The organism is Rhodoferax sp. LS1P39 (genome assembly GCF_056521425.1).
On record NZ_JBWMAV010000007.1, the window covers coordinates 110,789 to 223,496 of the forward strand.

109 protein-coding genes and 2 riboswitches (2 of these 111 cut by a window edge) are annotated in these 112,708 nt (G+C 64.7%); of the genes, 40 read left to right on the forward strand and 69 right to left on the reverse strand.

Annotated features, from left to right (window positions below; all coding sequences use genetic code 11):
- Positions 1-371: the final stretch of a carbonic anhydrase gene (locus tag AC097O_RS13295; protein ID WP_479593282.1), read on the forward strand. Its footprint begins 793 nt before the window's first position; 371 of the gene's 1,164 nt are visible here — the last part of the coding sequence; its start codon lies beyond the left edge, outside the window; the stop codon is at positions 369-371.
- A gap of 66 nt (positions 372-437) precedes the next feature.
- Here AC097O_RS13295 and ruvA read toward each other — a convergent pair whose 3' ends face one another.
- Positions 438-1,010: a Holliday junction branch migration protein RuvA gene (ruvA, locus tag AC097O_RS13300; protein WP_479593283.1), complete on the reverse strand. Its 573-nt coding sequence runs from the start codon at positions 1,008-1,010 to the stop codon at positions 438-440.
- 176 nt (positions 1,011-1,186) lie between these two features.
- On the opposite strand from ruvA, the gene AC097O_RS13305 reads away from it, so the two are divergent.
- On the forward strand, positions 1,187-1,726 hold the full coding sequence (locus tag AC097O_RS13305; RefSeq protein WP_479593284.1) for a bactofilin family protein: 540 nt from the start codon (positions 1,187-1,189) through the stop codon (positions 1,724-1,726).
- Positions 1,727-1,732: 6 nt separating this feature from the next.
- Here the strand turns inward: AC097O_RS13305 and AC097O_RS13310 are convergent, their stop codons facing one another.
- The 4 genes from AC097O_RS13310 to AC097O_RS13325 are packed head-to-tail and all read right to left on the reverse strand — an operon-like array spanning position 1,733 to position 5,294.
- Positions 1,733-2,386: an ABC-type transport auxiliary lipoprotein family protein gene (locus AC097O_RS13310; RefSeq protein WP_479593285.1), complete on the reverse strand. Its 654-nt coding sequence runs from the start codon at positions 2,384-2,386 to the stop codon at positions 1,733-1,735.
- A gap of 20 nt (positions 2,387-2,406) precedes the next feature.
- A complete protein-coding gene (locus AC097O_RS13315; protein ID WP_479593286.1) occupies positions 2,407-3,384 on the reverse strand; it encodes an MlaD family protein in 978 nt (325 codons plus the stop codon).
- On the reverse strand, positions 3,374-4,186 hold the full coding sequence (locus AC097O_RS13320) for an ABC transporter ATP-binding protein (RefSeq protein WP_479593287.1): 813 nt from the start codon (positions 4,184-4,186) through the stop codon (positions 3,374-3,376). Before AC097O_RS13320 ends, AC097O_RS13315 begins: the two co-directional genes overlap by 11 nt.
- A 1-nt stretch (position 4,187) precedes the next feature.
- Positions 4,188-5,294, reverse strand: a complete 1,107-nt coding sequence (locus AC097O_RS13325) for an MlaE family ABC transporter permease (protein ID WP_479593288.1) — start codon at positions 5,292-5,294, stop codon at positions 4,188-4,190.
- Between the two features lie 95 nt (positions 5,295-5,389).
- Here AC097O_RS13325 and AC097O_RS13330 point away from each other — a divergent pair, with 95 nt between their 5' ends.
- From AC097O_RS13330 to AC097O_RS13345, 4 genes are read left to right on the forward strand one after another with little or no spacing between them, the layout of a single operon-like run.
- Positions 5,390-6,346, forward strand: coding sequence for a PhoH family protein (locus tag AC097O_RS13330; RefSeq protein ID WP_479593289.1), 957 nt, complete (start codon positions 5,390-5,392; stop codon positions 6,344-6,346).
- Between the two features lie 47 nt (positions 6,347-6,393).
- The gene (gene ybeY, locus AC097O_RS13335; RefSeq protein ID WP_479593290.1) at positions 6,394-6,858 is read left to right on the forward strand and encodes an rRNA maturation RNase YbeY; all 465 of its coding nucleotides are present in this window, start codon (positions 6,394-6,396) and stop codon (positions 6,856-6,858) included.
- Positions 6,859-6,880: 22 nt separating this feature from the next.
- On the forward strand, positions 6,881-7,339 hold the full coding sequence (locus tag AC097O_RS13340; protein ID WP_479593291.1) for a FecR family protein: 459 nt from the start codon (positions 6,881-6,883) through the stop codon (positions 7,337-7,339).
- Positions 7,339-7,944, forward strand: a complete 606-nt coding sequence (locus AC097O_RS13345) for an OmpA family protein (RefSeq protein WP_479593292.1) — start codon at positions 7,339-7,341, stop codon at positions 7,942-7,944. The genes AC097O_RS13340 and AC097O_RS13345 overlap by 1 nt, the downstream gene beginning before the upstream one ends.
- Before the next feature lie 6 nt (positions 7,945-7,950).
- Here AC097O_RS13345 and dtd read toward each other — a convergent pair whose 3' ends face one another.
- Positions 7,951-8,388 (reverse strand): D-aminoacyl-tRNA deacylase, encoded by a 438-nt coding sequence (gene dtd / locus AC097O_RS13350; protein WP_479593293.1) that lies wholly within the window; start codon positions 8,386-8,388, stop codon positions 7,951-7,953.
- Positions 8,389-8,457: 69 nt separating this feature from the next.
- Between dtd and AC097O_RS13355 the strand changes: the two genes are divergently transcribed.
- From AC097O_RS13355 to AC097O_RS13370, 4 genes are all read left to right on the forward strand, one after another.
- Positions 8,458-9,939, forward strand: a complete 1,482-nt coding sequence (locus tag AC097O_RS13355; protein ID WP_479593294.1) for a sensor histidine kinase — start codon at positions 8,458-8,460, stop codon at positions 9,937-9,939.
- Positions 9,936-10,559, forward strand: coding sequence for a response regulator transcription factor (locus AC097O_RS13360; RefSeq protein ID WP_479593295.1), 624 nt, complete (start codon positions 9,936-9,938; stop codon positions 10,557-10,559). Before AC097O_RS13355 ends, AC097O_RS13360 begins: the two co-directional genes overlap by 4 nt.
- Before the next feature lie 101 nt (positions 10,560-10,660).
- Positions 10,661-11,152, forward strand: a complete 492-nt coding sequence (locus AC097O_RS13365) for a GlcG/HbpS family heme-binding protein (RefSeq protein WP_479593296.1) — start codon at positions 10,661-10,663, stop codon at positions 11,150-11,152.
- A 20-nt stretch (positions 11,153-11,172) separates the two neighbouring features.
- Positions 11,173-11,865: an ankyrin repeat domain-containing protein gene (locus tag AC097O_RS13370; protein WP_479593297.1), complete on the forward strand. Its 693-nt coding sequence runs from the start codon at positions 11,173-11,175 to the stop codon at positions 11,863-11,865.
- 4 nt (positions 11,866-11,869) lie between these two features.
- Here the strand turns inward: AC097O_RS13370 and tyrS are convergent, their stop codons facing one another.
- Positions 11,870-13,114, reverse strand: a complete 1,245-nt coding sequence (gene tyrS / locus AC097O_RS13375; RefSeq protein ID WP_479593298.1) for a tyrosine--tRNA ligase — start codon at positions 13,112-13,114, stop codon at positions 11,870-11,872.
- Positions 13,115-13,285: 171 nt separating this feature from the next.
- On the opposite strand from tyrS, the gene AC097O_RS13380 reads away from it, so the two are divergent.
- Both AC097O_RS13380 and AC097O_RS13385 read left to right on the forward strand, forming a co-directional pair.
- Complete coding sequence (locus AC097O_RS13380; RefSeq protein ID WP_479593299.1) at positions 13,286-14,626, forward strand: peptidoglycan DD-metalloendopeptidase family protein; 1,341 nt, start codon at positions 13,286-13,288, stop codon at positions 14,624-14,626.
- 4 nt (positions 14,627-14,630) lie between these two features.
- On the forward strand, positions 14,631-15,734 hold the full coding sequence (locus AC097O_RS13385; RefSeq protein ID WP_479593300.1) for an anhydro-N-acetylmuramic acid kinase: 1,104 nt from the start codon (positions 14,631-14,633) through the stop codon (positions 15,732-15,734).
- A 3-nt stretch (positions 15,735-15,737) separates the two neighbouring features.
- Here AC097O_RS13385 and mdtD read toward each other — a convergent pair whose 3' ends face one another.
- The 5 genes from mdtD to AC097O_RS13410 all read right to left on the reverse strand — a co-directional run bounded on the left by mdtD (position 15,738) and on the right by AC097O_RS13410 (position 20,405).
- On the reverse strand, positions 15,738-17,144 hold the full coding sequence (gene mdtD / locus AC097O_RS13390; protein WP_479593301.1) for a multidrug transporter subunit MdtD: 1,407 nt from the start codon (positions 17,142-17,144) through the stop codon (positions 15,738-15,740).
- A 60-nt stretch (positions 17,145-17,204) separates the two neighbouring features.
- Positions 17,205-17,570, reverse strand: coding sequence for an iron-sulfur cluster insertion protein ErpA (gene erpA, locus AC097O_RS13395; RefSeq protein WP_092758362.1), 366 nt, complete (start codon positions 17,568-17,570; stop codon positions 17,205-17,207).
- Between the two features lie 212 nt (positions 17,571-17,782).
- Positions 17,783-18,175, reverse strand: a complete 393-nt coding sequence (rpsI, locus tag AC097O_RS13400; RefSeq protein ID WP_315246353.1) for a 30S ribosomal protein S9 — start codon at positions 18,173-18,175, stop codon at positions 17,783-17,785.
- A 12-nt stretch (positions 18,176-18,187) separates the two neighbouring features.
- Positions 18,188-18,619: a 50S ribosomal protein L13 gene (gene rplM / locus AC097O_RS13405; RefSeq protein WP_092758364.1), complete on the reverse strand. Its 432-nt coding sequence runs from the start codon at positions 18,617-18,619 to the stop codon at positions 18,188-18,190.
- A 187-nt stretch (positions 18,620-18,806) separates the two neighbouring features.
- The gene (locus tag AC097O_RS13410; RefSeq protein WP_479593302.1) at positions 18,807-20,405 is read right to left on the reverse strand and encodes a serine/threonine protein kinase; all 1,599 of its coding nucleotides are present in this window, start codon (positions 20,403-20,405) and stop codon (positions 18,807-18,809) included.
- 128 nt (positions 20,406-20,533) lie between these two features.
- On the opposite strand from AC097O_RS13410, the gene AC097O_RS13415 reads away from it, so the two are divergent.
- The 11 genes from AC097O_RS13415 to AC097O_RS13465 all read left to right on the forward strand — a co-directional run bounded on the left by AC097O_RS13415 (position 20,534) and on the right by AC097O_RS13465 (position 31,654).
- Positions 20,534-21,436, forward strand: coding sequence for a 23S rRNA (adenine(2030)-N(6))-methyltransferase RlmJ (locus tag AC097O_RS13415; protein ID WP_315246348.1), 903 nt, complete (start codon positions 20,534-20,536; stop codon positions 21,434-21,436).
- A gap of 181 nt (positions 21,437-21,617) precedes the next feature.
- Positions 21,618-22,613 carry a BMP family ABC transporter substrate-binding protein gene (locus AC097O_RS13420; RefSeq protein ID WP_315182909.1) on the forward strand — a complete coding sequence of 332 codons (996 nt, stop codon included), beginning with the start codon at positions 21,618-21,620 and terminating at the stop codon, positions 22,611-22,613.
- A gap of 8 nt (positions 22,614-22,621) precedes the next feature.
- Complete coding sequence (locus AC097O_RS13425; RefSeq protein ID WP_479593303.1) at positions 22,622-24,184, forward strand: ABC transporter ATP-binding protein; 1,563 nt, start codon at positions 22,622-22,624, stop codon at positions 24,182-24,184.
- Between the two features lie 4 nt (positions 24,185-24,188).
- A complete protein-coding gene (locus AC097O_RS13430; protein WP_479593304.1) occupies positions 24,189-25,283 on the forward strand; it encodes an ABC transporter permease in 1,095 nt (364 codons plus the stop codon).
- The gene (locus AC097O_RS13435) at positions 25,283-26,248 is read left to right on the forward strand and encodes an ABC transporter permease (protein WP_479593305.1); all 966 of its coding nucleotides are present in this window, start codon (positions 25,283-25,285) and stop codon (positions 26,246-26,248) included. The genes AC097O_RS13430 and AC097O_RS13435 overlap by 1 nt, the downstream gene beginning before the upstream one ends.
- A gap of 12 nt (positions 26,249-26,260) precedes the next feature.
- Complete coding sequence (locus tag AC097O_RS13440) at positions 26,261-27,190, forward strand: ribokinase (RefSeq protein WP_479593306.1); 930 nt, start codon at positions 26,261-26,263, stop codon at positions 27,188-27,190.
- A 32-nt stretch (positions 27,191-27,222) separates the two neighbouring features.
- Positions 27,223-28,206 (forward strand): nucleoside hydrolase, encoded by a 984-nt coding sequence (locus AC097O_RS13445; protein WP_479593307.1) that lies wholly within the window; start codon positions 27,223-27,225, stop codon positions 28,204-28,206.
- Positions 28,207-28,379: 173 nt separating this feature from the next.
- A complete protein-coding gene (locus AC097O_RS13450; RefSeq protein WP_479593308.1) occupies positions 28,380-29,225 on the forward strand; it encodes a 2OG-Fe(II) oxygenase family protein in 846 nt (281 codons plus the stop codon).
- A 14-nt stretch (positions 29,226-29,239) separates the two neighbouring features.
- On the forward strand, positions 29,240-30,877 hold the full coding sequence (gene ushA / locus AC097O_RS13455) for a bifunctional UDP-sugar hydrolase/5'-nucleotidase UshA (protein ID WP_479593309.1): 1,638 nt from the start codon (positions 29,240-29,242) through the stop codon (positions 30,875-30,877).
- A 164-nt stretch (positions 30,878-31,041) separates the two neighbouring features.
- Entirely contained in the window at positions 31,042-31,341 is a 300-nt protein-coding gene (locus AC097O_RS13460; RefSeq protein WP_479593310.1) for a DUF6172 family protein, read from the forward strand.
- Between the two features lie 10 nt (positions 31,342-31,351).
- Positions 31,352-31,654 carry a hypothetical protein gene (locus AC097O_RS13465; RefSeq protein WP_479593311.1) on the forward strand — a complete coding sequence of 101 codons (303 nt, stop codon included), beginning with the start codon at positions 31,352-31,354 and terminating at the stop codon, positions 31,652-31,654.
- A 299-nt stretch (positions 31,655-31,953) separates the two neighbouring features.
- Here the strand turns inward: AC097O_RS13465 and AC097O_RS13470 are convergent, their stop codons facing one another.
- The 16 genes from AC097O_RS13470 to AC097O_RS13545 form a co-directional block, all read right to left on the reverse strand.
- Positions 31,954-33,141 carry a hypothetical protein gene (locus AC097O_RS13470; RefSeq protein ID WP_479593312.1) on the reverse strand — a complete coding sequence of 396 codons (1,188 nt, stop codon included), beginning with the start codon at positions 33,139-33,141 and terminating at the stop codon, positions 31,954-31,956.
- 229 nt (positions 33,142-33,370) lie between these two features.
- Complete coding sequence (locus tag AC097O_RS13475; protein ID WP_479593313.1) at positions 33,371-34,078, reverse strand: hypothetical protein; 708 nt, start codon at positions 34,076-34,078, stop codon at positions 33,371-33,373.
- A gap of 491 nt (positions 34,079-34,569) precedes the next feature.
- Positions 34,570-35,412 (reverse strand): methylenetetrahydrofolate reductase [NAD(P)H], encoded by an 843-nt coding sequence (metF, locus tag AC097O_RS13480; protein ID WP_479593314.1) that lies wholly within the window; start codon positions 35,410-35,412, stop codon positions 34,570-34,572.
- Positions 35,413-35,553: 141 nt separating this feature from the next.
- Positions 35,554-36,561, reverse strand: coding sequence for a TlyA family RNA methyltransferase (locus AC097O_RS13485; protein ID WP_479593315.1), 1,008 nt, complete (start codon positions 36,559-36,561; stop codon positions 35,554-35,556).
- A gap of 140 nt (positions 36,562-36,701) precedes the next feature.
- Entirely contained in the window at positions 36,702-38,144 is a 1,443-nt protein-coding gene (gene ahcY / locus AC097O_RS13490) for an adenosylhomocysteinase (RefSeq protein ID WP_479593316.1), read from the reverse strand.
- 71 nt (positions 38,145-38,215) lie between these two features.
- A riboswitch (S-adenosyl-L-homocysteine riboswitch) is annotated at positions 38,216-38,300 on the reverse strand.
- A gap of 124 nt (positions 38,301-38,424) precedes the next feature.
- Complete coding sequence (locus tag AC097O_RS13495; protein ID WP_479593317.1) at positions 38,425-39,441, reverse strand: TRAP transporter substrate-binding protein; 1,017 nt, start codon at positions 39,439-39,441, stop codon at positions 38,425-38,427.
- 202 nt (positions 39,442-39,643) lie between these two features.
- Entirely contained in the window at positions 39,644-41,608 is a 1,965-nt protein-coding gene (locus tag AC097O_RS13500) for a MacB family efflux pump subunit (protein WP_479593318.1), read from the reverse strand.
- Complete coding sequence (locus AC097O_RS13505) at positions 41,605-43,032, reverse strand: efflux RND transporter periplasmic adaptor subunit (RefSeq protein ID WP_479593319.1); 1,428 nt, start codon at positions 43,030-43,032, stop codon at positions 41,605-41,607. The genes AC097O_RS13500 and AC097O_RS13505 overlap by 4 nt, the downstream gene beginning before the upstream one ends.
- Positions 43,029-44,681 (reverse strand): PepSY-associated TM helix domain-containing protein, encoded by a 1,653-nt coding sequence (locus AC097O_RS13510; protein WP_479593320.1) that lies wholly within the window; start codon positions 44,679-44,681, stop codon positions 43,029-43,031. The genes AC097O_RS13505 and AC097O_RS13510 overlap by 4 nt, the downstream gene beginning before the upstream one ends.
- Entirely contained in the window at positions 44,681-44,938 is a 258-nt protein-coding gene (locus AC097O_RS13515) for a hypothetical protein (RefSeq protein ID WP_479593321.1), read from the reverse strand. The genes AC097O_RS13510 and AC097O_RS13515 overlap by 1 nt, the downstream gene beginning before the upstream one ends.
- A 4-nt stretch (positions 44,939-44,942) precedes the next feature.
- The gene (locus AC097O_RS13520; protein ID WP_479593322.1) at positions 44,943-47,417 is read right to left on the reverse strand and encodes a TonB-dependent siderophore receptor; all 2,475 of its coding nucleotides are present in this window, start codon (positions 47,415-47,417) and stop codon (positions 44,943-44,945) included.
- A gap of 122 nt (positions 47,418-47,539) precedes the next feature.
- Complete coding sequence (locus tag AC097O_RS13525) at positions 47,540-48,517, reverse strand: FecR domain-containing protein (RefSeq protein ID WP_479593323.1); 978 nt, start codon at positions 48,515-48,517, stop codon at positions 47,540-47,542.
- Positions 48,514-49,020: a sigma-70 family RNA polymerase sigma factor gene (locus AC097O_RS13530; protein ID WP_479593324.1), complete on the reverse strand. Its 507-nt coding sequence runs from the start codon at positions 49,018-49,020 to the stop codon at positions 48,514-48,516. The genes AC097O_RS13525 and AC097O_RS13530 overlap by 4 nt, the downstream gene beginning before the upstream one ends.
- Before the next feature lie 148 nt (positions 49,021-49,168).
- Positions 49,169-50,359, reverse strand: a complete 1,191-nt coding sequence (locus AC097O_RS13535; RefSeq protein WP_479593325.1) for an acetyl-CoA C-acyltransferase — start codon at positions 50,357-50,359, stop codon at positions 49,169-49,171.
- 165 nt (positions 50,360-50,524) lie between these two features.
- On the reverse strand, positions 50,525-51,361 hold the full coding sequence (gene pepA / locus AC097O_RS13540) for a flocculation-associated PEP-CTERM protein PepA (RefSeq protein ID WP_479593326.1): 837 nt from the start codon (positions 51,359-51,361) through the stop codon (positions 50,525-50,527).
- A gap of 483 nt (positions 51,362-51,844) precedes the next feature.
- Positions 51,845-52,696 (reverse strand): helix-turn-helix domain-containing protein, encoded by an 852-nt coding sequence (locus AC097O_RS13545; RefSeq protein WP_479593327.1) that lies wholly within the window; start codon positions 52,694-52,696, stop codon positions 51,845-51,847.
- A gap of 199 nt (positions 52,697-52,895) precedes the next feature.
- Here AC097O_RS13545 and AC097O_RS13550 point away from each other — a divergent pair, with 199 nt between their 5' ends.
- The 3 genes from AC097O_RS13550 to AC097O_RS13560 are packed head-to-tail and all read left to right on the forward strand — an operon-like array spanning position 52,896 to position 55,916.
- Positions 52,896-53,765 carry a fumarylacetoacetate hydrolase family protein gene (locus AC097O_RS13550; protein WP_479593328.1) on the forward strand — a complete coding sequence of 290 codons (870 nt, stop codon included), beginning with the start codon at positions 52,896-52,898 and terminating at the stop codon, positions 53,763-53,765.
- A gap of 7 nt (positions 53,766-53,772) precedes the next feature.
- Complete coding sequence (locus AC097O_RS13555) at positions 53,773-54,552, forward strand: alpha/beta fold hydrolase (protein ID WP_479593329.1); 780 nt, start codon at positions 53,773-53,775, stop codon at positions 54,550-54,552.
- A 23-nt stretch (positions 54,553-54,575) separates the two neighbouring features.
- Positions 54,576-55,916 carry a metal-dependent hydrolase family protein gene (locus AC097O_RS13560; RefSeq protein WP_479593330.1) on the forward strand — a complete coding sequence of 447 codons (1,341 nt, stop codon included), beginning with the start codon at positions 54,576-54,578 and terminating at the stop codon, positions 55,914-55,916.
- 40 nt (positions 55,917-55,956) lie between these two features.
- On the opposite strand, the gene AC097O_RS13565 is transcribed toward AC097O_RS13560, so the two are convergent.
- From AC097O_RS13565 to AC097O_RS13575, 3 genes are read right to left on the reverse strand one after another with little or no spacing between them, the layout of a single operon-like run.
- Positions 55,957-56,256, reverse strand: coding sequence for a type II toxin-antitoxin system RelE/ParE family toxin (locus AC097O_RS13565; RefSeq protein WP_479593331.1), 300 nt, complete (start codon positions 56,254-56,256; stop codon positions 55,957-55,959).
- A complete protein-coding gene (locus AC097O_RS13570; RefSeq protein ID WP_479593332.1) occupies positions 56,253-56,501 on the reverse strand; it encodes a hypothetical protein in 249 nt (82 codons plus the stop codon). Before AC097O_RS13570 ends, AC097O_RS13565 begins: the two co-directional genes overlap by 4 nt.
- A gap of 26 nt (positions 56,502-56,527) precedes the next feature.
- A complete protein-coding gene (locus AC097O_RS13575) occupies positions 56,528-57,415 on the reverse strand; it encodes a LysR family transcriptional regulator (protein WP_479593333.1) in 888 nt (295 codons plus the stop codon).
- Between the two features lie 94 nt (positions 57,416-57,509).
- On the opposite strand from AC097O_RS13575, the gene AC097O_RS13580 reads away from it, so the two are divergent.
- Entirely contained in the window at positions 57,510-58,709 is a 1,200-nt protein-coding gene (locus AC097O_RS13580; RefSeq protein ID WP_479593334.1) for an MFS transporter, read from the forward strand.
- A 2-nt stretch (positions 58,710-58,711) separates the two neighbouring features.
- Positions 58,712-59,428 carry an SDR family oxidoreductase gene (locus AC097O_RS13585; RefSeq protein ID WP_479593335.1) on the forward strand — a complete coding sequence of 239 codons (717 nt, stop codon included), beginning with the start codon at positions 58,712-58,714 and terminating at the stop codon, positions 59,426-59,428.
- An 80-nt stretch (positions 59,429-59,508) separates the two neighbouring features.
- Here AC097O_RS13585 and thiC read toward each other — a convergent pair whose 3' ends face one another.
- The 5 genes from thiC to can all read right to left on the reverse strand — a co-directional run bounded on the left by thiC (position 59,509) and on the right by can (position 65,788).
- Positions 59,509-61,401: a phosphomethylpyrimidine synthase ThiC gene (gene thiC / locus AC097O_RS13590; protein ID WP_479593336.1), complete on the reverse strand. Its 1,893-nt coding sequence runs from the start codon at positions 61,399-61,401 to the stop codon at positions 59,509-59,511.
- 104 nt (positions 61,402-61,505) lie between these two features.
- A riboswitch (TPP riboswitch) is annotated at positions 61,506-61,606 on the reverse strand.
- Between the two features lie 15 nt (positions 61,607-61,621).
- Positions 61,622-62,482, reverse strand: a complete 861-nt coding sequence (locus tag AC097O_RS13595; RefSeq protein ID WP_479593337.1) for a patatin-like phospholipase family protein — start codon at positions 62,480-62,482, stop codon at positions 61,622-61,624.
- Positions 62,482-63,093 (reverse strand): OmpA family protein, encoded by a 612-nt coding sequence (locus AC097O_RS13600; protein WP_479593338.1) that lies wholly within the window; start codon positions 63,091-63,093, stop codon positions 62,482-62,484. The genes AC097O_RS13595 and AC097O_RS13600 overlap by 1 nt, the downstream gene beginning before the upstream one ends.
- Before the next feature lie 204 nt (positions 63,094-63,297).
- Positions 63,298-65,085, reverse strand: a complete 1,788-nt coding sequence (gene aceK, locus AC097O_RS13605; RefSeq protein ID WP_479593339.1) for a bifunctional isocitrate dehydrogenase kinase/phosphatase — start codon at positions 65,083-65,085, stop codon at positions 63,298-63,300.
- A gap of 37 nt (positions 65,086-65,122) precedes the next feature.
- Positions 65,123-65,788: a carbonate dehydratase gene (gene can / locus AC097O_RS13610; RefSeq protein ID WP_479593340.1), complete on the reverse strand. Its 666-nt coding sequence runs from the start codon at positions 65,786-65,788 to the stop codon at positions 65,123-65,125.
- 278 nt (positions 65,789-66,066) lie between these two features.
- Between can and AC097O_RS13615 the strand changes: the two genes are divergently transcribed.
- A complete protein-coding gene (locus AC097O_RS13615; RefSeq protein ID WP_479593341.1) occupies positions 66,067-66,468 on the forward strand; it encodes a cupin domain-containing protein in 402 nt (133 codons plus the stop codon).
- 5 nt (positions 66,469-66,473) lie between these two features.
- Here AC097O_RS13615 and AC097O_RS13620 read toward each other — a convergent pair whose 3' ends face one another.
- The gene (locus AC097O_RS13620) at positions 66,474-66,881 is read right to left on the reverse strand and encodes a MerR family transcriptional regulator (protein ID WP_479589556.1); all 408 of its coding nucleotides are present in this window, start codon (positions 66,879-66,881) and stop codon (positions 66,474-66,476) included.
- A gap of 86 nt (positions 66,882-66,967) precedes the next feature.
- Here AC097O_RS13620 and AC097O_RS13625 point away from each other — a divergent pair, with 86 nt between their 5' ends.
- Positions 66,968-68,083 (forward strand): MBL fold metallo-hydrolase, encoded by a 1,116-nt coding sequence (locus AC097O_RS13625; protein ID WP_479593342.1) that lies wholly within the window; start codon positions 66,968-66,970, stop codon positions 68,081-68,083.
- Between the two features lie 9 nt (positions 68,084-68,092).
- Here AC097O_RS13625 and AC097O_RS13630 read toward each other — a convergent pair whose 3' ends face one another.
- The 5 genes from AC097O_RS13630 to glyQ all read right to left on the reverse strand — a co-directional run bounded on the left by AC097O_RS13630 (position 68,093) and on the right by glyQ (position 73,462).
- Positions 68,093-68,965 (reverse strand): M48 family metallopeptidase, encoded by an 873-nt coding sequence (locus AC097O_RS13630; protein ID WP_479593343.1) that lies wholly within the window; start codon positions 68,963-68,965, stop codon positions 68,093-68,095.
- Between the two features lie 9 nt (positions 68,966-68,974).
- Complete coding sequence (locus AC097O_RS13635; protein ID WP_479593344.1) at positions 68,975-69,709, reverse strand: lysophospholipid acyltransferase family protein; 735 nt, start codon at positions 69,707-69,709, stop codon at positions 68,975-68,977.
- Between the two features lie 64 nt (positions 69,710-69,773).
- Positions 69,774-70,349: a D-glycero-beta-D-manno-heptose 1,7-bisphosphate 7-phosphatase gene (gene gmhB, locus AC097O_RS13640; protein ID WP_479593345.1), complete on the reverse strand. Its 576-nt coding sequence runs from the start codon at positions 70,347-70,349 to the stop codon at positions 69,774-69,776.
- A 10-nt stretch (positions 70,350-70,359) separates the two neighbouring features.
- On the reverse strand, positions 70,360-72,543 hold the full coding sequence (gene glyS / locus AC097O_RS13645; protein WP_479593346.1) for a glycine--tRNA ligase subunit beta: 2,184 nt from the start codon (positions 72,541-72,543) through the stop codon (positions 70,360-70,362).
- Between the two features lies 1 nt (position 72,544).
- A complete protein-coding gene (gene glyQ, locus AC097O_RS13650) occupies positions 72,545-73,462 on the reverse strand; it encodes a glycine--tRNA ligase subunit alpha (RefSeq protein WP_479593347.1) in 918 nt (305 codons plus the stop codon).
- A 156-nt stretch (positions 73,463-73,618) separates the two neighbouring features.
- On the opposite strand from glyQ, the gene AC097O_RS13655 reads away from it, so the two are divergent.
- Positions 73,619-73,837 (forward strand): hypothetical protein, encoded by a 219-nt coding sequence (locus AC097O_RS13655; RefSeq protein WP_479593348.1) that lies wholly within the window; start codon positions 73,619-73,621, stop codon positions 73,835-73,837.
- Between the two features lie 60 nt (positions 73,838-73,897).
- Here AC097O_RS13655 and AC097O_RS13660 read toward each other — a convergent pair whose 3' ends face one another.
- From AC097O_RS13660 to AC097O_RS13710, 11 genes are all read right to left on the reverse strand, one after another.
- A complete protein-coding gene (locus tag AC097O_RS13660; RefSeq protein WP_479593349.1) occupies positions 73,898-74,128 on the reverse strand; it encodes a ferredoxin in 231 nt (76 codons plus the stop codon).
- Complete coding sequence (locus AC097O_RS13665) at positions 74,125-75,372, reverse strand: cytochrome P450 (RefSeq protein WP_479593350.1); 1,248 nt, start codon at positions 75,370-75,372, stop codon at positions 74,125-74,127. The genes AC097O_RS13660 and AC097O_RS13665 overlap by 4 nt, the downstream gene beginning before the upstream one ends.
- Before the next feature lie 47 nt (positions 75,373-75,419).
- Positions 75,420-76,913 (reverse strand): aldehyde dehydrogenase family protein, encoded by a 1,494-nt coding sequence (locus AC097O_RS13670; RefSeq protein WP_479593351.1) that lies wholly within the window; start codon positions 76,911-76,913, stop codon positions 75,420-75,422.
- An 11-nt stretch (positions 76,914-76,924) separates the two neighbouring features.
- A complete protein-coding gene (locus tag AC097O_RS13675) occupies positions 76,925-78,523 on the reverse strand; it encodes a GMC family oxidoreductase (RefSeq protein WP_479593352.1) in 1,599 nt (532 codons plus the stop codon).
- 14 nt (positions 78,524-78,537) lie between these two features.
- Positions 78,538-79,896, reverse strand: coding sequence for a DUF1329 domain-containing protein (locus AC097O_RS13680; RefSeq protein ID WP_479593353.1), 1,359 nt, complete (start codon positions 79,894-79,896; stop codon positions 78,538-78,540).
- Positions 79,897-79,934: 38 nt separating this feature from the next.
- Positions 79,935-81,614 (reverse strand): DUF1302 domain-containing protein, encoded by a 1,680-nt coding sequence (locus AC097O_RS13685; RefSeq protein WP_479593354.1) that lies wholly within the window; start codon positions 81,612-81,614, stop codon positions 79,935-79,937.
- A gap of 109 nt (positions 81,615-81,723) precedes the next feature.
- Positions 81,724-82,425 carry a TetR/AcrR family transcriptional regulator gene (locus AC097O_RS13690; protein ID WP_479593355.1) on the reverse strand — a complete coding sequence of 234 codons (702 nt, stop codon included), beginning with the start codon at positions 82,423-82,425 and terminating at the stop codon, positions 81,724-81,726.
- 189 nt (positions 82,426-82,614) lie between these two features.
- Positions 82,615-83,649: a type II asparaginase gene (locus AC097O_RS13695; protein WP_479593385.1), complete on the reverse strand. Its 1,035-nt coding sequence runs from the start codon at positions 83,647-83,649 to the stop codon at positions 82,615-82,617.
- A 189-nt stretch (positions 83,650-83,838) separates the two neighbouring features.
- Positions 83,839-85,380: an apolipoprotein N-acyltransferase gene (lnt, locus tag AC097O_RS13700; protein ID WP_479593356.1), complete on the reverse strand. Its 1,542-nt coding sequence runs from the start codon at positions 85,378-85,380 to the stop codon at positions 83,839-83,841.
- Entirely contained in the window at positions 85,380-86,267 is an 888-nt protein-coding gene (locus tag AC097O_RS13705; RefSeq protein WP_479593357.1) for an HlyC/CorC family transporter, read from the reverse strand. The genes lnt and AC097O_RS13705 overlap by 1 nt, the downstream gene beginning before the upstream one ends.
- A gap of 75 nt (positions 86,268-86,342) precedes the next feature.
- Positions 86,343-87,032, reverse strand: a complete 690-nt coding sequence (locus AC097O_RS13710; RefSeq protein ID WP_479593358.1) for an N-acetyltransferase family protein — start codon at positions 87,030-87,032, stop codon at positions 86,343-86,345.
- Positions 87,033-87,251: 219 nt separating this feature from the next.
- On the opposite strand from AC097O_RS13710, the gene AC097O_RS13715 reads away from it, so the two are divergent.
- Positions 87,252-87,812, forward strand: coding sequence for an HdeD family acid-resistance protein (locus AC097O_RS13715; RefSeq protein ID WP_479593359.1), 561 nt, complete (start codon positions 87,252-87,254; stop codon positions 87,810-87,812).
- 31 nt (positions 87,813-87,843) lie between these two features.
- On the opposite strand, the gene AC097O_RS13720 is transcribed toward AC097O_RS13715, so the two are convergent.
- Entirely contained in the window at positions 87,844-88,317 is a 474-nt protein-coding gene (locus AC097O_RS13720; RefSeq protein WP_315244715.1) for an Lrp/AsnC ligand binding domain-containing protein, read from the reverse strand.
- Between the two features lie 100 nt (positions 88,318-88,417).
- On the opposite strand from AC097O_RS13720, the gene phhA reads away from it, so the two are divergent.
- Both phhA and otnI read left to right on the forward strand, forming a co-directional pair.
- Complete coding sequence (phhA, locus tag AC097O_RS13725) at positions 88,418-89,284, forward strand: phenylalanine 4-monooxygenase (RefSeq protein WP_479593360.1); 867 nt, start codon at positions 88,418-88,420, stop codon at positions 89,282-89,284.
- 65 nt (positions 89,285-89,349) lie between these two features.
- Positions 89,350-90,141, forward strand: coding sequence for a 2-oxo-tetronate isomerase (gene otnI, locus AC097O_RS13730; RefSeq protein WP_479593386.1), 792 nt, complete (start codon positions 89,350-89,352; stop codon positions 90,139-90,141).
- Positions 90,142-90,190: 49 nt separating this feature from the next.
- Here the strand turns inward: otnI and AC097O_RS13735 are convergent, their stop codons facing one another.
- The gene (locus tag AC097O_RS13735) at positions 90,191-91,114 is read right to left on the reverse strand and encodes a LysR family transcriptional regulator (protein ID WP_479593361.1); all 924 of its coding nucleotides are present in this window, start codon (positions 91,112-91,114) and stop codon (positions 90,191-90,193) included.
- A gap of 95 nt (positions 91,115-91,209) precedes the next feature.
- On the opposite strand from AC097O_RS13735, the gene AC097O_RS13740 reads away from it, so the two are divergent.
- The 5 genes from AC097O_RS13740 to AC097O_RS13760 all read left to right on the forward strand — a co-directional run bounded on the left by AC097O_RS13740 (position 91,210) and on the right by AC097O_RS13760 (position 97,162).
- Positions 91,210-92,172, forward strand: a complete 963-nt coding sequence (locus AC097O_RS13740; protein ID WP_479593362.1) for a Bug family tripartite tricarboxylate transporter substrate binding protein — start codon at positions 91,210-91,212, stop codon at positions 92,170-92,172.
- Positions 92,173-92,181: 9 nt separating this feature from the next.
- Complete coding sequence (locus AC097O_RS13745) at positions 92,182-93,198, forward strand: 4-hydroxythreonine-4-phosphate dehydrogenase PdxA (protein WP_479593363.1); 1,017 nt, start codon at positions 92,182-92,184, stop codon at positions 93,196-93,198.
- A 13-nt stretch (positions 93,199-93,211) separates the two neighbouring features.
- Positions 93,212-94,384: an L-rhamnonate dehydratase gene (locus AC097O_RS13750; protein WP_479593364.1), complete on the forward strand. Its 1,173-nt coding sequence runs from the start codon at positions 93,212-93,214 to the stop codon at positions 94,382-94,384.
- Between the two features lie 5 nt (positions 94,385-94,389).
- Entirely contained in the window at positions 94,390-95,307 is a 918-nt protein-coding gene (locus AC097O_RS13755; protein ID WP_479593365.1) for a dihydrodipicolinate synthase family protein, read from the forward strand.
- A gap of 166 nt (positions 95,308-95,473) precedes the next feature.
- The gene (locus AC097O_RS13760; RefSeq protein ID WP_479593366.1) at positions 95,474-97,162 is read left to right on the forward strand and encodes an AMP-binding protein; all 1,689 of its coding nucleotides are present in this window, start codon (positions 95,474-95,476) and stop codon (positions 97,160-97,162) included.
- Here the strand turns inward: AC097O_RS13760 and AC097O_RS13765 are convergent.
- The 11 genes from AC097O_RS13765 to atzF all read right to left on the reverse strand — a co-directional run bounded on the left by AC097O_RS13765 (position 97,159) and on the right by atzF (position 108,137).
- Positions 97,159-97,902 carry a GntR family transcriptional regulator gene (locus tag AC097O_RS13765; protein ID WP_479593367.1) on the reverse strand — a complete coding sequence of 248 codons (744 nt, stop codon included), beginning with the start codon at positions 97,900-97,902 and terminating at the stop codon, positions 97,159-97,161. The two genes, AC097O_RS13760 and AC097O_RS13765, sit on opposite strands and share 4 nt — an antisense overlap.
- Before the next feature lie 34 nt (positions 97,903-97,936).
- A complete protein-coding gene (locus AC097O_RS13770) occupies positions 97,937-98,602 on the reverse strand; it encodes a cysteine hydrolase family protein (RefSeq protein WP_479593368.1) in 666 nt (221 codons plus the stop codon).
- Positions 98,599-100,212: an ABC transporter ATP-binding protein gene (locus AC097O_RS13775; protein WP_479593369.1), complete on the reverse strand. Its 1,614-nt coding sequence runs from the start codon at positions 100,210-100,212 to the stop codon at positions 98,599-98,601. Before AC097O_RS13775 ends, AC097O_RS13770 begins: the two co-directional genes overlap by 4 nt.
- 14 nt (positions 100,213-100,226) lie before the next feature.
- Entirely contained in the window at positions 100,227-100,916 is a 690-nt protein-coding gene (gene biuH / locus AC097O_RS13780; protein WP_479593370.1) for a biuret amidohydrolase, read from the reverse strand.
- A 333-nt stretch (positions 100,917-101,249) separates the two neighbouring features.
- Complete coding sequence (locus AC097O_RS13785) at positions 101,250-102,170, reverse strand: ABC transporter permease (protein WP_479593371.1); 921 nt, start codon at positions 102,168-102,170, stop codon at positions 101,250-101,252.
- A complete protein-coding gene (locus tag AC097O_RS13790) occupies positions 102,167-103,213 on the reverse strand; it encodes an ABC transporter permease (protein WP_479593372.1) in 1,047 nt (348 codons plus the stop codon). Before AC097O_RS13790 ends, AC097O_RS13785 begins: the two co-directional genes overlap by 4 nt.
- Positions 103,214-103,222: 9 nt before the next feature.
- Positions 103,223-104,335: a BMP family ABC transporter substrate-binding protein gene (locus AC097O_RS13795; RefSeq protein ID WP_479593373.1), complete on the reverse strand. Its 1,113-nt coding sequence runs from the start codon at positions 104,333-104,335 to the stop codon at positions 103,223-103,225.
- Positions 104,336-104,437: 102 nt separating this feature from the next.
- Positions 104,438-104,818: an oxalurate catabolism protein HpxZ gene (hpxZ, locus tag AC097O_RS13800; RefSeq protein ID WP_367847664.1), complete on the reverse strand. Its 381-nt coding sequence runs from the start codon at positions 104,816-104,818 to the stop codon at positions 104,438-104,440.
- Positions 104,819-104,827: 9 nt separating this feature from the next.
- A complete protein-coding gene (locus AC097O_RS13805; RefSeq protein WP_479593374.1) occupies positions 104,828-106,252 on the reverse strand; it encodes an AtzE family amidohydrolase in 1,425 nt (474 codons plus the stop codon).
- A complete protein-coding gene (locus AC097O_RS13810; RefSeq protein ID WP_479593375.1) occupies positions 106,249-106,449 on the reverse strand; it encodes an AtzG-like protein in 201 nt (66 codons plus the stop codon). Before AC097O_RS13810 ends, AC097O_RS13805 begins: the two co-directional genes overlap by 4 nt.
- Positions 106,446-108,137 carry an allophanate hydrolase gene (atzF, locus tag AC097O_RS13815; RefSeq protein WP_479593376.1) on the reverse strand — a complete coding sequence of 564 codons (1,692 nt, stop codon included), beginning with the start codon at positions 108,135-108,137 and terminating at the stop codon, positions 106,446-106,448. The genes AC097O_RS13810 and atzF overlap by 4 nt, the downstream gene beginning before the upstream one ends.
- A 154-nt stretch (positions 108,138-108,291) precedes the next feature.
- Between atzF and AC097O_RS13820 the strand changes: the two genes are divergently transcribed.
- Complete coding sequence (locus AC097O_RS13820; protein ID WP_315226597.1) at positions 108,292-109,920, forward strand: peptide chain release factor 3; 1,629 nt, start codon at positions 108,292-108,294, stop codon at positions 109,918-109,920.
- On the opposite strand, the gene AC097O_RS13825 is transcribed toward AC097O_RS13820, so the two are convergent.
- The 3 genes from AC097O_RS13825 to AC097O_RS13835 form a co-directional block, all read right to left on the reverse strand.
- Positions 109,917-110,267, reverse strand: a complete 351-nt coding sequence (locus tag AC097O_RS13825; protein WP_479593377.1) for a hypothetical protein — start codon at positions 110,265-110,267, stop codon at positions 109,917-109,919. The genes AC097O_RS13820 and AC097O_RS13825 overlap by 4 nt on opposite strands.
- 90 nt (positions 110,268-110,357) lie before the next feature.
- Positions 110,358-111,812 carry a xylulokinase gene (gene xylB, locus AC097O_RS13830; protein WP_479593378.1) on the reverse strand — a complete coding sequence of 485 codons (1,455 nt, stop codon included), beginning with the start codon at positions 111,810-111,812 and terminating at the stop codon, positions 110,358-110,360.
- Positions 111,813-111,822: 10 nt separating this feature from the next.
- On the reverse strand, positions 111,823-112,708 hold the 3' portion of the coding sequence (locus AC097O_RS13835; protein ID WP_479593379.1) for an AraC family transcriptional regulator. It continues 41 nt past the right edge of the window; the window shows 886 of its 927 coding nt (coding positions 42-927); the start codon falls outside the window, past its right edge — the gene reads right to left on this strand; it ends in the stop codon at positions 111,823-111,825.

The window sequence follows — 112,708 nt, forward strand, 5'->3', positions numbered from 1 at the left end:
CCATGGTGGCGCACCTGGTGCACCGCGATGCAGACGGCCAACTGGCGGTGATTGCCGTGCTGCTCGACCCCGGCCAGGCCAACATTCTCATTAACAAGATCTGGACCTACATGCCGCTGGACGTGGGCGACCGGGTGCGCATGCCCGCCGGTCTGCTGGACTTGAACGAGCTGCTGCCGCAAGACCAGCGCTACTACCAGTTCATGGGTTCGCTGACCACGCCGCCTTGCTCCGAGGGGGTGCTGTGGATGGTGCTGAAGCAGCCGGTGCAGATCAGCCCCGAGCAGTTGCGCCTGTTTGGCCAGCTGTACCCGGCCAATGCCCGGCCCGTGCAGCCGCTGAATGGCCGCGTGGTGCGGGATGCGCAGTAGGTATTTTTAGCACCAAATCAGCCTCTAGCGCTTATTCCACAAGCGCAAGCAGCTATCAAAAAGATACTATTTTCCTAGCGCCTTCAGCGCCAGCTTGATGCCTTCGCTCACGCCCACACCGGCGGGCAGGGCTTTCAGCGCCAGGGCGGCTTCCTTGTCGCTGTAGCCTAGGGCGACCAGGGCCTGCAGGATGTCTACCTGGGCATCGCTGGTAACACCCGCGCGGATGCCGATGTCGGGGCCCAGCTTGCCTTTGAGCTCCAGCAGCAGGCGTTCGGCAGTTTTGGGGCCAATGCCGGGCACCTTCTTGAGCCGCCCCACCTCTTGCAGCGTGATGGCCTGGGCCAGGTCGTCCACGCCCATGCCCGACAGCACGCTCAAGGCGGTGCGCGGCCCCACGCCGCTGATCTTGATGAGCTGGCGAAAGGCATCGCGCTCGCCCGGCGTGGCAAATCCGTACAGGATTTGCGCGTCTTCGCGCACTACAAAGTGGGTCAGCAGCGTGACCTGCTCGCCCAGGCCCGGCAGGTTGTAGAAGGTGCTCATCGGCACATCCACGTCGTAACCCACGCCGTGGCAGTCGATCAGCACCTGGGGCGGGTTTTTGGCGGCCAGCAGGCCTTGGAGTCGTCCGATCATGGAAATCCTGGAGAGAAAACGCCATTGTCCATGACGGCGCATTCCGCCATTCGATCGAAATTTGCGCGAATCCAGCTACTAGATTTGCTTCCATTTTGTTACATACATTGCATTCTGCGCGAATGTGTAACCGGATTGACCCCCTACCATGGACTTCTTTCATGAAGGGAACCCCCATGGCTCTACAAACCCCGTTTTTTGGCAAGCGTGAACCCGAGGCGTTTGGCGTGCGCAACAACCTGGCCCAGGCACAGTCCCTGACCCCACGGCCCCAGCCCCAGGCCACACCCGCGGTGGCCGAGACCGTCGACATTCCGGTCGAGGCGGCAGCCGCCCAGCCTCCGGCCAAGGCCACCGGCAGCACCTTGACGGTGGGCCCCAACATCAAGCTCAAGGGCGTAGAAATTACCGATTGCGACACCCTGGTGGTCGAAGGCACGGTCGAAGCCACCATGGATTCGCGCCTGATGCAGATCACCGCCGCCGGGGCTTTCAAGGGCTCGGCCGACATCGACATTGCCGAAATCCACGGGGCCTTTGACGGCGAGCTCACCGTGCGCGACAAGCTGGTGATCTACGCCACGGGCCGCGTCACCGGCAAGGTGCGCTACGGCAAGCTGGTCATCGAAGAAGGCGGCCAGTTGTCGGGCGAAGTCGCCTTTGGCACGGCCAAGACCGCACCGGTCAAAACCCCGCTGCAGGCCATCGCCGCCTGATAAGCATCAGCGCCCCACCGTCTCCAGCCAGGCATCCAGCTCCTGCGCCAGGGCATCGGTGGCGGCTGCCAGCGCCCGCACACCGCCGGGCGCGTCGGCGCTGGGGGCCGGGCGCTGCACACTGAAAGAGCGCTGGGCCAGCAGGCTGTCGCCCAGCAGCGTGCTCTCTACCAGCGTAGCGCGCAGCCGCACCAGGCCGGTGCTGGCGGCGGGCGACTGGAACACCTGAGTAAATTCCTGCAACTCCAGCCGCAGCAGCCGGGGGGCCGGCCCGGTGGTGCGCGCCAGCGCGGCGCTGTCGCTGGCACCCAGCACCGCCCGGCGCTGGCCCAGCACATCGCGCAGGCGCTGGCCCACCAGTTGCGCGGGCGGCACGCTCCAGCGGGCCTGGGTGTAGGGGCGCAGTTGCTGGGCATCGGCATAGCCCAGGCGGTACAAAACCGCGGTGCCGCCGTCGGCCAGGCCGGGTGCGTCCACATCGGCCAGCGCCAGGGGTGGCAAGTTGCCGGTAGCCACCACCGTGGTGCCGGGGCCGAAGTCGTACTGCACCGCGCGCAGCGGTTTGTCGGGCAGGGCCGAGCAGGCTCCCAAGGCCAGAAATACCAAGCCAAATAGGCACTTGGCGCTTATTCCATAAGCACGAGCAGCTCTTTTATCCATAGCAAATCCTAAAAACGTGTTCATGGTTGCGCCGCCGGGACCACAAAGCCTGCCTCGCCGGGGCCGGGCACGGCGGCACCGCCGCCAAAGATCAGCGACTGCGGCTGCTCGCTGATGCCGTTAACAGTGCGGCCCAGTTGCCGCGCCGCGCGGGATGTGTCGTCGGCCACCCGGTTGATGCGCGGCAGGGTGGCGCTGCCAAAGGTGTCGGCCGCGTGCGACAGCGCACCCGCGCCGTCGGCCAGCCGGTCCATCACGCCGCCTTGTGCGTTCAGCCGCTCCGCCGTCTGGCCGATGGCGGCGAGGCTGCCGTTGGCGGTGGCGGCGGCGGTTTGCAGTGCGCGCAGGGTGCGCTGGGTGTCGTCGGCAATGGCCGGGATGCGGGCCAGCGCCGGGTCGAGGCGCTGGGTCACGGTCTGCTCCAGCCGGGCGCTGAGCGCGGCCAAACTGGTGGTGGCCTGGTCGGTGCTGGCCAGTACGCCGGTGACGCGCTTTTGGTTCTCGTCGCTGAGCAACTGGTTCAGGCGCAGCGTGGCTTCGTCTACCTGCTCCAGGATGCGCGGCACCTGCTGGGTCAGCTTGCCGAGCTGCGAGGTCTCCAGCGGCAGGCGTGGCACGCCGCTGCGTCCTGGGGGAATGCGCGCCTGCGGCTGGCCCGCGTCGTCAATCTGCACAAAGGCCAGGCCGGTGATGCCCTGGTAGCTCAGGGTGGCAAAAGCGGTGGGCGACAGCGGCGTGGTGTCGTCCACCGCGATCTGGATCAGCACATTGCCTGCCACGTCGGGGTCGAAACCGATGTGGGTCACCTTGCCCACGGCCACGCCCTTGTAGCGTACGGCGGCCTGGGGCTGCAAGCCGGTGACCGCGTCTGCCGACGACAGCTCGTACGGGTGGCTGCTGCCGGTATCGCGCGTAAGCCACACCGCCAGCGCCACCAGCAGCGCGGTAATGGCCAGCACAAACGCGCCCGCCGCCAGCGCGTGGGATTTATTTTCCATGGGGGAGATCTCCTTGGGGAATGGGAACAGCGGGCAGCGGAGCCAAGGCACGCCGCCCGCGTTCGCCCAGAAAAAAGTGTTCGATAAACGGGTGCGGGAAGGCCACCACTTCGGCGGGCGGGCCGGTGACCAGCACCTTTTTTTCGGCCAGCACGGCCACCCGGGTGCTGAGGGCAAACAAGGTATCCAGGTCGTGCGTCACCATCACCACCGTCAGGCCCAGGCCCTGGTGCAGAGAGCGCAGCAGGGTGACGAAGTCGTCGGCACCGTTCGGGTCCAGCCCGGCGGTGGGCTCGTCCAGCAGCAAAAGCGGCGGGTCCATCACCAGGGCGCGGGCCAGCGCCACGCGCTTGACCATGCCGCCCGACAGGTCGGCGGGCATTTTGTCGGCATCGGCGGCGCGCAGGCCCACCATTTGCAGCTTGACCAGGGCCGCGTCGCGCACCAGTGCCTCGGGCAGGGTGCGCAGCTCGCGCAGCGGAAAGGCAATGTTTTCCAGCACGGTAAAGGCGGAAAACAGCGCCCCTTGCTGGAACAGCATGCCGACCCGGCTGGCGGCCCCGGCGCGGCTGAGCTCCGCTGCGGGTTGCCCCAGCACCGTGACCTGGCCCTGGGCGGGCTGCTCCAGCCCCAGCATCTGGCGCAGCAGCACGGTTTTGCCGGTGCCCGAGCCGCCCACCAGCGCCACAATTTCGCCGCGCTGCACCGTCAGCGCCAGGTCCTGGTGGATGACGACCCGGCTTTTGCCGCTGCCAAACGCCGTTTGCAGGCCCTGGATGTCGATGAGGGTGTCTGCGTCCATGTCAGACCCCCACGTTCTTGAAAATGATGGCAAACAGCGCGTCGACCAAAATCACCACCGTGATCGAGCTCACCACCGAGGTAGTGGTGCCCTGCCCCAGGCTTTGGGTGTTGGGCTTGACGCGCAGGCCGCAGTGGCAGCCCACCAGCGCAATCAGCACGCCAAACACGGCCGACTTGAACACCGCCAGCCCCAGGTTGGCCACGCCCACCGCGCCAGGCAGCGCCTGCAAAAAGAAGGCAGGCGTGATGCCCAGCGCCAGGTCGGCCGCCAGCATGCCCCCGGCCAGCGCGGTCAGCGTGGTCCACACGCTGATCAGCGGCATGGCAATGGCCAGCGCAATCGCGCGCGGCATCACCAGCCGGTAGCCCAGCGGGATGCCCATCACCCGCATGGCATCCAGCTCTTCGGTGACGCGCATCACGCCGATCTGCGCGGTGATGGCCGAGCCGGAGCGCCCGGCAATCAAAATGGCGGCCAGCATCGGCCCCAGCTCGCGCACCACCGACATGCCCAAAATATTGACGATGAACGACTCGGCCCCAAACTGGCGCAACTGCTGGGATGTGAGGTAAGCCAGCACCACGCCAATCAAAAACCCCACCAGCGCGGTGATCGGCAAGGCCATGGTGCCCATCTGGTACAGGTGGCCCGAAATGTCCCGCCACGGCCCGTCCTGCGGGCGGCGCGCCAGGCGCAGCAGGTCCAGCGCCAACTGGCCCACCATGCGCAACAGCACCAACCCCTGCGCCAGGCCGGCCAGCACCCACACGCCCAGCGCGTCAAAGTGCTGCGCCCAGGTGCTGGCGCGCACCGGGGGCGGGGCCGTGGAGAAGCCCGCCACCCGCTCCAGCAGGCTGCGCTGTTCGGGCAGCAGGTCGATCTGCGCGGGCCATTGGCGGCCCCAGTGGTTCCATAGGAGCTGCGCGCCCACGTGGTCCAGCCGCTCCACGCCCGCCAAGTCCCAGTGCGCCGTGGGCGGCAGCGCCTGCAAGGCGGCGGTGGCCGCCTGCCACTGCGCAGGCACGGCCAGGTCGGCGGCGGCCCAGCGGCCCGCCAGCCGTGCGGTCGGGCCAGGGGGGATGTGGGGGGCGGAATCGGCATGCATAGTTCTGCCCATGCTACCAACGGACGTGCCCCAACCAGGTAGGACAAGCGGCTGAGAACAGGTTCCCAAAGCGGAGCACAGGCGACAATAGACCCATGATTCTTCGCCACACCTTTTCGCCCCCCAACAACACCCGGCTAGACCACCTGTGTGGCCCCATGGACAGCCACCTGCGCACCATAGAGGCGGCGCTGCAAATCACCATCGCCCACCGCCACGAGCAGTTCAAGATCGACGGCCCCAAGCCCAAGGCCCAGCAGGCACTGGAGCTGCTGCAAGCCCTGTACGAGCAGGCGGCCCGCCCGATCCGCCCGGACACCGTGCAGCTGATGCTGGCCACCGACACCAGCGAAGGGGTTGAAGGCCAGTCGCTGCAAACCCGGCGCGCCGACCTGCGGGCCCGCACGCCCAACCAAGCCACCTACCTGGAAAACATCGCCCAGCACGACATCACCTTCGGCATAGGCCCTGCGGGCACCGGCAAAACCTACCTGGCCGTGGCCTGCGCGGTGGACGCGCTGGAGCGCAGCGCGGTGCAGCGCATCGTGCTGACCCGCCCGGCGGTGGAGGCCGGGGAGCGACTGGGCTTCTTGCCTGGCGACCTGAACCAGAAGATCGACCCGTACCTGCGCCCGCTGTACGACGCGCTGTACGAGCTGATGGGGGCGGAGAAGGTGCAAAAAGCCTTCGAGCGCAACGCCCTGGAAGTGGCCCCGCTGGCCTTCATGCGCGGGCGCACGCTGAACAACGCCTTTGTGATCCTGGACGAGGCGCAAAACACCACGCCCGAGCAGATGAAGATGTTTTTGACCCGCATCGGCTTTGGGGCCAAGGCGGTGGTGACCGGCGATGTCAGCCAGATCGACCTGCCCAAGACGCAGACCAGCGGCCTGATCGATGCCGAACAGGTGCTGCGCCGCACCCAGGGCATTGCCATCTGCCGCTTTACCAGTGCCGACGTGGTGCGGCATCCGCTGGTGGCCCGCATCGTGGATGCCTACGACACCCGGGGCAAATCCGACAGCCTGCCGCGCAAACGCGCCAACTCCTAAAAAGATAGCTGCTCACGCCCTTGGAATAAGCGCTAGAAGCCAAAAACATGCTTAAAAATTTGCAACTCTCCCTGCAATTCGGCGCATTTGACAACGGGGCCGACGCAGCAGCCCACCGCGCCGCCCTGCCACGCCACAGTGTCAACCGCTGGATCCGCCATGCGTTACAGAAAGACGGCGAAATCACGGTGCGCATTGTCGACACCGCAGAAGGCCAGGCCCTCAACCGTGGCTACCGCCAGAAGGACTACGCCACCAATGTGCTTACCTTTGATTACACCCAAGAGCCCATCGTTACCGCCGACCTGGTGCTCTGCGCCCCGGTGGTGGCTCGTGAAGCCACCGAGAACGGTAAAACTCTGCAAGCGCACTATGCCCATCTGCTAGTACACGGTACCCTGCATGCCCAGGGCTACGACCACGAAACCGGTGCAGCCGATGCCGAGGCCATGGAAGCCCTGGAAACCCAGATTCTGGCCGGCCTGGGCATAGCCAACCCCTATGCGGACTAAGTTAGAGCAAGTTGGAGAACCCATGCGATACCTTCTACTATCTACCCTCGCGTTGGCCTTGTGCTGCGGCACAGTCGGTGCCCAAAGCCTGGATGCCGCCCGCGCAGGCACGCTCAAAACCGTGCAGGGCACGGTCACCGTCACCAACGCCCAGGGCCCGCGCCAGGTCCATCCCGGCGACCCGGTGGTCGAAGCCGACAAGCTGCTCACCGGTGCCGACAGCGCGGCCAGCGTGGTCATGCGCGACGGCAGCACCCTGGTGATCGGCCCCAACAGCCAGCTCGACATCACCAGCTTTGCCTTTAACGGCACCACGCAAAAGGGCAATATGCTGCTGAGCCTGCTGCGCGGCAGCCTGCGCATGGTCACCGGCCTGGTCGGCAAGGGCAACCCCGATGCCGTCAAGATCACCACGCCCACCTCGGTGATTGGCGTGCTGGGTACCGACTTCATCGTCCTGGCCAAAGCAGGCAAAACTTGATGGGGCCCGCTCTTGTTGCCATGGGCGTGGCGGTGATGGGCTTGTTGGCAGGCCGGACCATTCCGCCCAGCGCGGAAGTGCTGCTGCTGCCCCAGGCGGATGGCTCGCCGTCATCGGTGGTGGTGGTGTCGGGGCCCGAGCTGCAGACCCTGGCCGCCCCGTTCCAGCGTGCCACCGCCGTAGCCGCCCGAAAACCCACCCAAGACAAGCTGGACCCGGTGTTCGTGTACAACGCCTACCCGGCGCTCTTCACAGCCATGCCCCCAGCGCCCCAGCATTTCACCGTGTACTTTGAACCTGGCGGCACCGAACTCACCGCCGAGTCGCAGGCCGCGCTGGCCAAAGTCATCACCGCGGCCCACGAGCGCGCAGGCGCAGACATCCTGGTGATCGGCCACACCGATGCCCAGGGCAACGAGGGCGAGAACGATGCCCTGTCGCTCCAACGCGCCCAGCAGGTCCGCGAAATGCTGCTGCGCGCCCCCCAGGCGGTGCACGCCGATCTGATCGAAGCCCGGGGCCGCGGCAAGCGCGAACTGGCCATACCCACCGCCGACGGTGTCGCTGAAGCCCGCAACCGCCGGGTGGAAATCATCCTGCGCTAAATCCGGCTAAAGCTGGAGGGGAATGGTCACCGGGCCGTCGTTGACCAGGTGCACCTGCATGTCGGCCCCAAACTGCCCGGTCTGCACCGGGCCGTGGGCGCGCCGGGCCTGGGCCACAAAGTAGTCGTACAAACGCCGTCCCTCCCCGGGTGGAGCTGCCCCGGTGAAACTGGGCCGGTTGCCGCCCGCCACATCGGCGGCCAGCGTGAACTGGCTCACCACCAGCAGGCCACCGGCCACGTCTTGCAGGCTCAGGTTCATCTTGCCCGCCGCATCGCTGAAGATACGCAGCTTCAATATCTTGGCCAGCAGCTTGTCGGCCTGCGCGTCGGTATCCCCGCGCTCGGCGCACAGCAGCACCAGCAGGCCCTGGGTGATGGCACCCACGGTTTCGTCGGCGACCACCACATGGGCTTCACGCACTCTTTGTAGAACAGCTTTCATCGGCAATCGGCTTTCGGCTAGCGGGGGCCAGACTCTACCCCGGCGAAGCACAGAGGCACAATGCGCCCCATGTGGAAAACCGTGCGGCACCCCGGTGCCTGGCTTGTGGCGTGGGGGCTGCTCGTGGCGCTGGGCAGCGTGGTGCTGGCCCGCCAGGAGCTGGTGCGTCTGCGGGAAGCTTTTGACACCGATGCGCGTATCGCCCACCGGCTGCTGAGCCAGCGCGCGGTGCAGCAAGACGCGGTACTGGCCACACTGGCCCTGCTGCAGCCTGCGGGCACGGCCGGGCCTTTGGCGCAGCCCGAGCAAAGGCTGTCGTCCGTCTACCCGCAGATTCTGGAAGTGCAGCGCCGTGGCCCGGGCCAGGCCTGGCCGGTAGACAACCCTGCCGCGCAAACCGCCTTGGCAGAAGCTGAGGCCGCTTCGCGCAAGGCCCGCCGGGTGGCGCTGGCCGCAGCGCACCTGGCCACGGGGCGCTACCGCCTGGTGTTGGCTGCCGACCCGCACAGCTACGCGCTGCAGATCGACGTGGCCGCCATGCTGCCCTGGAACGAATGGCCCATGCCGCGCGACACCTCGCCGGTGCGCCTCACGCTGGAGCAGGACGGCCAGGTCTTCGTGGTGCAGCCTGGTCGCATCGAGGAGGGTGGCTGGCGCTTCGAATTCCACAAGCACCTGGCCACCGACAGCCAGCCTTTCGACGTATTCGCCCTGCGCCAGGTCGGCTGGGGCGAGTTGCCTTGGGCCTGGATGCTGGCCTGGGCGCTGGCCATGGCCGTGCTGCTGGCAGCGTTGCAGACCGCGCTGACCCAGCGCGCCGCACGCCGCCGCGCCGAGGAATTGCTGCGCCTGGGCCAGGTGGCGCGGCTCAACACCCTGGGCGAACTGGCCGCCGGTATGGCCCATGAACTGAACCAGCCGCTAACTGCCGTGCTGGCCAACACCCAGGCCGCAGGTCGCCTGCTGGATGAAGACCCGCCCGAACTCGACACGGCCCGCCACGCCATGGCCCAGGCGGCAGAGCAGGCCCGGCGCGCGTCCACCGTGGTGGGGCGGCTGCGCCGCGCCGTAGAGCGGCCCGATCTGGCAGGCAAGCTCTCCCCCGTGAAGCTGCAGGACGCGGTGCACGAAGCCCTGTACCTGTTGGAGCCCGAAAACATCCGCCGCGGCATCGCCCCGACCGTGCAGGCCCCGGCGCAGGACGTGGTGGTACTGGCCGACCGCGTGGCGCTGGAGCAGATCGTGCACAACCTGGTGATGAACGCATTACAGGCGCTGGAGCAGGTGCCCGCAGGCCAACGGCGCTTGGCCCTCACGATCTCCACCGACGAGCGGCTCGGCAGCCTGACGGTGCAGGACAACGGCCCCGGCATCCCGCCCGATGCCCTGCCACGCATCTTCGAGCCGTTTTTCTCGACCCGCCCCGGCGGCCTGGGCCTGGGGCTGAACCTCTGCGAGAGCCTGGCGGGCACCATGGGCGGCAGCCTGGTGGCCAGCAACGTCACACCCCATGGCGCGGCGCTGCGCCTGTCCCTCCCCTTGTCGGCATGAACATCCCCCTGTCCCCGCTGGTCCACCTTATCGACGACGACGCGGCGGTGCGCGACAGCCTGGCGCTGCTGATCGGCACCGTGGGCCTGCGCGTGCAGACCTGGGCCGACCCGCAGGCCTTTCTGGCACAGTTTGACCGGCAGGGCATAGGTGCCATCGTGCTCGACGTGCGCATGCCGGGCATCAGCGGCCTGGCTGTGCTGGACACCCTGGTGGCGCAGGGAGTGGACCAGCCGGTCATCATGCTCACCGGCCACGGCACGGTGGAGATGTGCCGGCGCGCCTTCAAGGCCGGTGCCGCCGAATTCCTGGAAAAGCCGGTGGACGACGAGGCGCTGATCGAGGCGCTGCAGAACGCCGTGCGCCAGCACGTGCGATCCCGCGAACGCCACCAGGCCGACCGGCAGGCGCGCGAGCGCTATGCACAGCTGTCCGAGCGCGAACGCGAGGTGCTGGGCCTGATCGTCTCGGGCCTGACCAACAAGGAAATCGGCCGCGCGCTGGCCGTATCGCCGCGCACGGTGGAGACCCACCGCGCCAACCTGTTCGCCAAGCTGGAGGCCGAATCCCTGGCGCAACTGATCCGCAGCTACGCCGCGCTGGCGGATGCTGCTCCGTAGAACTACGGAGCAGCAGGCGTAGCCGTACGCATGGGCGAAACGGGCCGGTTTTTCTACAGTTCTCCCACGGTTGATAGAACCGCTTCACCCCGGAGAACCCCATGAAAAACACCACCAAAATCGCCGCCCTGATCCTCGCCTGCCTCGCTGGAGCCGCCAATGCCCAGGCCGTGCGCACCGAACGCAATATGTCACTCGACCTGGCCAACCAGATCGCCGCCTCCGCCGTGGCAACCTGCGCCGCCAACGGCTATGCCGTCTCGGCCACCGTGGTCGACCGCGCCGGTGGCGTACGCGCCGTGCAGCGTGCCGACAACGCCGGGCCCCACACCCTGGGTGCCAGCCAGCAAAAGGCCTTCACCTCGGCCTCCGCCAAGAACACCACCCTGGCCATCATGGAAATCGCCCAAAAGAACCCCAGCGCAGCCAACCTGGTGAACATTCCTGGCTACCTGCTGCTGGGCGGTGGCGTGCCGGTGAAGGTGGGCAATGAAGTGATCGGCGCAGTGGGCGTGGGCGGTGCCCCGGCGGGCAACCTCGACGAGCAGTGCGCGCTGGCTGCCATCGACCACGTCAAAGACTTACTCAAATAAGCCCTCAGCGCTTAACCCATATGCACAAGCTGCTACATATTTTGAGTTTTTCAGGGTTTTGCCTGCTGGCGAATGCCTGCCTGGCCCAGGTGGCCCCCAGCCCCGCGCAGGTCGCCGAGTACCGGGGCCTGCACGCGGCAGCCCAACGTGGCGACCTGGCCAAGGCCGAAAAGCTGATCGCGCAGAAGGTGGACCTGAACGCCCGCGACGCACAGGGCCGCACACCCATCCACGTCGCCACCTTCGCCCGGCAGTCGCCTGTGCTGCGGGAGCTGGCCCAGGCCGGTGCCGACCTGTCGCTGCTGGAAAACGACCGCTACGACGCGGTAACCATCGCCGCCGTGGCAGACGACGAAGCCACCCTGGCGACGCTGCTAGCCCTGGGTGCCAGCGCCCAGCTCACCACCAGCCGCTACGACGGCACAGCGCTGATCGCCGCGGCCCACCTGGGCCACGACGGTGTGGTGCGGCAACTGATTGCGGCGGGTGCGCCACTCGACCATGTGAACAACCTGCACTGGACGGCGGTGATCGAGTCCATCGTGCTGGGCGACGGCGGCCCGCGCCACCAGCGCACGCTGCGCGCGCTGGTGGATGCCGGTGCCAAGCTGCAACTCGCCGACCGCCAGGGCAACACACCGCTACAACTGGCGCGCACCCGGGGTTTTGGCGAGATGGTGGCGATGCTGGAAAAAGCCGGGGTCAGGCCCTGAAGCGTTACGCCAAGGTCACGCGGACGAACTTGCGCTTGCCGACCTGAACGACATAGGTTCCAGCATCCAGCCTCAGCCCCTTGTCGCTAATGACGCTCGAATCGACGCGCACGCCGCTGCCGTCGATCAGGCGGTTACCTTCCGACGTGGATGCCGCCAGGCCCGCCTGCTTCAGCAATTGCGCGATGCCCAGCGGCGCGCCGGTGAGGCTGACCTCGGCGATGTCGTCGGGCACGCCACCCTTGCTGCGGTTGTTGAAATCCTGCTCGGCAGCATCGGCTTCGGCCGCGCTGTGGAAGCGTGCGGTGATCTCCTTGGCCAGCGCGACCTTCGCGTCTTTGGGGTTGCGGCCAGCCTCGACCTCGGCCTTCAGCGCGGCAATCTCGGCCTCGGACTTGAACGACAACAGGGTGTACCAGCGCCACATCAGCACGTCGGAGATGCTCAATACCTTGGCAAACATGGTGTTGGGCGCTTCGCTGATGCCGATGTAGTTGTTTTTTGACTTGGACATCTTCTCCACGCCGTCCAGGCCCTCCAGCAGCGGCATGGTCAGGATGCACTGCGGTTCCTGGCCGTATTCGGACTGCAGGTGGCGGCCCATCAGCAGGTTGAACTTCTGGTCGGTGCCGCCCAGCTCCAGGTCGCTTTTCAAGGCCACCGAGTCATAGCCCTGCATCAGCGGGTACAAAAATTCATGCACCGCAATCGACTGGCCGCCGTGGAAGCGGTCGTGGAAGTCGTTGCGCTCCATCATGCGGGCGACGGTGTAGCGGCTGGCCAGCTGGATCATGCCGCGAGCGCCCAGCGGCTCGCTCCATTCGCTGTTGTAGCGGATCTCGGTCTTGCTGGGGTCCAGCACCAGGCTGGCCTGCTTGTAATAAGTTTCGGCGTTGTGCTTGATCTGCTCGGGCGTAAGCGGCGGGCGGGTGCTGTTGCGGCCCGACGGGTCGCCGATCAGGCTGGTGAAGTCGCCGATCAAAAAGATCACCGTGTGGCCCAGGTCCTGCAACTGGCGCATCTTGTTGAGCACCACGGTGTGGCCGATGTGGATGTCGGGCGCGGTCGGGTCCAGGCCCAGTTTGATGCGCAACGGCACGCCGGTGGCCTCGGAACGGGCCAGTTTTTTCAGCCAGTCTTCTTGTGGAATCAGCTCATCACAGCCGCGCAGCGACACCGCCAGGGCTTCACGCGCACGATCTGTTACAGGAAATGAGCCACTCGGCTTTACGTGTGCGGGTTGATTCATAAGGGTTTTTCAGTGCTTTATCGGTTGTGGCCCACGCGGGACACCGGTATACTCGCGGTCTCGCTGAGCCCCTGATTTTAGTGGCGCGTTGCCTGATAGGCCGCCCCCACACTGAACTTCCAGGCCGCACTTCCCGTGCCCCAGCACCCACATTCGTTAGGAACCCCCGTTTTGAACCACGGTCTTACAACCGTCAGCGAACGCCTGTCATCCCTGTTGCAACGCCACCCCAAGCGCATCACCGCGCTGGTGGCCGCCCTGTTGCTGGGCGGAGGCGGCGGCGCATTTGCCGTTGCGTCCCTCGCCCCCGATGCCGCTGACCTCCCCGTCCAACAGATTTCCGAGGCGGTGCAGCCGCTGGCCCTGCAAGAGCAGGCCAATGCGCTCGACAGCCACACTTTCAACCTGTTTCGTTCTGAGACCACCCGCTCCAGCGACACGGCCAAGTCCTTGCTGCAGCGCCTGGGCATTGACGATGCGCAAGCAGTAGCGTTCTTGCGCAGCGACACGCTGGCCAGCAAGGCCTTGCTGGGCAAAGCGGGCCGCATCGTCCACGCCGAAGCCAGCGACAACCACGCCCTGCTCAGCCTGAGCGTGCGCTGGAGCCCGTCCAACGACGGCGTTTTTGAGCGCATGGTGGTGGAGAAAACAGCGCAGGGCTTGCGCTCCCGCATCGAAACCGCCGACCTGCAAACTACCAGCCGCCTGGCCGGTGGCACGGTGCGCAGTTCGTTGTTTGCCGCCACCGACGAAGCGGGCATCCCCGACGCGGTGGCAACCCAGCTGGCCGACATCTTCGCCAGCGACATCGACTTTCACCGGGGCCTGCGCAAGGGCGACCGCTTCTCCGTGGTCTATGAAACCGCCGAGGCCGATGGCCAGGTGGTGCGCACCGGCAAGGTGCTGAGTGCAGAGTTCACCAACAACGGCAAGACCTACCAGGCCATGTGGTTTACCGAGCCCGGCAAAAAGGGCAACTACTACACGCTGGACGGCCAGAGCCTGCGCCGCTCGTTCCTGGCCTCGCCGGTGGAGTTTTCGCGCATCACCAGCGGTTTCAGCATGCGCATGCACCCCATTTTGAAAAACTGGCGTGCCCACCTGGGTGTGGACTACGCGGGAACCACTGGCACGCCGGTGCGCACCGTGGGCGACGGTGTGGTGGAGTTTGCCGGGGTGCAAAACGGCTACGGCAACGTCATCATCATCAAGCACCAGAACCAGAACGAAACGCTGTACGCCCACCTGAGCAAGATCGATGTGCGCGTAGGCCAGGCCGTGGGCCAGGGCGACCACATCGGCGCGGTAGGCTCCACCGGCTGGAGCACCGGGCCGCATCTGCATTTTGAGTTCCGCGTCAACGGCGTGCACCAGGACCCGCTGACCATTGCCCGCCTGAACGACAGCCAGCCCGTGTCTCCCACGGCCAAGGCCGCGTTCAACCAGCTGTCCAGCGTGATGCGCCAACAGCTGTCGGCCGCCACCTCGATCCAGCAAGCCAGCGCCGAGTAAACCGGTGGGCGAGCTGTTCATCGGCCTGATGTCCGGCACCTCGCTGGACGGCGTGGACGGCGTGCTGGTGGATTTTGCGGATGGCCGCATGCAGGTCCGGCAGTACGCCACCCTGCCCTTCCCGCCCGCACTCCAGGCCGAGCTGCTGGCGCTCAACACCCCTGGCGACCACGAACTGCACCGCGCGGCTCTGGCCGCCAATGGCCTGGTCGGCGTATACGCCCAAGTAGTACAGCAGTTGCTGGAGCGCAGCGGCACCCACGCCGCGCAGGTCCGGGCCGTCGGTGCCCATGGCCAGACCGTGCGGCACCGCCCCGGCGAGTTCGATGGCATTGGCTACACCCTGCAACTCAACCACCCGGCACTGCTGGCCGAACTGACCGGCATCACCGTAGTGGCCGACTTCCGCAGCCGCGACGTGGCCGCCGGTGGCCAGGGCGCGCCGCTGGTGCCCGCCTTCCACAGCCAGGTGTTTGGCCGCGCAGGCGAAGCCGTGGCGGTGCTGAACATCGGGGGCATCTCCAACCTCAGCCTGCTGGACGGGCAGATTCTGGGCTTCGATTGCGGCCCCGGCAACGCCCTGATGGACCACTGGTGCCAGCTCCACACCGGCCAGCCCTATGACGCAGACGGGGCCTGGGCCGCCAGCGGCACGGTGCACACGGCCCTGCTGGCCGCACTGCTGGACGAGCCCTATCTGGCCAAAGCCCCGCCCAAAAGCACAGGCCGCGACCTGTTCAATCCGCCCTGGCTGGCCAGCAAGCTCCAGGCCTTTGCCGGGCTGGACCCGGCCGACGTACAAGCCACATTGACCGAATTGACCGCTAGCGCAATATCCATAAGCGTGACAAGCTACGGAAAATATAGCAAATTGCTGATCGTGTGCGGTGGTGGTGCCTTGAATGGCTATTTGATGCAGCGCCTGCAAGCCCTGCTTCCCAGCGTGCAAGTGCAGTCCTCGGCTGCGCATGGCCTGCCGCCTTTGCAGGTAGAAGCGGCGGCCTTCGCCTGGCTGGCCCGCCAGACGGTGCAGGGCTTGCCGGGCAATCTGGCCAGTGTGACCGGTGCACGCGGCGAACGCGTGCTGGGTGCCATCTACCCGGCCTGAACATCAATGGTTGTCGGCGTGGGTAGTCCCGGTCTCCCGCGCATCGGGCGATAACTGCCAGAAGATCCAGGCCGAGGCCAGCGTCATCAGCCCCATGGTCGCAAACGTGGCGTGGAATGCATTCAGCGTCTGCGCAGCACCTGCCCCCTCAAAGTAGCCGGTAAAGCCCGCCAGCACGGCCCCAGCCGCAGCCACGCCCATGCTCATGGCCAGCATCTGCACCATCGACAGCAAACTGTTGCCGCTGCTGGTCAGTGGGCCGTCCAGGTCTTTCAGGGTGACGGTGTTCATGGCGGTGAACTGCATGGAGTTCACCGCACCAAAAATCGCCAATTGCACCAGCTTCAACCACACCGGCTGGTCCGGCGTGACCAGCGCGAAGCTGGCCATGGTCAGCCCCACCAGCGCGGTGTTCAGCACCAGCACCTTGCGGTAACCCAGCCGGGTGATGAGGCGGGTGGCCAGGGTCTTGGTGACCATGCCGGCCAGGGCCACCGGCAGCATCATCATGCCCGCCTGGGCCGGTGAATACCCCATGCTGACCTGCAGCAGCAAGGGAATCAGAAACGGCATGCAGCTGCTGCCGATGCGCGCAAACAGATTGCCCAGCAAGCCTATCGTCAGGGACGAAATATCGAACAGGCGCGGGGAAAACAAAGGCTCGGCCACGCGCGTGGCATGCAGCCAGTACGCCACCAGGCTGGCCAACCCAAACATCAACAGCACCAGCACCGTGGCCTGGCGCAGGCCCAGCTCCGACAGCCCATCGAGCGACAGCGACAAAGCCACCATTCCAAACGACAACATGGCGTAGCCGCTGAGGTCGAACCGCCTGGATACCTCTCGCAGACCTTCGGGCATGAAGGCCAGCGTAGCCGCGCAGCCGAGCACGCCCACCGGCAGGTTGATCAAGAAAATCCAATGCCAGGTGGCGTATTCCACCAACCAGCCACCCAGCGTGGGGCCAATCAGAGGGCCGATCAGGCCGGGCAAGGCCACAAAACTCATGGCCTTCAAAAACTGCTCGCGCGGAAATGCCCGCAGCACCGCCAGCCGCCCCACCGGCAGCAGCAAGGCGCCGCCCACCCCTTGGACGATGCGCGACAGCACCAGTTGCGTCAGGGTTTGGGACAGTGCGCACAGCAGCGACCCCAGGGTAAAAAGCACAATCGCCGACACAAACAGACGGCGGGTGCCAAAACGGTCGGCCATCCAGCCCGAGGCCGGAATCAGCATGGCCATGGTCAGCGAATAGGCCACCACCACCGACTGCATCCGCAGTGGGCTCACCCCCAGGCTGGCCGCCATGGCCGGCAAGGCGGTATTGACGATGGTGGCATCCAGCGTCTGCATGAAAAACCCGATGGCGACCAGCCACAGCAGGCGTTGGTTGGATACGTCTTGTTGCATGGCTTTTGTTCACCCACAAAAAAGCCGCCCTCGGGCGGCTGTTTTTGACACGCTCAGCGTTTACGCCGAGAAGCTGGAGCCGCAGCCGCAGGTGCTGGTGGCGTTGGGGTTCTTGATGACGAACTGGGCCCCTTGCAGGTCTTCCTTGTAGTCGATCTCGGCACCCAGCAGGTACTGGTAGCTCATGGCATCGATCAGCAGCGACACACCGTTCTTGGTCATGGTGGTGTCGTCTTCGTTGGTGATCTCGTCGAAGGTGAAGCCGTACTGGAAGCCGGAGCAGCCGCCGCCCTGCACAAACACCCGCAGTTTGAGATCCGGATTGCCTTCTTCGGCGATCAGGTCGGCCACCTTGGCAGCTGCGCTGTCGGTGAAGACGATGGGGGTGGGCATTTCGGTCTGGATGTTTTCGGCAAGGGCGCTCATGGGGTACTCCGTAAGAATCTAGGTGATGCTACTGCAATTCCCGACTTAAGTTGCGGGGCAAACAATTTGCCGGTATCGGCAGTGCGGTCTTTTCAAAAGCAAAAACCGCCGAAGCCCGAAGGCTTGGCGGTTTTTGCGTCGCACAGAGCGAAAACGACCAACTTTCATCGACTCGGGTGCGGAGCACCCCGAGCCTTGAAAGTTGTTTAGCTTTAACGCTTGGAGAACTGCTTGCGACGGCGAGCACCGTGCAAACCGACCTTCTTACGTTCGACTTCGCGCGCATCACGCGTCACGAAACCGGCTTTGCTCAGCTCGGGCTTGAGCGTAGCGTCGTAGTCGATCAGGGCGCGGGTAATGCCGTGGCGGGTTGCACCTGCCTGGCCGGACTCGCCACCACCGTGCACGTTCACCATCACGTCGAAAGTTTCGGCGTGGTTGGTCAGTACCAGGGGTTGCTTGCAAATCATGATCGAGGTAGCACGACCGAAGAACTCGGTGATGTCTTTACCGTTGACCTTGATCTGGCCGGAGCCTTTTTTCAGAAACACACGTGCGACGCTGGATTTGCGACGGCCGGTGCCATTGTTCCAATCACCAATCATCAGAAATACTCCTTAGATGTCCAGCACTTTAGGCTGTTGGGCGGTGTGTGGGTGCACAGCACCACCGTACACCTTGAGCTTCTTGATCATGGCGTAGCCGAGCGGGCCCTTGGGCAGCATGCCCTTGACGGCTTTTTCCAAAGCGCGGCCGGGGTGTTTGGCTTGCATGTCGCGGAACGAGATGGCAGAGATGCCACCTGGGTAACCGGAATGGCTGTAGTAAATCTTGTCAGTCGACTTGGCGCCGGTGACACGCAGCTGGGCTGCGTTGATGATGACGATGAAATCACCGGTATCGACGTGAGGCGTATAAATGGCCTTGTGTTTGCCGCGCAAACGGAGAGCAACTTCGCTGGCTACTCGTCCGAGGACCTTGTCGGTCGCGTCAATCACAAACCACTCATGCACTACGTCAGCGGGTTTTGCGCTGAAAGTTTTGGTCATGAATTTTCTCTTTGAAAGAATGGTTTGGCCAACCCAAGAGGTTGGCGTTCTAGCAACCCTTTTCCACGGTCGGCGTCTCTCTAGTGGAGATCTCTTAGGTGGGGTTTTAAACTTCGCCGCGGGGCCAGCTATTCGCTGCGAAGCCCATGATTATACAAAGTTGTGGGCGATACCGTCAAATTTGCAGTCAGCGCCGATTTTGCTGCTGTGCCAACAGGCGTTCCGCGTTCTCCACGCACACCGGCAACGCAGCAAATTCAGGCTTTTGGCATTCCCGGTAGATGCACATGGGGCGGGTCAGAAAATTGTTGTCGGGACACAGAAACACCGAGACATTGCCCCCCGTAGAGGTGCGGTGGCGCTTGGCCAAGTGTGCAGAAACCACCTCGTCGGTCGGGATCGGTGCCGGGGGCGCTGCCTGCACCTTGGCCGTGGCGGCTTTTTTGCGCGGTGGCGCGGAGGCGGACTGCACCGGCTCTGCAACCACCTCGACCGGCACCACAGCAGATACCACCGGGGGCGCAGGTTCCAGCGCAGCCAACATCGGCTGCGGAGCCCGAACTTCGGCCACCGGCTGGGGTTCCACGGCAGGCTGATTCCACACCGACTTGCCGACACCCACCACCAAAGCCAAGATTCCCACTGCGACCCAGACCATGGACCGGCGGGGCCGCGGCGGGGTGGGCGGTACCGTCACCGCACTCAGCAACCCCAGCGGCCGGTCCGACGACTGCCGGGGCGGGTAGACAAAATGGGTAGGCAGCTCAGCCAGGTCCATCGGCCCAGGCAAGGCCCACTCCAGCGGCGCGGGCTGCCAGCCCTGCCCCATCTCGGTGCGCCAGTCAAACTGCGCCATTTCCGCTGGCGGGTGCAAACCCATCAGGTGAACAAAGTCTTGCACCGACTGTGGGCGGTCTTCCGGGCGGATCGCCAGACTCTGGTCGATCGCCTCGACAAACGCAGGCGAATAGGTCTCGCCGTGCTCGGCCTGCGCCGCCACAGCCACCGACTGCATGCTGGGCAGGCGGTCCCGCAGCACCCGGAACGTTGCGGGCAAAGGCAGGGCATTGGCCACGCAGCCATGCACCACCGCCGCCAGCGCGTACAAATCGCTCCAGGGCCCCTGGACCATGTCGCGTGCATCGGCGTATTGCTCGATGGGCGCGTAGTTCACCTTCAGCACCGCCGTGTGCCGGGGGCCCAGGTCGCCGATCGCCCGGCGGGCTGCGCCCAGGTCCAGCAGCACGGGCGGCCCGCTGTCTTGCAGGAAAATATTCTCGGGCGACACATCCCGGTGCACCGTATGACTGTCGTGCAGCAACTGCAAGGCTTGCAATACCGACCACAGCACCTGGCGCAGCCAGTCCTCGGAGGGCGGGCTGCGCATCTGCCTCCGTGCCTGCTTGAGCGTCATGCCGCTGTACAGGGGCATCACCATGTAGGCGGTGTTGTTCGCCTCCCAAAAGCGGAATACCTTGACCAGCGAGGGGTGGTCGAACTGCGCCAGCAGCCGGGCTTCGGCCACAAACGACTGCAACCCAGCCTGGTAGCTGGCCCCGTCCAGCGACGATCGGATACCCACCATGGAGCCCGCCATGCGCCCGGCCAAAGCCGTCGGCATGTACTCCTTGATAGCCACCGACCGGTGCAAGGAATGGTCGTAAGCCTGGTACACCATGCCAAAGCCGCCCACGCCCAGCAGGCGCACCAACTCGAACTCCCCCAGCCGCGTGCCGCTGGGCAGGGCATCGGAATGCAGGATGGGGGGATGGGTGGAATCGGACATAGGCGGGAAAGAAGTCTTAGTTTAGAACGTGTTGAGAGTCATTTCAGGCTCACCGTAAACACCCCGTCCGCGTTCTATCTACCCAGAGCCTGACACAGCACCGGCCTGCCTCGTTACCATAGGGGCCTATGTTTAGTTACCGCCACGCCTTCCATGCAGGCAACCACGCCGATGTGCTCAAGCACACGGTGGTGATTGCCGCCCTCAAACACCTGACCGAAAAAGACCCGGCCCTGGCCGTGCTGGACACCCACGCGGGTGCCGGCCTGTACCGGCTCGATGGCGATTACGCCGAAACCAGCGGCGAGGCGGCCAATGGCATTCTGAAACTGCTGGCCGACCCCGAACCCGGCCAGCCGCCGCTGGTGCCCGCACCGGCGCTGCAGGACTACCTGGACATGGTGGCCAGCTTCAACAAGTCGGGCGGCAAAAAAGTCTATCCCGGCTCGCCTTTCATCATGCAACAACTGTTACGTGACCACGACCGGCTCAAACTGTTTGAACTGCACCCTACCGACAGCAAAACCCTGTCGGCCAACATTGCCCAGTTGTCCGCTGGGCGACAGATCGCGGTGTTCCGCGAAGACGGCTTCGAAGGCATCCGCAAATTCTTGCCCCCACCGAGCCGCCGTGCTTTCCTGCTGTGCGATCCTAGCTATGAAATCAAGAGCGACTACAGCCTGGTGGCCGAGATGATCGCCAGCAACCTGAAGCTGTTTGCCACCGGCACCTACGCCGTCTGGTACCCCATCATTCCGCGCCCCGAAGCCCACGACCTGCCGCGCAAGCTCAAAACCCTGGCCACCAAGGCCGGCAAGAGCTGGCTGCACGCCACGCTGACCGTCAAGTTCAGCAAGCTCACCACCGATGCTGCGGGCGAGACCGTACGCCCCGGCCTGCCCGCCAGCGGCATGTTCCTGATCAACCCGCCGCACACCCTGAAAGCCGCCCTCAAGCCCGCGCTGGCACAGATGGTGGAACGTCTGGGACAGGACAAGCACGCCACCTCGACCCTGGATTCGGGCGGCTGAACGCGTAAGGCCATGCATGGACTGCGCAAACACAGGCAGGTGTGCAACCGGGTGTTTCCTCCAATCCCGAACCCTTGGAATTCGCTTAATATCTTGACCAAATGATCAAGTATTGCCCCAAACTGGCAAGTTTATTGCTTGACGTTTTGGCCTTATTTCATCCACCACCCACCTGCCTGCCATGAAACTCACCTCCATCTCTCTCGCTGTAGCCACTGCATTTTGCGCACTCAGCGCCCACGCGGCCGACCCCAAGCTGGCGCTGGTCTACGGCAGCGGCGGCAAGTTCGACAAATCGTTCAACCAGTCGGCCTATGAGGGCGCCGAGCGCTTCAAGAAGGAAACCAAGATCGGTTACCTGGAAGCCTCCATCACCTCCGACGCGCAAAGCGAGCAGGTGCTGCGCCAGATGGCCCGCAAGAACGTTGATCTGGTGGTCTCCATCGGCTTTTCGATGACCAACGCGGTCACCACCGTGTCCAAAGAGTTCCCCAAGGTCAAGTTCATGATCATTGACGACGTGGTCAATGGCGACAACGTCAGCTCCGTCACCTTCAAGGAGCAAGAAGGCTCCTACCTGGTGGGCGTGGCTGCTGCGCTGGCCAGCAAGTCGCAAAAGGTTGGCTTCATCGGCGGCATGGACGTGCCCCTGATCCGAGCCTTTGGCTGCGGCTACGCGCAAGGTGCCAAGTCGGTGGATGCCAAGATCGACGTGACGCAAAACATGGTGGGCACCACCCCCGCGGCCTGGAGCGATCCGGCCAAGGGCGGCGAGCTGGCGCGCGCACAGTTTGACCGCGGCGTAGACGTGGTGTTTGCCGCTGCAGGCGGTAGCGGCATGGGCGCACTGCAGGCCGTCAAGGACAAGGGCAAACTCGGCATTGGTGTCGACTCCAACCAGAACCCGCTCTACCCCGGCTTCATCCTGACCTCCATGCTCAAGCGCGTGGACAACGCCACCTACGACGGCTTCATGAGCGTCAAAAACGGCACCTGGAAGGCTGGCGTGGTCAGCAAGGGCCTGGTGGAAGGTGGCGTGGACTGGGCACTCGATGCCAACAACCGCAAGCTGATCACCCCCGCTATGGAAGCCAGCATCAAGCAGGCCGCTACCGACATCAAATCCGGCAAGGTCAAGGTAGTGGACTACCGCACCGGCAACAGCTGCCCCGTCTAACCGGGGGCGTGTTGACTGCGCAAGAAGGCGGCACCCTGCCGGGGGTGCCGGTCGTCGAATTTCAAGGCATCTCCAAACAGTTTGGGGCGGTGAAGGCCAACGCCCAGGTCAGTTTCAAGGTCGGCAAAGGCTCCATCCACGGCATCGTGGGTGAAAACGGCGCGGGCAAATCCACGCTGATGAGCATCCTGTACGGCTATTACCAGGCCGACAGCGGGCAGATTCTGCTCAATGGCCAGCCCGCGCCCATGCGCAACAGCCAGGAAGCCATCCAGCGCGGCATCGGCATGATCCACCAGCACTTCATGCTGGTGGACAGCTTCACCGTGCTGGAAAACATCCTGCTGGGCGTGGAAGGCGCGTTGGTGCTGGATGCGCCGTTCCAGGCGGCAGAAAAGCGCCTGCGCGCACTGGGTGCCGAGTACAACCTGGAAGTCGATCCCAACGTGCGGGTCGAAAACCTGTCGGTGGGTGCGCAGCAGCGGGTAGAAATCCTGAAGCTGATCTACCGGGGTGCCGACATTTTGATTCTGGACGAGCCCACCGCCGTCCTGACGCCGCAGGAAACCGATTCGCTGTTTGCCATCCTGCGCGTCTTCCGCGACCAGGGCAAAACCATCATCCTGATTACCCACAAGCTGCAAGAAATCTTTGCGCTGACCGACCGCGTCACCGTGATGCGCGCGGGCACCGTGGTGGGCGAGGTCGATACCGCCAGCAGCAGCCGCGAGGCCGTGGCCAGCCTGATGATTGGCCGTAGCATCGAATCCACCCTGTCGCGCGGCCCCTACCAGCCCGGTGCCGCCGTGCTGGAAGTGCAGCACCTCAGCCTGCACAACGCCCAGGGCGTGAAGCTGCTGGACGACCTGAACTTCAACGTGCGCGCCGGTGAAATCGTCGCCGTGGCCGGTGTCTCGGGCAACGGCCAGTCCGAGCTGCTGGAAGTGCTGGCGGGCATGCGCCTGCCCAGCAACGGCGACATCCGTTACCAAGGCCAACCGCTGCCCTTCAAGGGGCGGCGCGATGCCGACGGCCTGCCCGCGGTCTACCGCACACTGGGCATCGCCCACGCGCCCGAAGACCGGCTGCGCGAAGGCCTGGTCAAAGCCAACTCGGTGGCCCTCAACGCCCTGCTCGGGCACCAGAACGACGGCCTGTTCAAGTCCGGCTGGCTGCTGAATCCGCAGGCCATCCTGGCCCACGCCAAAAAGCTCATTACCGAATTTGACGTGCGCCCCACCGACCCGACCCTGCGCGTCGGCCTGCTGTCTGGCGGTAACCAACAAAAAGTGGTGCTAGCACGCGAGATAGCTGCACAACCTGCTCTCATTTTGATAGGGCAACCCACGCGTGGCGTGGACATCGGCTCGATCGAAACCATCCACCGCCGCCTGCTGGCGCTGCGAGACGCGGGCATTGCCATCGTGCTGGTGTCGGTGGAGCTGGAAGAAATCCGCGTGCTGGCCGACCGCATCCTGGTGATGTGCGGCGGCAAGATCACCGGCGAACTGGCGGCGGGGGACTTTGACACCACCCGCATCGGCCTGATGATGGGCGGCGTGACCCACTAATTTTATGAACCCACATAACCTCCCCGGCTGGGCCACCAACCTGCTGCTGCCCATCCTGAACCTCGTCTCGGCCATGCTGGTGGCGGGCGTGGTGATCTACGCCCTGGGCGAAAGCCCCACCGAGTCGCTGGCCATCCTGGTCAACAGCGCCTTCCTGAACCCCGAGGGGCTGGGCTACACCCTGTTTTACGCCACCACCTTCATCTTCACCGGGCTGGCCGTGGCCTTTGCGCTGCACGCAGGCCTGTTCAACATCGGCGGCGAAGGCCAGATGTACATCGGCGGCCTGGGCATGGCGCTGGTGATCTTGAACATGGACGCGGCCTGGAGCCCCTGGCTGGTGGTTCCGCTGGCCATCCTCATGAGCACCCTGTTTGGTGCGGCCTGGGCGTTTTTGCCGGGCTACCTGCAGGCCAAGCGCGGCAGCCACATTGTGGTGACCACCATCATGTTCAACTTCATCGCCGCGTCGCTGATGAACTACATCATCGTCAGCCTGCTGATCCCGGTGGGCCAGCAAAGCACCTCCAGCCGCCAGTTTGCCGAAGCCACCTGGCTGCCCCGGCTCAACGAATGGCTGCCGGTGCTGGGCCAAACCCCGGTCAACATCAGCTTTTTGCTGGCGCTGGCCGCGCTAGGCCTGTATGCGCTGGTGATGTGGCGCACCTCCTGGGGCTACGGCGTGAGCACCGTGGGCCTGAACCCGCACGCCGCCCACTACGCAGGCATTTCCATCAAGGGCACCATCATCGGCGTGATGGCGGTGTCGGGCGCGCTGGCCGGTATTGCGGCGGTGAACAGCCAGATGGGCTCGTCCCACAACCTGGGGCTCAACTTTACGGCGGGCGCGGGCTTTATCGGCATTGCCGTGGCACTGATGGGGCGCAACCACCCCATTGGCATCCTGCTGTCGGCAGTGTTGTTTGGCGGGCTGATCCAGGGCGGGTTTGACCTGTCGCTGGAAAAGTCCAACATCCCGCCCGAGACCTTTGTGTTTATCCAGGGCCTGATCATCCTGTTCTGCGGGGCCATGGAGAATTTATATGCTCCCGCCCTATCCGCCTTGCTGAATAGCTATAAAAAAAGGAGTGCGGCCTGATGGACGACATCCAACTCTCCAGCATCTTCGTGGCCATGGTGCGCAGCGCGCCGGTGCTGATTTTTGCGGCGCTGGGCGGCCTGTTTGCCGAGCGCTCGGGCATTGTGGACATCAGCCTGGAGGGCAAGATCCTGGCCAGCGCGTTTTCTTCGGCCTGCGTCGCCTACGCCACGCAAAACCCCTGGTTCGGAGTGCTGGCTGGCATCGCGGTGTCGTGCCTGCTGGCGCTGCTGCATGGCTTTGTGTGCATCCAGCAGCGCGGCAACCAGCTGGTGTCGGGCATGGCCATCAACATCTCGGTCAGCGGCCTGACCTTTGTGCTGGCGCAGTTCTTCTTCCAGCAAGGGGGCCGCACGCCGCCGCTGGACGAAGGCCGGTTCCAGGCGCTGAACATCCCCGGCAGCCAGGCGGTGGCCGATGTGCCCGTGCTGGGCTGGCTGCTGCGCGAGCTGCTGGGCGGCCACACCATTTTGGTGTACCTGGCTTTTCTGGCGGTGCCGCTGGTGCACTGGGTGGTCAACCACACCCGTTTTGGCCTGCGCCTGCGCGCGGTGGGTGACAACCCACATGCGGCAGATACTGCCGGTATCAGCGTGGCGGGTACCCGCTACCTGGCCCTGCTGGTGGGCGGCGCGCTGTGCGGGCTGTCGGGGGCCTACCTGGCGATTGTGCAAACCGGCTTCTTTTTGGCCGACATGTCGGCCGGCAACGGCTTTTTGGCCTTGGCCGCGCTGGTGTTTGGTAGCTGGCGTGCGGTACACACCACGCTGGGTTGCCTGATGTTTGCGTTTTTTTCTGCCCTGCAAATCCAGCTCGAAGGCGTGGTGCTACCCCTCATCGGCAAGGTGCCGGGCTCGCTGATCCAGATGATTCCGTACATCGTCACCGTCATCATCCTGGCGGGCTTCATGGCCAAGTCGGTCGCGCCCAAAGCGATCGGCGTGCCCTTCGTCAAATCCCGCTGATTGGGTGTTCCCATGATTTTTGTAGCTGGCTCGGCCAATCTTGACTTTGTAGTGCGCGCCACCCACATCCCCGCACCGGGTGAAACCGTGCTGGGCCGCGCGTTCCAGACCTTTCCCGGCGGCAAAGGGGCCAACCAGGCCATCGCCTGCGCCCGTGCGGGTGGTGCCGCCACGCACATGTTGCTGGCGCTGGGCGATGACGCGTTTGCCCAGCCGCTGGAGGCCTCTCTCACGCAAGCAGGCGTGGTGCAGCACGTGGTGCGCAGCCCCGACCAGCCCACCGGCACGGCCTTCATCTGCGTGTCCGACGATGCCGAGAACGCCATCACCGTCGCCCCCGGTGCCAATGCCAGCCTGCAGGCCGCAGATTTGCCGCCGCTGGCGGGCTTCAGCCACCTGCTGCTGCAGCTGGAAACCCCGCTGGACACCGTGACCGCCTACGCCCAGGCCGCGCATGCCCAGGGCGTGCAGGTGGTGCTGAACGCCGCACCGGCACAGGTACTGCCCGCCGACCTGCTGGCCGCCGTGGACGTGCTGGTGGTTAACGAAGGCGAACTGGCCAGCGTGGCCCAGCACACCGGCAGCATTGCCGAATGCCTGGCCCGGTTGGACACCGCCTGCGTGGTCGTCACCCTGGGCCACCGGGGCTGCTGCGCGCGGCTCAATGGGCAGATCCTGCTGCAGGCCGCCTACCCCGTCACGCCGGTAGACACCACCGCAGCGGGCGACAGCTTTTGCGGGGCCCTCACCGCCGCTCTGTCCCAAGGCCACCCGCTGGCGCTGGCCATGCAGTACGGCAGCGCCGCCGGTGCCCTGGCCTGCACCCGCCCCGGCGCGCAGTCCAGCATTCCCACCCACGCCGAAGTGCAGGCCCTGGTGGCTACCCAACCGCCCGCCGGAGCAGATGCCGCCTTGCGAGAATTTTGCGGATTCCCCGCCTAAACTGAACATTTACCCCATCGAACTGAACTGCTATGACCACCCCAACCAAAGTTATTTTTGACACCGACCCCGGCGTAGACGACGCGATGGCCCTGTACTTCGCGCTGGCACATCCGGCCATCGACGTGGTCGGCATCACCACCACCTTCGGCAATGTCACGGTAGACCAAGCCGCCACCAACGCGCTGTACCTCACCGCCATCGCAGGCAAAACCGTGCCCGTCACCAAAGGCGTGGCCACGCCCTGGGTCAAGCCCGGCGAAGCGCCCCCGGCCTTCATCCACGGGGCCGACGGCCTGGGCAACCTGCCCTCGCGCGTGGCCACCACCAACCAGCTCGACCCGCGCTCCAGCGCCCAGTTCATCGTCGACATGGCCCGCGCCCACCCCGGTGAAATCACCCTGGTGGCCGTCGGCCCGCTGGGCAACCTGAGCCTGGCCCTGAAGCTGGAACCCCAACTGCCCAAGCTGCTCAAAGAAGTGATCCTGATGGCCGGCACCGTGACCGAGCCCGGCAACGTCTCCCCCGTAGCCGAAGCCAATGTGTGGAACGACCCGCACGCCGCCGACCACGTCTTCAGCGCAGGCTGGAAACTCACCATGGTGGGCCTAGACGTGACGCACCGCGTGATCGTGCCGCTGGCGATGTTCAAGAAGATCGCCGACCACCATAAGCACGTGGCCACCGACGTGCTGCACCACGCCGTGAGCTTCTACGCCGACTTCTACAGCGGCATCTACCCCCATGTGGCCAAGATCCACGGCTGCTTTGGGCACGACGTGCTGGCCTTCATCTACCTGGTGAACCCCGAGCTGTTCACCATCGAGTCCGGCGGCATCCGCGTGGCCACCGAAGGCATTGCCAACGGCCAGACCATGATGAAGCGCAAAGACATCTTCCACCCCCAGGCCGGTTGGGCCGACACCCCGCCCACCCAGGTCTGTATGCAGGTGCAGGCCGAGGCCTGCAACGTGGTGCTGGAAGCCATGCTGATGTCCGACTGGTTGCCCAAGTAATTTGTGACTCACCCCCAGGCTGCAGTGCTACGCATCTTTCGCCAACCCCCTTGCAGAGGGCAACACCAGCAGCCTGGCGGAGCCAGTTCTGCGGTGTTTATGGTGAACGAGCGTTCTAGCCGAATGTTGGGTGGTGGGTAGTTACAGCCTTACATTGCTTAAAGGAAACGACCATGCAGTTCCCCGTCGTCAACTACCTCAGTGCCACCGCCGCGCAAGACTTTTGCCAAAGCCTGCACGACACCGGCTTTGGCGTGCTGTCGCACCACCCGCTGGACCAGCGCCTGGTGGACGGCATCTATGCCGAATGGCTGGCGTTCTTTGGCTCCGAGGCCAAGCACAAGTACACGCAGGACCCGGTCAAGTTCGACGGCTACTTCTCGCCCGCCGTGTCCGAGACCGCCAAGGGCAACGACAAGCGCGACCTCAAGGAGTTCTTCCACATCTACCCCTGGGGCCGGTACCCAGCCGAGGTGTCGGATGCCGCACGCCGCTACTACCAGCAAGGCAGCGCCCTGGCCGCCGAGTTGCTCAAGTGGGTGGAAGACAACTCGCCCCCCGAGGTGCGTGCCCGTTACACCGAGCCCCTGCCGCAGATGATTGAGGGCTGCGACCAGACCCTGCTGCGCGTGCTGCACTACCCGCCCCTGCGCGGCAACGAAGAGCCCGGCAGCGTGCGCGCGGCCGCCCACGGCGACATCAACCTGCTGACCATCCTGCCAGCGGCCACCGAACCCGGCCTGCAGGTGCTGGGCAAAGATGGCGCCTGGTACGACGTGCCCTGCGACTTCGGCCTGCTGATCGTCAACATCGGCGACATGCTGCAGGAAGCCTCGGGCCACTACTACCCGTCCACCACCCACCGGGTGCTCAACCCCATGGGCGAAGGCCGCTTCAAGTCGCGCGTCTCGCTGCCGCTGTTTCTGCACCCCCGCCGCGATGTGGTGCTGTCCGATCGCTACACCGTGCAAAGCTATTTCGACGAGCGCATGGCCGAGCTGCGCGGACCCAAAACCTGATAACCGGAGCTTCCATGTGCACACCACCCACCCGTTTCGCCCTCGCCCTGCTGGTCGCCGCTCTGGCCGGTTGCTCTTCCCTGGCCCCCGGCCCCGAGAAGGACAAAACCTACAACATCACCATCCTGCACACCAACGACCACCATGGCCGGTTCTGGAAAAACAGCGATGGCGAGTACGGCATGTCGGCGCAGAAAACCGTGGTAGACCAGGTGCGCAAGGAAGTGGCCGCCGCCGGTGGCTCCATGCTGCTGCTCAGCGGCGGCGACATCAACACCGGCGTGCCCGAATCCGACCTGCAAGATGCCGTGCCCGACTTCAAGGGCATGAACCTGCTGGGCTTCGATGCCATGGCCGTGGGCAACCACGAGTTCGACAAGCCCCGCGCCGTGCTCAACATGCAGCGCGAACTGGCCACCTTCCCCATGCTGTCGGCCAACATCTACGACCAGGGCCAGCGCATGTTTGCGCCCTACAAAATCTTCAACGTGGGCGGTATCCGCGTAGGCGTGATGGGCCTGACCACCGAAGACACCTTCAAGATGGTGCTGCCCGACAACGTCAAGGGCGTTGAATTCCGCAGCGTGATCCAAGAGGCCGCCAAGGTCGTGCCCGAGCTGCGCGCCAAGGCCGACGTGGTCATTGCCGCCACCCATATGGGCCACTACACCAACGGCCTGCACGGCACCCAGGCCCCAGGCGACGTGGAAATGGCCCGCGCCGTCAAGGGCATCGACCTGGTGGTCGGCGGCCACTCGCAAAACCCCACCTGCATGAAGGCCGAGAACGTGCGCGACGATGCTTACGTGCCCGGTACCCCCTGCGCCCCAGACCGCCAAAACGGCACCTGGATCGTGCAAGCTCACGAATGGGGCAAGTACGTGGGCCGTGCCGACTTCACCTACCGCAACGGCGAATTCAAGCTGGTGCACTACGCGTTGATCCCCATCAACCTCAAAAAGACGGTGCAGGGCGCCGACGGCAAACCCGCCAAGGCCTTCTACACCAGCGAGATCGCCGAAGACCCCGCCATGCTGGCCGTGCTCACGCCGTACCAGAACCTTGGCCAGGAAAAGCTCGGCATCCCCGTGGGAAGCAGCGATGCCCGCATCGAAGGTGACCGCAGCATCATCCGCGCCCAGCCCGCCGCCATGGGCGTGCTGGTGGGCCTGTCGATGCTGGCCAAAACCCGGGCCGACTTTGCCGTGGTCAACGCCGGTGGCGTGCGCGACTCCCTGCCCGCAGGCCCGCTCACCTACAAGGATGTGCTCAAGGTCCAGCCCTTCGGCAACACCATCTCCACCGTCGAATTCACCGGCACCGAAGTGATGGACTACTTGAACGCCACCGCCAAAATGACCGCCGGCTCGGGCGCGTTCCCGCAGTTTGCCGGTATCCGCCTGGTCATCGCCGACGGCAAAGTCAGCAGCGCCAGCATCCGCGGCGTGCCCGTCCAGCCCACCACCACCTACCGCATGGCCATCAACAACTTCCAGGCCGTGGGCGGCGACGGCTACCCCAAGCTGGTGGCCCACCCCAGCTACACCAACACCGGCTTCGTCGATGCCGACGTGCTGCGCGGCTACATCACCTCGCACAGCCCCCTCAAAGCCGCCGACTTTGCGCCGGGCGACGCGGTGGTGCGCAAATAGAAAACTGATAAGAAATAGGCTGCTCGTGCTGATTCCATGGGCGTGAGCAGCTATTTATTCAGTAGCGGTTCGGTTGCAAAGGACTGCGGGCGCACAGGCCCCATAATCGAGCGCCTGCCCAGGACCGTCCACACAGGACGGTATGGGCTTCTCAAAGGCACCCTGTGAAAAAAACATTCCCCCTGAACATAGAAGGCAAAAACCGCGACCGCGTGGTCGAAGCCACCAAGCACGACATCCGTAAATACGTCAAACGCCAGCTGCGCGTGGCCCTGCCCGAAGGCGTGGACTACTGGGACTGGGATTGCAAATTCGGCACCAGCGCCGACACCGCGGTGGTCGTGCACTTCGCCACCATCACCAAGCTGATCGACGATGTGGCCGCTGCCGGTGGCGCATCGTTCTACATCGAGCTGGTCGCCAAAAACGGCGTGCGCGCCGCCAAACCCCGCGCCGCACAGTAGTCTTCCCTCTATGGATTACCTCGACTTCGACACCAGCGAAGACGAGCACGGCTGCGCATCCCTGGAAGCCATGGCCTGCGTCCCCGCCGCGCAAGTACCCGCCGTGCAAGCCGAAATCCAGCAGGTGCTGGACTGGGCCCACGCGGCCTTTCCTGGCCTGCAAGCCCCGCTGGACGAAGGTGGAGAGTGGGACTTTCAGGTGCAGCAGCAGGCTGAAATGGTGGCTGGGCAGTCTCGGCAGACGTTTACGTTGTCGCTGACAGGCACCTCGCAGTTTTGCGAGGCGTTTCGGGGGCGGTTTTTAGTGGGATGAGGCGGTGGGGCTGGCCAGGGGGGTCTAGCCAATGGGGGGCGGATCGCGATTGCGCGCTGGATGTGGGCAGAACCCGCACAGCGCTAACCCCTATTGGCGGGTTGGGCGTGGCGGGGGTGTCGCGACCAGGGGATTGCATACGCGTTCAGCGACCGTCGGAAGCGGGTGGACGGCAGGCTTGGACTGCCTAACGTTTTAGTTCACCGGCTCGCCATAGGCGAGTCCGGTGCGACTAAGGGTTCAAGCGCGATCTAACCTTATTCGTTAGGCGTCACCCAAAAGATGATTCAAATGGAGTGTCACCTGGGAAGCCTGGAAGGCAATGACTCCACTCGGGCTTGCTCTGCAGCTAGTATTCGTTCACATGTTGAGAGGCTGCGAAAGAGGACGATTTCCAGGCTGGATTCGCCAACAGCCTGGGCCTTATTGCCTGTTAGTGCGCGCAGAGTCTCTGGGGATTTGACCAACTCGGACAACAGCGCTAGGCAGGCATCTTTGGTATAGCTCGCGTTGATTTCTGCCACGATGTCAACAACTCCTTTGGTCAAGTGCTCCGTCGACTTGGCAGCAGACTCGGCGAGCGCGCCAAGCGACCCACTGCCGGACGCGGACGATGCCACGCGCGACTGTGCTGATCGGAGCGCGGAGTTCGCTGCACGAAGCTCCTCGTCAGCTGCTACGTTGCGTCGTCTCGCGTCAGCGAGAGCTAGTTGACTGTCTTGTACTTCCTTCGTATTCATCGCCACTTGTTCCTTGATCGATGTCAACACGGAAGGGTCTTGATCTTCTGGCTTTTTCTTAGATTCAATATCAAACTTCTCTCTGCTCTCGCGCAACAAGGATTGAGCCTTGTCTTGGCGCGCGGTCGACTTGTCCACTTCAGTTTGCGCTGCGAGAACTACCGTTCTTGCCGAGTCGACCCGAGTAAAAGCTTTGTCCACGGCAGCATCGCCAGCGGATGCACCTGCCTGACCCGCTGCCGCGGAGGTCAATAACGCCTGACCCGCGACTACTGGTCTGGTTAGCTGTTCGATGGCAATCAAACCCATCATGGTGCTTTGGTATCTGCGTTGCATGGCAGCGAAGTCTGAATCACCCACCGCACCAGACGCGTACCCTTCGCACAATCTGTACATAGCATCTCGCAGCAGCTGAATCGACTGAGTCCGCAAGCCAACAAACGCTCCACTTTCGGCGATTCCTGCAGATGCATTCGCTACGTTATCTCCATTACTTACAGCTAGTCCCCCCGACACTGCGAGCACAGTAAGTGCGTCAGGGCTTGGCTCTGCGCACACGACAACTCTGTCAGGACGACTTAAATCGGCACTGCCTTTGCGGATTTGGGAGAACACCACACGTTGCTTTACGTCCATTGCAACCGAGCCTCCATTTAGGTCGATTGAACGGTTGTAAGTAGTCAGATAGGCGCACCCCGTAGTGCTCAAGGATGACACCATCAAAATTGCGAGACAGATTTTTCGCATGTTTGCTCTCCTCGAATGCTTTGCGGCTGACTTTCTTTACACTAATTCGATCTCAAGCGAGTCAGCACTATTGATGACGCTTGACACGTAGGGCAACAATGGTGACTGCTGTGACAACTAACGTGCGAGTTAACCGGAGCATGGGGTATGACGACGTTTGAGCCAGAATGAAATGGCGGCCCAAACGGCGGCATGCCGCAATGCTTCCGGTTGAACGAATGGTTAGGCCTCACCTGCATGGCGGCGAAAGTTCGAGTTCCAACTGGGGTGGCGCTGGAGTCACACCAGCTACCAGCTCGGTCGATATGGCTACCGAGCAGGACCGTTCTCGAAAGAACACTCTTGTCTCCTCCGCAAGCTTTGCTGCCGCTACTGCGTCACTCGGCTGAAAGTACTTTACGCGGCTCCCGTACGTGCCTGCGATCCTTAATGGCGCGGGGGCATCAAATGACTTAGTCAACAGAAATGTTCGCAGATCATTGATGCTTTCACGTCGGAGATCTCCTTTGAATTTGACGAACACAAGTCTTGGTCGTCCTTCAGAGCCCTCCAGGCTTCTTCTCTTCAGTTCAAGTTCGGATAGCCTCGTCTCAAGCAGCGCCGCAGCGTTCTCCAGCTGCGCAACATTGCTATTGGCTTCACGAGCTCGTTCTTCGGCCGCGACCCGTTTAGTCTCAATCTCGTTGAATTGCCCGGTTGCGTCCCTAACCTGTTTGTCCGCTAGAGCCACCTTTGTTGCGGCCTCATCTGTCTTGTAGATGGCAACCGCCAAACCTCCGATACCAAGGATCACTGCGCCTACAATTTTGGCCATCTCCGCTAACAGAGCCATTCGAGCCTGAGGAACCGTGCTCAAGGCATCGCGGTCAAGTTTTCGCGCTTCGGCCAAGAGCTTCTGCGCTTCTGCGCGGAGTTTTGCATCTTCAAGTTCTTGCATGAGGCACCTGCTGGCTGTGACGCCTAACGTGATGTACACCGCAAAACCTGCGGTTTAACTCGGCGAATGAGGTTTAAATCATTCATCGAAATCTCCTGGAAGTGGCTTTCAAACTGGTTGCTCGCAGGGGAATCCGAGTTTTATACAGACGTAAAAATCCTGCCAAACCCCGCAGCCAAAAGATAGCCCAATATGAAGCGAGGCGATACGTTGAAAGCCTCCACGCAACGGCATTTGTCCATCAAAAGGTGGATACGGGAAACGCTCTATTTTCCATAGCTGTCACCGCCGATGGAATAAGCGCCAGGGGCACTTTTGGCTTAACCCGGTGTAGGTGGTATCGGAGCACCCGAGAACCGGGTCGGCCTCAACCGTCCGTCACGGAGAACCGCCGGGAGGGGTCAGAGCCCCTTTGCGGTTTTCGACCGTTCCCGCACCGCAGCGGTCAATCGCGCAAAGGGGATCTGACCCCACCAGGCTGACCCATCCGGCTATTGCCCACCAAGCCCCAACCGCTTGCAAATCTCCAGCGTCGCCGCGCTCTGGTTCATGGTGTAGAAGTGCAGGCTGGGTGCGCCACCGGCTATCAGGCGTTCGCACAGGTCGGTGACTACTTCCAGGCCGAAGGCCTTGATGCTGGCGGTGTCGTCGCCGAAGCCTTGCAGGCGCAGGCGGACCCAGCGGGGGATTTCGGCACCGCAGGCATCGCTGAAGCGCATGAGCTGCGACGAGCTGGCGATGGGCATGATGCCGGGGACGACCGGGATGGTTACGCCCAGTTTGCGGGCATCGTCCACCAGGCGGAAGTAGGCATCGGCGTTGTAGAAGTACTGCGTCATGGCCGAGTTGGCCCCGGCGTGGACTTTGATGGCGAAGGCGTTCAGGTCGGCATCGGCCGATTTGGCCTGGGGGTGCACTTCGGGGTAGCAGGCCACCTCGATGTGGAAGGCATCGCCCGTCTCGGCGCGGATAAAGGCCACCAGGTCGCTGGCGTAGTGGAATTCGCCGCCCGCGCCGTAGCCGCTGGGCAGGTCGCCGCGCAGGGCTACCAGGCGCTTCACGCCCATGGAGCGCAAAGTGGCCAGCTGCGCCCGCACGGTGGCCTTGGTGGCACCCACACACGAGAAGTGGCTGGCGGCCGACACGCCCTCGGCCAGGATCTCGGCCACGGTGGAAAAAGTACCTTCTTGCGTGGAGCCACCGGCACCGAAGGTGACCGAGCAAAACTCGGGCTTCAGGGCGTACAGGGCCTGGCGCACGGTACGCAGCTTGGCCGCGCCCTCAGGCGTTTTGGGAGGGAAAAACTCTAAGCTAAGGGGAATTGAGGATGTCATAGAGGACTCGATTCGAAAAGTTACCAGGCGATTTCGGACGCGCGGTCTGTGCGTGGGATATCGCGGAACCGGCTTCGCCGGGCCGCAGATATCGCCCCCTGCAAGGGGGTTGGCGAAGACACGAAGTGCGTAGCCTGGGGGTTAGCCAAGTCTTTTTGCATAAATGAAGAATTCACGGTTGCCGTCGCCGCCTTCGAGCACGCTGTCGAACCAGTCCAGCACTTCCAGCTCCACCTCGGCGCAGCATTGGCGCAGGCGCGCTTCCACCACGGCGTACAGGGCGGTGTCGCGCACGATGCCACCCTTGCCAACCTGGCCGGGCTGCAGTTCGAACTGGGGCTTGACCAGCATCAGCAGATGGCCTTCGGGCGGCAGCAGCGGCACCAGCGCGGGCAGGATGTGGGTGAGCGAAATGAACGACACATCGCCCGTGACCAGGTCGAACTCGGGCGTGGTGTCCACACCGTCCAGCCCGGCCTTGCGGCGGTGGCGCTTGGGGGCGGCATCGGCGGTGGGTTCAGCCTCCAGCGGCCGAGCATTGACCTTGCCGGTGGCCTGGGCGATGTGCGCCTCCACCTCGGCATCGTCTGCGTCGTCGCTGTCGTCGTAGTCGGTGACTTCACCGCCGCCGCGCATCCAGCTGTAGGGGGCCTCGGGCTCGGGGTCGTCCACGGTGGGCGGTACCCAGTGCTCAGACAACACCAGCTCGCAGGCTTCTTGCAGGGACTCGGGGGTGAGCGAGCGGGCGTTCAGCCCCTCCACGCACAGCACCCGGGCATCGACGCGCAGCTTGGGATGCAGCTGGGCATGGCCCACGTCCACACCGGTCACCTGGGCCACGCCCGCTTGCAGCAGGCAGTCGGTGAAACCACCGGTGCTTTGGCCGACATCCAGCACGTACAGGCCGGTCACGTCCAGGCCGGTGTGTTTGAGCGCGGCTTCCAGCTTGAGCCCGCCGCGCGAGACGTAGCGCGCCTCGGCATCGTTGAGCAGTTCTAGTTGCGCGTCTTCGGGGATGTCGTCCTTGTTCTTGACCACATCGCGCCATTTGATGCCGTCAAACCAGCGCATCCCCCCGGTGATCAGGCGCACCGCCTGGGAACGGGATGCGGCCATGCCGCGTTCTACTAACAATTGATCAGCGCGCATAAATTTTTGGCCCTCCCCCAGGCTTGCCCACTGCGTGTGGCCGCCAACCCCCTACCGGGGGCGAACCCTATGGTCTGGCAAAGCCAGTCCCATGGGTTCCTGGAATAGAGAGCGCTGCTTTCTTTCAGTGGTTATTGCTATTAGTAGCGGTAAGCGTCGGCTTTGTACGGGCCGGCTTTGCTCACGCCGATGTACGCGGCTTGCTCGTCGGTCAGCTCGGTCAGCATCGCGCCGACCTTCTTCAGGTGCAAGCGGGCGACTTTTTCGTCCAGGTGCTTGGGCAGCACGTAGACCTTGCCGTTTTCGTACGCGTCCTTCTTGGTGAACAGCTCGATCTGGGCGATGGTCTGGTTGGCGAAGCTGGCCGACATCACAAAGCTGGGGTGGCCGGTGCCGCAGCCCAGGTTCACCAGGCGGCCCTTGGCCAGCAGGATGATTTTCTTACCGCTGGGGAAAGTGATGTGATCGACTTGCGGCTTGATCTCTTCCCACTGGTATTTTTCGATCGCCGCAACTTCGATTTCGTTGTCGAAGTGGCCGATGTTGCAGACGATGGCCTGGTCCTTCATGCGCAGCATGTGGTCGTGGGTGATGACGCTCTTGTTGCCGGTGGTGGTGACGAAGATGTCAGCGTGGGCACAGGCGTAGTCCATGGTGACCACGCGGTAGCCTTCCATGGCGGCTTGCAGGGCGTTGATGGGGTCGATTTCGGTCACCCACACCTGGGCGCTGAGTGCGCGCAGGGCCTGGGCGCTGCCCTTGCCCACGTCGCCGTAACCGGCCACGCAAGCGACCTTGCCCGCAATCATCACGTCGGTGGCGCGCTTGATGCCGTCCACCAGGGATTCGCGGCAGCCGTACAGGTTGTCGAACTTGCTCTTGGTCACCGAGTCATTGACGTTGATGGCGCGGAACAGCAGCGTGCCCTTGGCCGACATTTCGTTCAAGCGGTGCACGCCGGTGGTGGTTTCTTCGGTCACGCCGATGATTTCAGCCGCCTTGCGGGTGTACCAGGTGGGGTCCACGGCCAGCTTGGCCTTGATGGCGTTGTACAGCAGGGTTTCTTCTTCGCTGGTGGGGTTGGCCACCACGGAAATGTCTTTTTCGGCGCGCTGCCCCAGGTGCATCAGCAACGTGGCATCGCCGCCGTCGTCCAGGATCATGTTCGGGCCTTCGCCGGGGGTTCCCTTGGCACCGAAGTCGAAAATGGCGTGGGTGTAGTCCCAGTAGTCTTTCAGCGACTCGCCCTTGATGGCGAACACCGGCGTACCGGCCGCAGCGATGGCCGCAGCGGCGTGGTCTTGCGTGGAGAAAATGTTGCACGAGGCCCAGCGCACTTGCGCGCCCAGGGCTTGCAGGGTTTCGATCAGCACGGCGGTCTGGATCGTCATGTGCAGCGAGCCGGTGATGCGCGCGCCCTTAAGGGGCTGGGCGGCAGCGAACTCTTCACGGATGGCCATCAGGCCGGGCATTTCGGTCTCGGCGATACGGATTTCGCGCTGGCCCCAGCCTGCCAGGGACAGGTCGGCAATGGCTTGGTCGGCGGTGAAAACGGGAGAAACAGACTTGAGAACTGCGTTCATGGTGGCTCCAAGAGAGGTTGGTACAGCCACTGCGCAGCAGAACGGGGAACAACTCGACTCACCCTGCTGGCAGTGGGTGAGCGCCGTTATCAAAGGATACGGGTTCCGAGCCTCACACTTTGGTAGTGACCAAAGGTTGCAGCGCTCCTCGGAAGACCGCGATTATACGGTTGCGTTGCCCCCGCACCATGGCTTAAGGGCCAAAATGACCCCTAGCGCTTATGGGATAAGCACGAGCAGCTACTTATTTAGTAGCAACCATCCATCCGCCTGCACCAGCCTATTGGGGTGCCGCGAAACCGGTAGCCTGGTAGGCCGCGTCAACGGTGGCTTTGCCGATGCGCGACTGCATGGCCTGGTGCACCGGCATCAGGGCCTTTTTCCACTCGGCCAGCTCGTCGGGCGTGGGGGTGTAGACGGTGGTTTTGCCGCTGGCCTTGATCTTGTCCAGGGCGGCGGCGTTCTCGGACGCGGCAATGGTGTTGGCGTAGGTGGTGGCATCTTTCAACGCGCCGTCCAGCGTGGTACGGATGTCGGCAGGCAGGCCGTCCCAGAACTTCTTGTTGACCACCACCGCATAGGCCAGGTGGCCGTGGTTGGACAGGGTCATGTGCTTTTGCACTTCGTAGATTCTTTGGGTGAAGTAGTTGGACGGCACGCCCTCGGTGCCATCCACCACGCCCGACTGCAAGGCCTGGTAGAGCTGGCTGAAAGCCATCACCTGCGGCACCGCGCCCAGGGCCCGCATCTGCGCGTCCTGCACCCGGCTGCTCTGTATGCGCATCTTCAGGCCCTTGAAGTCGGCCACAGTGCGCAGCGGCTTGTTGGCGCTCATGGACTGGAAGCCGTTGTCCCAATACGCCAGGCCACGGATGCCCTTGGTTTCGAGCTTGCCAAACAGCTCGGCTCCCAGCGGGCCCTGGGTGATGGCCCGAAACGCCGCATCGTCCTTGAACAAAAACGGCAGGTCAAACACCTCAAACTCTTTCACACCCAGCGGGCCGAACTTGGCCAGCGACGGTGCCAGCATCTGCACCGAGCCGCGCTGCAAGGCCTCCAGCTCGTCCTTGTCCTTGAACAGCTGGCTATTGGGGTAGAGCTGCACCTGGACCTTGCCCTTGCTGCGCTGCTCGGCGAGCTCCTTAAAGCGCAATGCTGCCTTGCCCTTGGGGGTGTCGGGGGCGACCACGTGGCTGAACTTGATGACGATGGGGGTCTGCGCGAAGGCGGCGGTGGCGGCCAGGGCAGCGGTCACTGCGGCGGCCTGGACCAGGGTACGGCGGGCAATCAGGGGCATGGTGGACTCTCCAGGGGAAGGTGGCGGTGGGCACAGTGTCTGGCGCAGGCGGCGGGGTGGCTAGTGGGGACTTCCACATGCTGCCAAAAAACCAATTTTAGGGGGTTTTTCAAGCACAAAAATACCTGCTACCGCCCTATATACAGGCGCAAGCAGCTATCAAATTAAAGCAACAATCCAATAGCAAAAAACACATAGCCTGCTATTCAGAAGCCAGGGCCACCACCGGGTCCAGCCGGGCGGCGCGTTGGGCGGGCATGTAGCCAAACACCACGCCGGTGGCCACCGCGCAGCCAAACGCGCTGGCGATGGCGCTGAGCGAGAAGATCACCGGCACGCCTGCCACCCGCAGCGCCGTGCCCAGCGCCAGCCCCACGGCCACGCCGATGGCCCCGCCCACCACGGTGACCAGCACCGCCTCGGTCAAAAACTGGCGCAGGATGTCGCCCTGGCGCGCCCCGGTGGCCATGCGGATGCCGATTTCGCGGGTGCGTTCGCGCACCGCCATCAGCATCACGTTCATCACGCCAATGCCGCCCACCACCAGCGAGATGGCGGCAATCAGGCCCAGCATCAGCGCCATGGTGCGCTCGGTTTCGCCCTGTACGCGGATGGATTCGGCCTGGTTCCACAGGCGTACGTCCTTGGCGCGGCGGCTGTCGGCCAGCGCCGCCAAAATGGCCTCGCCGGTGGCGTTGGCCTGGGCCGGGTCGCGCACCAGCACGGAGATCCAGCTGGGGTGCGGGTGGCCGTAGAGCCGGGCGCTGGCGGCGGCAAACGGCACCACCACACGCTCGTTCTGGTCTTCGTCGCCGCCCGCCCCGCCTTTGGGGGCCAGCACGCCAATCACCTGGAACGGCACGCCTTCAATCAGGATGTCCTGCCCCAGCGGGTTGCTGCCATCGGCAAACAGCACTTTGCGCACCGACTGGCCCAGGATGGCCACCTTGGCCAGGCGCTGCTGGTCGACGGCATCGAACCACACGCCCTCGGCCAGCGGCCAGCTCAGCGCCTCCTGGAAGTCGGTAGTGGCCCCGCCCACCTCGGTCTGGTGGTCGATGTTGCCGCGGCGCACCAGCAGGCGGCCATCGATGTAGGGCTCCACCGTCTGGATGTTGGGCAACTGGCGGATGGTGTCTGCGTCGGCCAGGGTCAGCGGGGCGGCGCGGTCGCGGCTGCTGCCCTGCATGGCCGAGATGTACATGGCATTGGCCCCAAAGGTTGCCATGTTGGCCATCACCTGCTGCCGCGAGCCGCTGCCCACCGCCAGCATGACGATCACCGAAGCCACGCCGATCACGATGCCCAGCAGCGTGAGCGCGGTGCGAAAGCGGTTCACCACCATGGCCCGCCAGGCCGAACGCAGCACGGCCCCGAAGGCGACCTGGTTGGACGCACTACTCTTTTGATAGCTGCTTACGCCAATGGAATAAGCGCTAGAGACCGATTTGGCTTGAAACTCTGCCGACACACCCGAATCGGCCACGATCTGCCCGTCGCGTATCTCCACCACCCGGCGGGCCTGGGCGGCTACGCTGCGGTCGTGGGTGATGAGGACGATGGTGTGGCCTGCGTCGGCCAGTTCGTGCAGCAGCGCCATCACCTCGGCACCGCTGTGCGAATCGAGCGCGCCGGTGGGCTCGTCGGCCAGCAGGATGCGCCCGCCGTTGACCAGGGCACGGGCAATCGACACCCGCTGCTGCTGCCCGCCGGAGAGCTGGTGCGGGCGGTGCTGCAATTTGTCGCCCAGGCCCAGGCGCTCCAGCAGGTGCCGGGCGCGGGCCTGGCGGGTGGCCTCGGGCATGCCCGCGTACACGGCGGGCACTTCCACATTGCCCTGGGCCGACTCGGTGCGCACCAGGTGGTAGCCCTGGAACACAAAGCCAAAGGCCTCGCGGCGCAGCCAGGCCAGCTGGTCGGCATCCATCTGCGCCACGTCCTGGCCATCGAAGTGGTAGCTGCCGCTGCTGGCCTGGTCCAGGCAGCCCAGTAGGTGCATCAGCGTGGACTTGCCCGAGCCGGATGCGCCGACGATGGCGACGAACTCACCCGCATGGATTTGCAGGCTGATGCCGCGCAGCACCTCCACCGCAGGCGCTCCCCCGCCCTCCCCGCCGTAGCGTTTGCGCAGGTCGCGCAGGTCGATCAGCGGCAGGGTCGTGCTCACCACTGGAACCAGGGCGTGCGGCTGGGGGCCTGCTGCTCGCCAGTCACCAGCAGCTCGCCCTCGCGCAGGCCGTCCAGCACTTCGGCGGTGAGCCGGGTTTTCACGCCCAGGCGCAGACTGCGGCTTTCTACCTGGCCGTCGGGCCGCAGCACGCGGGCGGTGTAGGACTCTGGCGGCCCCAGCTGGGCCACCAGCGCAGGCAGGGGCACCGCCAGCACGTTCTGCACCGAGGCGGTCACAAAGGCCACCTGGGCGCTCATTTGTGGCATCAGCGCGGCATCGGGGTTGGCCACGTCGAACAGCACGGTGTACAGCACCACCTTGCTGGTGGCGGGCGCGGCCCCGGCGGCCTTGGCCTCGGCCAACGCGGGCGCGGGCAGCACCTGGCGCACCTTGCCCGCCCAGCGGCGGCCATCGCCGCCCAGGGTGGTGAAGTGCACCGGCATGCCGGGGCGCACGCGGCGTACGTCGGCCTCGGACACCTCGGTCCACACCGTCATGGCCGACAGGTCGGCAATGCGCAGGATGGTGGGCGTCTGGTAGGTGGCGTTCAGCGTCTGGCCCTCGCGGGCTTCCAGCGACACCACGGTGCCCGCCATGGGCGCAAAAATGCGGGTGTAGCCCAGGCGCGCGGTGTCGGCCTGCAGGCTGGCCTGGGTCTGGTCGATCTGGGCGCGCAGGTGGGCCATCTTGGCGGCGGCAGATTCCAGCGTGGCCTCGGCGATGTTGACATCCTCCATGCGCGTGGCCCCGTGCTCGGCCATGAGTTGCTGGCGGCTGTACTGCCGCTGCGCCAGGCGGTGCTGGGCCTGCTGGTCGGCCAACTGGGCGCGCAGGCTGGCCAGCGCGGCACGGCTGGCATCCACCGTGGCCTGCTGCACGCTGGGGTCGATCTCCACCAGCAGTTGCCCCTTGGCTACCTGCGCACCGGCGGCCACATGCAGCCGGGTGACCTGGCCCGACACCTGCGCGCCCACATCCACATAGCGGCGCGGCTGCAAGGTGCCCATGGCGGTGACGCTGGTCTCGATGCTGGCGCGGGCCACGGGTGCCGTGGTCCAGCGCACCGCCGGGCGGCTGGTGGCCCACACCGTGGCCCCCGCCGCCAGCGCCAGCAAGGCCAGCAGCGCCAGGCCCACCGCCACGCGCGGCGCATAGGGCAGCAGGCCCACCAGCAGCAAAGCCCCGGCCGTCAAAAATCCCAGCCACACCACCACGCCCACCGTTGGCCCCCAGGCCGCCACGCAGGGCCACACGGCCAGGGCCAGCAGCAGCCCGCCTGCCAGGCGCAGGCCCCGGCGGGCGCGCGGCGAGGCATCACGGCCCCAGACTTGGGCGTGGTGCCGGTCCATGGCCAGGCACAGGCCGGTAAACCCGGCGTAGGCCAGCAGCAGGGCGGCCACTCCGGCAAAAACCACGCTCATGGGGCCACCTCCATGCGGGCGGGTGTGCGCTGCGGCCTGGCCGGGCGCGGGCTTGCCACGCGCCGGGTGGCCCACAGCGCCAGCGCGCCAAAGGCCAGCACGGTCAGCTCCACGCCCGCACTTTCCCAGTCGCCGCGTGCGATTTGCGCGGGCAGGTGGTCGCCTACAGTCAACAGGTTCAACAGCGGCAGCAGCAAACACAAGGCGGCCAGGGCGGCCAGTTGCTCCACCCAGGCGCGGCTGGGCGGGCGCACAAAGGCATGCAGCAGCGCCAGCAGCCAGACGGTGAAGAAGGCGGCAATTTCGGCATCGTCGCGGTGTGGCAAGGCTGCGGGGATCAACCGGTTCGCCCACAGGTAGCCCACGCAGGCCACGCCCAGCCCGGCGATGGCGGCCACGTTCAGGCCCTCCACCAGGCGGTAGACGCGGGCGGTGGCCGCACCGAATTCACCACCGTGCTTGGCGCGGCGTTTCACCATGAACAGAATGGCCCCGGTGGCCACCATGGCCGTGCCCGCCAGGCCGCTCAAAAAATACAGCCACTGCACCGCCAGCCCGCCAAAGTGGGCCATGTGCAGGTCGCCCATTACCTGCTGCACCAGGGGGGCCACGCCGCCATCCACACCGCCCGGCATGCGGGTGTGCAGCACCTCGCCGGTGGCGGCAGAGAACATCACCAGGCCGGTGCTGGCGCTGAGGCGGTGCATCTGCTCGGCGCTGCTGTTCTGGCCGTACACACCAATGCGCATGGAGGCATCAAAGGGGTTGTCTACCACCACGCAGCGGATGGGTTGGCCCAGGATGGCCTCGGCCCGCTGGGCAAAGCGCTCCATGGCGGGCACGGCCAGCGGCTGGCCGGTGCGCACCGGTTTGTCGGGGTCGCTCAGCACGGTGTAGATGCGTGCGCTGTCGGCACCATACAGCGACCAGGCCCCGGCGGGCATCAAGCGCAACCCCGAGATGGCCAGCCCGGTGTAGGCGATCATGAATAAAAAGGGCAGCGTCAGCACCGCCAGCGCGTTGTGCGCGTCCAGCCAGGAGCGCTGGCCCTTGGCCGGGCGGAAGGTGAAGAAGTCTTTGAAGATGCGCTTGTGCGTCACGATGCCCGACACCAGCGCCACCAGCATGGCCATCGCCACCAGGCCCACCAGCCACAGGCCGAAGGTGCCCGCGTGCAGCATGTAATGGAAGCTGACAAAGTGGCCACCGCCCTGGGTGGCGCGCTGCACCGCGTCTGCGGCAGGGGTGAGCGTGGCACCGGTGGCGGGGTCGAGGTCGGCCGAGGCGTAGCCGCCCTGGGCATCGAACCAATAGGCCGCCAGGCCGCCACCCTCGCCACTGTCACTGCCGTCATTTCCGTGGTTCGGCCAGATTTCCCACATGTCGGCACGCGGGTGCTGGCGGGCCATGTAGTCCATGCCGTGGGCCAGGCGCTGGGCGCGGCTGGCGGGGGCTGTGGGTTCGTGGGCGGCCTGCGATTCGGCCAGGGCGTGCTCGGGCGTCATCCAGTGGCCGATGGGCTCGGCAAACACGGCCAGCGTGCCGGTGAGAAACACGGCGTACAGCAGCCAGGTAAACCACAGGCCGCACCAGGTGTGTAGCCAGGCCATGCTTTGGCGGAAGCCGCCGGTCGTTGTTTTCTTGTTCATCAATACAAACCTATCGCGGCCATCACCAGCGCGGGCAGCAGCAGGCCCAGCCACACGCGGCGCAGGTCATGCACCGCAAAGGCCCAGACCACCGCAGCGGTGTACAGCGCAAAGCTGGCCTGCACCCCGGCCAGCATCGCCTCGGCACGCGGGCCGGGCAGCAGCGCACCCAGCAGCACCGCGCCTGCCGAGGCCAGCGCGTAGCCGCCCAGCACGGCAGCGGCTACGCGGGAGAGCAGTGCCAGCCTGGCCGCCATGCGCTTACCAATCCGCCCGCAGGCTGACGCTGACGTTGCGCGGTGCACCGTAGTCGGCATAGCCCCACATCGAGCGGTTGTAGACGGTGTCGAACACGTTGTTCAGGTTGGCCGTGGCCGACCAGGTGTCGTTGAAGCGGTAACGGGCCATCAGGTCCACCAGGGTGTAGGCCTTTTGCGTCTGGCGCACGGCCAGGTAGGGGCTGGTGGCGTAGATGCTGCTGTTGTAGTAGGTGGCGCTTTGCCAGCGCACACTGGCGCCCAGGTTCAGCCGGTCCATAGTGTGGTTGACGCTGAGCTTGAGCAGGTTATCGGGGATGTAGGTGTTCTTGCGGTCACCGGTGGCATCCTTGGCGGTGTTGTGGGTGAAGCCGCCGCTCACGTCCCAGCCGGGGGCCACGCGGCCCGAGACCTCGGCCTCGAAGCCGGTGGTTTTCACGCCGTCGATGCTGCGGTAGATCCATTCGCCGCTGGGCAGTTTGCCCATGCCCGCGAACTCGGCGTACTTGTTTTGCAGAGTTTGGTACACGGCCACCGATGCGTTCAGGCGGTCTTCAAAGAACGCCCATTTCACCCCCGCCTCGATGTTGCGGCCTTCGGTGGGGTCCAGCAGTTGGCCGTTGGCCCCGTAGTAAGTGACGGGCTTGAAGATGCCGGTGTAGCTGGCGTACAGCGAGGCGGTGCGGCTGAGGTCATAGACCAGGCCCAGATAGGGCGTGGTGATGTTCTTGTGCTGCACCGTGCTGGCGCTGGCGTTGGTGCGGTCGGTGGTGGTGTACTTCCAGGTGCTGAAACGCCCACCGGCCATCAGCTTCAGGTCGTCGGCCAGGTTGAAGCGCACCGTGGCAAACACGCCGCTTTGCTGCTGGTCGTAGCCGTTGTCGTTGGTGGCGGTGCTGGCAATGGCGGGCTGGGCAATGGTGCCGCTGGCCAGGTTGTACGGGGCCAAGGTGGCGCTTTTATAGGTCGCCATGTCGAACTTGTTGCGGCCCTGGTTCATGCCCACGGCCAGTTCGTGCTTGCGGCCCAGCAGGCTGAACGGGCCGGAGGCATAGGCATCCACGCTATCCGTGTTCGACTGGCGCAGGCTGCGGTCGGCGTAGGCATCGCTCCAGGCCCCGACCAGGTTGCCGGTGGCGCGGTCCACGTAGTCGCCGGGGTAGAAGCTGACGCGGTCGATGTCGCCGCGCGCGATACGGGCCGAGGCCACCGCCTTCCAGCCGTTGTCAAAGCGCTGCTCCAGCGTAGGGCTGAAGGTGCGCTGGCGCACGTTCCAGTAAGTCCAGTCTTGCCCGGCGGAGAACGAGCGGCTGTTGTTGAACACGCCGCCGTCCAGGTAGAACGCGGGGTTGGAGTTCCAGTTGTAGGCCCCCGAGGTGTCTGAGCGCTGCTGGTCCAGGGCCAGCGTTAGCAGGGTTTGCGCCGTCAGGTCGGCTTCGAGCACGCCGTAGAACACGCTTTTGTCGGAGCCATAGCGGTCCATGAACGAATTGACGCGCCGGTAAGCCCCCACCAGGCGGCCCCGGATGCGGCCATCGGCGGTCAAGGGGCCTGCAATGTCACCCTCGACGCTGGCGCGGTCCCAACTACCTACCTGCGTTTGCACGTGCGCCTGGAACGAATCTGTCGGCCGCTTGCGGATGAAGTTGACGGTGGCCGAGGGCTCACCCAGCCCGGCCACGATGCCCGCCGCGCCCTTGACCACTTCCACCCGATCGGCAATCGCCGGATCCAGGCCCTGGCTGATGGAACCCTCGTACACCGGCTGGGCCGAGGTGGTGTTCAGGCCATCCACCTGGATGCCGGTGTCCATGTAGAAACCGCGCACGAAGATCTGGCTGTTTTCCGACGCATCGCCCACCAGGGACACACCGGGCGTGTGGTTGAGTACCTGCTCCATGGTGGTCAGGCCCTTGTCCTCGATCATCTGGCTGGTGACCACTGTCACCGACTGCGGCGTTTCGCGCAACGACAGGTTGAGCTTGGTGGCGCTGCTGGCCACGCGAGCGGTGTAGGCTCCGGTGCCTTCGGTCTGGGCCTTGTCGACGTTGGCAGTCACCGGCACGGCGGGCAGCGCCACTGCGTTGGCACCGGCGACCGGCGCAGCCACAGGCTTGGGCACGTATTTGCGCAGCGTGTACGCGCCACCGCCCTGGTCCAGCGCCTCCAGGCCCGAGCCGGTCAACAGCGCGGCAAAGCCCCCGTGCACGGTGTAGCCGCCTTGCAGACCCGCCGATGCCTGGTCTTTGGCCAGGGCCGGGTCAAACGACAAGGCCACGCCCGCCGCTGCTGCAAATTTGGCCAGCACGGTAGCCAGCGGCCCGGCGGGGATTTGATAAGCGCGGGCCGGGTTGGCCTGCACCGGCTCTGCCGCCTGGCCAGGCAAGGCCAGCGTGGCGGCAGAAAACACAGCAGCCTGGACGGCCAGCGCCAGGGGCGAAATCGCAAACAGGTGGCGACGGAAACGGGTTGGGGACATGGAAGGCCTTGGGATAGTAAAACAAGTGTGGTGGATGGGCTCCTGGTGGGTAGGCCGGATGAGATGCAAAAACATGCAAGCTCGGCGCAAAAAAACTTGTGTACCTGCGCCGCAGGCGAGCGTTACAGCGCCTCGACGCGCACCCAGTAGCGGGTGCGCTGGCTAATGCGCAGCGGCAGTGACTTGGCCAGCACCCGCAGCGCGGAGTCGGTATTGGCCGTGGGGAACGCACCCGATACGCGCAGCGTGGCCACCGCCGGGTCGCAGGCCAGGTGGCCGGGGCGGTAGCGGGCCAGCTCGGTCACCAGGTCGCCCAGCCGCCAATCGTTGGCGACGATGCTGCCGTAGTCCCATGCGGCCACGCTGTCGTCCACGGGCTGCGGGGTGTCGGCCTGCTGGCCGGTGAAGCGGATGTGCTGCCCGGCACGCAACAGCACCGGGCGGGCCGCATCCAGCGGGCGGATCTCTACTGCATCGGTCAGCACCGCCACGCTGGTGTGCGTGCCGTGCTTGCGCACGCTGAAGCGGGTTCCCAGCGCCCGCACGCTACCGTGGGCGGTATGCACAGTGAAAGGCCGGGCGTTGCTGGCGGCGGTGCCACGCTGGCGGCTGTGGGCGGTTTCCACCAGCAGCTCACCCGCCCAGAGTTGCACGCTGCGCTGGGTGGCGCTGAACACCACGTCGGCAGCGCTGTCGGTGTTCAAGGTCAGCAGCGAACCATCGGCCAGCTCCACGCTGTGCCGCTCACCCACGCCGGTGCGGTAGTCGGCCAGCCAGCTGGCTTGGTGACAGGCCACCGTGCGCCAGGACGCATAGCCCAGCACGCCGCTACCCGCCAGCGCGGCGATGCTGCGCAGGGTGTGGCGGCGGCTTTTGCCGGCAGCCAGCAGCGTGGGCAGGGCGATGCGGCTGGGCACGCGCTGCACGCTGGCGCGCAAGGCGGCGATGCGCTGCCAGGCGCGCTGGTGGTCGGGGTGCTGCTGGTGCCATTGCTGCCAGGCTTTTTGATCGGCAGCGGTGGCCGCGCCCGAACACAGGCGCACGTACCAAGCCACGGTTTCCTGGCGCAGGGCGTGCTCGTCGCGGCTTTCCAGTTTCATGGCGCGAGCAGGTAGCAATGGGCGATGGCTTTGGCCATGTAGTTGTTCACCGTGCGCACGCTGATGCCCAGCTGGATGGCGATGTCAGCATAGGCCATGCCGTCCAGTTGCGACAGCAAAAACGACTGGCGCACCAGCGGCGGCAGGCCGTCGAGCATCGTGTCGATGGCGGTCAGCGCCTCCAGCAGAATAGCCTGCGTCTCGGCGCTGGGCAGGTGGGCTGCGGGCAGGCTGGCCAGCACGTCCAGGTAGGCGCGCTCCAGGCTTTGGCGGCGAAAGAAGTCGGCTACCAGGCCCTTGGCAATGGTGCCCAGGTAGGCGCGCGGCTCCTGCACCTGCGGGGCTTCGCGCTTGGACAGCACGCGCACAAAAGTGTCCTGCGCCAGGTCGGCCGCGTCGCAGGGGTTGCCCAGCTTGCGGCGCAACCAGGCCTGCAACCAGCCGTGGTGGTCACCGTAGAGGGTTTCGATACTGGTTGCGGGCGCTAGGCTGGAGGCGGTCACAGGGCAAAAATAGGCCCCGCAAACGGAACCCATCTAAATACGAATGAATCGCATTATCTGCTAGACCCCGGTACACCGTTTTGCGTACATGCCGTCAAATTTGTAAGAAATCAGGGCTTAGCGCTTATTTAACCGGCGCTAGCAGCTCTTATTTTTGTAGTAACTCGACTGCCAACGCCGTGGCCTCGCCGCCGCCTATGCACAGCGTGGCCACGCCCCGGCGCAGGCCGTGGGCCTGCAGTGCGTACAGCAGCGTGACCAGAATGCGTGCGCCGCTGGCCCCGATGGGGTGGCCCAGCGCGCAGGCCCCGCCGTGCACATTCACGCGGCTGTGCGGCAGGTCCAGCTCGGCCATCAAAGCCATGGGCACCACGGCGAAGGCCTCGTTGATTTCCCACAGGTCCACCTCGGCCACGGCCCAGCCAACCTTGGCCAGCAGCCTCTGCACAGCCCCCAGCGGCGCGGTGGAAAACCAGGCCGGTGCCTGGGCAAACGTGGCGTGGCCTTTGATAAGCGCCAGCGGCTGCAGGCCCAGCTGCGCAGCAGTGGAGGCGCGGGCCAGCATCAGGGCCGCCGCACCGTCGCTGATGGACGAACTGCTGGCGGCGGTGATGGTGCCGTCGGGCTGGAACGCGGGTCGCAAGGTGGGGATTTTGTCCAGGCGGATCTTGCCGGGTGCTTCGTCGGTGCTGACTTCGGCGCCTTTGGCCAGCACCGGGGTGATCTCTGCCGCAAACGCACCCGACGCTATCGCCGCCTGCGCCCGCTGCACGCTGGTGGTGGCAAACGCGTCCTGCGCCGCGCGGGTAAAGCCGTAAAGCGCCGCGCAGTCTTCGCCAAAGCTGCCCATGGAGCGGCCCGGCTCGTAGGCATCTTCCAGCCCGTCCAGCATCATGTGGTCCAGCACCTGGCCGTGGCCGATGCGGATGCCGCTGCGCCCCTGGGGCAGCAGGTGCGGCGCATTCGTCATACTCTCCATGCCGCCCGCCACCACCAGGTCAAAGCTGCCCGCCACCAGCATGTCGTGCGCCAGCATGGTGGCAAACAGGCCCGAGCCGCACATCTTGGACAGCGTGACCGCCCCCGTGCCCTGCCCCAGCCCGCCCTTGAACCCCGCCTGCCGGGCAGGAGCCTGCCCCTGCCCAGCCATCAGGCAGTTGCCAAACACTACCTGGTCGATGCGCGCCGGGTCCACCCCCGAGCGCCCCACCGCCGCCTGGATCGCCGCCCCGCCCAGATCGGGCGCCGCCAAGGATGTAAACGCCCCCTGGAAGGCCCCCATGGGGGTGCGGGCGGCGGCGAGGATGACTATGGGGTCAACCGGGTGGGTAGTGGGCATGGTGGTAGTCCTTCGGGAACCACTGTACGCCTGCTGGCGTGGTGGGCGAAAGACCATGGATGGGATCCCGCCGGATGCCCGGGTATCCATAAATGTTTTTCGTCTGGATTATTTTGCACAACAAAAAAGGGGCCGAAGCCCCTTTTTAAATGCATAGCAGCTTACTTACTTGGCAGCGCGACGGCGGCGTGCCATGGCAACACCCACCAATCCCAAACCCAAGAGGGCAATGCTGGTGGGTTCAGGTACTTTATTCACCGGCGCATTGCCAAAATCAACTCCACCGGAAGCATTATTGATGGCCACCAAACCATTGTTTGCGGCATCGAATCCACCCGAGGTGTTGGTGAAGCTGGTATACAAAGTGTCATAAAAAGGACTGGGCACCGTAAAAAACGACGCACCGTTACCGGTTAACGCAAATGCCATGGTGGCATTCAGTGAAGTACCAAATAAATTATTGATGCTGGACGAAGCAATAATGCTGGTGCCGGTACCCAGCAACACCGTATCCGACGAATGCACAACCGTACCACTGGCGGCGTTTCGATTATCGGCCACGGTAAATACGCTGTTGGAGCTATTTGATTTCTCACCCCATAAAGTAGAAGTCAATGCGTTGACAGTGTATGTGCTGCCTACCGCTCCGAATGAGCCGGTCAACAAAGTCGTTGTGTAGCTGTACTCGGCCCACAAAGCGTAGCCCATGGTGCGGCTCAAACCCAAACCGGTATCGCCCGCGCCCAGCACACCCCCTACGGAGTTAGTAAACGACGTCAACTGGGTGTAACCAATACCGGTCATGGTTTGGGATGCGGGATTTAAAGTGATTAAGGTTGATGCCGAACCATTAATAAAATTAGCACTGAAATCTGGAGTCGCATAACCAAACAGACTGGTATCCACGGTAAAACTCGGCGTGGGCGCAGCAGTAGCTGGCAACGTGAAACCAGCGGTAACAACCACTGTAGCAATTGCTACAGTTTTAAATACGTTTTTCATGAAATGCCCTGCTGTTGAAAACAAAAAATAGCACCACCATAGGCGCCGTTACATTTTTTACATGCAATGTACGTGCCACAACCTCAAATCGCCTCAAATCAACGACTTACAAGATAAAAATCTCTTTTTATAAAAGTCAGTGTAAGAAAAATCGATATGTTATATAACGAACAGATAAAATTGAAAATTTATGTTATAGAAAACCGAAAATACCGCTATATCCGGAACTATTTAACGGTTGGAAAGATGGCGGGGCAGTCCCCGCAGAATCGTGCCGCGCGCAGTGCCGCTACGCAGATGTCTGTCCCGCCCCGGTCGTGCACCGCCAAAAAGGCCCGCACCGCTTGGAGCGCGCCCATGCGGGTACGACAGGCCAGGATGGCGAGAGGCCTCGCCACGCCTGCTGGCACAAAGCCAATACTATGTATTTAATAGCACTTAACGCTTATTCCATAAGCGCTGGATGCCTATTTGCCTTAGAACTTACCGTGGCACACCGGTCACCGTATTCGGCAGCGGCGCACGCACCGCCCGCCGAAAGATCGACGGCGACACGCCGGTGTGCTCTTTGAAGAAGCGCGAGAAATTGCCCGGAGCCGAGAAGCCCAGGTCCAGCGCCACGTCGGTCAGCGGCAAGCCTTCGCTGACGCGGCGCATCGCTTCCTCGACCCGCACCGCGCTCCAGAACACCTGCGGCGTGGCGTTGAGCTGGTCGCGGAACAGCGCGAAGAAATGCGCCCGCGACAAGCCTACCTTGGCCGCAATATCGTCCACCGTGGTCTTCTCGGCCACGTGCTCGCGCATGTGGGCGATGGCCTTGCGCAGCCGGTGGTCCAGCGTGGGGCCGAAGGCGGCGGGCGGTGGCACATCGACCTGCTCGGTCGAGGCCTGGATGGCGGCCTCCAGCAGCCGCCCCACCTCTTCGTCCACCGCGTCACGCGGCGTGTCCAGCGCCAGAATCAAATCCAGCACCCGCCAGCAGGCCTGGCGCAACGCAGGGTGGATGGGGATGCGCGGCGACGGGAAGCGGAAGTTGCACCCCAGCGCCTGGCTGCGTGCGTCCAGCCAGGGCTTGGACAGCATGAAGGCCAGAAACAAACAAGGGCCACTGTCGTCCAGCAGCACCATGTCGTGCGACTCAAAAGCATTCGCGCCCAGGGCGATGTTCTCGCTGTAGTCCACCACCGCCGCACCCACCTGGGCCCGGGCGCGGGCACCGCCTAGCCAGAAGGCAATCTGCGTCTCGGAGTGCGCGTGCGCCACCAGGTTGGCGCGCAGCTCCAGCACGATGGCTGTGCCAAATGCGCCTGTGTGGAGTGCGTACGCCTCGGCCATGGGGGGAAGTCCTGGTGGGTGGGAATGGCCGCATTGTGTGCGCCGCCCCCACCGCAAAAACGCCAGGCTAGGGAATGTACTTAGCACGCCATCAGACGATTTGATACGCCGCCAGACGGGCGGATAAGCCGGGTTGGGGTGGTCTGCCTACAGTGGCCCTGCGCTCTCCAACCACCCAGTTTCAACAGGAAAAATCACCATGAAAATCGCCACCTACCTCGTCGAAGGCCAACGTTATGTAGGCCTCGTGTCTGCCGACGACCGCAGCGTCACCGCACTCGACCTGCCCCGCGCAGAAGCCTTGAAAGGCGCGCTGGCCGTCATCGAAACCCTGGCCGCAGGCGGCAAGATGCCTGCCACCATCGGTGCGCCCAGCGCCCTGGCCGACGTGGCGCTGGACGCTCCGATTCCCCTGCCCCGGCGCAACCTGTGGTGCGTGGGCCGCAACTACCACGCGCACGCCAAGGAGCTGGCCGCGTCGGTGTTCAAGGACAACAGCGCCAACACCGAAGAGTGGCCCATCGTCTTCACCAAGGTGCCCGAATGTGTGGTCGGCCCACACGACGCAGTGCGCGTGCCGGTGGAAGTGACCACGGCGGTGGACTACGAGGCCGAACTGGCCGTGGTGATTGGCAAGGGCGGCAAAAACATCACCCGCGCCGCCGCCATGGAACACGTGTTTGGCTACACCATCGTCAACGACGTGTCGGCCCGCGACGTGCAGGTGCGCCACCAGCAGTGGGACATGGGCAAGTCGTTCGACACCTTCTGCCCCATGGGCCCGTGGATCGTCACAGCCGACGTGCTGGACGGCCGCGAGACCCGCGTGCGCTGCTGGGTCAACGGCGAGCTGCGCCAGGACGGCCCCACGCAGAACATGATTTTTGACATCCCCACGCTGATCGAAACCATCTCGCGCGGCATCACCCTGTACCCCGGCGACGTGATCGCCACGGGCACCCCGGCGGGCGTGGGCATGGGCATGCAGCCCCCGCGCTACCTGGCGGCAGGCGACGTGGTGCGCATCGAAGTCGATGGCATCGGTGCCATCGAAAACCGTTTCGTCTGAGGTGGCCATGGCAAGCCAAACTATCCACGGCCTGGCCGTTGAAATCGAAGGCAGCGGCCCACCGCTGCTGTGCATCCACGGCCTGGGCGGCTCAAGCAATGTGTGGACCCCGCTGCTGGGCGCGCTGGCAGGCTTTCGCACCATTCGCCCCGACCTGCCGGGCAGCGCCCGCTCGGCCCTGCCGCCGGGCGCGCTGTCCATCCAGGGCTATGTGGATGCGCTCATAGGCCTGCTGGACGCGCTGGAGATTCCGGCGGCCCACGTTGCCGCGCATTCGCTGGGCACGGTGGTGGCGCAGCACCTGGCGGTGCAGCACCCGGGCCGCGTGCTGTCGCTGGCGCTGTTCGGCCCGCTGGTAGCTCCGCCCGAGGCCGGTCGCGCAGGCATCCACGCCCGGGCCCAGTTAGCCCGCAGTGGCCTGACCGGCATGCAGGAGATTGCCGATGCCATCGCCAAGGGCGCGACCGGCGCAGAGACCAAGGCCCAGCAGCCCGCCGTGCTGGCCCTGGTGCGCGAGATCGTGATGCGCCAACCCGCCGAGGGGTATGCCCAGAGCTGCGAAGCCCTGGCCCGGGCCGAGTCCGCCGCCATCGAGCAGATCCGCGTACCCACCCTGCTGGTCACCGGCGACCAGGACGGCGTGGCCCCGGCAGCGAATGTGGCGGTGATGGCCGCGCGCATTCCCGGCAGCCAGACGCAGGTTTTCGAGGCCTGCGGCCACTGGACCCCGTTCGAGCAACCGGCCCGCTGCATGCAGGCCCTGCAAACTTTTTACGCCACCCTTTGATCTAGAAAAAACAGGAGACCACCATGACCCGTACCGCATTCACCAATGTCCGCATCTTCGACGGCAGCGGCGCCGACACCTACCTGGGCGACGTGCTCGTGGAGGGCAAACGCATCGTGCAGGTCACCCGCCTGCCCGAGCGCGTGAGCACCGATGACGCGCGTGTCATCGCCGGGCGGGGCCGCTTTCTGATGCCCGGCATGACCGAGGCGCACACGCATTTCTCGTGGAACGACCAGCCCTCGCTGGCGGCCATCCAGTTCATGCCGCCCGAAGAGCACATGCTGTGGTGCGTGCGGGTGGCCAAGCGCTACCTGGACATGGGCTGGACCTCGGCCATCGGCGCGGCAGCGGCCAAGCCCCGCCTCGACGTGGTGCTGCGCAACGCCATCGATGCAGGCGAATTCCCCGGCCCGCGCTACCTGGCGGGCAGCCAAGAGATCACCACCATCGGCGCACTGGGCGACAACACGCTGCCGCACATGCCTTTCACGGAGCTCAGCTTTGGCAGCGTGTGCAGCGGGCCGGAGGAAATCCGCCGCTCGGCCCGCACCTTCATCAAGTACGGCGTGGACCATTTGAAGATCAACCTGTCGGGCGAATACATCGCCGGGCTGCCCGCCGAAATGTCGCCGTTTGCCGAGGAAGAAGTGGCCATGCTGGCGCAAGAGGCCAAGCGCTACGGCAAGCGCATGGCGGCGCATGCGCGCTCCAGCGAATCGGTGAAACAGTGCGTGCGCCACGGCATCGAGATGGTCTACCACGCCAGCTTTGCCGACGAGGAAGCGCTGGACATGCTGGAAGCCGCCAAGGACAAGCACTTTGTGGCCCCCGGCATCGGCTGGCTGATCCGCACCACCTACCATGCCGCCGAGTTCGGCATCACCGAGGCTGTGGCCACGCAGATGGGCTACAAGCGCGAGCTGGAAGTTGCCGCCGCCTCGCTGCGCGCCATGCACCAACGCGGCATCCGCATCCTGCCCGGCGGCGACTACGGCTTTGCCTGGATGCCCCACGGCACCAATGCCAACGACCTGCAGTACTTCGTGGACTACATCGGCATGACCCCTTCTGAGGCCCTGCGCGCCGCCACCCAACTGGGCGGGCAGATCATGCAGCGCCCCGATGAGCTGGGCCTGCTCAAAGCCGGTTACCTGGCCGACATCGTGCTGGTAGACGGCAACCCGCTGGAGAACCTGGCCCTGCTGACCGACCCCGCCAAGATCCAGCTGGTGATGAAAGACGGCGTAGTCCACAAAGACTGCGCCACCCCCGTGCCCGATGAAGCCGCCCTGCACCTGGGCGGCACCAGTTCGCCGCTGGTGGAAGAAGGGGTGAAGGAGGCGCTGGCAGAGATGCTGTAGGCGCGGGACCGCCCCCGGCCCTGCGGCGGGGGTGGTGAACTCAGTCGTCCACTCCCGAAAAGACGGGCTTTTGCCGTTGCCTGTACCAACGCTGGATACGGATTTGATCGCGCACCAGCCGGTAGTCAAAGCTATGGCCGGTTTTGGGGACTGCGTAAGTGCGCACACCGGCTGTAGAGGCCGCAACACCCAATTCAGGGGAATCACACAGCAGTGCAATGGACTTTGACACCCGTTGGTGCACCTTCGCGGCACTCAATGGGTCTTCTTTGGCGATGTACGCCAGCGTGGCGATGAATTGGTGACGCGCTTGCGCCGACCAGACTACCGCCAGGGTCATGCAGCAGCGCGTGTTTGGCGTAGCGCAACCAGAGCATCCCGCATGACATCTGCGTGTGCCACCGTGGCACCGGCGGCAAACTGCGCATCGGCCTGGGCGTTTTCCTGGATGCTGAGTTCCACTGCTTCAAAGCCGTCACGCAGCACAAAGCGCAGCATGGCGGCCGGGCTGCGCCCCGAAGCCTGCGCCAGTCGGTTGATGCGGGTTTGAACGATCTTTGGCAAGTGAATTTCAGCGGTGGTCATAGCAGTGCTCCGAAGATGTAGGCATCCTAGCAGGGCGGCACCACCACATTGGCCTGTAAAAACGCCATCACGCGCCGCACCGGGGTAGAGCGGTGTCGGCTGGCCGGGAGCACCAAGTAAAACACGCTGTGCTCCACACCGTCCCAGTCGGGCAGCACGCGCTGTAGCCGCCCCTCGGCCACCAGGCCGTGGGCGTAGTAGGCTGGGACATTGACGATGCCCAGCCCGTCCAGCGCGGCCTGGGTGGCTGCCGCTCCGCTGTTGCTGGCAAAGCGCCCGGCGGGTTGCAGGCTGGCACGCTGCGCGCCCTGCACAAAATCCCAGGGCCGCTGTACCAGTGGCAAACACCATTCAGGGGGCAGGTCGGCCGGGGTGCGGATGGGCGGCAGGCTGCACAGCAAGGCCGGGCTGGCCAGCACCCACAGCGGCACGGACAGCAGCCGGGTGGCGACCAGGGAGCTGCTGCTCTCCAGCGGCCCCATGCGCACCGCCAGATGAAAGCCCTCGGCCACCAAGTCCACGTTGCGGGCCGATACGTCCAGCTCTAGCTGTACCAGCGGGTGCTCGGTGCAAAACCGCGTCAGCAGCGGCACCAGTTGCTCTTCGGCAAACTTGCCCGCCAGGCTGATGCGCAGGCGGCCCTCCACTACGTCCTGCGTGTCCAGCACGATGTCTTGCGCCCGCAGCAGCTCTTGCAGCAGCGGCTGGCTGGTGTCGAACAAACGCCGCCCAGGCTCGGTCAGCTGCATTTGCCGGGTGGTGCGCACAAACAGCTGCGCGGCCAGGCGGCCCTCCAGCTCGGCGATCTGGCGGCTGATGTGGGACACCGACACCCCCATCTGCAGCGCCGCCCCGGTAAAGGTGCCGCGCTCGACCACTGCCACAAATTCCAGCAGGCCGTTCAAGCTTCCCATATTTGCAATCCTGCAAGAGTGTTTCTTTAATTCAATGGATTATCAACTTACACGCAAAAAAATACGATACGGGCTCTAATCTCTTGGAGTCGGTATGTCCCCTGCTTTGCTCGCCTTAAGTGCTTGTACGTTTGCCCTCGGCTTTGCCGAATTCGTGGCGGTGAGCCTGGTGCCCGCCATCGCCGCTGGCACAGGCCTGGGCCTGGGCGCGGTGGGTTTGGTGGTGGGCGTGTACGCCATCGGGGTGAGCATTGGCGCGCCGGTGTTGAGCGCCTGGCTGGCCCCCGCGCCCCGGCGGCGGGTGCTGGCGGTCAGCATGCTGCTGTTCGCGGTGGGCAATGCGGTCACGGCCTTGAGCAGCTCCTTGCCCTTGCTGCTGGGCAGCCGCTTGCTGGCGGGGCTGATGCACGGCATGGTGCTGGCGTTGGCCGCATCCACCGCCGCTACCGCAGCCGGGCCGGCTCGCAGCGGCCAGGCCATTGCCACCGTGTTTGGCGGGCTGACGCTGGCGTTGGTGCTGGGCGTGCCGCTGGGCACGCTGGCCAGTGGCACCTTGCGCTGGCAGTTCATTTTTGGTGCCATCGCGCTGCTGTCTGCGGTCAGCGCAATCGCACTGCTGCGGTGGGCCCCGGCCAGCACCGCATTGCCTGCAGCGGCGGATACGCCCCGGCCCAGCGTCTGGGCCACGGTGTCTGACCTGCCCACCTTGCGGCCGGTGGTAACCACGGCCCTGGCCTATGCGGGCTCGTTCACCGGCTTCACCTACATCGCGGTACTGCTGGCGCAGAGCACCCATTTGGGTGCCCAAGGCATCACCGGCATGTTTGCCCTGTACGGGGTCAGCGCGGCGGTGGGCAACACCCTGGGAGGCCGCTTTGTAGACCGCGTGGGCAGCCGCAGCGCCGCGCTGTGCGTGGTCGGTGGCCTGGTGCTGGCACTGCTGGGTGCCGCCCTGGGAGCGGCATCGGCCCCTGCCATGGCGGTGGTGATGGTGGTCTGGGGCCTGGCATCTTTTGGGGCGGTGCCGGTGCTGCAAAAAACCGTACTGGTCGCCGCCCAGCAGAACCCGGCGGGCAGCCCTGAGCTGGCCTCGGGCATGAACATCGCGGCCTTCAACCTGGGCATTGCCGTGGGTTCGGTGGCGGGCGGTATTGCCAGCGCGCACTCACCCCAAATGCCCATGTGGGTGGGCCTGGTACCTCTTTTTTTCGCGGCTATTTTGGCCACACGTCTGGCCCCTGCCGTCCGGTCTATCCATCCGGCACGGGGTGCATTTAACCAAGCAGGAGTATGAATATGGACATCACCCACAAACACATTGCCATCGCCGGTGGCAGCTCGGGCATCGGCTTTGCCATAGCCGCATTGGCGCTAGAGCGCGGCGCACGCATCACCATTCTGGGCCGCTCGCAGGCCAAGCTGGCCGATGCCCGCCAGCGCCTGGGCGGTGGTGTGGCCACCATCCCCATGGACCTGGGCGATGCGGCCTCTGCAGCCGCTGGCTTCCAGGCGCTGGGCGCGTTTGACTACTTTGTGTCTACCGCTGCCGACCTCACCTACAGCCCCCTGGCCAGCATGCCGCGCGAGAAAATTGAGCGCATGCTGGCAGGCAAGTTCTGGGGGCCGGTGCACCTGGTGCAGTTTGGCCTGCCGCAGTTACAGCCGGGCGGCTCCATCCTGCTGTTTTCTGGCCTGGCCGCCGACCGCCCTGCGCCTGGCACGGCGATGGTGTCAGCGCTGAACGCAGGCGTGGAAGGCCTGGTGCGGGCGTTGGCGGTCGAGCTGGCCCCGGTGCGCGTCAACGCCATTTCGCCCGGCGTGGTGGATACCGAAGGCTGGGCCTTCATGGACGAGGCCAGCCGCAGCGCCTTCTTTGCCAGCCTGGCCAGCAGCCTGCCCGCGCGCCGCATTGGCAGCCCGGCAGACCTGGCCGATGCCGCCCTGTTTGCGCTGACCAACCCCTACCTGACGGGCGAGGTCTTGCACGTCAACGGAGGTGGCAGCCTGGGCTGAGGGGGCAGCCATCTAGTTGCGAATAAAAACAGCCGCTAGCGCTTATATATTGGGCGGTAGCAGCTATTTTATTTATAGCATTACGCTTGCACGATAGGGATCACCCCGCCCACCGGCACATAGATTTCGCCACCGCCGCTTTTGAACTCTTGCGACTTCTCCAGCATGCCTTGTTCGGCGGCAGCGGCTTCGCTGACACCCAGGTTCTTGGCGTATTCGCGCACCTCTTGCGTGATCTTCATGGAGCAGAACTTGGGGCCGCACATGGAGCAGAAGTGGGCCACCTTGGCCGAGTCCTTGGGCAGGGTTTCGTCGTGGAATTTTTTGGCGGTTTCGGGGTCCAGCGACAGGTTGAACTGGTCCATCCAGCGGAACTCGAAGCGGGCCTTGGACAGCGCGTCGTCACGGTAGCGCGCTCCCGGGTGGCCCTTGGCCACGTCGGCGGCGTGGGCGGCGATCTTGTAGGTAATGATCCCGGTCTTCACGTCGTCGCGGTCGGGCAGGCCCAGGTGCTCCTTGGGCGTGACATAGCACAGCATGGCGGTGCCAAACCAGCCGATCATGGCCGCACCGATGCCGCTGGTGATGTGGTCGTAGCCGGGGGCAATGTCGGTGGTCAGCGGGCCCAGGGTGTAGAACGGGGCCTCACCGCAGTGCTTAAGTTGCTCGGTCATGTTCTCTTGCACCATGTGCATAGGCACGTGGCCGGGGCCTTCGATCATCACCTGCACGTCTTGCTGCCAGGCGCGTTGGGTCAACTCGCCCAGCGTGCGCAGTTCGGCGAACTGGGCTTCGTCGTTGGCATCGGCGCTGGAGCCGGGGCGCAGGCCATCGCCGAGTGAGTAGCTCACGTCGTAGGCCTTGAGGATCTCGGTCATTTCATCGAAGTGGGTGTAGATGAAATTCTCTTTATGGTGGGCAATGCACCACTTGGCCATGATGGAACCGCCGCGCGAGACGATGCCGGTCATGCGGTTGGCGGTGAGGTGGATGAAGGGCAGGCGTACACCGGCGTGCACGGTGAAGTAGTCCACGCCCTGCTCGGCCTGCTCGATCAGGGTGTCGCGGAAGATTTCCCAGGTCAGGTCTTCGGCCACGCCGCCTACTTTTTCAAGCGCCTGGTAGATGGGCACGGTGCCGATGGGTACGGGGCTGTTGCGGATGATCCAGTCGCGGGTGGTGTGGATGTTTTTGCCGGTAGACAAGTCCATCACTGTGTCGGCACCCCAGCGGATCGCCCAGACCAGTTTTTCCACCTCTTCTTCGATGCTGGAGGTGACGGCGCTGTTGCCGATGTTGGCGTTGATCTTCACCAGGAAGTTGCGGCCAATCGCCATGGGCTCGACTTCGGGGTGGTTGATGTTGAGCGGAATGACGGCGCGGCCCCGGGCCACCTCGGAGCGCACAAACTCGGGGGTCATCACCTTGGGGATGGATGCGCCGAAGCTGTTACCCGCCAGGCGCTGGTCGCGCTCGGTATTGGCGGCGTACTGCGCCATCCACTCCATCTTCTGGTTTTCGCGCAGGGCAACAAATTCCATTTCGGGGGTGATGATGCCTTGGCGGGCGTAGTGCATCTGCGAAACGTTGGCACCGCTGCGGGCCCGGCGCGGCGCGCGTTGCAGGCCGGAAGCCTGGGCGCGCAATTGCTGCAGCGCTTCGTTCTCGTCGCTCTTGCGGCCATCGTCCAGCGCGTGCAGGATGCGGGCGGCGTAGGCCTCGGTGTCGCCACGGGCATCGATCCAGCCTGCGCGCAGGGCCTGCAAACCGGCGCGCACGTCGATCTGGGCGGTGGGGTCGGTGTAGGGGCCGGAGGTGTCGTAGACGGTGACGGCCTCGCCATTGCTCTGCATGATTTCGCGCAGCGGCACGCGCAGGTCGGCTCGGCTGCCCTGGATGTAGCGCTTGGTGCTGGCGGGCAGCGGGTCGCAGGCGTAGCGGAGTAACTGGGTGAATTTGTCGGGTGCGTTCATGGGGGTCTCCTGGGTTGGTGGAGCCCGGAACGCGCAGCCAGACCGCGCAAACCCCGAAGGAGAACGCCCATGACGGGCGGTGAGACAACACCGTCCAGCCAGTGGACGGCATCGTCAAGCTCTTCTTACGCTGGTATGAACCAGATCAAGTTCGCGGGTTTGGATTCCATCTCAGCGCAGCCTCTGCGCACCCCGGGCAGCGCGCAGTGTACGGCATGTGCTACCCGACCCGGTCCGGGCTGGCTCCGCGCCCGCGCAGCAGTTGGCGCAACGCTGGTAACGCGGCCACACCGGCCTCGTAGCCCGCCTGGACGATTTCCTTGCGCACCGTGAAATCGGTGCTGGAAAACCGCGCCGTGTCTGGGCGGACCATGAAGTCGGCAGTTTGCCCCTCTAGCTGCGAGAGCGAGCGGCCCATGATTTCAAACGACTGCAGAATCACCTCGTACAGGCCCACGCGGGTGCTGTTTTGCGGCAGCACGCCCACGTCCACGCCAATCACCACATCGGCACCCAGCCTGCGCGCAGCTTTCACCGGCAAGGGGCTGACCAGCCCACCGTCCACCAGCTCCTCGTCAGCAATCACGCAGGGAACAAACACCCCGGGAATCGAGCACGAGGCGCGCACGGCCGCACCGGCATTGCCGCCCACCAGCAAGCGCAGTTCACCAGATTTCAGCACCGTGGCCACCGCGCCGAAGCGGCGTTTGAAGCGCTCGATGGGCACGTCCTTGACGTACTGGTTGACCAGCTTTTGCAGGGTTTCGCCGGTGAACATGCCGCGCTTGTTGCCCTGGCCCAGATCGACAATTTCGATGTCGCGCAGCCGCAAGGCCACCTCTTCGATCTGCCAGGGCGAGTAGCCCGCGGCATAAAAAGCGCCCACCAAGGAACCGGCACTGGTGCCCGCCACCACCTCGGGGGCCAGACCGGCTTCGACCAAGGCCTTGAGCACGCCGATATGGGCAAACCCCCGGGCCGATCCGGCCCCCAGGGCGATGCCGATTCTTTTGGCGGCGGGCGCTGCCTGCGCCAGCAACGGCGCGGCCCCGGCGGCAGCCAGCAGGCTTCGGCGCAGCACTACGGGCTTTCCGGCAGCTGGATCACACCGTCGTCGACCATCTTGCGCAGCTTGTCGAAAGCCGACGCAAACGCGTTGGCAGGCTCGCCCTGGGTCAGGGTTTCCACCTTTTCGTCCAGCACCATCAGCTCGACGCGGCGGTTCAACGTGCGGCCTTGTTCGCTGGCGTTGGAGGCCACGGGGCGGTTGTAGGCGAAGCCTGCGGAGACGATGCGCCGGGGTTCGACACCACGCTCTTCCAAAGCTTTACGCAACGCACGCGCCCGGTGGTCGGACAGGGTTTGGTTCAAGTCCAGGCCCCCCACGTTGTCGGTATGGCCCTCCACGCTGACATCGTGCGTGGTTTTGGTTTTCAGCAGGCTGGCCAGCCGGTCCAGGTAGGGCGCAGCTTCCTCGGTTTTGAAGGTGTATTCGCCGGTGGCGAACAGCACCGTGACGGGCAGCACGATTTGCACGCCACGCTCGGTTTGCTCTATGTCCAGCGTCGGGCCGGTGTAGGCCACCGGCGCGGACGGAGGGGTCTGGCAGGCGGCCAGTGCCACGCCCAGCACGGCGGCTGCACCCCAACGTAAAACCTGCCAGGCGCGCAGTCGAAGTTTTGAGTTGTCCATGGTGTGAATATTTCCTGTGTCTGGGAGGACATGCATGGCGGCAAGCCGCATGGAGGTGGCAAGTGAACGCAAGCAAGGCGGTCACGGAAAGCCCAGGAATTTTATCGTCCGCACCCAATTTCACGCGATGGATTGCATGCGTGTGTACAAAACAAAGGTAAAACCCGGTGTGAACCGGAACTTTTTCACACCCGCACGCTGAATTCAACCCACGCCGAACCGCTTATCCTGCTCGTACGGAAACACGTCGTGCACATAGCCCGCCTGGATGCGCTCCTTATGTTCCTGCCAGAAGCGGGCTTCCAGCAGGTCGGCGTGATGCTGCATGAAGGCTTCGCGCACCAGCGGGTTGCCCAGCAGAAAAGGGCCAAAGGTTTCGGGGAACACATCCTTGGGGCCGACCCGGTACCAGATCTCGCCGCTCATCTCTTCCTCTTCGTTGCGCGGCTGGGGCACGGTGCGGAAGTTGCAGTCGGTGAGGTATTCGATCTCGTCGTAGTCGTAAAACACCACCTTGCCGTGGCGCGTCACGCCAAAGTTCTTCCACAGCATGTCGCCGGGGAAGATGTTGGCGGCCACCAGGTCTTTGATGGCGTTGCCGTACTCCACCACCGAGCGCTCGATCTGGGCGCGGGCGCGGCGGTCGTCGGGGCCTGCGTCAAAGGCTTCCTGTAGGTAGATGTTGAGCGGGATCATGCGGCGCTCGATGTAGCAGTGCTTGATGACCACCTCCCTCTGGCCATCACCATCCCTATCGCTGATTTCCAGCTGGCTGGGGGCGAACTTCTCCAGCTCGGCAATCACCTCCGGGCTGAAGCGGGCCAGCGGAAACGCCACCTCGCTGTACTCCAGCGTGTCGGCCATGCGGCCCACGCGGTCGTGCTGCTTGACCAGCAAATACTTGGCCTTGACCTGTTCGCGGCTGGTGTCTTTTTGCGGCGGAAAAAAGTCTTTGATGACCTTGAACACGTAAGGGAACGAGGGCATGTCGAACACCAGCATCACCATGCCCTTGATGCCCGGCGCGATGCGGAACTGGTCGCTGGAATGGCGCTGGTGCAGCAGCAGGTCGCGGTAAAACAGGGTCTTGCCCTGCTTGGCCAGACCCAGCGCGTTGTAGATTTCATTGCGCGGTTTGCGCGGCATCATGCTGCGCAGAAACTGCACATAGGCACTGGGGATTTCCATGTCCACCATGAAGTAAGCGCGTGCAAAGCTGAACAGCAGCAGCATGTCGTCTTCGCCAAACAGCGCGGCATCGATCACCAGTTTGGACTCGGCGTTGTGCAAAACCGGCAAGGCAAACGCATGCTCCTGGAAGCCGTTGATCACCTTGCCGCAGATGTACGCGCCCTTGTTGCGAAAGAACAGGCCGGTGAGCACCTGGATCTGGAAGTTGGCCCGCAGCGTGACCTCGCCGAGCTGCTGGCGCACAGCCGCCTCCACATGGGCGATGTCGCGCGCCAGGTCGCCAAACGCGCGCTGCAAATCGAAGTCTTGCATCATCTGCAGCAGCACCGCGCCCAGGTTGGCGCGCGTGGGGTAGTAGGCACGGTAGGTCGGGCGTTTTTCCGCCGCTTCCAGGTATTCGGTGCTGACGGCGGGGCGCACGAAGATGAAGTCGTTCTGGAAGTAGCTGCGGTGCAGCATCTTGGTGGTGACCGAGTTGAAGAAGGTCTCGGCCAGCTCGGGCTGGCGGTGGTCTACCAGCAGGCCGATGTAATGCAGCTTGACCTGCTGCCACACGTCCATGCCCTGCGCGTCGGCCTTGAATTCGCGCTCTAGCCGGGTGGAGCACTCGCGCACCCGCAGGTCGTAGAACTCGATGCGTTCGCGCTGCGCCCGCTGCTGGCCGTGCCAGTCGGCCACCTCGAAACGGTGCTTGGCCCGGGCCGACTCGGTGCGAAACAGCCGGTAATGCCGGTTGAAGCCATCCACCATGGCCTTGGCAATGTCGTAGGCGAGCGGGGAATCCAGGCGTTGGGGAAACATGGGCAGAGTCTACCCAGACGCGCCCCCCGCGGTAAGACTAGCGCGCGACCCGCGCCGTCGCTGCCACGCCCGCCACCGCCGCCCGGTAGGCCGCCTCCAGCCCCTCGAAACCATTCACCGTGATGTGCAGGTTTTGCAGCAGGCCGTCGTGGATGCCGTAGACCCAGCCGTGCACCGACACATTCTGGCCACGCGCCCAGGCATCGACCATGACGGTGCTCTGGCAGACGTTGACGACCTGCTCGATGGCGTTGAGCTCCACCAGCGCGTCGTGGCGATGGGGTTCGGCGATGTGGTCCAGCAGGTTCCAGTGGCGATCCCGCACGTCCTGGATGTGGCGCAGCCAGTTGTCGGCCAGACCGACCCGCTGGCCCGCCAGCGCCGCCGCCACGCCCGAGCAGCCGTAGTGGCCCACCACGGTGATGTGCTCGACCTTGATCACGTCTACCGCAAACTGTACGGTGGACAGCGCATTCAGGTCCGAATGCACCACTACGTTGGCCACGTTGCGGTGCACAAACACCTCACCCGGGGCCAGGCCCATGATCTCGTTGGCTGGGACGCGGCTGTCGGAGCAGCCAATCCACATGTACTTGGGCTTTTGCTGCAGCGTGAGCTCGGTGAAAAAGCCGGGGCGCTGGCGCTCCATCTCGGCGGCCCAGGCACGGTTGTTGGCAAAGATGTCGGGTATGGATTGGGTCATAAAGGTATTTTGCCGCCATACAGACGGGCCAAAGTATCAAAATAAAGTGTCAAATTGGCATCCAGCGCTTATTCCATAAGCACGAGAAGCTATCAAAACTGAAGCATATCAACCGGGTTACCAAACTTCTTGGGTATCCCCGGACTCGCTTGACGTTGACGTAAACGTCAAGTATATCCAGGCTTCCCCCTTTTAGGGGATACGCCAGCCCCAAGTCCCCTGCCCGGGGCGGAGAATCACGCGGCGGCATGCCGTCCGCACCCCAACAGGAGACAACCATGAAGCCATTTTTCAAACTACGCCCCTATGCCCTGCTGCTGCTGGGGCTGGTATCCGTCGGCACGCTGTTGGCGCAAAACCCGGGCCTGCAGCGCACGCTGGTGGGCCGGGCCGACGTGTCGGTGCCGGGGCGCGAGGCGGTGGTGGCGCGGGTCGAGGTGGCACCCGGTGCCAAAGCCGGGCGGCACACCCACCCCGGCGATGAAATCAGCTATGTGCTCGAAGGCGAGGCCACCCTGCTGCTGGATGGCCAACCGCCCCGCATCATCAAGGCAGGCGAGTCGTTCGTGGTGCCCGCCGGGGTGGTGCACGATGCCCACAACGACGGGGCCGTGCCCACCCGGCTGGTGGGCGTGTACGTGGTGGAAAAAGGCCAGCCGCTGGCATCACCTGCGCCCTGAAAATTTCAGACTAGCTTGGCCTGTTTGCGGCTCTTGGAGAGCTGCGCCCGCCCTTCCTTCTCCTGGGCTTTGACCTCGTCGATATTGGCTTGCAGCTCGGCCATTTGCTCCTCCAGTTGCTGGCGGTGCGCGGCCAGCACGGCCAGAAACTTGCCTAGTTGGGCGGTGGTGTCGCGCGGGCTGTCGTACATGTCGATCACCTCTTTGGCCTGCGTCAGGCTCAGGCCCAGGCGCTTGGCGCGAAGGGTCAGCTTGAGGCGGGTGCGGTCGCGCTGGCTGTAGACCCGGGTGCGCTCGCCCGGGCCGCTGCGCGTGGGCTGCAGCAGGCCCATGTCTTCGTAGAAGCGGATGGCCCGGGTGGTCAGATCGAATTCCAGCGCCAGGTCGCTGATGCTGTAGCTGCTTATCGCCATGGTGTCAGTGGGTTGCAAAGGGTTGCCAAGAGCGGGCCTAGAATGACTTTTACGTAAACGTCAACACAAAAGCCGACTATAGCGCCATGAATCTGCTCGAACAACAACTGCACTACCCCCTTGGCGACACCCTGCCCGCGCAAGGCGAAACCGTCGCCGTGGCACCCGGCGTGCGCTGGATCCGCATGGCGCTGCCCTTCGCGCTGAACCACATCAACCTGTGGCTGCTGGAAGACGAGATCGACGGCCAGCGTGGTTGGAGCGTGGTGGACTGTTGCATCAGCGCCGACACCTCGCGTGCCCAGTGGGAGGCGATTTTTGCCTCCCAGCTCGGCGGCCTGCCCATCCTGCGCGTCATCGTGACCCACATGCACCCCGACCACATCGGCCTGGCCTCGTGGCTGTGCGCGCGCTGGAACGCCCCTCTGTGGATCAGCGCCACCGACTACTTTGTGGCCGAGCACAACATCGCCCACTCCAGCGGCAACGGCGGGCCGGGCGCTGCCGAGTTCTTCCAGAAACACGGCCTGAGCGACCCGCAAGCGGTGGAGAAAATCCGCGCCCGCACCGGCTATTTTTCGGCCATGGTGCCCGCCCTGCCGCCCAGCTTTGTACGCATGCAAGACGGCCAGACGCTGCGCATCGGCGGGCAGGATTGGCGCTGCATCAGCGGCTACGGGCATGCACCAGAGCACATTGCGCTGTACTGCGCCGAGACCCAGGTGCTTATCGGCGGCGACATGATGCTGCCGCGCATATCCACCAACGTCAGCGTGTTCGATGTAGAGCCCGAAAGCAACCCGCTGCAGCAGTTTCTGGACTCGATCGACAAGTTCGCACCCCTGCACCCCGACACCCTGACCCTGCCCGCGCACGGCAAGCCCTTCCAAGGCCTGCACACCCGCATCCAGCAGCTGCACGACCACCACCGCGACCACCTGGCCCAGGTGATGGCCTTTGCCCGCCAGCGGCCCTGCAGCGCAGCCGACATCCTGCCCGTGCTGTTCAGCCGCACGCTCGACCTGCACCAGACCACCTTCGCCATGGGCGAGGCGGTGGCGCATCTGCACAAGCTGTGGGTGGATGGGTATTTACGGCGTACACAGGATGCGGATAGGGTCTATCGGTTCGCTCCGACAAGCTTGCACTACCCCGAAACCATGCCGCTGGAACCCAGCGAAGCGATGCCGGTCAGCGCCTGAGAACGGGTTTTAAACCTCATCCCACTTCGGCACCACCACAGCGCGCAGCTCCGCCCGCAGCGGCACGTAGCCCGGCAGGATGGAAGCCACCGTGGCCCAGAACTGGGCGCTGTGGTCCATGTAGCGCAGGTGGCTCAGCTCGTGCACCACCACGTAGTCGATGACCGCCATGCGGTGGTGCAGCAGCCGCCAGTTCAGCCGGATCGAGCCCAGGGTGCTGGCGCTGCCCCAGCGGGTGGTGGCGTTGGACAAGGCCAGGCGCTTCCACTGCACCGCCAGTTGCGGTGCAAAGTGGTTCAAGCGCTCTACAAACAAAGCCCGCGCCTGCAGCAGCATCCATTTGTGCACGGCAGCGCGGATGTGCGCAGGCGCGGAATCCAGCGGCAGGCCCAGGTGCAGGCAGTTGTCGATCAGCAGCGCGCCCTTGTGCACCCGGTGCAGCGCGGGCTCCAGCACCAGGGTCAGCGGCTGGCCCAGGTAGGGAAATGTGGCACCGTTTTGCCACACCACGCGCGTGGCCTGCTGCTGCGCCTGGCGCTCTTGCGACTGGCCCAGCTTTTGCACGATCCAGCCGCCCTTGCTGCGCACAGCCGCGTCCACCTCGGCCAGCGGCACCCATTTCGGCGCGCTGACCACCAGGCCCTGCGCGCCCACCACAAAGCCGATGCTGCGGCGCTTGCTGCGCTTGAACGCAAAGCCCACCAGCGCGCCGGGCAGTTGCAGGGTGCGGTTGGCGGCGGGGTGCCGGTACTCGACGCTATTTGCTACTAAATCAGGAGCTGCTTGTGCCGATGGAATGGGCGCAACAGGCTGTTTTGGTGTTGATTTATCCACCACAGGTGCGAACAAATCCAACGTGGTTTGCAGCAGGCCCCGGAGCATGGCAGTGCCTTACCGGTAGGCCTCGGGGTCGAGGCGGCGCATCTCGGCCTCGATCCAGGCCTGCACTTCGGCCATCAACTCGTCTGGGCGGCGGCCCACGCTGGGAATGGGTTTGCCGATGGAGATATCCACAATGCCGGGCGTTTTGATGAAGGCCTTGCGCGGCCAGCATTTGGCGGATGTCACCGCAATCGGGATCACCGGCACACCGCACTGGATGGCCAGGCGTGTGCCGCCGGTTTTGTACTCGCCCACCTGGCCGCGGTCGATACGCGTGCCCTCGGGGAACATGATGATCCAGGTGCCCTGCCCCACCAGCCGCTTGCCCGATGCCACCAGCTTCTTGAACGCCTGCGTGCCCTGGCTGCGGTCGATGTGGATCATGTCCATGCAGGCCATGGCCCAGCCGAAGAAAGGCACGTACAGCAGCTCTTTCTTGAACACGTAGGCCAGCGGGCGCGGCATGATGGCGGGCATCAGCAGCGCCTCCCAGGTGGACTGGTGCTTGACCAGCAACACCACCGAATCCAGCGGGCCGGTGGGCAGGTTTTCCATGCCGGTGATGCGGTTCTGGATGCCCAGGATCGCGGTGCCGCTGTCCACCGCCAGCCGGAGCCAGCGCGCGCAAGCCCAGTACACCGCCGTCGGCCCGGCAAACAGCCGGATCACAAACACGGCCGTGGCCCAGGGGATGACGGTAACCGCCAAAAACAGCATGTGCAGAACAGAGCGGATCAAAGGCATTTTTAAGTCTTTTTGGCAGCTAGCGCTTATTCCATAAGCACAAGCAGCTATAAATTAAGGAGTATTAGACCGCAGGCGTTTTGGCGGCCAGCTCGCGGGAGATGAGAAACGTGGCAAACGCCAGCAGGTCCTGGTGGATCCAGGTGCCCACCGGAAACTCGGGCGGCAGCACGCCCGGCCCGCGAAACCGCGCGGCCTTGCCGGTCAGCACCACGTGCGGCTCGCAGCCCACCGCCACCCCGGCCTGCAGGTCGCGCAGGCTGTCGCCCACCGTGGGCACGCCGTGCAGGTCAATGCCAAAGCGCTCGCCAATCTGCTCGAACAGGCCCGGCGCGGGCTTGCGGCAGTGGCAGCCGTCGTCGGGCGAATGCGGGCAGAAAAACACCGCATCCACCTTGCCCCCGGCGGCAGCCAGCAGCTTGAACATCTTGGCATGCATGGCGTTGAGCGCCGCCACGTCAAACAGCCCCCGCCCCAGCCCCGACTGGTTGGTGGCCACCACCACATGCCAGCCCGCGTGGTTGAGCTTGGCAATCGCCTCCAGCGCGCCCGGCAGCGGCAGCCATTCGTCGGGCGATTTGACGAACTCGTCACTGTCCACATTGATGGTGCCGTCACGGTCGAGGATGGCGAGTTTCATGGGGTGTTTCCTATGAAGCTAATTTAGACAAATCCGCCACGCGGTTCATCGCGTTGTGCAGGCTTTGCAGCAGGCCCAGGCGGTTCAGGCGCACGTCCATGGCCTCGGCGTTGACCATCACGCCGTCAAAGAACGCGTCCACCGGCGCGCGCAGGGCGGCCAGGGACTGCAGGCTGGCGGTGTAGTCGCCTGCCTCGAACTGGGCCTGCGCCACCGGAGCGGCCTGCTGCATGGCAGCAAACAGGGCGTGCTCGGCGCTCTCCTGGAACAGCGCGGGGTTGGCGTGCGGGTCTACCGCGTCGGCTTTTTTCAGGATGTTGCCGATGCGCTTGTTGGCGGCTGCCAGCGCGGCGGCTTCGGGCAGGGCGGCGAAGGCGCGCACGGCGGCCAGGCGCTTGGGGACTTCGGCCAGGCGCTGCGGGCGCAGGGCCAGGACGGCATCGACCTCTTGGGCGCTGTAGCCTTCTTCGCGCAGTGAGCCGCCCAGGCGGTCGTATATGAAGGAGGACATGCGATCCGCTCCAACTTCATCCAAGTTCCAACCAAACTCATACTCAGCAGCATCTCCAGCCTGCCTGGCATTCGTTCCATGGGCAGCGCCAGAGAATGCGTTAGAAGCAATACCGACTAACTGCGTTAATTCGAGCGGCAAATTTCCTTCAATCAGCATGCGGATCACGCCCAGCGCGTGGCGGCGCAGGGCGAACGGGTCCTTGTCGCCGGTGGGCAGGTTGCCGATGCCGAACATGCCGACCAGGGTTTCCAGCTTGTCGGCCAGCGCCACGGCCACGCCCACGGGGTTGCGCGGCAGGGTGTCACCGGAGAAGCGGGGTTTGTAGTGGTCTTCGATCGCGTCTGCAACGTCCTGGCTCAGGCCATCGTTCAGCGCGTAGTAGCGGCCCATGGTGCCTTGCAGCTCGGGGAATTCGCCCACCATGTCGGTGACCAAGTCGGTCTTGGCCAGCAGCGCGGCCTGGTCGGCCTGTTGGGCCAGCGCGTCGCCGCCCAGTTGCAGCGCAATGGCCTTGGCGATGGCACGCACGCGCACCACGCGCTCACCTTGCGAGCCGAGCTGGTTGTGGTAGACGACTTTGTCCAGCCCCGCCACGCGCGACTCCAGCGTCTTCTTGCGGTCCTGGTCGAAGAAGAACTTGGCATCGGCCAAGCGGGGGCGTACCACGCGCTCGTTGCCGCCTATGACCTGGCTGGCATCCGCCGGGCTGATGTTGCTGACGATCAGAAACTGGTGGGTCAGCTTGCCGGCAGCGTCCAGCAGCGGGAAGTACTTCTGGTTGGCCTTCATGGTCAGGATCAGGCATTCCTGCGGCACGCCCAGGAATTCTTCTTCGAAGCTGCAGACCAGCACATTGGGGCGCTCGACCAGGGCGGTCACTTCGTCCAGCAATGCTTCATCTTCGATAGCACGCACACCATTACCGATGCGCGCAGCGGCCGCATTCAGCTGGTTAACGATGTCGGCGCGGCGGTCGGCAAAGCTGGCGATCACTGCGCCCTCTTCCCGCAGTTGCTGCGCGTAGCTGTCGGCATCTTTTAGCTGCACCGGGTCCACGGCGGCTTCAAAGCGGTGGCCGTGGGTGGTGTTGCCGGACTGAAGGCCCAGGGCCTCGACGGGCACCACGTCCGCGCCATGCAGCGCCACCAGGCCATGCGCGGGGCGCACGAAGCTGACGCTGGTCCAGCCGGGCTGGGCGCAGCCGCGGCTCAGCTGGTAGGTCATGACCTTGGGAATCGGCAGCTTGGCAATCGCTTCCAGCAGGGCTTTTTGCAGGCCTTCCTGCAGGCGGGCACCGGCCACCGTGCGCTCGAAAAACAGGGCTTCGGCCTTGCCGTCCAGGGCGCGTTTCAAACCGGCCACGGCTTCTGGCCCGGCACCCAGGGCTTGCAGCTTTTTCAGCAGCGCGGGGGTAGCTTGGCCATCGGCAGTCAGGCCCACGGCCACGGGCATCAGTTTGGCGGATACAGCCTTGTCGGCGGCGAACGGGGCCACGGCGGTGATGTGCGCGGCCAGGCGGCGCGGCGAGGCGAAGGCGGTGGCTTGCGATTCAGCCGAAGCCAAACCTTGCGCCTTGAGTTGCTCCAGCAGCACGGCGGCGAACGCATCGCCGAGTTTCTTCAAGGCCTTGGGTGGCAGCTCTTCTACAAACAGCTCCACCAGTAAATTCTTAACGCTCATATCAGGCGGCTTTCTTTTCAATCTGGGCCAGGGCTTCGGCGGCCCAGTCTTTAGGGGCCATCGGGAAGCCCAGGCGGGCGCGGCTGTCGAGGTAGCTTTGTGCCACGCCGCGGGCCAGGTTGCGGATGCGGCCCAGGTAGGCGGCGCGCTCGGTCACGCTGATGGCTCCGCGTGCGTCCAGCAGGTTGAAGCTGTGGGCGGCTTTGAGCACCTGCTCGTAGGCGGGCAGCGCCAGGCTCGCCGTCACCAGGTGCTTGGCCTGCTTTTCGTGGGCCGTAAACGCGGTGAACAGGAAGTCGGTGTCGCTGTGCTCGAAGTTGTAGGTGGACTGCTCCACCTCGTTTTGCTTGTACACATCGCCATAGCTGAGCCCATCGGTCCAGACCAGGTTGTAGACGTTGTCCACGCCTTGCAGGTACATCGCCAGGCGCTCCAGGCCGTAGGTGATTTCGCCGGTGGCGGGCTTGCAGTCCAGGCCGCCCACCTGCTGGAAGTAGGTGAACTGGGTGACTTCCATGCCGTTGAGCCAGACTTCCCAGCCCAGGCCCCAGGCACCCAGGCTGGGGTTTTCCCAGTCGTCTTCGACGAAGCGGATGTCGTTCTTCTTGAGGTCAAAGCCCAGGGCTTCGAGCGAGCCCAGGTACAGCTCCAGGATATTGGCCGGGGCGGGCTTCAAGACCACCTGGTACTGGTAGTAGTGTTGCAGGCGGTTGGGGTTTTCGCCGTAGCGGCCATCTTTGGGGCGGCGGCTGGGCTGCACGTAGGCGGCCTTCCAGGGCTCGGGGCCGATTGCTCTTAAAAAAGTAGCGGTATGCGACGTACCCGCGCCCACTTCCATGTCGTAAGGCTGCAAAAGTGCACAGCCTTGCTCAGCCCAGTAGGACTGCAGGGTCAAGATAATTTGCTGGAATGTCTTCATGGAGGTCTGCAAAGGGGGGAATCGCCGGGGGCGGCAATTTAACCTTCGATTTTACGGGGCTGTGGAATATGTCACGTAATGCACATAGGCACACCCTGGGTGCTATTTCACATTCGTTACATTCATGCCCAATAGGCATGAGAAAAAGGGGCTCACATGGAAGAAGCAGGCAGCAACTTCAGTTGGTTTATGACGTACCTGATCGCCAGCATTCTGTTGATTGCGGGCGCAGCCGCGGGGATCATGGTGTGGCAGTACCGCAAACATAAGCGCGAGCGGCGCACGTCGGCGCGCAAGGCACGGGCCCGCGTGCGGGCCTGGCGAGATGGCAAGCCCACGCCCTCGCAACAGGCCGAACTTTCGCATAAAAAATAGCTCTATCGCTTATTCCATAAGCACGAAAAGCTCCTTTTTATATAGCAATTCATGTAACGATCAACGCCCTCCCGCGCCTGGCCTGGGGCGCGGCACCCAGGCATCCTCCACGCTCAACGCCCCTTCCGGGCAGGCCCGCACCGCGCGCTGGGCCAGTGCCTCCAGGCCGGGGGGCACCTCAAAACTGGTGGTGGCGATGTAGCCGTTGTCGTCCAGCGTGAATAGCTCAGGGGCCACATGTTGGCAGCGGGCATGGCCCACACAGGCGCTGGTGTTGACAACGACTTTCATGCCGCCGCCCACGCCAGGTGCAGATCATCCACCCCAAACACGCCCGCAGCGCGCACGCGCACCGTTGTGTCGGCTACCAAATGGAACGGCGGCAGGTTTGCCAGCCACAGCTCGATAGCGATGCGCAGCTCGCGCCGCGCCAAGTGCGAACCCAGGCAGCGGTGCACGCCGTAGGCAAACGCCATATGCGGCACGTGGGCATCGGCGCGGTTGAAATCGACCTTCTCGGGATTCACGTACTTTTCGGGGTCCAGGTTGCCCAGCTCGGTGCTGATCAGCACGTAGTCGCCACGGCGCATGGTGGCTTCGCCGATGGTCACGTCTTGGGTCACGGTGCGGCGCATGTTGACGATGGAATAGGCGCGCAGCATCTCTTCCACTGCCTGGGGAATACGGTCGGGGTTCTCACGCAGCTCGGTCTGCTGTTCCGGGTGCCGCGCCAGGTGCAGAAACATGAAGCCCAGGCTGGAGGTCACGGTGTCCAGCCCGGCCAGAAACACCAGAAAGCAGATGCCAAACACCTCATCGTCGGTCAAAGGCTTGCCGTCGATCTGGCTGGCGATCAACGAGCTGGTGAAGTCGTCGGTGGGCTGGGCGCGCCGCTCGGCGATGCGCTCGCGCAGGTAATCGCGGATCTGCATGACCGCGCCCACCACCACCTGCATGTCCTGGCTTTTCACCAGGGCCTGGGTCCAGGCGACAAAGCGCCCTACTTCGCTGGTGTCCCAGCCCATCACGCGCAGAAAGATCAGCGTGGGAAATTGCTCGGCAAACTCGGTGTTGAAGTCGCAGCTGCCCCGCGCGGCAAAGTTTGCCATCAGCGCGCTGGCCTGGGCGCGGATGTCGGCCTCCAGCGCGTCAACGCGCTTGGGTGCAAACAGCGGGTTCAGCAGCATGCGGTACTTGGCGTGGTTGGGCGGGTCGATTTCCAGCGGAATCAGGCTCCAGGTTTCGCCCAGCATCTGGGGGAACGGCGTGGCGGCGGTGCTGGTAAAGGTTTCGGTGTCTTGCAAAATTTGCCGCAAATCGTCGGACCGGCGTGGCACCCAGCAGCCGGGCAGGTAGCCCAACCGGGGCACGTAGAAGATCGGCGGTGTGCTGAAGTGCAGGCTGGCGGCATGCGCGTGGGCATCCTGGCCTTGGGCCGAAATTTCTTCCCACAGGTTCCAGTCGCGCACCAAGTGGGGCGGCACGTGGGACGGTATGGGGGAAAAAATGGACGTGGGTGGGGATGCAGTGGTCATGGTGACTCGCTTTTTTAGGTCAACTGAGCGCGCAAACGCGGCTCAGTTCACAGGCCAATCGGAAAGACGATGGATTTCTCGTGCGTGTACTCGTGCTGCCAGCCCGCACCGTATTCGCGGCCCAGGCCCGAGCGCTTATAGCCACCAAAAGGCGCGTCGTTCTGGCGGTACAGGCCGCCGTTGATGACCACGCCGCCGGTGCGCATTTGCAAGGCCATCTCGTAGGCCTTGGCCGGGTCGCGCGAGTGGATGCCGCCGTACAGGCCGTAGCGGCTGTCGTTGGCGATCTGCACGGCCTCTTCATCGGTGTCGAAACCGATCACGCTGGCCACCGGGCCAAACACCTCGTCCTGGGCGATGCGCATGCTGTTGTGCACGTCGTCAAACACGGTGACGTTGTAGAAGAAGCCCTTGCCCAGGTGGGCAGGTTTGGTGCCGCCCAGCACCAGCTTGGCGCCTTCGTCGCGGCCCATTTGCACCATGCGCTCCACCCGGTCGCGGGCGGCACCGCGGATCAGCGGGCCCAGCTGGGTGGCGGGGTCGGCCGGGTCGCCCACCACGATGTGCCCGGCGATGGCTTTCATCATCTCCACATAGGCGGGGCGGATGCTGTTGTGCACCAGGTGCCGGGTGGCCAGCGCACAGCCCTGGCCGCAGTGGGTAGCGACCTGGAACACGCCTTCCATGGCGGCTTTTTGCACATCGGCATCGGCGCGCACGATCAGGGCCGACTTGCCGCCCAGCTCCAGCAGCACCTTTTTGATGGTGGGTGCGGCCTGGCCCAGAATCGCCACGCCCACGGCTTCGGAGCCGGTAAAGGTAACCATGTCCACGCGGGCATCGCTGGTCAGCGCCTGGGCCACTTCGGGGCCACCGGTCACGATGTTCAGCACGCCGGGCGGCAGGCCGATTTCGCTGGCGATTTCACCAAACAGCAGGGCCGAAAACGGGGTGTACGGCGAGGGCTTCAACACCATGGTGTTGCCCGCCAGCAGCGCTGGCACGATCTTCGACAAATTGATCAAAAACGGCGCGTTGTAGGCGGTGATGGCCGTGACCACGCCCACCGGCTCGCGCACCACCACGCCAGAGCCAATCAGCGCCGGGCCGCTGGGGTTGAACGGGTTCATGGACGTGCCCACCGGCAGGGTCTGGGTGGACGGCAGCAGCGAACGCTCCAGCGCCAGCGCAAACAGCTCCATGGGCCGGGCGTAGTTCATCATGTGGGCCAGGGCCAGCGTGAAGCCGCCTTCGGCCACCATCAGCGTCTTCATGCGGTCGGCACGCTCCACCAGGGCGGTGTGCATACGGCGCATGAACGCCGTGCGCTCGGCCTGCGGCAGGCGCGGCCAGGGGCCACTGTCGAAGGCCTGGCGGGCGGCAGCCATGGCGGCATCGGCCTCGGCCACCGCGCCCACCGGGGCCAGCCCGATGACCGCCTCGGTGGCGGGGTTGAGCACTTCTTCTTGCGCACCGCTGGCAGGCGGCACCCACTGGCCGTTGATGTACAGGCCGTTGAAACGGGTGAAGGGAATCGTCATAAAAATATCTTTCAAACTGCTGGCTGGGGGCCGCGGATAAGTTCTGCCGCGCGCATGGCCATGGCCATGGCGGGGCCGTTGGTGTTGCCGGAAATCAGCGTGGGCATGACCGAGGTGTCGATGACCCGCAGGCCCTGCACACCGCGCACGCGCAGCTGCGGATCGACCACCGAGGCCGCATCACTGCCCATACGGCAGGTGCCCGCCACGTGGTAGGCGGTATTGCCAAACTTCAGGTAGGCATCGACCAGCTCGGCATCGCTTTGGTAGGCCGGGCCGGGGGCCACCTCTTCCACCACATAGGGCTTCAGGGCGGGCTGCGACAGCATGCGGCGCATGGTGCGGATCAGGTCGGCGGCGTGGCGCTGGTCGTGGGCGGTGTGCAGGTAGTTCACGTCGATGTCCAGCGCCGCCTGCGGGTCGCGCGAGGTGATCTGTACCGAGCCTTCGCTGTCCGGTTGGGTGACATACCCCACCCAGGTCATGCCGGGGGCGGAGTCGATCACCACCTTGTCGTTCTTCACTGCCACCGAGTACAGGCCGATGCCCAGCTCGGCATCCGGGCGGGCCAGCTCGGGCCGGGTTTTGACCAGGCCGCAGAGCTCGTGCGCGGCAAAGGTCATGGGGCCGGAATGCGCGCCAAAGTAGCGCAGCAGGTTCTTGCCCAAGCGCCAGCCCTGGTACTCCTGGTTCATGCTGCCTTCGCGGATGCGCACATGCATCAGGATGCAGCGGTGCTCCAGCAGGTGCTGGCCCACACCGGCCGAGTCGGCCACCAGCGGAATGCCCAGGCGCTGCAGCAAGGCCGCCGGGCCCACACCCGACAGTTGCAGCAGCTTAGGGCTGTGCAGGGCCCCGGCGCACAAGACCACCTCGCGGCGGGCTTTGACCACCGAGCGCACGCCGTCTTGCAGCAGCTCCACGCCCACCGCCCGCGTGCCTTCAAACACCACGCGCTGCGCGTCCACACCGGTGCGCACTTCCAGGTTGGGGCGGGCCCGTGCCGGGGTCAGGAAGGCCTTGGCGGCGCTCCAGCGCTGGCCTGCAAAAATGGTGCGCGGCTGGTAGCCCATGCCGCCCTGGGGCGCGGCGTTGACATCTTCCACACGCGGCACACCGGCCTGCTCGCTGGCGGTGAGAATCGCCTCGTACAGCGGGTTGTCGCGCGGGTGCATCGAAATCTTGAGCGGCCCGCCGGTGCCGCGCCATTCGCCCTCGCCGAGTTCGTGGTCTTCCATGGCTTTGTAGCAGCGGCCAATGTCGGACCAGGCCCAGCCGGTGCAGCCTGCCGCTGCCCAGTCGTCGTATTCAGACGGCAGGCCGCGCATGTAGACCATGCCGTTGACCGAGCTGGAGCCGCCGAGTGCGCGGCCCTTGAGCCATTCTTCCTGGCCGCGCCCCGGCCCCATCGAAGCCTTGTAGCTCCAGACGTGGGGGTTGGTGGGGTCCAGCAGCTTGCCAATACCGCGCGGCATATGGACCAAGGGGCTGGTGTCGGGCGGGCCGCTTTCCAGCAGCAGCACCCGGCAGGCAGGGTCGCGCGACAGCTCGCTGGCCAGCACGCAGCCGGACGAACCGGCCCCCACGATCACATAGTCAAACTCATTCATGGTGGGCGGTCCGGTTAGCGCACGGTTTCGCGGCCCACGATGGCCTCGGCGCTCATGTCGGTCTCGGGCAGGTTCTTGGGCGATATCTGGTAGGCCCCGTCGCCGATCAGCAGCATCATGCGTTTGCTGAAGTCGTAGGTAATGGTCTTGCCGCTGTACGGGGTGAGGTGGTCATACAGCTGGATGGTGGTCTGGAACATGCCGCGGTAGAGCTCGCCGTTCTTGTCAAACGCATCGAACATGCCCGCACCGGTGCCGTCCTCGTCGATGTAGTAGGTGCGCTTGGCATAGGCGTGGCGCTGGCCCGCCTTGAGGGTGGATTCGACCACCCAGACGCGGTGCAGCTCCCAGCGCTCGCAGCCCGGGTTCAGGTGGGTGCCTACAAAATGCTCGGCCCCCTTGCACTCGCCGTAGAACTTGTAGCTGTTGTACGGGATCAGCATTTCCTTGCGGCCCACCAGCTTGAAGTCGAAGCGGTCCATCTTGCCGGAGAACAGGAACAGCTCGTCGAACAAGGTGACCCCGCCCAGCTGCGACACCGGTGTGTCATAGGCAAACTCGGGGGCCAGCTTCACGCGGCGCTGGCCGGGCGAATAGTTGAAGGCGCGGCGCGGCTTGGCATCCATGTCCAGGTAGTCGGTCAGCATGGTCATCTGGCCGGAGATGCGCGACGGTGCCTTGGCCACCGAGTAGGTGCGCAGGATCATGTTCGGGTCGCGGTCCTTCTGGTCCATCTGGAAGTAGGGCCGCTCGGTACGCGTGAACTGGTCGGACACCACCGTGGGCGAGCCGTTGGAATCCACCAGCCAGCTCAGGCCGTGCTGGGTGGTTACGTCGGTAGCCACGCTGTAGCGCAGCGTGAGGTTCCACATCACCTCGTAGCCATTTTTAGGAATGGGAAACGGGATGCCGCCACGGCAGGCTGCATCGACCGAGAAGTAGTCTTTGCTGCCTGCGCAGGTGGTGGCATTGCGCACCGTGGCCTTGAGCACCGCATCGGGGTAGGCTGCCGACCGGTGGGTGGGGAACACGTCGATGTAGTAATCGGCGTAGGTTTTGAGCAGGTACTTTTGCGATTCGCTGAGCTTCTCGGCGTGCTGCGACATGTTCTTGCCGTCGATGCGGTACAGCGGCTTTTCACCCGCAAACGGGTCGGCCCAGTAGCCGCTGGCGGGCTTGAAGCTGGCCGGGGCCTTGGTCAGCCCGCCGGTGTATTCAGGGATGGTTCCGTCTTTGTTAGCGGCCTTGATGGCACCAAAATCGGTGAGCGTGGTGCCCAGGGCCTTGGCCTCTTCGGCCGATACGGCGGCGTGACCGGGGCTGGCCAGGGCGACCAGACTGGCCGCCATCAACAGTGCGATTGGGGTTTTCATGTCTCTGTGTCTTTCTAGAAAATCGTGTTTGGGGCAGGTCAGAAGCTGGTCTTGTAGGTAAACACCAGCCAGCTGCGGTCGTTGGTGGCCGGGCCACCGCTACCACCCACCAGCGTGCTGCCCGAAGGGTCGTACTTGGCACGGGCACGCGAGTCGGAATACAGCAGCTGGAACTCGTGCTTTTGCGCATAGGTGGCCTTGGCACCGATCGACCAGGTCAGCGCGCCTTCATTGCCGCCACCGGACGACGACGCGTTGCCATGCAGGCCGTAGTTCAGCGACATCGGGAACTCCAGGTCCACCGACGGTGCCACCTGCAGGTACTGCGGCGTGAACACCATGCCCATGCCCAGGTAGTCCTTGGTCGAGCAACCGTCGCTCTTGTCACCCGGGCCACCGGCGGGATTCAGGCAGGCGGCACTGCCGGCACGCTGAAAATACGCCTCGTTGGCGGTTACTTTTTGCAGGCGGCTGTAAGCCACCTCGGCCAGCAGCGAGCCGGTGTCGAACAGCGGCGTTTTGGGCAGCAGGTACACGCCGTTGACCAGCGCATGCCAGGTGTCGCCACGCGGGCCTTCGTTGGTCACCGGGTTGAAGCCAGCGGCATTCAGCGCACCGTTCTTGCGGTACGACACTTCGGCCCCCACGCTGACCGGGCCCACCACCCGCGCAAAGCTGGTGCCCAGCATCTGCACTTTCTTGGGGTACACCAATTGGTAGCCGGTGGGCACCGTGCCGACACCGGGAATGGTGACAAAGTTGTTGACGTTGGGCGAGAACCAGGGGTTGTAGTCGTCAAACTGGCGGTAGTACAGGCCGAGTGTGGATTCGATGGATTCGGCGTTCAGCTTGGCGCTCAGGCCGAAGTTGCCGGTGTTCTTGGGCTTGATCGACTCGGTCCGGTTGAGGGAGAAGCCTGGTGCCAGCGGCAGGCGGTCCGGGCCTTCAAAGAAGAAGTCGGCTGGGGCAAAGAAGGTGCCGCCGTAGGGCAGACGCGAGGGCTTCCACTCCAGAAAATACTGCGCCGCCAGCGACAGATTGGGCGTGGGCTGGAACTTCAAATACACCTGCCCCAACGGCAGGAACACTTCTTTCAGCTCGATGCCGGGGCTGGTGACCGCCTTTACGCCGTCTACCGGCGACTGCGAGTACGAAATCGCGTGCGCGCCCAGCAAATAGGCTTCGCCCCAGTAGTTGGTGAGGCGGCCGACCTTCAGATTGGCGGGTTTGTCGCCGATGCGGAAGTTGCTCCACACAAAGGCATCCAGAAACTCGGCCGACGGGCCGCGGGTATAGCGCTTGACGGTGTTGTTGTACTGGTCGTTGTTGTAGCTGCTGGTGTAGCCGGGCACGGTGGTGCGCACCGAGGTGTCGTTGTAAGACGCGTCATACCAGCCTGCGGCGCTGACCCGGGCACCGAAGTCATTTTTGTAGGTGACATCCAGCTCGCTCAGCACGTCCAGGCGCTTGGTGACGAAGTCGCCCCGGCCAAACTTGCCATCGGACTCGTCGTAGTTGGGGTTGTTCAAAATCCGGCTGTCGGGCGCGCCGGTACGCACACCGGCGTTGAGGCGGATGGTGTTGTCCCAGCGGATGGTCACATCGGGCGAGCCGGTGTCGATCTGGATGGCCAGCGCTGGCAGTGCGCAGCCCGCAGCACAGCTGAGCAGGCCCGCACGCAGCATGCGCTGCCGTGGTGAGTGGGGTTTTTTAGGCATGGTCGTGTCTCTTTTTTCTAGGGGTGGGTCAAAAAATGGCCAAGCTGCGCCCAGCCCACCGCGCAGGGTGGATCGGCAAGATTGGCCAGAACAGGGAAGGAGGACGGCGCTAGCGCGGCATGGCGACCACCTCCTGCGCAGCGGCGGTCAGGGGCAGACCGGTTGCCAGGAAGCCGCGCAGCACCACCAGCAGCATTTCTGCGGTGTGGGGGCGGGGGCGGCGGTCGGGGGTCATGGGGCTGGGCAGGCTGAGCGACATGCTCATCGCCAGCAGAATTTCGGCCAGGTCCTCGTACGAGGCGGTGGGGGTCTTACCCACCCGCTCGAACATGCGCGACAAAAACAGGCAGCACACCGATTTGATGCCTTCGTGGTATTGCCGGTACTCTTCTGCCAGCACCGGGTCGCGCAGGGCGCAGAGGTAGATCTCGATGCTGATCAGCGCCCACAGGCCGTCGGGGTCGAACTGGGCGGCGCGCAGGTCCATGGCGCGCAGGGCATCTTCCACGTCGGTGGACTCGTCGGCCAGGCGCACCCAGTGGGGCGACTCGTTCACCATCTTGCTGCGCATCAGGTCCAGCAGCAGCGATTCCTTGTTGGTGAAGTTGGCGTAGAACGCGCCCCGGGTGAAGCCCGCGGCTTCGGCAATGCGTTCAGCCGAGGTACCGGCCACGCCGCGCAGCGCAAACTCGGTCAACGCCGCGGCCCGCAGCAGCTCTTTGGTCTGCTCGCGGCTTTCTTCGCGGCTCAGACGCTGGCGGGGTTTGGGTTTGGGCTTGGGTGCAGTGGGGTCGGTTGATTTCAGATGCATGTATGAATCTTAGTTCTTGCACGCATCCAAAAAATGGGGACTTACCCGGAGTTGGACAATTTTCTGGTATGTGTTCTATTTAAATTAGAATTTTTAAATAAAAAGAGCCGCCAGCGCTTATTTGATAAGCACGAGCAGCTCTTATTTATGTAGCAAACGGCTTGGCTGCCGTGCGCACATCGTCAGGGATCAATACTCCCAGAAGATGCGTTGCAGTTCTTTGGTGTCGCTGGTCTTGGTCAAGGCGACCATGGCCAGGATGCGGGCCTTTTGGGGGCGCAGGTCGTGGGCCACGACCCAGTCGTACTTGTCGTCGGGCTGCTCGGCGTTGCGCAGCACAAAGCCGTCGGGCACGCGGGCGCTGCGGATCACGATGGCACCGTCGGTGCGCACTTTTTGCAGGAAGGGGACGATGCGGTTGGCCACCGAACCGTTGCCGGTACCGGCGTGCACCAGGGCTTTCACGCCGCTCTTGCCCAGCGCCTCGATGGCGGTGGGTTCCACGCCTTCATAGCCCATGGCGATGCCGACGTTGGGCAGCGCCGTGATGCTGTCGATGTCGAACTCGGAGTTCATGGTGTGGCGCTTGACCGGGGCGCGGAACCAGTAGTTCTTGCCCTCTACCACCATGCCCAGCGCGCCCCATTGGCTGGAGAAGGCGCTGGTTTTGATGTTGACGTTTTTGCTGACGTCGCGGCCGCTGTCGATGTTGTCGTTCATGGTGACCAGCACGCCCTTGCCCATGGCATCTTTGCTGCCCGCCACGTTGACGGCGCTGTACAAGTTCAGCGCGCCATCGGCCGACAAGGCGGTGCCGGGGCGCATCGAGCCCACCACCACGATGGGCTTGTTGGTGCGGATGGTCAGGGTCAGGAAGTAAGCGGTTTCTTCCAGGGTGTCGGTGCCGTGGGTGATGACGATGCCGTCGACATCGGCCTGTTTGCTCAGGGCCGAGACGCGCTTGGCCAGGGTCATCAGGTTGTCGTTGGTCAGGCTTTCAGAAGCTACCTGGAACACCTGCTCGCCCTTGACGTTGGCCACATTGGCCAGCTCGGGCAGACCGGCAATCAGCTTGTCCACACCGACCTTGGCGGCGGCATAGGTGGCGCTGTTGATGGCCGAAGCACCGGCACCGGCGATGGTGCCGCCGGTGGCCAAAATCACCACATTGGGCTTGGCCGCCTGGGCTTGGGCCAAAGATACCAGCGCGGACATGGCGACCATGGCAGCACCGGCAATGAATTTTTCGATCCGGAAAGGGGTTCGCATAAAAAGGCTCCAGGGGGTTAAAAAGTGCCTCTTGTGAGAGGTGCCCGATACTATCGGTGCGCACTCTTTATGCTAAGCAAGACCCATGCCTTCTAGACATAACCCGCCACAGAACGCTCATACACCGGGTTTTCACCGACGGGTTCAACGGCGTAGGTGCCGGGTCCCCATCCAGGCCAGCGCCCAGGCCAGCAGGCCCAGCCCCCACAGCGGCCACAGCCCCATGCGGGCCACCCACCAGGCGTAGGGCGTGATGCGCCAGCCGCTGGTGGCGTTGAGCCCCCGGCCCTGCACTTCGCCCACCAGCACGCCACGCGTCAGCCGGGGCAGCGCCTGCACGACCTGGCCGCGGTGGTCGATGATGGCGGTGGCACCGGTGTTGGTGGCGCGCAGCATGGGCCGCTCGAACTCCAGGCTGCGCATGCGCGAGATGGCCAGGTGCTGGTCGATGGCCAGCGAGTCGCCAAACCAGCCAATGTTGCTGACGTTGACAAAGATGGTCGGGGCCTGTGCCGGGTCGATGAAGCGCGCACCCAGCTCTTCGCCAAACAGATCTTCGTAGCAAATATTCGGTGCCAGGCGCTGGCCCGCCACCGCCAGCGACGGCTGACCCACCGCGCCCCGGTTGAAGTCGCCCAGCGGGATGTGCATCATCTCGGTGAACCACCTAAACAGCGGCGGAATGAACTCGCCGAACGGCACCAGGTGGTGCTTGGCATAGGTGTAAGGCTTGGGGCTGCCGGGTTGCAAGCCCACCACGGCGTTCAGGTAGCCTTCTTGGGCATTGCCCAGCGGCACGCCGACCAAAGCCGTTTGCCCGCCGCTGGCAAAGCGCTGCAGCAAACCCGCCCAGTAGCCTGCAGGCAACTGCTGCGGCAGCATGGGAATGGCGGTTTCGGGGGCGACCACCAGCGGGGTGCGGGCCTGGGCCAGCTGCTCGCCGTACCAGTTCAGCGCCACCGGTACCCCGGCACCCAGCTCAAACTTTTCGTCCTGCGGGATATTGCCCTGCAGCAGCGTGACCGGCAGGCTGGCCGCCGGGTCATTGGCAGGCTGCACCACCGCATCGGCCGTGGCCACCAGCAACGCCACCAGCGCCAGCACCCGCCACTGGCGCAACACTCCACAGGCCGCCACCAGCGAAGCCACCCAGCCCACGCCGTACACGCCGATATAGGGTGCCAGCAGCGCCAGCCCGTCGAGCTGGGCATAGCCGCCCGCACCCCAAGGGAAACCGGTCAGCCACTGGCCGCGCGCCAATTCGGCCAACAGCCATGAAAATGCAAAAACAATAGCACGCCACGCTGGATGGATGGGCGCTAGGGCCTTAAAACATCCACAAGCCAGCGCATACACCAGGGCCAGCGCTCCAGCCAGCCCGGCCACCGCCAGCACGGCCAGCACCGCAGGCAGGCCGCCATAGGTGTGCATGGAAATAAACAACCACCAGAAGGTGCCGCCCAGCCAGGCCCAGGCAAACAGCCCGCCCAGCAGGGCTGCGCGCCGGGGCGAGGCCGCGCGTTCCACCAGCCAATACAGGCCGGCCATGGACAGCAGTTGCAGCCACCACAGAGGCTGGCCGTTCCAGGGGTTGGCTATGGAAAGGGCCTGCGCGCCACCGAACACAGCGGCCAGCAAGAGGTCGCCCAGCCCGGTGTGGCGGGGGCTGCGGAACAGGCCCCTCATCAACCGCTGGTGTCGGTATCGGACACCGGCGACACCTTGAACCAGCGCACCGCGCCGCCCTTGGCGTGCAGCACCACAAAGTTCAGTCCGGCCATGGCATGGTGCTCGCCGCGCTTGGGCACGTGGCCCATTTCGTGGGCGATCAGGCCGCCGATGGTGTCGAAGTCGTCCTCGGGGTCGGTGCCGGCCAGCTTCACGCCAAAGGCTTCGTTGACGCGCTCAATGGAGGTGTCGCCGCTGACGCGGTAGGTGCGGTCGGCCAGGCCGAAGATGTCGCCGTCGTCCTCGGCAATGTCGAACTCGTCTTCGATCTCGCCCACGATCTGCTCCAGCACGTCTTCGATGGTGATCAGCCCGGCGATGCGGCCAAACTCGTCGACCACGATAGCCAGGTGGTTGCGGTTGCCGCGGAACTCGCGCAGCAGGTCGTTCAGGCCCTTGGTTTCGGGCACAAACACCGCCGGGCGCAGCAGGGCGCGGATGTTCAGCTCGGGGGCCCGCTGTAGCTTGAGCAGGTCCTTGGCCATCAGAATGCCGATGATGTTTTCGCGTTCACCCTCGTAGACCGGAAAGCGCGAGTGGGCGGTTTCGATCACGATGTGCAGCAACTCGTCAAACGGTGCGGCAATGTTGAGCAGGTCCATGCGCGTGGCCGCCACCATCACCTCGCCTGCGGCCATGTCGGCCATGCGGATCACCCCCTCCAGCATGGCGCGCGACTCGGCACCAATGATGTGGTTGTCCTCGGCTTCGGACAGGGTTTCCAGGAGTTCGTCGCGCGAATCGGGTCCGGGGTGGATGAATTCGGCGAGTTTTTGCAGAAAGCCACGCTTGTCTTCCCGTTCAGGAACAGAGGAGGACGAGCGCGCGGGGTAAGGGTCTGACACAGCCTTGGATGCAGGACGTGCGGTTGTTGAGGAGGCTCAAGGATAGCTGATCCCCAAGACGGCGGCCGGAAATCCTCAGGCTGCCGACTTGTGGCGGGCATCCTGGACACCCTGGCGCACGCTTTGCAGACCGCCAAGCAGGTCCCAGAAATTTTTCGCCTGGGTCTTGAACTGGTAGTCGGTCTGGGCGATCTGCTCGGCCACCATTTCGGTGACACGGCTGTCCAGCGTGGCGGGCGGCAGGCGCAAAAAGGCCTCGGCTTCGGAGCCGTCGCGCTCCACCGTGGCCCCGGCCTTGCGGGCGATTTTGAGCATGGCGGTGTTTTCGCTCAACGCGTGGACGAACAACAGCTCTACCCCTTCGTTGCTGGCGTGCATGGTGGCCCGGTCGAACAGGCGCGCGCCGTAGCCCCGGCCCCGAGCGGTGGGCCGCACAGACACGCCAAACTCGGCACACGACTTGAACTGCGGATTCACCGAATACGCCAAGTGCGCCATGGCAATCAGTTCCAGCTTGCGGTTGTAGATGCCAAAGATGTCGTCTTTTACAAAATCAAGGCTGTCCACATATTCCAGGATGTTGCGGTCGGCGGCGTTGTAGCCAAAGCGCAGATAGCGGTCGCGCGGGTCCAGTGCCAGCAGGTGGGCGGCAATGCGCTCGCGGTGGCCCTCGCCCAGGGAGCGGATAGGCACCATCGTGGGCGCGGCTGCACGGGGCACGACCAGGGCCAGGGGTGCAGGGGACGGTTTGTGAAAATCGGACATCCTTGGAATATACGGGTTTTCCCTTAAAACACCAGCCCCCGACCCTGCCCGGTCTGTGGACTAGTCGCCATCTCCGCCGTCCATGCCAATTAGTGCCTATTTGCCCGACCGGAAAACAACAATTTATTACGCACGCACCAGCCAGACGGCATAAAATTTGCATGCATTTTGTCAATAATGAGTGACTTCCGGTATTTTTTCACAGACAGGGGCCGCACCATGCGTATAACCACCGACTATTTTCTAACCCAGATGGGCCGCCAATGGGGCTGGGTGGTGTTTCGCGGGCTGGTGGCCATCGTCTTTGGCGGGCTGGCCTTGATGGTGTCAAACCGCGAATTCGAAGCCCTGGCCCCGATTTGGGGCGGCTACGTGGTCGCCGACGGCTTCCTGGCCCTGCTCACCGCCTACCAGATCCGCGAAAAGAACCGCCCCTGGTGGTCGCTGGCGGTGGTGGGCTTGGTCGGCGTATTGGCCGGTTGGTTCATCTTTGTCTTGCCCGGCAAAACCATGGGCCTGCCTTCGCTGGTGGCCCTGTGGTCGCTGGCCATGGGCGCCTTCCAGATTGTGGCGGCCATGCGCATGCGCCAGTCCATCAAGGGCGAGTGGAGCCTGATTTTGTCGGGTGCGCTGGCCGTGTTGTTCGGCGTGTTGCTGCTGATCATCCCCAGTGAATACACCGCCGCCATCGACTGGCTGATCATCGGCTTTTCCATGAGCTTTGGCCTGTTGGTCATCGCGTTCGGCCTGCGCCTGCGCAACGCGGCCTACGTGGCATAAACCCCGAAAACCCCGAAAACTCCGTAAAGGCCTACACCGGCAAGGCGGTGGTGGCCTTCACGTGGTCCAGCACAAAGCTGGTTTTGCAGTCTTCCACGCTGGGGTGCTTGAGCAGCGTATCCATGATGAAGCGGGAGTAAGCCGCCATGTCCTGCACCACCACGCGCAGCAAATAGTCCATCTCACCCGTGAGCGACGCGCATTCCACCACCTCGGGCCAGGTCTGCACGCTGGCGCGGAACACGTCCATGGGGTTGCGCTTGTGGGTTTCGGTGTGCTTTTCCAGCCGCACGTTGAGATAGGCCGTCAGGCCCAGGCCCACCGCTTCGGGTTTGACCAGGGCCACGTAGCGATCAATCACCCCCGAGTCTTCCAGCCGTTTGACGCGCCGCAGCACCGCGCTGGGCGACAGGCTCACCTGCTCTGAAATCTGGTCGTAGGTGGCCCGGCCATCGGCTTGCAGGCTGCGCAGAATCAGGCGGTCAATCTTGTCGAGTGTTTCCATGGGTTGGATTTTGCAACTTTCCTGCACAGAAAGGCCAAACATGCAGTAAAGCTAAATCGCCTGCGGTCTACAGTGCAGGCATTGACCCAGGAGACATGCAATGGCCACAGAACCCGCCGTCTATGCCCCGACTTACGGTAGCAGCGACCGCCCACCCCGGGGCGACTACGCCCGCGACGGCCTGGTGCTGGCCGACTACACCTGCCCGCAAAACTACGCGGCCTACACGCCCCAGGACCACGACACCTACCGCCGCCTGTTCGAGCGCCAGTCGGCCCTGCTGCCCGGCCTGGCCTGCGACGAATTCATCGCCGCCCTGCCCTCGCTGGGGGTGAAAGACCGGATTCCGCGCTTCGAGGAAATCAACGAAAAGCTGCATCCCGCCACCGGCTGGGAGGTAGTGGCCGTGCCCGGGCTGATCCCCGAGGTGCCGTTTTTCACCCTGCTGGCCAACCGCAAGTTCCCGGTGACCGACTGGATCCGCACGCCCGCCGAGTACGACTACATCGTCGAGCCCGATGTGTTCCACGACCTGTTTGGCCATGTGCCGCTGCTGTTCAACCCGGTGTTTGCCGAGCACATGCAGGCCTACGGCGCGGGCGGCCTGAAAGCGCACCGCCTGGGTGCCTGCGAGCTGCTGTCGCGTCTGTACTGGTACACCATCGAGTTCGGCCTGGTGCGCCAGGCCAACGGCCTGCGGGCCTATGGCGCGGGCATCCTCAGCTCGTCGGGCGAGCTGCAGTACAGCGTGCGCAGCCCCGAGCCGCAACGCATTGGCCTGGACGTGACCCGCTGCATGCGCACCCGCTACAAGATCGACAGCTACCAGCAAACCTACTTCGTGATCGACAGCTTCCAGCAACTGTTTGACATGACCGCCCCCGACTTCACCCCGCTGTACACGCAGGTGCAGGCCCTGGGCGACATCGCCGCAGACGCGCGGCTGGCCAGTGACCGTATGCTATGAATAAATGAGCTGCTTACGCCGATGGAATAAGCGCCAGCGGCATGAAAAGCTTGCAAAATAGCGGCATGCCCCAATTTGCCGCCAACCTCACCATGCTCTACCCCGAGCATGCCTTTCTAGACCGCTTTGCCGCCGCTGCTGCGGACGGCTTCACCGCCGTCGAAATCCTGTTCCCCTACGCCTTTGCCGCCACCGACCTGGCCGCGCAACTGCGTGCGCACGGCCTGCAGCAGGTGCTGATCAACGCCCCGCCCGGAGACTGGGATGCGGGCGAGCGCGGCCTGGCCTGCCTGCCGGGCCGCGAAGCCGAGTTTCGCCAGCTTTTTGCCCAGGCCCTGGACTACGCCCACGCCCTGGACTGCCCGCGCATCCACGTGCTGGCCGGGCGGCTGCCTGCGGGCCAGAGCTTTGACAGCCTGCGCCCGGTGTTTGAAGCGAATCTGGCCTGGGCCGCCGAGCAGGCCGCGGCAGCGGGTCGGGCGGTGCTGATCGAGCCCATCAACACCCGCGACATGCCCGGCTACGCCTTGAACCACCAGGCCCAGGCGCACAGCGTGGTGCAGGCCGTGGGTGCGCCCAACCTGCAGGTGCAGATGGACCTGTACCACTGCCAGATCATGGACGGCGACCTGGCCACGCAGCTGCGCACCTATGTGCCCACAGGCCGGGTCGGCCACATCCAGATCGCCGGGGTGCCCGACCGGCACGAGCCGGACGAGGGCGAAGTGCACTACCCGTATCTGTTCACGCTGCTGGATAGCCTGGGCTACACCGGCTGGGTGGGCTGCGAGTACCGCCCCCGGCACGGCACTTCGGAAGGCCTGGGCTGGATGCGCCGTGCACTACAAAATAAGTAGCTGCTCACGCTCAAGGAATAAGCGCTAGAGGCCTAAAAGACTTAAATGCTTAAGCGTGCAGCAATTCCAGAAACCGGGCCGTCGCCACGCCCACAGGCCGGTCGCTGCGCACGATGCTGCCGTAGGCGGCCAGCTTGTGGGCGATGGTGTAGGGCAATATCTTCAGCAGGCCATGGGTCTGGTAGCGGCTGGCGCTGGACTCGGGAATTACCGCAATCATCTGGGTCTTGAAAATCAGGTTCGTGGTGGTGAGGATGGACGAGGTCTCGATCAGCCCCCGCTGCACGCTGGCATGGTGGTCGCGAAACTCCTGCTCCAGCACCTCGCGCATGGGGCTGCCATGGGGCTGCAAAATCCAGGGGAACTGCAGCAAGTCGTCAAACGCCACGCTGGCTTGCTCCGCCAGCGGATGGTCTACCGCCACCACCACCGATAACGGCTCGTCACCAATCGGGCGAAAGGCGTGGTTCTGCCTCGCCGGGCCCAGCATGCGGCCAATCACCACGTCCAGCACGCCTTCGCGCATCTGCTCCACCAGCCGGTCGCTGGTGTCGACCGCAATCTCGATGGCCAGCAGCGGGTACTCCTGTTTCAGGCGGATCAGGCTGTCGGTCAGCAGCACCGGCGACGCGGCCATGATGCTGCCGATGAACAGCTTGCCCGCTCCGCCCAGGCGCAGGTCCTGCAGCTCGCGGCCCAGCGCCTCCATGGTGCCGCGCATGCCGCGAAAGGTGTTCATCACCGCCTGGCCCGCCGGGTTCAGTTGCAGGCCGCGCCCCACCCGGTCAAACAGCGGCTGGCCCAGCGCGTCCTCCAGCTCGTGCAGCATCTTGGTGGCCGCGGGCTGCGTCATGCCCAGCTGCTGCGAAGCCGCGTGCAGGGTGCGGTGCGCGTCAATCGCCAGCAGCAAGGCCACCTGGCGCATGCGCAAGCGGTTCAGCAACTGGGCGGTGGTGTCGGTGGTAGGCCTCATTTGATAACCCCAGGCAATCAATGCATCAAATACTTTCACTATACGGGAATCAATCGGCTTTCTAAGATGCGGTCCAACACAACACGGAGACACGCATGCGCACACCCTTTTGGCTAGCCGCCGCCACCGCCCTGGCCTGCACCAGCTTTGCCACCCAGGCCCAGGAATGGCCGAGCAAGCCGGTCAAAATCCTGGTCGGCTCGGCTCCCGGCGGCGGCACCGATGCCATGGCCCGCGCCGTGGCCGACCGCCTGGGCCCGCTGCTGAAACAGCCGGTGGTGGTAGACAACAAGCCCGGTGCCTCCAACACCCTGGCCGCCGACCTGGTCGCCAAATCCACCGACGGCCACACCCTGCTGATGGGCGTGTCCACCGCCCAGGCGATTGCGCCGCATTTGCTCAAGCTCAACTACGACAGCAACAAAGACCTGGTGCCGGTGGCCTTTGTGGGGTCGGTGCCGAATGTGCTGGTGGTCAACACCGCCGTGGGAGCCACCGACGTGGCCTCGCTCATCAAGCTAGCCAAGGCCAAGCCCGGCCAGATGAACTACGCCACCAGCGGCACCGGCAGCACGCAGCACATTGCGGCCGAGCTGTTCAAGGAATCGGCGGGCGTGTTCATCACCCACATCCCCTACCGCAGCAGTGGCCCGGCCATGGTGGACCTGATTGGCGGCCAGGTGCAAATGAACTTTGACACCCTGCCCTCGGTGATCGGCCAGATCAAGGCGGGCAAGATCAAGGCCCTGGCGGTGGCCGCGCCCAAGCGCAACAGCCAGTTGCCCGACGTGCCGACCCTGGCCGAGGCGGGTGTGAAAGGCGTGGAAATGAGCGCCTGGTACGGCATCTACATGCCCGCCAGCACGCCCAAGGCGGTGCAGGAGCGGGTGCTGGCCGAGGTGCATAAAGTGCTGGCCATGCCCGAAACCCTGACCCGGCTGGACGGCATTGGCGCAGAAGTCACGCCCATGGCGCAAGCCAAATTCCAGGAATTCCACAACGCCGAATACCAGCGCTTTGGCGAGCTGATCAAGCGCAAGAACATCAAACTCGACTGAGGAGAAAGCATGCAAAACACACAAGCTGTGGTGGCCCTCACCCTGGGCGACCCCGCGGGCATTGGCCCCGAGCTGATTGCCCGCCTGCTGGGCCAGACCGATGCCACCACCCACGCCAACATCGTGCTGGTAGGCGATGCCTGGCTCTGGGCCGACGGCCAAAAAACTGCCGGTGTGCAGGTCGCCACCCAGCCGGTGCGCAGCTTTGCCGAGGTACGCGCCCGGGCCGACACCAGTCTGCCCGCCTGGCTGCCCATGGACACCGTGGCTGCAGACCAGGTGGTGCGCGGCCAGGCGCAGGCGGTGGGTGGCGCGTCGGTGCTGCAAGTGCTGAACGCCTGCATGGACGCAACCCAGCGCGGCGAGGTGGATGCCATCTGCTTTGCCCCGCTGAACAAGTTCGCCATGAAGCAAGGCGGCCTGAAGCACGAAGATGAGCTGCACCACTTTGCCGAATACCTGGGTGTGAAAAGCTACTTTTGCGAATTCAACACCCTGGGCGATTTGTGGACCTCGCGCGTGTCGTCGCACATCCCCCTCAAGGATGCCGCCAGCTACCTGACGCAAGAGCGCATCCAGCAGGCCACGCGGTTGATCTACCGCTCACTGCAAGCGGCGGGCGTGGCCGCGCCGAAGGTAGCAGTGGCGGCTTTCAATCCGCACGGCGGCGACGGCGGCACCTGTGGCCGCGAAGAGATCGACACCATCATCCCCGCCGTGGCCGCGCTGAACGCCGAGGGCCTGGCTATTGGCGGCCCGTTCCCCGCAGACACCATCTTCCTGAAGGCGCGCGACGGGGAGTACCAGGCCATCGTCACCATGTACCACGACCAGGGCCAGATCGCCATCAAGCTGATGGGTTTCAGCAAGGGCGTGACAGTGCAGGGCGGCCTTCCCGTGCCCATCACCACACCCGCGCACGGCACGGCCTACGACATTGCAGGCCTCGGCAAAGCCGATGCCAACGCCACCTACAACGCCTTCCGCATCGCCGCCCGCATGGGCCTGGCCCAACCTACGAACTGAAGAGAGACAGACCATGAAAATCACCGCCGTCCGCGCCCGCGTCTTCGAATGGAAGGGCAAGACCGTTCCACCCCAAGGCAACTTCTGCTCCAACGCCATGGACCTGGTCTACTCCAAGACAGAGAGCATGAGCACCTTCCGCTTCCACTCGTGGACGGTGGTGGAGATTGAAACCGACAGCGGCATCATCGGCCTGGGCAACGTGGCCCTGGCCCCCAAGATCGCCAAGGCCATCATCGACGAATACCTGGCCCCGCTGGTGCTCGGCCAGGACCCCTGGGACTATGAATACCTGTGGCAGCGCATGTACCGCGCCACCCACGCCTGGGGCCGCAAGGGCGTGACCATGGGCGCGATTTCGGCCATCGACCTGGCCATCTGGGACATCCTGGGCAAGTCGGTTAACAAGCCCGTCTTCAAGCTGCTGGGTGGCCGTACCAAGGAGAAGATTCCCTGCTACTACAGCAAGCTGTACCGCACGGATCTGACCGAGATGCAAAAGGAAGCCCAGACCTTCAAGGACCAGGGTTTCACCGCCTTCAAAATGCGCTTTGGCTACGGCCCGGCGCACCTGCAGCACGGCGTGGCCGAGAACCTGAAATCGGTGGCCGCCATCCGCGAAGTGATCGGCTATGACAACGACCTGATGCTCGAGTGCTACATGGGCTGGAACCTGGAGTACGCCAAGCGCATGCTGCCCAAGCTGGCGAAGTTCGAACCCCGCTGGCTGGAGGAGCCGGTGATCGCCGACGACATCGACGGCTACGCCGAACTCAACGCGATGAACATCATCCCCATCAGCGGCGGCGAGCATGAATTCAGCCTCTACGGCTTCAAGCAATTGCTCGACAAAAAAGCCGTGAGCGTGGTGCAGTACGACACCAACCGTGTGGGAGGCATCACCGCCGCACACAAGATCAACGCCCTGTGCGAGGCCTACAGCGTGCCCGTCATCCCGCACGCGGGCCAGATGCACAACTACCACCTGACCATGAGCACCATCGCCAGCCCGATGAGCGAATACTTCCCGATGTTTGACGTGGAAGTAGGCAACGAGCTGTTCTATTACATCTTCAAGGGCGAGCCGGTGGCCGAGAACGGCTTTGTGCAGCTCGACGACAACACGCCGGGCCTGGGCCTGACGCTGAACACCGATTTCCTCGACCAGTTCGTGATCACCGAATGAGCACCATGGTTGCCCGTTACAAAGGCGTATTCCCCGTCGCGCCCACCATCTTCCACCCCGACGGCACGCTGGACCTGCCGGGCCAGAAGCGCTGCATCGACTTCATGATCGACGCGGGCTCGCACGGCATCTGCATCCTGGCCAACTTCTCGGAGCAGTTTTTGCTCTCAGACGACGAGCGCGAACTGCTCACCCGCACCGTGCTGGAGCACGTGGCGGGCCGGGTGCCAGTGATCGTCACCACCACGCATTTCAGCACCGCTGTGTGCATAGCCCGCAGCCAGCGTGCCCAGGCCCAGGGTGCCGCCATGGTGATGGTGATGCCGCCCTACCACGGGGCTACCTTCCGCGTGCCCGAGGCGCAGATATTCGAGTTCTACGCCCGGCTGTCGGACGCGATCGACATCCCCATCATGGTCCAGGACGCGCCCGCCAGCGGCACGGTGCTGTCGGCCGCCTTTCTGGCGCGCATGGCCCGCGAGATTAAACAGCTCAGCTACTTCAAGATCGAAACCGCCGGGGCTGCCAGCAAGCTGCGCGAACTGATCCACCTGGGCGGCGATGCGGTGGAAGGCCCGTGGGACGGCGAAGAAGCCATCACCCTGTTGCCCGATCTGGATGCCGGGGCCACCGGCGCGATGACCGGCGGAGCCTACCCCGACGGCATCCGCCAGATCATGGACGCCTACACCGCTGGCCACCGGGGCGAGGCCGTGGCCGCGTACACCCGCTGGCTGCCACTGATCAACTACGAGAACCGCCAGGGCGGCATTTTGACGGCCAAGGTGCTGATGCAGGAAGGCGGCGTGATCGCCTGCGCCGCACCGCGCCACCCGTTTCCCGACATGCACCCCGAGGTGCGCCAAGGGCTGCTGGATACCGCCCGGCGGCTCGACCCGCTGGTACTGCGCTGGAGCCAATAATTCTGCAAACGCTGCATATTCGATAGCTGCTTGCGCTTACGGAATAAGCGCTGGCGGCCTTTTTTACATAAATTCACCTTTGTCGCCCAAGCGACCGCGCACTAGGACTTGCCCGGTAGCACCTGCGCACCAGCCCACCCAAAATCGCTTCTACAAGGAGCACCCCATGGACAAGGTCTGGTTGAACAATTACCCCGCTAACGTCGCCCACGAAATCGACGTGAACGCCTACGGCTCGCTCACACAGTTGCTCGACGAGTCCTTCAAAAAGCACGCCGACAACCCCTTCTCGGTGTGCATGGAGCGCTGGATGACGTACCGCGAGCTCGACCAATTGTCGGGCGCGCTGGCGGCCTGGCTGCAGGCCCAGGGGCTCAAGCCCGGTGCGCGGGTGGCCATCATGCTGCCCAATATTCCGCAGTTTGCGGTCACCATGGCCGCCGTGCTGCGCGCCGGGTACACCTGCGTCAACGTGAACCCGCTGTACACCCCGCGCGAGCTGGAGCACCAGCTCAAGGACTCGGGGGCCACCGCCATCGTGATCCTGGAGAACTTTGCCCGCACCCTGCAAGAGGTGGTGGGCCGCACGCAGATCCAGCACGTGGTGCTGGCCCACATGGGCGACCTGCTGGGCGCGGTGTATGGCCGGGTGGTCAACTTCATGGTGCGCCGGGTCAAGAAACTGGTGCCCGCCTACCAGCTGCCGCGCAACGGCACTTTGCGCGTCACCCTGTTTAACCAGGCGCTGGCCGATGGGCAGGGCCGGTCGCTGCAGCCCACGGCCAGCACGCTCGATAGCATTGCCTTTTTGCAGTACACCGGCGGCACCACCGGCCTGTCCAAGGGGGCCATCCTGACGCACCGCAACATCGTGGCCGCCACGCTGCAGGCCGAGGCCTGGTTCAGCCCGGCGCTGGCCAAGGTGGGCGAGGCCCGCAAGATCAACAGCATTGCCGCCCTGCCGCTGTACCACATCTTCGCCCTCACGCTGTGCCTGATGGGCATACGTTTGGGCTCGCACATGACGCTGGTGCCCAACCCGCGCGACTTTGCCGGGTTCATCGAAACCCTGAAAAAGCGCCCGTTCCACCTGCTGCCCGCCGTCAACACGCTATTTAACGCGCTGCTGCTGCAGCCCACGTTCAAGACCATCGACTTCTCCAGCCTGTGCGTCACCCAGGCGGGCGGCATGGCGGCATCCGAAGGCACGGCCCAGCGCTGGCTGGAGGCCACCGGCAGCCCCATGGTGGAAGGCTGGGGTATGAGCGAGACCTGCGCCATCGGCACCAACAACCCGGTGCTGAACAAAAGCTTCACCGGCACCATCGGCCTGCCGCTGCCCAGCATCTCGATTGCCATCAAGGACGACGAGGGCAACTCGCTGCCACTAGGTGCGGCGGGCGAGATCTGCATCAAAGGCCCCAACGTCACCGTCGGCTACTACAACCAGCCCGAAGAAACCGCCCGCTCGTTCACCGCCGACGGCTACCTGCGCACCGGCGACATCGGCATGATGGACGAACGCGGCTACACCCGCATCGTGGACCGCAAGAAAGACATGATTTTGGTCAGCGGCTTCAACGTGTTCCCCAACGAGCTGGAGAACGTCATTTCGCTGTGCCCCGGCGTGGTGGAGTGCGCGGCCATCGGCGTGCCCGACGAAATGCAGGGCGAAGCCATCAAGGTGTTCATCGTCAAGAGCGACCCGGCCCTGACCGAAGCCGATGTGCTGGCCTTCTGCAAACAAAACCTTACCGGCTACAAAATGCCCAAGAGCATCGAGTTCCGCAAGGATTTGCCGAAGTCCAACGTGGGCAAAATCCTGCGCCGCGAACTGCGCTCACCCACCACCTAGGAAGCCGCCGCCTGCCGTGCCACGTGCACCTGGTGCAGGGTGATCTTGCGCACCTCGGCCTGGCTGCTCTGGATGTGGGCACGCAGCAGCATGGCGGCCTGGTCGCCACGGTGGCTGCGGATGGCTTTGAGGATCTTGGCGTGCTCCTCATATGTGGCGGTGATGCGCGCCTGCTTGGTGAAGTCCAGCCGCCGGATGATGCGGATGCGCTCGGTCACGTCGCTGTGCACCCGGGCCATTTCGGTGTTGCCTGCGGCGCGTACCAGGGCGCAGTGGAACTCTTCGTCCCAGCGGGCCACGGCGATGCCATCGGTGCTGCGCTGGGCCACCGGCACCAGCCAGATGGCCACCAGTTCCTCCAGCAGCGCGTGGTCGATCTGGATGTGCGGAGCCCCCGCACCCGCGCCGCCTTCGCACAGGCGGTGGGCGGCGGTGGTTTCCAGCACCATGCGCAGGTCGTAGAGCTGTTCAAACTGCTCGAAGTTGAACGGCAGCACGCGCCAGCCGCTGCGAAACAGCACCTCCACATAGCCCTCTTGCTGTAGCCGGATCAGCGCCTGCCGCACGGGGGTGCGCGACACGCCCAGGCGTTCGCTGATCTCGTTTTCGGTAAAGCGGTCGCCGGGGACCAGGGTGAATTCGCCTACGTCGCGCTTGAGCTGGGCATAGACCTCGTCGGCGCGTGAGCGGTGTACGGTGGGTTCTGCAGGGGGGGTGGGGGTGGGAGTCAGGGAGTGCACGGGGCAAACTTTATCAGTTGCAGCCCAGCGGCTTTCACAGGGCGGCCAATGCCCGTAAGACCGCCGTGCTGGGTGCCGTCCAGCCGACGATGCCGCCCTGGGCGCGCACCATCTCCAGCGTGGCGGCCTTGAACTGCGGGAAGTAGCTCTCGGTGCAGTCTTCCAGCAACAGGCCGTCATAGCCCCGGTCGTTGGCCTCGCGCATGCTGGTCTGCACGCAGACCTCGGTGGTCACGCCCATGAACAGCAGCTGCTGGATGCCGCGCCCCAGCAGCATCTCGTGCAGGCCGGTGGCGTAGAACGCACCTTTGCCGGGCTTGTTAATGACGATCTCGCCCGCCACCGGGGCCAGCGCCGGGATGATCTGGTTGCCCGGCTCGCCCGCCACCAGGATGCGGCCCATCGCGCCCACGTCGCCAATGCGCAGCGCCGGGTTGCCCCGATTGCGCTTGGCCGGGGGGCAGTCGGACAGGTCGGGCCGGTGCGCCTCGCGGGTGTGCACCACCAGGCCGCCTGCCGTGCGCCAGGCCGCCAGCAGGGTCTGGCAGGCGGGCACGATGGCCTCCAGCAGGGCCACGTTGTTGCCCAGGGTGTCGCCAAAGCCGCCGGGCTCGATAAAGTCACGCTGCATGTCGATGATGACCAGGGCGGCATGGGGCAGGTTCAGCGGGTAGTCGAACGGTTGTGCAGGGATGTTCATGCAGCCTCCTGGTGGTGGTCATGGCCGCCGCCCATATGTGCGCCTAATACGTGGCGCTCGGCGGTGGCGGCGGGGGTTTCAAACACGATGCGGCCTTCGCTCATGACCACGATGCGGTCGGCCAGCTCCAGCAGCTCGTCCAGGTCTTCGCTGATCAGCAGCACCGCGCCACCACGGTCCCGCACGCCCAAAATGCGGCTGTGGATTTCGGCCACGGCGGCAAAGTCCAGGCCGAACACCGGGTTGGCCGCAATCAGCACATTGATCTCGCCCGCCAGCTCGCGGGCCAGCACGGCGCGCTGCACGTTGCCACCCGACAGGCTGCGGATGGGCGCGCCCTCGCCCTGCGTCTTCACGCCGTACTCTTTGATCCAGTCACGTGCCCGGTTGCGCCAAGTGGAAAAGCGCAGCAGGCCGCCGACGTTCAGCGGCGGCTGGTCGAAGTCGCGCAGCGCCATGTTCTCAGCCACCGATAGATCGCCCACGCAGGCATTGCGCAAGGGCTCTTCGGGCAGGCTGCGCACCTTGAGGCGGCGGTTGTCGGCGCGGCGGGCGGCGTAGTGCTCGCCCATCACCTCCACCCTGCCCCCCAAGCGGGCGCGTTGGCCCACCAGCGCCTCCACCAGCTCGCGCTGGCCGTTGCCCGAGACCCCGGCCACGCCCAGGACTTCGCCCTTGCGCACCTGCAGACTCAGGCCGTGCAGGGCCAGCGTACCCCGGTCGCCCTGGGCTTGCAGGTTGTCGACCAGCAGAGCGATGGGGCCCTCGTTTGCTGCACTTTGTGTAGCGCGTTGTGCTGGTCCATTGAGCGTGGAGGCCGTATTTTGTTCAGAACTTTCGCCCATCATCGCCTGGGCCAGGGTGCGGGTGAGTTCCTGCGGCGCAGCACCCGCCACCCGGTCGTGGTGCACCGCCTTGCCCCGGCGCAACACGGTCACGCCGTCGGCGTAGGCCAGCACCTCGCGGAACTTGTGGGTGATGATGAGCACACTGCACTGGCCGCTCTGGGCGAAGGCACGCACGTGGCCCAGCACCTCGTCGGCCTCTTGCGGAGTGAGCACCGAAGTGGGTTCGTCCAGGATCAACAGGCGGGGTTTCAGGTACAACTGCTTCAACAACTCCAGCTTTTGCTTCTCTCCCGCCGCCAGCTCGGCGGGGCGGGCATCCAGGTCCAGACTGAATGGCGTGGTGGCCAGAAAGGCCTTGAGCTCGGCGCGCTTGGCGGTCCAGTCGATCACCGCGGGCAGGGTGCCACCGGCCAGCAGCAGATTCTCGGCCACCGTCATGCCCGGTGCCAGCGTGAAGTGCTGGTAGACCATGCCGATGCCCAGGCTGCGCGCCACGATGGGGTTGGCAATGTCCTGCTCGCGCCCGTCGATCAGGATGCTGCCCTCTTCCGCGCGCTGGAAGCCCGCCACGCATTTCACCAGGGTGCTTTTGCCCGCGCCGTTTTCGCCCAGCAGGGCGTGCACCGTGCCGGGTTCGACCCGCATGGTGACGCTGTCCATGGCGGTGAAGCTGCCGAAGCGCTTGGTCAGCAAGTAGGTGTCCAGCGCCAGCGCGCCGGTGCCTGCGGGAAGCGCGCCGATGGGGGTGGTGTCGGGGGCCATGGGGTTCCTTGGGGTTAGACAACGGCCAGCAGCGCCGCAGACGTGGCGTGCGCACCGAACACGCCACCCTGCATGGTCACCATGTTCAGCGCCGCCTGGTGGTTGGCCGGGTCGGTGGCCGCCGTGCAGTCAGACAGCAGCAGGCACTCGTAACCCCGGTCGTTGGCATCGCGCATGGTGGTGTGTACACACACGTCGGTGGTGATGCCCGCCAGGATCAGGTTCTGCACGCCGCGCAGGCGCAGCACCATGTCCAGGTCGGTAGCGTAGAACGAGCCCTTGCCGGGCTTGTCGATCACCACCTCGCCGGGCAGCGGGGCCAACTCGGGGATGATCTCCCAGCCGGGTTCGCCGCGCACCAGGATGCGCCCGCAGGGGCCGGGGTCGCCAATGCCGACACCGCCCGCACCAATCTGCCGCGAGCGCCAGCGCTTGTTGGCGGGCAGGTCGGCCAAGTCGTGCCGGTGCCCTTCGCGGGTGTGGATGATGTGAAAGCCCAAGGACCGCAGCCGGGCCAGCACGGCGGCGATGGGGGCGATGGGCGCGCGGGTCAGGGCGATGTCGTAGCCCATCACGTCCACATACCCACCCACACCGCAGAAGTCGGTCTGCATGTCGATGACGATGAGAGCTGTGTTGTCAGGCCGCAGCTCGCCGTTGTACGGCCAGGCGTAGGGGTTGGCTTGCACGAAAAGTGATGTCATGTCGAGTTCTCGCATGCGTTCGGGAGACTGGTGTTCAGTGAACGGGCCGAGGGCACCGGGCACCTCCCTCCGCGAATGTCCCCCGGCTTCGCCTCCTCCTTTATTTCGCTGCGGGAGGCACCCGATACCCTCAACACAGGGCACGCCGTGCCATGCCTGTCGACCAACCACCGCGCTATTGGCTCGCGGCGATGGTGTGCTCTGCGCAGCGAAATAAAGGAGGAGCCTCGGCCATAGGCCGGGCGGGGGACATTCGCGGAGCAGAGCACGCCGTCGTCGCGAGCCCGCCCCGAATGCCCATAACAGCGTTGCATCAAAGAAAGCACGTCCATCTCAACGCACCGAAGACAGTTCACCCGGGCTGCCCACGGCCACGCTACCAGGCTTGCAAGTCAGTACCAAAATCACCAGCGTCAGCACATAGGGCACAGTGTTAAACAGGTGGTAGCCCCAACCTACGCCCACCGACTGCATGGCCGGGCCAATCGCCCCCGCACCGCCAAACAGCAGGGCCGCGCCCACGCAGCGCAAGGGGCTCCAGCGCGCAAAAATCACCAGCGCCACCGCGATCAGTCCCTGGCCGCTGGAGATGCCTTCGTTCCAGCTGCCGGGGTAAAACAAGGTGAGCGATGCACCGCCCAAACCCGCCATAAAACCGCCCGCTGCCGTGGCCGCGACGCGGATGCCCGACACTGAATAGCCCAGCGCCCGCGTGGCATTGGCCGAGTCGCCCGCCAACCGCACCAGCAAGCCCCAGCGGGTGCGCGCAAACGCCCACCACATCGCAACGGCCAAGGCGATGCCGATGGGCAGCAGCGCGTTGATCTGCAAGGCTGCCTGCACCACCGTGGAGTCGCTCCAACCGCCCAGGGCGATGGCCGGAATCTGCGGTGCCTGGGGCTGGATCAAAGGCTTGCCCAGGTAGAAGGCCAACCCCGTGCCCAGCAGCATCAGCGCAATGCCGGTGGCCACATCATTGACGCGTGGCAGCGAGCACAGCACGCCATGCAAGGTGGCCAGCAGCGCCCCCGCCAGGGCCCCGGCCAGCACACCCAGCCAGGGCGAACCGGTGAGGTAAGCACCGCCAAAAGCCGTCATGGCCGACAGCACCAGAACGCCCTCCAGCCCCAGGTTGATGCGGCCGGATTTCTCGGTGAGGCATTCGCCCAGGCTCACGAACAAGAACGGCGTGCCCACGCGCAAGGCACCGCCAATAATTCCGGCGAAAAGCGCTACCCATTGGTCTGCAGTCATACAGCCTCCACCGGTTTACGCATCTTGGCAAACACCGTTTTCCAGTCCACGTCGCGCAGCGCTTCGCTGGCCAGGATCAGCACAAAGGCGATGCCTTGCAGCACCATCACCGACGCGTCTGGCAAGCCCAGGCGGCGCTGCAACAGGCTGCCTGCGGCACCAAAACCGCCGAACAAAATAGCCACCGGCACGATGGCCACCGGGTTGTGCCGGGCGATAAAGGACACCAGAATGCCCGCGTAGCCGTAGCCCGAGATCAGCGAGGCGTTGGCGTTGGTGTGCACGGCGGCGACTTCCACCGCCCCGGCCAGCCCGGCACCGGCACCGCCCAGGGCGCAGGCCGTCAAGATCAGTTGCGTGGCGGGCAGGCCCACCAGTTGGGCTGCACGCGGGTTGCCGCCCACCACCCGGATCGAGAAGCCCGATGCCGTCCAGCGCAACCACAGCCCCAGGGCCACGCAGGCCAGCACGCCCAGCACCAGGCCCCAGTGCACGTCCGAGCCCGCAATGCCGGTGATCAGCATGCCCTCGGGCAGCGAATGGGTGGCGGGTTTGTTCAGGCTGGCGGGGTCGCGCAACAGGCCCTCCACCAGGTGCTTGAAGATGCCGATGGCGATGTAGGCCAGCAGCAGGCTGCTGATGGTCTCGTTGATGCCGCGCGCCTGCCGCAGCCAACCTGCCAGCATGATCCACAGCGCCCCGGCCAGCGCGCCCGCTGCGCACACCAGCACCGTGCCCGCCACATTGGCAGGCAGCGGCAACAGGCTGGGCAGCGCAGCAGCGGCCAGGCCGCCCAGCACCAAAGCGCCCTCCCCGCCGATGATGACCAGCCCGGCCCGCGCAGGCAGCGCCACGCACAGGGCCGTGAGCATCAGCGGTGCCGAGCGCTGCAGCGTGTTTTGCCACGAAAACCAGTCGCCGAACGCGCCCTTGAACAGGGTCAGCCACATGTCCGCGGGGTTGACCCCGGCGAACCAGACGAACACACCGAACAGCAGCAGCGCCAGCGCGATGGCCGAGGTCGGCAGCAGAATGTCTTTCATGGCCGTGGCTTAGAAACTGCCTTGCACACCTTCAACCAGGTAATTCATGCCCTCCAGCACCGGATCGGTCTGCTTGAAGACCTTGCCTGCGGCGATGACCTCCTTGCCCTTGTTGTCCTTCAGCGGGCCCTTGAAGATGTCGAACTTGTCTGCCAGCATCTGCGCCTTGGTGCCGTCGGCCTGCTTCTTGGCCGCATCGGTCACCATGGCACCGTAGGGCGAGGTTTTCACATAGCCGTCTTTCAGGCCGCCGCGCAGGAAGTTGGGGTGCGGCTTGCCGGACTGGGCCGCGTCGATGGCGGTTTTGTAGGCGGTGAACCAGTTCCACTCGGCACCGGTGAGGTAGGCATTGGGGGCCAGCTTGGCCTGGCTGGCGTGGTAGCCGCAGACCATCTTGCCGCGCTTGGCGGCGGTCTCTACGATGACCTTGGGGCCGTCCACGTGCATGGTGAACACGTCGCAGCCCTGGTCGGCCAGGCTGTTGGTGGCCTCGGCTTCCTTCACGGCCATGGACCAGTCGCCGGTGAAGATCACGCTGCAGGTAATGCCAGGCTTGACCGAGCGCGCACCCAGGGTGAAGGCGTTGATATTGCGCAGCACCTGCGGGATGGGCTTGGCCGCCACAAAGGCGATCTTGCCGCTCTTGCTCATGTGCCCGGCGATCACACCGTTCAGGAACTGGCATTCGTCGATGTAGCCAAAAAAGCTGCCCACGTTCTTGGGGTGCTTGCCCTCGGTCCACATGCCGCCGCAGTGCGAAAAGCGCACGTCGGGGTACTTGGCGGCCAGCGCCAAGACATGGGGGTCGAAGTAGCCATACGAGGTGGGGAACAGCAGCTTGGCACCGTCTTGCGCGATCATGCCGGTCATGGTTTTTTGCACGGCGGAGGTTTCGGGTACGTTCTCTTCTTCCACCACCTTGATGCCGGGCAGCTTCTTGGCCTCGGCCGCTGCCGCTGCCTGCGACTGGTTGTAGCCGTAGTCGTCACGCGGGCCGACGTAGATCACGCCGATGGTCAGCGGTGTCTGCGCCCGGGCCAAACTGCCCAGACCACCCAGCGTGCTGGCAGCGCCCAGGGCGGCGATGGTTTTCAGGGAGTCGCGGCGGTTGAAGGTGGTCATGGCAGTCCTTTCGGTGGTGAAAGCGTGGGGTTGGATCAAAACGGTGCGTAAAACAGAATCCTTCTTGGATACAAGAGAGGATGCAAAATGTGTGCCTAGGCGCTACTCCAGCAGACTGACGTGCGCAGCCACCACTTTCCAGCCTGCGGGCATGCGCAGCCAGGTCTGGCTTTGGCGGCCCGTGCGGGTACCGCCATCGCGCAAAAACTCCACATTGGCGGTGGCGAAGTCGTGGCCGTAGGTGGTGATGACGGTCTTGAGCAAACGCCGTTGCTGGCCCTGGGCCGGACGGCCCGCGCGGAAGGCCTGGATAGCCTCAAAACCGTACAGGTTCTCGGTGCCGCCATAGCGCAAGGTGTGCGGGCTGTCCCAGAACAGTGCGTCCAGCACCTCCACCCGGTTGTGCACCAGGGCATCTTCGTAACGGTCGAATACGGCCTGCACTTCGGCCAATACGTCGGGCAGGTTGATGGCGTAGTCCATGGGCTTCCTTCAGAGGTTTGCGACCGGGGCGCGGCACACGCCCGTGGCCTCCAGCACGGCGGCGGCACGCAGCACCAGGTCTTCGCGCCACGGTGCGGCAATCACCTGCACGCCGATGGGCAGATGCGGCAGCTGCGGGTCCATGCCCCACACCGGCACGGCGCACACCGGCAGGCCGATGCAGGAGATGGGCTGCGTCAGCACGCCAATGTTGGGGCGCAGCGGCAGGTCGCGACCATTCAGGTCCAGCCGCTCGGTGCCCAAGGGCGTGGCGGCGCAAGGCGTGGCGGGGGTGAGCAGCAGGTCGTAGCTTTCAAACACCTGGGCCGCAGCCTGGGCATAGCGGCGGCGCACCCGCTGGGCGCGGGCCACCCAGGCGGCGGGGATCAGCGCACCAGCCAGAAAGCGGTCGCGCGACAGGGGTTCAAAGTCTTGCGGGCGGCTGCGCAGGTTGTCCAGGTGCAAGGCCGCGCTTTCGGAATTGGTGAGCAGAAACGCGGCGGCCCGGCCCGCCTCCACCCAGGGCAGTTCCACCGTGTCGTGCGCGCCCAGTGCCTGCGCCACAGCGGCCACGGCGGCGCGGGCGGGGGGCAAGGCGTTATGGTGGAAGTAACCACCCAGCACGCCAATGCGCAGGCCGGTAATGCCCAGGTCCAGCTCGTTCACTACCGTTTCTGTAGCACGTTGTGCGCATCCAGCGTCCACGAACGGGCTGTTTTCTTCAAATCCTTGCATCGCGTCATAGGCCAGGGCCAGGTCGCGCACGCTGCGGGCAAACGGCCCCAGGTGGTCCAGGCTGGTGACAAACGGAAAGCTGCCGGTGCGCGGCAAGCGCCCAAACGTGGGCTTGAGGCCAAACACGCCGCACATTGACGAGGGCACGCGGATGGAGCCATTGGTGTCTGAGCCCAGCGCCAGCGGCACCTGCCCCGCCGCCACCGCCGCGCCCGAGCCGCCCGAGGAGCCGCCTGCCGTGCGGGCCAGATCGTGCGGGTTGTGGCAGGCCCCTTCGTGGGTGTTTTCGGTGGTGAAGCCGTAGGCGTATTCGTCCATGTTCAGCGCGCCGACCAGGATGGCCCCTGCCGCTTCCATGCGCTGCACCAGCAGGCCGTCGGCCGTGGCGGGGGCGCTGTCGCGCTCGATCTTGGAGCCCGCCAGCGTGCGCAGCCCGGCGATATCGAACAGGTTCTTCACCGCAAAGGGCACGCCCAGCAGGGGTAGAGTGGGCTGGCTGCCTTCTGCCAGGCCCGCGTCGATCTGCGCCGCACGCTGCAGGGCACGGGCTTGCACCACGTCGGTGAAGGCGTTGACGCGGCTGTCGGTGGCCGCGATGCGGTCCAGGCAGGCCTGCACCAGTTGCGTGGCCGTCACCTCGCGGGCCGCCACGGCGCGGGCCATGCTGGCTGCGTCTTGCTGCCACCAGTCGGCGGTCATGGCTTGCTCCTGGGTGACACGGGAATGAAGGCCATGGGCGATTCGTCGTGGACGGTCAGCGGAGCGGCATTCACCAGGTCGGCAAAACCCGAGGCCAGCGCAAAGTAGCGCAGCACGCCGGGGCGCGATGTGCCCAGTTCCAGGCCGAGAGCCGCTGCCGCTGCATCCACATAGGTTTCCAGTTCGTGTTCGGTCATTTCTGCAACTCCCCTTGGACATACGCGCGCCATCCGCCCCAGTGGCTGATGTCCCGCGCCCCCGCCAGCGCCTGCGGCTCGCAAATGAAGCCCTGCACGCTGTTGCCATCGGCCAGCACCAGCGTGCCTATGCCCAGCGGGGCCGGAATCAGCGCCACAAAGGAGCCGTAGTGGGCCACCGGCATCTCCCACACCTCGACGGCAATAGCGGTGCCGTGGCCGGGCGCGACGCGCAGCAAACCGGGCTTGGGCGGCACGGTGCCGGGCAAGGCAAATAGCTGGTAATCCGGCGCGGTGAGGGTGCTGGCGACCAGGCGGGCCTGGCGTTCGGTCAACTGGCTGTTCAAAGGCATGCCGGACAGGTGCGCACCCACCACGGCCACCTTGACGACCGCCTGCGGGTGGAGGCCGGGTAGCGCCACCGGCGCAGGCAACGGCAGATCCAGCGCGCCCTGCAGCATGCCGCTGGTGTGGTGGTAACGCTGGCCTAGCTCGGCCAGTTGCCAGTCGCTGCCGCAGGGGCCGATCAGCGTGATGCCAAACGGCAGGCCGTCGGCGCGCAGGCTGCTGGGCACGGAAATGGCGGCGTAATCCAGCAGGTTGACGAAGTTGGTGTAGGCACCCAGGTTGCGGTTGAGCACCACCGGGTCGGCCTGCATCTGCGCAATGGCGTAGTGCGTGGGCGCGGTGGGCACCAGCAGCACGTCGATGCCACCCCACATGGCGGCGGCCTGCTGGCCGTAGGCCCGCAAACGCAGCTGGGCATCGACCAGATCGGCGGCGCTGTAGCTCCGCCCGCTGGCCAGGATGCTGCGCACCGGCTCGATGACCTCGGCCTCGTGCGCGTCGAAGAAGCCGCGCACGGCGGCATAACGCTCGGCCACCAGCGCGCTGTCATACAGCAGCGCGGCGGCGGCGGCCAGCGGAGCGTAGGCGATGGTGACGGGCGTGCCGCCCAGGGCGCGCAGTTGATAAATCGCCTGCTGGAAAGCCGCTTCGGCTGCGGTGTCACCAAAAAAGGCCAATGTGTCGGGCACCCCGAAGCGGAATTGCGCAGGGAACGGGCTGCTGGCCAAAGTCAAAGAGCGCGAAAACGGGTCCAGCGGGTCGTAGCCCATGGCCGCCTGCAGCACCTGGGCAGCGGTGCCCACGCAACGGGCGAAGATGGACACGCAGTCCACGCTTTGCGCGGCAGGCACCAGCCCCCGGGCGCTGACCAGACCCTTGGACGGCTTGATGCCGACGATGTTGTTCAGCCCGGCGGGCACGCGGCCCGAGCCGGCGGTGTCGGTGCCCAGCGCAAAGTCCACCTGCCCGGTGGCCACCACATAGGCCGAACCCGAGCTGGAGCCGCCCGACACGTAGTCGGTGTTGAACGCATTGGGCACCGCGCCATAGGGCGAGCGCGTGCCGTTCAGGCCGCAGGCAAACTGGTCCAGATTGGTCTTGCCCAGCAGCGACGCACCGGCTTGCAGCAGCTGGTGCACCACGCTGGCATGGGCGCTGGGGTCATAGGCAAACGCCGGGCAGGCCGCGGTGGTGGGCAGGCCCAGCACGTCGATGTTGTCCTTGACCGCGAAACGCAACCCCGTCAGGGTGCCCTGCGCTGCGCCCGAAATTGGGGCCGCACTGCGCGACAACCAAGCGGCTGCGGCACTACCGCTGTTTTGCGTTGGGGCTTGCACCATGTTGAAACATCCCATCTTGTATCCAAGTCGAGATGCAAACAGTGTGCCAACTTGCGAGGGATGCCGATGGCATCCAGCCCATTTTGGCGGCCCTGGTTAAAATCGCGGGTTGCCTGCCCACCCGGCAGCGCCCCGTTTTGCTCTGGAAACCACCTTGTCTTACGCCTCCGAAACCCGCCGCCGCCGCACGTTTGCGATCATTTCCCACCCGGATGCGGGTAAAACCACGCTGACCGAGAAGCTGCTGCTGTTCTCGGGCGCGATCCAGATAGCAGGATCGGTGAAGGCGCGCAAGGCCACCCGCCACGCCACCAGCGACTGGATGGAGATCGAGAAGCAGCGCGGCATCTCGGTGGCCTCGTCGGTCATGCAGATGCTGTACCGCGACCACGTGATCAACCTGCTCGACACGCCCGGCCACAAAGACTTCAGCGAAGACACCTACCGGGTGCTGACCGCGGTGGATTCGGCCCTGATGGTGATCGACGCGGCCAACGGCGTGGAGGCGCAAACCCGCCGCCTGATCGAGGTCTGCCGCCAGCGCGACACGCCCATCATCACCTTCGTCAACAAGATGGACCGCGAAGTGCGCGAGCCGCTGGACATCCTGGACGAGATCGAGCGCGAACTCGGCATGCCCTGCGTGCCCATGACCTGGCCGGTAGGCCAGGGCAAGAGCTTTGGCGGCATCATGAACCTGCGCACCCAAACCATGACGGTGTTCGACTCGGGCAAGGAACGCCTGCCGCAAGAGTTCGAGACCATCGCCCTGGACAACCGCACCGAGCTGCTCAAGCGTTTTGGGGCCGAATTTGAATCCGCCGAGCAAAGCATGGAACTGGCCGCCGGGGCCTCCCCCGCCTGGGACCTGGAGGCCTTTTTGGCCGGCAAGCAAACCCCCGTGTTCTTTGGCTCCGGGGTGAACAACTTCGGGGTGATGGAAGTGCTGGACGCGCTGGTCGATCTGGCCCCGCCGCCCCAGCCGCGCACCAGCACCACGCTGGTGAACCGCCAGCCGGTGGTGAAAGAAATCCAGCCCGAAGACAAGGCCTTTGCCGGTGTGGTGTTCAAGGTGCAGGCCAATATGGACCCGGCGCACCGCGACCGCATCGCCTTTGTGCGCATGGCCTCGGGCAAGTACACGCCCGGCATGAAGCTGCGTGTGCAGCGCACCGCCAAAGAGCTGCGCCCCACCAGCGTGGTGACCTTTTTGAGCCAGCGCCGTGAAGCGGTGGACGAGGCCTATGCGGGCGACATCATCGGCTTCACCACCCACGGCGGCGTGCAGTTGGGCGACACGATTACCGACGGTGCCAGCCTGCAGTTCACCGGCCTGCCCTTCTTTGCGCCCGAGCTGTTCATGACGGTGATTTTGAAGAACCCGCTGCGCACCAAGCAGTTGCAGCAGGGCCTGGCCCAGCTGGGCGAAGAAGGTGCCATCCAGGTGTTCCGCCCCAATGTGGGTGGGCCGATGCTGCTGGGTGCCGTGGGCCAGTTGCAGTTTGAAGTGGTGCAGCACCGCCTGAAGTCGGAATACGATGCCGACGTGCGGCTGGAAGGCTGCCAGTACACCGGTGCGCGCTGGATCACTGCCGACACCCCCGCCGAGCTGCGCGCCTTCACCGATGCCTACCCGATGCGCATGGCCAATGATGCCGCCGAAACCCTGGCCTACCTGTGCACCTCGCCCTACGACGTGCGGCTGGCGCAAGAGCGCTTCCCGAAGATCCACTTCCACCCGCTGCGCGAGCACGCGGGCCTGGCGCTGCAAAACGCAGGCTAATCCCCCGGTGGCTGCACTTCCAGCGTGGAATCGCAGCCCATCCCCGCCGCCACCCAGCGCCGTGCCCAGCGGCCCAACAGCGGAGCCGCCCAGCGCCAGCGTGGCCCCAGCACCTCGGCAGGCTGGGCGATGGCACCGCACACATAGCGGTCCTGCGCGCCGCTCCAACGCAAAGCCGCACACGCCCCGGTGCGGCGACCGCTCAATACGATCCCCAGCGGGCACGGAGCCGACAGGCAACACACGCCGCAGCCGTTGCAGGGCGCACCTACCGCCGGTTTGGCGGGAGCCGTGGGGTGGAGGTGCAGCACCTGCCATGCAGGATCGCGGGGGAGAGGCGTGGGCATGCGCGATTGTGGCCCAGCCTGCAGTCGCTATTGTTTCAGTAGCTGCTCACGCTTATGGAATAAGCGCTGCAGGCTTAAAAGACTTAAATTCTAAAAACTACCCCGCAGCGCCTGGTACAGCGCACCAAAGCGCTGGTAGCGCACGGCCTCGGCGGCGGGCTGCGCCACCGGCTCGAAGCGTTGGGCCACGGGCGGGCTGAGGCAGACATCGGCTTCCACGCCGCCATCGGCCAGCCAGGCCAGACGCGCCGCACCCAGGGCACCGCCGGTGGCACCGCCCTCTTGCGTGACCAGGGGCACGCCCAGGGTGTTGGCCAGCTCTTGTGACCACCAGGCGCTGCGCGCACCGCCGCCCACCACCGACAGCGCGCCAATCGGTTGGTCGGTGGCCAGGGTGCGCCAGCCATCGCACAGGCCGAAGTTCACGCCCTCCACCACGGCATAGGCGATAGCCGCCGTGTCGTGGCTGTGGGTCAGGCCGAACAGCACGCCCTGGGCGTTGGGGTTGTTGTGCGGCGAGCGCTCTCCCGACAGGTAGGGCAAAAACAACGGTGCGTTGGCGCGGGCGCTGGGCGATACCTGGGCGGCTGCGGCCAGCAGCGCGGCCTCGTTGTCATAGCGCAGCAGCTTGGTGGCCCAGCTCACCGCACTGGCGGCGGACAGCATCACCGACATCTGGTGCCAGCGGTTCGGCAGCGCATGGCAAAAGGCGTGCACCGCCTGCGCCGGGTTGGGCCGGAAGCTGTCGGTGGCCAAAAACACCACGCCCGAGGTGCCCAGCGACACAAAGCCCTGCCCTGGCGACACCACGCCCATGCCCACGGCGCTGGCGGCGTTGTCGCCCCCGCCACCGGCGACAGGCAGACCCGCACGCAGGCCCCAGCGCGTGGCAATGTTGACAGACAAACCGGCGGAGGCCTCGCTGCCTTCGACCACGCGGGGCATATGCGATGCACTCAGTCCACAAGCCGCCAGCAGCTTGGGCGACCAGGCGCGCGCACCCACGTCCAGCCACAGCGTGCCGGAGGCATCGGAGCAGTCGGTCACGGCCTCGCCGGTGAGCAGCAGGCGCAAATAGTCTTTGGGCAGCAGCACGCGGGCGGTTTGGTTGAATATCTCGGGCTCGTGCTCACGCAGCCACCACAGCTTGGGCGCGGTGAAGCCGGGCATGGCCAGGTTGCCGGTGATGGCGGCCACCTCGGGCACGGCTTCGGTCAGGGCCACGCAGGCCGCGCCGCTGCGGCCATCGTTCCACAGAATGGCAGGGCGCAGCACCTTGTCTTGCGCGTCCAGCAGCACCGCGCCGTGCATCTGGCCCGACAGGCCGATGGCGCGCACGGCGGACAGATCGGAGCGGTGGCTGGCGGCCAGCTGGTCCATCACCGATTCCAGCGCGCGCCACCAACTGTGCGGGTCTTGTTCGGACCACAGGGGCTGGGGCTGCTGCACGGTGAGCTGCGCATGCGCGACGGCCACCACACGGTGGTCGTCGGCCAGCAGCAGGGCTTTGAGTTCGGAGGTGCCGAGGTCGAGTCCTAAATACATGGGGTTCTTTTCAATTTTTATTGCCGAAACGGGCTTCGGCCTGGCGGCGGAAGTCTTTGGGGGTCATGCCTTTGATCTGCATGAAGCGGCGGTTGAAATTGGCCACATTGTTGAAGCCCACGTCGTAACAGACGTTGTTGATGTAGCGGTCGGTTTCCATCAGCAACTGGCAGGCGCGGTTGATGCGCAGGCGGTTCACAAAGTCGGTAAAGGTGTTGCCGGTGGCGCGGCGGAAGTAGCGGGAGAACTGGCTCTCGGTCATGTTGACGCGGGCCGCCACCTCGGCCATGGTGAACTGGTCGGCACTGTGCTCGGTGAGGTAGCTGACCACGCCGCTGATCTGCGCCAGCGAGGCATCGTCGTCAAAGCTTTGCATCTGCACCGTGGACAGCAGGCGGTAGTCGGTGCAGCGGGCCAGTTGGTCCAGCAGAATCAAAAATTCGCCGTACCGGGCCATGCCGTGGCTGGCCTTGATGCGCACCAGCGCGTCGCGGGCGACATCGCTCATGTCAAAGAACTCAATGCCGTGGCGGGCGCGCTCCAGCAGGGGCAGCACGCTGTGCAGCTCGCCCACTTCGGCCCCGGCCTGGCGCAGTGGGGTTTCGGAAAACTGCAGCACCATGTCACGCAGGTGGACCACTTCGTCGGAGCCGTCGCTGCTGATCCAGTTGTGCGGCAGGCGCGGACCGGTAAGCACCAGGTTGCCGGGCTCGAAGTGGCCGATGTAGTCGCCCACAAACAGCTTGCCCCGGGTTTCGACGATGAGGTGCAACTCACACTCTTCGTGCTGGTGCCAGCGCACCAGCGGCGTAGGGATGCCGTGCTCCAGATAGCGCAGACTGCCGGGCATTTCCAGCGGCTCGTAGCCCAGTGTCAAATGGCGGCCCAGGTCGTGT

Bases quoted from the DNA above. Each gene is read 5' to 3' on its own strand.
- ruvA (WP_479593283.1), bottom strand. From the start codon at position 1,010: ATGATCGGACGACTCCAAGGCCTGCTGGCCGCCAAAAACCCGCCCCAG.
- AC097O_RS13305 (WP_479593284.1), top strand. From the start codon at position 1,187: ATGGCTCTACAAACCCCGTTTTTTGGCAAGCGTGAACCCGAGGCGTTT.
- AC097O_RS13310 (WP_479593285.1), bottom strand. From the start codon at position 2,386: ATGGATAAAAGAGCTGCTCGTGCTTATGGAATAAGCGCCAAGTGCCTA.
- AC097O_RS13315 (WP_479593286.1), bottom strand. From the start codon at position 3,384: ATGGAAAATAAATCCCACGCGCTGGCGGCGGGCGCGTTTGTGCTGGCC.
- AC097O_RS13320 (WP_479593287.1), bottom strand. From the start codon at position 4,186: ATGGACGCAGACACCCTCATCGACATCCAGGGCCTGCAAACGGCGTTT.
- AC097O_RS13325 (WP_479593288.1), bottom strand. From the start codon at position 5,294: ATGCATGCCGATTCCGCCCCCCACATCCCCCCTGGCCCGACCGCACGG.
- AC097O_RS13330 (WP_479593289.1), top strand. From the start codon at position 5,390: ATGATTCTTCGCCACACCTTTTCGCCCCCCAACAACACCCGGCTAGAC.
- ybeY (WP_479593290.1), top strand. From the start codon at position 6,394: ATGCTTAAAAATTTGCAACTCTCCCTGCAATTCGGCGCATTTGACAAC.
- AC097O_RS13340 (WP_479593291.1), top strand. From the start codon at position 6,881: ATGCGATACCTTCTACTATCTACCCTCGCGTTGGCCTTGTGCTGCGGC.
- AC097O_RS13345 (WP_479593292.1), top strand. From the start codon at position 7,339: ATGGGGCCCGCTCTTGTTGCCATGGGCGTGGCGGTGATGGGCTTGTTG.
- dtd (WP_479593293.1), bottom strand. From the start codon at position 8,388: ATGAAAGCTGTTCTACAAAGAGTGCGTGAAGCCCATGTGGTGGTCGCC.
- AC097O_RS13355 (WP_479593294.1), top strand. From the start codon at position 8,458: ATGTGGAAAACCGTGCGGCACCCCGGTGCCTGGCTTGTGGCGTGGGGG.
- AC097O_RS13360 (WP_479593295.1), top strand. From the start codon at position 9,936: ATGAACATCCCCCTGTCCCCGCTGGTCCACCTTATCGACGACGACGCG.
- AC097O_RS13365 (WP_479593296.1), top strand. From the start codon at position 10,661: ATGAAAAACACCACCAAAATCGCCGCCCTGATCCTCGCCTGCCTCGCT.
- AC097O_RS13370 (WP_479593297.1), top strand. From the start codon at position 11,173: ATGCACAAGCTGCTACATATTTTGAGTTTTTCAGGGTTTTGCCTGCTG.
- tyrS (WP_479593298.1), bottom strand. From the start codon at position 13,114: ATGAATCAACCCGCACACGTAAAGCCGAGTGGCTCATTTCCTGTAACA.
- mdtD (WP_479593301.1), bottom strand. From the start codon at position 17,144: ATGCAACAAGACGTATCCAACCAACGCCTGCTGTGGCTGGTCGCCATC.
- erpA (WP_092758362.1), bottom strand. From the start codon at position 17,570: ATGAGCGCCCTTGCCGAAAACATCCAGACCGAAATGCCCACCCCCATC.
- rpsI (WP_315246353.1), bottom strand. From the start codon at position 18,175: ATGATTGGTGATTGGAACAATGGCACCGGCCGTCGCAAATCCAGCGTC.
- rplM (WP_092758364.1), bottom strand. From the start codon at position 18,619: ATGACCAAAACTTTCAGCGCAAAACCCGCTGACGTAGTGCATGAGTGG.
- AC097O_RS13410 (WP_479593302.1), bottom strand. From the start codon at position 20,405: ATGTCCGATTCCACCCATCCCCCCATCCTGCATTCCGATGCCCTGCCC.
- AC097O_RS13415 (WP_315246348.1), top strand. From the start codon at position 20,534: ATGTTTAGTTACCGCCACGCCTTCCATGCAGGCAACCACGCCGATGTG.
- AC097O_RS13420 (WP_315182909.1), top strand. From the start codon at position 21,618: ATGAAACTCACCTCCATCTCTCTCGCTGTAGCCACTGCATTTTGCGCA.
- AC097O_RS13430 (WP_479593304.1), top strand. From the start codon at position 24,189: ATGAACCCACATAACCTCCCCGGCTGGGCCACCAACCTGCTGCTGCCC.
- AC097O_RS13435 (WP_479593305.1), top strand. From the start codon at position 25,283: ATGGACGACATCCAACTCTCCAGCATCTTCGTGGCCATGGTGCGCAGC.
- AC097O_RS13440 (WP_479593306.1), top strand. From the start codon at position 26,261: ATGATTTTTGTAGCTGGCTCGGCCAATCTTGACTTTGTAGTGCGCGCC.
- AC097O_RS13445 (WP_479593307.1), top strand. From the start codon at position 27,223: ATGACCACCCCAACCAAAGTTATTTTTGACACCGACCCCGGCGTAGAC.
- AC097O_RS13450 (WP_479593308.1), top strand. From the start codon at position 28,380: ATGCAGTTCCCCGTCGTCAACTACCTCAGTGCCACCGCCGCGCAAGAC.
- ushA (WP_479593309.1), top strand. From the start codon at position 29,240: ATGTGCACACCACCCACCCGTTTCGCCCTCGCCCTGCTGGTCGCCGCT.
- AC097O_RS13465 (WP_479593311.1), top strand. From the start codon at position 31,352: ATGGATTACCTCGACTTCGACACCAGCGAAGACGAGCACGGCTGCGCA.
- AC097O_RS13470 (WP_479593312.1), bottom strand. From the start codon at position 33,141: ATGCGAAAAATCTGTCTCGCAATTTTGATGGTGTCATCCTTGAGCACT.
- AC097O_RS13475 (WP_479593313.1), bottom strand. From the start codon at position 34,078: ATGCAAGAACTTGAAGATGCAAAACTCCGCGCAGAAGCGCAGAAGCTC.
- metF (WP_479593314.1), bottom strand. From the start codon at position 35,412: ATGACATCCTCAATTCCCCTTAGCTTAGAGTTTTTCCCTCCCAAAACG.
- AC097O_RS13485 (WP_479593315.1), bottom strand. From the start codon at position 36,561: ATGCGCGCTGATCAATTGTTAGTAGAACGCGGCATGGCCGCATCCCGT.
- ahcY (WP_479593316.1), bottom strand. From the start codon at position 38,144: ATGAACGCAGTTCTCAAGTCTGTTTCTCCCGTTTTCACCGCCGACCAA.
- AC097O_RS13495 (WP_479593317.1), bottom strand. From the start codon at position 39,441: ATGCCCCTGATTGCCCGCCGTACCCTGGTCCAGGCCGCCGCAGTGACC.
- AC097O_RS13505 (WP_479593319.1), bottom strand. From the start codon at position 43,032: ATGAGCGTGGTTTTTGCCGGAGTGGCCGCCCTGCTGCTGGCCTACGCC.
- AC097O_RS13510 (WP_479593320.1), bottom strand. From the start codon at position 44,681: ATGAACAAGAAAACAACGACCGGCGGCTTCCGCCAAAGCATGGCCTGG.
- AC097O_RS13515 (WP_479593321.1), bottom strand. From the start codon at position 44,938: ATGGCGGCCAGGCTGGCACTGCTCTCCCGCGTAGCCGCTGCCGTGCTG.
- AC097O_RS13520 (WP_479593322.1), bottom strand. From the start codon at position 47,417: ATGTCCCCAACCCGTTTCCGTCGCCACCTGTTTGCGATTTCGCCCCTG.
- AC097O_RS13525 (WP_479593323.1), bottom strand. From the start codon at position 48,517: ATGAAACTGGAAAGCCGCGACGAGCACGCCCTGCGCCAGGAAACCGTG.
- AC097O_RS13535 (WP_479593325.1), bottom strand. From the start codon at position 50,359: ATGCCCACTACCCACCCGGTTGACCCCATAGTCATCCTCGCCGCCGCC.
- pepA (WP_479593326.1), bottom strand. From the start codon at position 51,361: ATGAAAAACGTATTTAAAACTGTAGCAATTGCTACAGTGGTTGTTACC.
- AC097O_RS13545 (WP_479593327.1), bottom strand. From the start codon at position 52,696: ATGGCCGAGGCGTACGCACTCCACACAGGCGCATTTGGCACAGCCATC.
- AC097O_RS13550 (WP_479593328.1), top strand. From the start codon at position 52,896: ATGAAAATCGCCACCTACCTCGTCGAAGGCCAACGTTATGTAGGCCTC.
- AC097O_RS13555 (WP_479593329.1), top strand. From the start codon at position 53,773: ATGGCAAGCCAAACTATCCACGGCCTGGCCGTTGAAATCGAAGGCAGC.
- AC097O_RS13560 (WP_479593330.1), top strand. From the start codon at position 54,576: ATGACCCGTACCGCATTCACCAATGTCCGCATCTTCGACGGCAGCGGC.
- AC097O_RS13565 (WP_479593331.1), bottom strand. From the start codon at position 56,256: ATGACCCTGGCGGTAGTCTGGTCGGCGCAAGCGCGTCACCAATTCATC.
- AC097O_RS13570 (WP_479593332.1), bottom strand. From the start codon at position 56,501: ATGACCACCGCTGAAATTCACTTGCCAAAGATCGTTCAAACCCGCATC.
- AC097O_RS13575 (WP_479593333.1), bottom strand. From the start codon at position 57,415: ATGGGAAGCTTGAACGGCCTGCTGGAATTTGTGGCAGTGGTCGAGCGC.
- AC097O_RS13580 (WP_479593334.1), top strand. From the start codon at position 57,510: ATGTCCCCTGCTTTGCTCGCCTTAAGTGCTTGTACGTTTGCCCTCGGC.
- AC097O_RS13585 (WP_479593335.1), top strand. From the start codon at position 58,712: ATGGACATCACCCACAAACACATTGCCATCGCCGGTGGCAGCTCGGGC.
- thiC (WP_479593336.1), bottom strand. From the start codon at position 61,401: ATGAACGCACCCGACAAATTCACCCAGTTACTCCGCTACGCCTGCGAC.
- AC097O_RS13600 (WP_479593338.1), bottom strand. From the start codon at position 63,093: ATGGACAACTCAAAACTTCGACTGCGCGCCTGGCAGGTTTTACGTTGG.
- aceK (WP_479593339.1), bottom strand. From the start codon at position 65,085: ATGTTTCCCCAACGCCTGGATTCCCCGCTCGCCTACGACATTGCCAAG.
- can (WP_479593340.1), bottom strand. From the start codon at position 65,788: ATGACCCAATCCATACCCGACATCTTTGCCAACAACCGTGCCTGGGCC.
- AC097O_RS13615 (WP_479593341.1), top strand. From the start codon at position 66,067: ATGAAGCCATTTTTCAAACTACGCCCCTATGCCCTGCTGCTGCTGGGG.
- AC097O_RS13620 (WP_479589556.1), bottom strand. From the start codon at position 66,881: ATGGCGATAAGCAGCTACAGCATCAGCGACCTGGCGCTGGAATTCGAT.
- AC097O_RS13625 (WP_479593342.1), top strand. From the start codon at position 66,968: ATGAATCTGCTCGAACAACAACTGCACTACCCCCTTGGCGACACCCTG.
- AC097O_RS13630 (WP_479593343.1), bottom strand. From the start codon at position 68,965: ATGCTCCGGGGCCTGCTGCAAACCACGTTGGATTTGTTCGCACCTGTG.
- AC097O_RS13635 (WP_479593344.1), bottom strand. From the start codon at position 69,709: ATGCCTTTGATCCGCTCTGTTCTGCACATGCTGTTTTTGGCGGTTACC.
- gmhB (WP_479593345.1), bottom strand. From the start codon at position 70,349: ATGAAACTCGCCATCCTCGACCGTGACGGCACCATCAATGTGGACAGT.
- glyS (WP_479593346.1), bottom strand. From the start codon at position 72,543: ATGAGCGTTAAGAATTTACTGGTGGAGCTGTTTGTAGAAGAGCTGCCA.
- glyQ (WP_479593347.1), bottom strand. From the start codon at position 73,462: ATGAAGACATTCCAGCAAATTATCTTGACCCTGCAGTCCTACTGGGCT.
- AC097O_RS13655 (WP_479593348.1), top strand. From the start codon at position 73,619: ATGGAAGAAGCAGGCAGCAACTTCAGTTGGTTTATGACGTACCTGATC.
- AC097O_RS13660 (WP_479593349.1), bottom strand. From the start codon at position 74,128: ATGAAAGTCGTTGTCAACACCAGCGCCTGTGTGGGCCATGCCCGCTGC.
- AC097O_RS13665 (WP_479593350.1), bottom strand. From the start codon at position 75,372: ATGACCACTGCATCCCCACCCACGTCCATTTTTTCCCCCATACCGTCC.
- AC097O_RS13670 (WP_479593351.1), bottom strand. From the start codon at position 76,913: ATGACGATTCCCTTCACCCGTTTCAACGGCCTGTACATCAACGGCCAG.
- AC097O_RS13675 (WP_479593352.1), bottom strand. From the start codon at position 78,523: ATGAATGAGTTTGACTATGTGATCGTGGGGGCCGGTTCGTCCGGCTGC.
- AC097O_RS13680 (WP_479593353.1), bottom strand. From the start codon at position 79,896: ATGAAAACCCCAATCGCACTGTTGATGGCGGCCAGTCTGGTCGCCCTG.
- AC097O_RS13685 (WP_479593354.1), bottom strand. From the start codon at position 81,614: ATGCCTAAAAAACCCCACTCACCACGGCAGCGCATGCTGCGTGCGGGC.
- AC097O_RS13690 (WP_479593355.1), bottom strand. From the start codon at position 82,425: ATGCATCTGAAATCAACCGACCCCACTGCACCCAAGCCCAAACCCAAA.
- AC097O_RS13695 (WP_479593385.1), bottom strand. From the start codon at position 83,649: ATGGTCGCCATGTCCGCGCTGGTATCTTTGGCCCAAGCCCAGGCGGCC.
- lnt (WP_479593356.1), bottom strand. From the start codon at position 85,380: ATGAGGGGCCTGTTCCGCAGCCCCCGCCACACCGGGCTGGGCGACCTC.
- AC097O_RS13710 (WP_479593358.1), bottom strand. From the start codon at position 87,032: ATGTCCGATTTTCACAAACCGTCCCCTGCACCCCTGGCCCTGGTCGTG.
- AC097O_RS13715 (WP_479593359.1), top strand. From the start codon at position 87,252: ATGCGTATAACCACCGACTATTTTCTAACCCAGATGGGCCGCCAATGG.
- AC097O_RS13720 (WP_315244715.1), bottom strand. From the start codon at position 88,317: ATGGAAACACTCGACAAGATTGACCGCCTGATTCTGCGCAGCCTGCAA.
- phhA (WP_479593360.1), top strand. From the start codon at position 88,418: ATGGCCACAGAACCCGCCGTCTATGCCCCGACTTACGGTAGCAGCGAC.
- otnI (WP_479593386.1), top strand. From the start codon at position 89,350: ATGCCCCAATTTGCCGCCAACCTCACCATGCTCTACCCCGAGCATGCC.
- AC097O_RS13735 (WP_479593361.1), bottom strand. From the start codon at position 91,114: ATGAGGCCTACCACCGACACCACCGCCCAGTTGCTGAACCGCTTGCGC.
- AC097O_RS13740 (WP_479593362.1), top strand. From the start codon at position 91,210: ATGCGCACACCCTTTTGGCTAGCCGCCGCCACCGCCCTGGCCTGCACC.
- AC097O_RS13745 (WP_479593363.1), top strand. From the start codon at position 92,182: ATGCAAAACACACAAGCTGTGGTGGCCCTCACCCTGGGCGACCCCGCG.
- AC097O_RS13750 (WP_479593364.1), top strand. From the start codon at position 93,212: ATGAAAATCACCGCCGTCCGCGCCCGCGTCTTCGAATGGAAGGGCAAG.
- AC097O_RS13755 (WP_479593365.1), top strand. From the start codon at position 94,390: ATGGTTGCCCGTTACAAAGGCGTATTCCCCGTCGCGCCCACCATCTTC.
- AC097O_RS13760 (WP_479593366.1), top strand. From the start codon at position 95,474: ATGGACAAGGTCTGGTTGAACAATTACCCCGCTAACGTCGCCCACGAA.
- AC097O_RS13770 (WP_479593368.1), bottom strand. From the start codon at position 98,602: ATGAACATCCCTGCACAACCGTTCGACTACCCGCTGAACCTGCCCCAT.
- AC097O_RS13775 (WP_479593369.1), bottom strand. From the start codon at position 100,212: ATGGCCCCCGACACCACCCCCATCGGCGCGCTTCCCGCAGGCACCGGC.
- biuH (WP_479593370.1), bottom strand. From the start codon at position 100,916: ATGACATCACTTTTCGTGCAAGCCAACCCCTACGCCTGGCCGTACAAC.
- AC097O_RS13785 (WP_479593371.1), bottom strand. From the start codon at position 102,170: ATGACTGCAGACCAATGGGTAGCGCTTTTCGCCGGAATTATTGGCGGT.
- AC097O_RS13790 (WP_479593372.1), bottom strand. From the start codon at position 103,213: ATGAAAGACATTCTGCTGCCGACCTCGGCCATCGCGCTGGCGCTGCTG.
- AC097O_RS13795 (WP_479593373.1), bottom strand. From the start codon at position 104,335: ATGACCACCTTCAACCGCCGCGACTCCCTGAAAACCATCGCCGCCCTG.
- hpxZ (WP_367847664.1), bottom strand. From the start codon at position 104,818: ATGGACTACGCCATCAACCTGCCCGACGTATTGGCCGAAGTGCAGGCC.
- AC097O_RS13805 (WP_479593374.1), bottom strand. From the start codon at position 106,252: ATGACCGCCGACTGGTGGCAGCAAGACGCAGCCAGCATGGCCCGCGCC.
- AC097O_RS13810 (WP_479593375.1), bottom strand. From the start codon at position 106,449: ATGACCGAACACGAACTGGAAACCTATGTGGATGCAGCGGCAGCGGCT.
- atzF (WP_479593376.1), bottom strand. From the start codon at position 108,137: ATGGTGCAAGCCCCAACGCAAAACAGCGGTAGTGCCGCAGCCGCTTGG.
- AC097O_RS13825 (WP_479593377.1), bottom strand. From the start codon at position 110,267: ATGCCCACGCCTCTCCCCCGCGATCCTGCATGGCAGGTGCTGCACCTC.
- xylB (WP_479593378.1), bottom strand. From the start codon at position 111,812: ATGTATTTAGGACTCGACCTCGGCACCTCCGAACTCAAAGCCCTGCTG.